The organism is Fictibacillus phosphorivorans (assembly GCF_001619875.1).
Lineage (GTDB): Bacteria > Bacillota > Bacilli > Bacillales > Fictibacillaceae > Fictibacillus > Fictibacillus phosphorivorans_B.
The window spans coordinates 173014-288356 of sequence record NZ_LRFC01000023.1 but is presented as its reverse complement, the minus strand read 5'-3'; the positions used below and the strand labels follow the sequence as shown (position 1 = coordinate 288356).

The following is a 115343-nucleotide window of genomic DNA, read 5'->3' as shown; positions in this document are numbered from 1 at the left end:
TGTAATGTTTTTCTTTGAGCTTACTGAAAGATCTGATAGTTCATAGCGCTCACTGCTTAAAACCTCATCCCAATCTTCTTGACTTGTCAGACCATCAAATAATGGATGAATCATGATTGATCGATACAATTTGTGTTTATAAACCATTCCGTTATTGGAGGTCTCGCCCGGAAAAAGGTCTACAGGAAGATCGAAATCCTTCCCCTTTTTTGAAGATAATTTAATCTTTTCGACAAAAAGCCTTGGGACCTCAAACTCATCTTTATCTCGTTCTAAAAGATCTACACTATACAAAATATACATCTGATGACCATGACTCCATGTACGTTCAATATGCATCTTTCTCTGCTCATTGGGAATTGGAATGGAAATTTGACTATCCTTTAATAGTTTAAAATGGTCAACAAAGCGCAATTCATTGTATTTCAGCTTTTCCATATCCATTAATTCGTCCCAGTCCGAAACTATGTGGAATTGATCGCTATTTACTTTCCACGCAGGTTCTGCACGTTTATCATATTGTGTATATAGGACGAACCCTATTAATAAAAGAACTCCTATGATGATTTTTTTCCATTTGTTGCTCAAACATAATTTCCCCTTTAGATATTAATGGTATTACTTACTTTTATGGATGGGATTCTTATAGTTTATTGTGACCGGTTTTGGTAGCGGTTTCTCATATGTAAGATTTGAAATGTTTATGGTTAGTTCTTGTTGCGGAATCATAATGGGATTCCACTCCCCATTTTTCAAATCCTCTTCATTTAAAAACGTTATATAATACATTTTTTTGTCATCTGATTCTGAGCTGTGAATGTCAAAGTTTCTTATTTTCTCTTTCTTTTCACCTTCAATTGAGATTAAATTGTTTTTATAATGGCGAACATATTCTTCTTGCACTTCATCTCCATTAAAATAACTTTCAGGGATGAATCCTCGTTCATCAGAAGACTTGTTGGAAGCAGCCTTTACACTGAAAATAATTCTTGGAATGCCTTCAAACAAGGTTAGTCCTTCATAAATAATCTTCGTTTCATTCATATTCATAATTACTTCATTTTTCACAATAGGTTGATCTTTGTTTGTAAGAAAACTTTGAATGTCTTCTTTAGGAACTTTCCAAGAAAAAAAGCGGTTATCTTTATGTACAGAAGAATGAAAGGTAATGGATTGTTCTTTTTTCTTAGAATCTAAATCCTGCATCTCATATATAGGCATGTAGAATCCCGTACTAGGTGTTCCTATAATTCCTAATGTTTGAGTTTGTGAGAAGAAATTGTCTGAAGTAGCTGAGAATCCTATTAAGTCGTCCGCATTCTTTGGAATGTCTAATAATATCCGTTGTTCATACAACAATGCATCAATTGATTTAATTTTTACCTTTTGATCGTCAAAGGATATAGTTTGATTAATAGCTTCAGATTTCAATACTTTCACATAAGGGTTGTCAGAGGTAACTTTTAGTGAAATATCTTTTAACGCTTTGGATCCTGCAGTTTTGTTGGATATGGCAACATCTTTTAGTTGTATCGTGTTTGCTTTTCCTAATATAGACCAATCGATCTCCTCGTTTTCTATCGGTCCAGGAATAAGCATCATTGACCGATAAAGTCTGTGCTTGTAAACAAATCCTTCATCCCTTGAACCTGTATCCCCCATATTTTCCCCAGCTCGAAGGACAAGTTCTTTTCCCTCATTCGATTTAAACAGCATATTTTTTACAGATAGACGCGGTACATCATATTCATCTTTATCCCTCTCTTTTACATCTACGCTATATAAAAAATACAAACGCCCCTCTAAGTACCATATCTTTTCTATCTTTAATGTTCTGTAAGCTTCTTCTAATGCCACTGTTTTATTGGCGTCTTTAAGAAATCCAAATTCATCAACCATCTCAAGCTCTTCAAATTTTACATATTCTCTTTTCATTCCTTCTTGTATTGTGTTTACCACTGTAAATTCTTTTGTATTAACAGACCATGCTGGCTCAGCATTTTTTTCGTATTGGGTATAGATCGCAAATCCACCTATCAAAGCTGAGCCGATCAATACTTTTTTTAATATCTGCAAATAGGACAACTCCTTATCTAACGGTAATTCCATATTAGCATAATATTTTGAATTTTTATTAAAAATATCCAATTGCTAGGCAGTTGAAAAGTACTTCAATGGCATTCAAAAACCTCGCCTATAAGACGAGGTTTTTAGGATTAAGTAGATACCGTTTCACTTATTTTATTGAGCTGCTCCTCCATGATCTTTAATCCTTGCAGAAGCTGTTCGTCTGTTATGACTAGCGGTGATAAAATCCGGATAACGTTACTGTAAAGACCAGCACCCATGATCGCAACTCCATTTTGGTTACAAAGAGCAATAATTTTCTTCGCTCGGTCTGAATCTGGTGTCTTAGATTTTTTATCTTTTACAATTTCAAGAGCACACATTGCACCGAGTCCACGAACATCACCGATAAAATCATATTGTGTCTTCCATTTCGTAAACGTTTGAAGTATGATCTCACCAATCACATTTGCTCGGGTTAACAAATTTTCTTCTTCTATCATTGATATGACTTCTAGCGCCGCTACACAGCCAAGCGGGCTGCCACCATACGTACCACCAATCTCTCCTGGTGCTGGTGCATCCATAATCTCAGCCCTGCCTGTAACAGCTGAAATCGGAAGACCTGCGGCGATTGATTTTGACATGGTCATCAAATCTGGCACAACATCAAAATGTTCCATCGCAAACATTTTTCCCGTTCGGCCAAATCCGGTTTGTATTTCGTCTGCAATCAATAAAATATTATATTTATCACAAATTTGGCGAAGTCCTTTTACAAATGTTTTGGACGGAATAACAAAACCACCTTCACCTTGGACGGGTTCAAATATAATGGCTGCAATTTCCTCAGGTGGAACTTCTCCTAAGAAAAAGTCTTCAAATTTCTTTAAAATGGCAGAATCCGTTTCTTCAATATTTCGGTCATCTCGGTAATAGTAAGGGTATGGCATCTTATACGTTTCTGGTGCGAACGGCCCAAATTCAAACTTATACGGTTTTACCTTGCTAGTTAATGACATGGCTAGAAGTGTTCTTCCATGAAATCCGCGCTCGAATGAGATGATTGCCTTTCTGCCTGTAAATTTTCTAGCGATTTTCACTGCGTTTTCTACAGCTTCAGCACCGCTGTTTAAAAAGAACGTTTTCTTATGATGATCTCCTGGTGTGATTTCGTTTAATTTTTCAGCAAGTTGTATATATGGTTCATACATCATTACGTGAAAGCATGGATGGATGTATTTTTCTATTTGATTCTTTAATGCTTCAACAACTCTCGGGGGACAATGGCCAACATTTAGAGTTCCGATTGCACCAGCAAAATCTATATACTCTTTTCCGTCAACATCTGTCATCGAGCTTCCTTTTGCGTGATCAACAAAGTTCAAGACGGTATTAAATGGCCCTCTAGGTACGTTTATTTCTTTTCGTTTTAACAATTCCTCAGATTTCTTCATAGATTCTCGCCTCCGCACCAGTCATAAATCGTTAATGCAATAATCTCAGCAGTTTCTATAATCTTTGTAATCTCGATATATTCATTTGGGTAATGAGCGACTGCCGTAACACCTGGACCAAACACGATAGAAGGTGTATCTCCAACTTGAGATAAAAGTCCTCCGTCCGTCCCCCAAGGAGATGCTTCTATAATCGGTTCATTTCCTGTAACACCTTCAAAATTCTTGCGAAGGATGTTCATTAATGGATGGTCGGTTTCAATTAAACCAGGCAGCCATTGAGCTCCAAACCATTCGATTGTGATCGGGTTGTCTTTTAACCATGAATCTGAAAGATTAGATAGATAGCTTTCTAGTTCGGCTTTTACATCTTCAAGTGTTTCGTTAGGAGCAACTCCGATTCTTCCTTCCAGTTCAACCGAATCTGGTACAGATGAAGGCCAATTCCCGCCCCCTATTTTCCCTACATTTATAGGAACAGGAATGGGGATATCTTTGTATAATGGATCTGTAATTCTCTTGTTGCGAACCGTTTCTAGGTCTTTGATTGCTGAAAGAACAACACCAGCTTTTTCAATCGCGCTAACTCCTTCATAACGCGTACCTCCATGTGCTGCTTTTCCTTTTATCGTTAATCGAAACCACATTGAACCTTGCTGAGCCGGAAATATTTTCATATTCGTAGGTTCAGGAATGATCGCTGCATCTGCTTTATAACCCCGTAGTACTGCCGCAAGTGTTCCTGCACCTCCGCTTTCTTCTTCTATAACACTATGAAAGAACAAATCCCCCTTTAGCTCTGCACCTGTTTCTTTTAAAGCTTGAATAGCAAGAAGAAGTGATAGATTCCCGCCTTTCATATCTGTAGATCCTCTTCCATAAAGCTTTCCGTCAATTACCTTACCGCTATAAGGATGTTCTTCCCATTGTGTTAGATCACCTTCAGGGACAACATCAATATGCCCGTTAAGAACAAGAGAACGACCGTTTCCCGTTCCTCGCCAAATGCCAACAACATTAGGACTTGTACTGAAATCTGTTCGACTTGCGCAAAAGTTTGGGTGCTTTGCTAATTCTTCACCAATTGGATACCACATATCAACTTCAAGCCCAATTTCCTTTAGTTTCTGGGCAATCAAGTGCTGTACGCCTGTTTCATTGCCAGTCGTACTTGCCTCTTGCACTGTTTTTTGCAGAAATTCTACTGCTTTATCCCGTTCGTTTATCAGCCAATTTGAGAGCTTTTCTTTTACTAGCATGTGTAACCTCCCTAAACATTTATTGAAAAACAGATACTTGTTCGTCAATAACGATAGAAGCACCTGTTGTTTGAATAACATCTTCTACCGTATAAGGGTTCATTATTTCGCGTAGGTACAGCTTTCCGTTCTCACATTGAAAGACAGCTTTTTCAGTTATGATCATGTTTGCTCCTTCTTTAACTGTTAAGGGAAGTGAGCAGTTCTTAACAATTTTAGGATTACCGTTTTTATCAGTGTGGTTCATTAATATAATAACTTTCTTTGCTTTTTGTGCGAGATCAATCGCACCGCCCATACCAGGTACCCGTTTACCTGGTACGATCCAGTTTGCGATATCTCCTCGTTCGCTTACTTCCAAGGCGCCTAAAATGGTTACATCTAGCAGTCCTTTGCGAATGATTCCAAATGCCGTGGCACTATCAAAATAAGAAGCACCAGGCTGTATTGTAACCGGGTATCCGCCTGCATTTGATAGGTTTCCGTCTTCATGTCCCGCTAGAGGCGAGCCACCCATACCAAGGATGCCGTTCTCTGTGTGAAGCATAATATGTAAATCCGTAGAGATGTAGTCAGCAACAAGTGTTGGGATACCGATGCCTAAGTTTACGGTCATTCCATTCTTTATTTCGAGTGCTGCCCTTCTTGCGATTCTTTGTCTTGTTTCAGTTCCCAAACCCATTTCCAGTCCACTCCTTTACTTTGGATGATATAGTCGACGAAGACGCCTGGTGTAATGATTTCTTCGGGGTCAAGTGAACCGACTGGAACAATTTCTTCTACCTCCGCAATCGTAATCTGCCCAGCAGTTGCGACTAATGGGTTGGTATTTCGGGCACTTTTGTCATAGATAAGGTTTCCGTACAAATCGGCTTTTTTGGCATACACGATAGATACATCAGCAGTCAGTGCAGTTTCGATCATATATTCTTTTTTGTCTACAAAGATCTTTTCTTTCTTCGCTTCAACGACTGTTCCTAAACCTACATCAACTAAAATACCGCCAAGACCCATTCCACCTGCTCTTATCTTTTCCGCAAGAGTCCCCTGTGGTACAAATTCTACCTCTAAAGATCCTTCTTGCATTTGTTTTCCTGCTTCGGGATTTGAGCCAATATGAGATGCGATCAACTTTTTCACTCTTTTTTCTGTAATGAGTTTCCCCGGACCAATCCAAGGAAATCCAGTATCATTGCTAATTAAAAAAATATCTTGAATGCCTTTTTCAAGAATTAGATTAACGAGAGAAGGAGGAGCACCAACCCCTCCAAACCCTCCAACCATTAGAGACATACCATTAAAAAAATAGTTGGAAGCGCTCTCTAAAGAAATCTGTTTATTTACACTTTGGACCATCAATAACACCTCTTTTTAGCTTGTCGCTTCTGTAACGTATAGTCCATCTGTAATTAATTGGGTGGTTAGATCACTTAATGATTGATCGAGAATATCTATCACGTCAGCAATTTGTTCTTTCGTAACGGTTAATGGCGGAGATATAATGATTGAGTCACCGGAGAATCCAGTTACACCTCCAACCGCTGGATAGACAAGCAACCCTTTTTCAAAACAAATGGAAAGAAGCCTGTCAGTTACTTTCGTGCTTAAATCGAAAGGTTCTCTTGAAATTGGATCTCTAACCAATTCAATACCGCATAACAGCCCTTTTCCTCTTATATCCCCAATTAACGGATATTTCCACTGCAACCGTTGCAGTTGAGTAATTAAATACTGACCTGTAACCTCTGCGTTATCTTGAAGTTTGTTTTTCTCCATATAATCCAAAACAGCTAAACAAACTGCTGCTGATTGAGGATTAGCGCTGAATGTATGGCCACTCATTACAACTTTGCTGCCTGCTTCAATCACATTCATGATACGGTCCGAAACGATTGTTGCTGCCATTGGTGTATATCCAGCACTCATGCCCTTCCCTAAAGCTATGATGTCAGGAATGACGTTCCAGTGTTCCATAGCAAACATCTTTCCTGTTCTTCCCATACCTGTCATTACTTCATCTGCGATAAATAAAATATCATATTTATCACAAACAGCTCTTATTCTTGCAAAATATTCGTCAGGCGGGGCGATTGCTCCCCCTGATGCCCCTATAACTGGTTCAGCAATAAAAGCAGCAATTTGATCAGGTCCAATACTTTGTATGATTGTTTCCAATTCATCAGCACACTTTACACCGCATCCAGGATACGTTTCTTTTAGCGGACATTGATAGCAATATGGAGCGGGTGCAGCTGGAAAATCTTCCAAAAGCGGAGTAAAGCGTTGCCGTCTTAACTGATGACCTGACATGGATAGAGCACCTAAGGTAATTCCGTGATAACTGGTCCATCTGGATATAACTTTTGTTTTCGTCATGTTGCCTTGTTCTTGAAAATACTGAATAGCAACCTTTAATGCTGTCTCGGTTGCTTCAGAACCACTATTCACAAAGAAGACTGAATTTAGATCAACAGGAGCGTATTCAGCAATTTTTTCTGCTAACTGTTCTGCAGCATCACTAGTAAACTGTGATCGGTATATAAAAGAAACATGTTGTGCCTGATTCCACATCGCTTCTGCAATTTCGCGGACACCATGCCCGATATTTGCAGTTATGGCACCGGAAGATCCATCGATATACTGCTTGCCGTCTTTATCATATAAATAGATTCCTTTACCATGACTGATAACAGGATAGTTGTTTCCAAGAACCGGTTTGATGAGATGTGATTTTCTCATAAAAAAGGCTCCTTCCTCACGAGGTTAAAAAGGAAATGCCTTTAATGCATGCAACCAGACATTTCCCTCCACTATATATGATGTTAAATCTTAAAGTAGTTTTTCTTTAAAAACCTTGGAATGCTCATTAAATCATTATAAGAAATCGTTGAATCTATTTTCTTCGTATCAATTAACATAAGCTGATCCTCAATTTCATCCACAATATGGTCCTCTTGATATTCCATACCGCAAGAAGAGCAGGAAACAGAAGGGATTACAGTTATTTCAACGGCTCTTGAACCATCTGGCAGTTCCCAATAACCCGTTAGTCCTGTCTGTTCTGCTTTTTCACTTTCACACCATAAACACTTCATGTTATCCTCCTTTCTATGCATTCTTTTGTTCTTCAGCAGACAGTGAAACTCCTTCGTCTTTCGTCTGTTCGAACTTAAATTTTTTCTCTTTAAGTTCATCACGTTTATCTCGCTTATCTTTTAAAGAACTATGCTCAGGATTAGCTCCATAATCTTCTCTTCTTTCAAGACGTTTTAATCCTTGTGGAACAAGATTGAAAGCTTCGTCTCGCATGAGAGCTGATACACCGATCGTAGGCTTAATATGATCTGTGCCCATTACTTCATTGAAGTAAGCATCTGCCCTGCCAGCTTGATAGTTTTGAGGTTCTGGATAAGAAGTGATCACTCCCTCAAAGTTTCTAAGAACTACTTTTTCTGGCGATTGAGAGATCAAGTAGTTAGGCTGAACGGCAATTTTACCTCCGCCTCCAGGAGCATCAACTACAAATGTTGGAACAGCATAACCAGACGTATGACCCCGCAGTCCTTCAATAATTTCCAACCCTTTTGAAACAGGTGCTCTGAAATGTCCGATCCCCTCAGATAAATCGCATTGGTAGATGTAATATGGGCGAACTCGAATTTTCACAAGATCATGCATCAGCTTTTTCATGATCGGAACACTGTCATTGATGCCAGCTAGGATTACAGACTGGTTACCTACGGGAACACCGGCATTAGCAAGCATTTCACACGCTCTTTTAGACTCTTCTGTGATCTCTAATGAAGTATTGAAATGTGTGTTAAGCCAAACTGGATGATATTTCTTTAAAATATTGCATAGATTTTCAGTAATTCTTTGTGGAAAGACGACAGGTGCTCGTGTGCCGATTCTAATGATTTCAAGGTGCGGGATTTCTCTTAAGTTCTTTAAAATATATTCCAAGATGTTGTCATTAATTAGTAATCCGTCACCACCCGAGATTAAACAGTCTCTAACTTGAGGATTGCTTCTTATATAATTGATGGCTGCATCAAGCTGTTTCTTTGGAACACCCATTCCAATTTGTCCAGAGAACCTTCTTCTCGTACAATAACGGCAGTACATGGAACACTGATTGGTTACAAGAAAGAGTACGCGGTCTGGATATCGATGTGTTAACCCTGGTACAGGAGAATCTTCATCCTCATGTAAAGGATCTTCTAAATCGTATTTCGTCTTTAATATTTCCTTTCCGATTGGTACTGACTGCATACGGATCGGACACCTTGGATCATCTTGATCCATTAGCCAGGCGTAATAAGGTGTAATATTTAAAGGTATGGTCATCGTGGAAATTTTGACCCCTTCTTCTTCTTCAGGTGTCAGATTGATGATACTTTTTAAGTCTTTTAAATTTCTGATGGTGTTCGTAAGCTGCCATAACCAATCATTCCATTGTTCTTCTGTCACATCTTTCCATAACTCAAATTCTTTCCAATGTTTCTTAGGTTTGAATAATCCATTCACTACAGGCATGTCAACGACCTCCTTTTATTTCTACACTTCATACTCTTGCAAGATACATGCCAAGTTACAGAAATTTCAGAATTTATTTGATTTACCTATAGATTATGCAATGTCTGCTGATTGTGGGCCAATATACATAGTAGAAAAATCTGTCTCAACATTTCTGTTTTGGAGGTGATTTAATTCACGTTCCAGGCGGGATGATGAGACAATTAAAAGTGAAACGTTATGAATGTGGTTCACCGCCTGCCCGCGGAAAGCGAAGCACCTGGAACATAAAGCAACTACTTTCGAAAGCAAAAATGAATACCAAAACAACCTTTAGAAAACAGCCTTTATAAATTCCTAACAAAAAGAAAAACTGCCGAAAAATTGGCAGTTTATCTTTGCTTCATTTTGTATTGAAGGGTTTGCCTAGGCACTCCTAGAATTTTCGCTGCTTGAAGAATATTTCCAGATGTTTGTTTTAGTGCCATCTGAATAATTTGTTGTTCATAATCTCCTAATGCTTGTCTTAATGGAGGGACAGAGGATAACTCAAGTCCTTCTTCTATACATGTGGAATTACTTGAAATCGGAACATGTTTTGGCAGCAATTCTGGACCAATCATGGAGTGATCTTCGGCAAAATTCATACTATGTTCAATGGCGTGTTTCAGTTCGCGTACATTACCTGGCCATGAATAGTTTAGAAGCACATGTTCTGCCTCAGTTGTAATCCCTTCAACGCTTTTTTGAAAAACAGAATTAAAATGACTGATAAAATGTTGTATCAGAAAAGAAATGTCTCCCTTCCTTTCCCTTAGAGACGGGAGTTCAAAATAAACAACATTCAACCTATAAAATAGATCATGTCTTAAGCGGCCGGTATTTAAACAGTCTTCTGGTTTTTCATTAAGTGCAGAGATGATTCTAACATCAATTTTACGGTTAACATGGCTCCCGATTCGTTGAACCATTCCTTCTTGAACGACTCTAAGGAGCTTAGCTTGAAGCTCAACAGGCATTGAATTAAGCTCGTCTAAGAACAAAGTACCTCCATCTGCCAACTCAAACACTCCGGGCCGGTCAATGGCTCCAGTAAAACTCCCTTTCGTAGTACCAAATAAAATGCCTTCGAGCAGCGGTCCGGGAATCGCCGCACAGTTTTGAACAACAAAGGGTTTTGAACTGCGTTTAGAAGAGTTGTGGATCGCTTGAACAAACATCTCTTTTCCGGTTCCGGTTTCCCCATAAATTAAAATGGGTGAATGCGTTTGTGAGGCTTTTTCACACTGCACTTTAACTTGACTAAGCGTTAAATCATTCGTGATAATATCTGAGAAGTTGTAAGTGGCAAACGTTTGGTTCTTTTGTGTTTTGTTAATTTTTTTCATTTTTGATTGTAAATCCAATAATTGTTCAGATAGTTGCTTGACTTTGGAAAGGTCTTTTGCCACTTCTACAGCACCGATCAACTCTCCATTCAGCCAAAGCGGTAAAGTGGAGTTCACCGTATCGATTTGTTTTCCTTTAAGGTTTGTATACGATTGGTGTTCATTATAAATTGGTTTTCCTGTTTGAATCACCTTTAATAAAGTGCTCGTTTCCTTTGTAAGTGAGGGGAACGCATCGAGTACATGACAATTATGAACTTCATCTGGTGTTAATCCATCAAGTGCTGCTGCAACTGTATTGTAAAAGATCGTTATACCGTCTGCATCAACTACATGGATACCTTCATCAATTGTTTTCAAAATAGCATTTAACGTTTCGGCTGTTTCCATCGATCCAGATATCATCATTTGCTCACCACCAAGAGTGCTTAATTTTCGTCATAACGTGCCAAAAATCCGGCACCTAACGTGATAGATCTTTTACCCAAATATTCATATCTTCGTATTTGTCAAAAATCTTGCAGTTGTTAGCAAGCCTTCCTTTGTAGTTATATTCCTTTTGATAAAAAACGGCATTCATACCAAAAGATAATGCACGTGCGATAGAATAAGAACAATAGATCCTACGGTTAAATAATTCTTTCTCAAGCTGGTTCACTAAGTGCTTCATTAGACCGAATTTCCGATGAGTTGGAAGGGTCGCACAATCCGTAATCTCAGCATTATGATACATTGAATTTACATCAGCAGAAGCAGCACTAACTATTTTCTTTTCATGTTCGACCACACAAAACAATGTTCCAGATTGTATCATTTTTAAAACATAGTCTGGATTATCCATTGGTGTAGGATATACTTCAAAGACTTCTCTATATAATTCTGCAAGTGACTTTACATCCTGAACATCAGCCATCCTGATTGAATATTCTTTAGGTAATGGACTTAGAGAAACACCTTGCGGCAACTTCATTACTCCTTTTAATATGTTGTCTTCATCCATCCAATATAAACTGTTTCTTCTTTCATTGTTAAAGTATTTACACATGGCAATAGCAGAAGCACCATTGAAATATTGAGTAAATTCCCCTTCATAGATATATCCTTGCTGAATCCAAAGAGCTAAATCCTCATAACGAGATTTAACAATTACTTTATAAAAATTGTTCTTTATCGCTTCCTCTTCTAACCATATGATTAATTGATTCACGCATCCTCGATAGTCATCGATACGAAGCCGCTCGTTATAATAGTCAAAGCAAGAATCTGCAGTAAATTGAGGTTTTTGTACCTTCTGATTTTCATAATATGTAGTCTGCATGTTTTCTCCTCCTGTCACATCTATCACATAAATTAACTTCCATAACTAAAGAGTAAATTCCTGCACAAAAAAAACCACCTTCCTTCAGATGGTTTTAAATTTGGATTAAATTGTTGCAACTGTTAGAGAGCTCTATGAGGGAGTCTCCATTTTAATTTGAGAGATAGCATTCTAAAAGCAACCAAACAAACAAAAAGAATCATATATTCAACTGTACTGTTTACAATATTTAGTCCTACTATCAAGCCGCCGAGTAAAGCCCAAACTGCATAAATTTCTTCACGTAATACAACCGGTTTTCGTCCTGCAAGCACGTCGCGAATCATTCCTCCACCGATTCCCGTTAAGATCGCAGCAACAATCACTGCGCTTATTGGATGGTTCATGCTAGTTGCAGCAATGGCACCTTGAATGGCGAATGCAGAAAGACCGATCGCATCAAAAAAATGAAGACTTCGTTTTGAATATTGAATAAACGTTTCCGGCATAAAGAAAACAATGCCCATTGATGCAAGTGCTGATTTTAGCAAAAGGCCCTGTTCCCAGATGGTGTCTACGGGAAGTCCGATTAACACATTCCTTAAAACACCTCCGCCAAATGCGGTAACTAAACCTAAAATAAACACACCGAGGATATCATAATCTTCTTCCATTGCAACTAAAGCACCCGAAATGGCAAAAGCGATTGTCCCAATGATATTTAATAAATCCCAAGTCAAACCCGTTCTTCCTTTCTAAAAAACAATATACTCCGTATTGAATCTTATAAGGTTATGAACCGACTGGCAAGGATTATTTGCAAAAATTTTTTAAGTCTTCAATCGTGCTTAATGGCACACTGCAACTTCCAAGATCTCCGTGAAATACTTCACCATTTCGAAAACCGTGAAAATCACTTCCTGCTGTTTCTACTAACGAATGTTTTTCAGCTAATGTTTTGTAATGTTTCACTTGCTGTGTTGTATGATCTGGATGACAGCACTCAATCCCAACCAAACCATTTCCGCATAATAAAGGAATGAGTTCATCAGCATCATAGATACCCGGATGTGCTAATACGGGAACACCCTTTGCCTTCTTTATGATTTGTATAGCTTCTATTGGTGATATCCGCTCAGGTGTAGCATATGCAGCTCTTCCTTTTCCTAAATATTTGTCAAATGCTTCAGGAAGAGATTGAACAATCCCCTTTTCCATTAAGATTTCAGCAATATGTCCTCTTCCAACATTGCCATCTCCGTGCCTTTTCGCTTCTAATTCAGATATTTTAATGTTGATTCCAAGTTTATTAAGTTTTTGAAGAATCATTCCATTTCTTTTGTCTCTAACAGAAGTGAGACTTGTTAAAGCAGAAAGAAACTCCTCATCTCTATAATCGATAAAATACCCGAGAACATGAATATCTTGCCCGTTATATAATGTACTGATTTCAATTCCAGGGATACATTCGAAATTTGGATGTTTACTGGCTTCTAACATCGCTTCTTCTATTCCGCTTACCGTATCATGATCGGTAATTGCAATAGCTCCGAGACCTTTTTCAAGCGCTCTCTTAATATTATCTGCTGGGCTAAAAGTCCCGTCTGATGCGGTAGTATGTGTATGTAGATCGCTTTGTTTCATTTTTTGTCTCCTAAAATTTATATTTAAAGTACGGTACGTGAAATTTTATTGTTATTGCTCTTTTTCAATGTGATTCTCATGATAGCTGATCCAATCACTCCAGCTTCCTCCATAAAGTGCTGTATTTGTGATTCCTGCTTCATTCATCGCGAGAATATTGACGCACGCTGTCACGCCTGATCCGCAGTATACGATTCCCGTTTCTTCAGAACTGAGCTTAGCTGCATATAATTCCTGCAGTTCATTCCTTTCTTTCCACCAGCCTGCTTTATTAAAATGCGTCTCCCAAGGAATATTTATAGCCGTAGGTATATGACCCGCTTTGTGATCAATCGGTTCGATTATTCCTTTATATCTATTCGCCTCCCGGGCGTCTATTAGAATTTTGTTCCTGTTTTTTATAACAGATAAAATATCATCTTTTGTGACAAGCATCTCTTCCCTCACTTTTGACTTGAAGTTTGCTCGCTTTTCTATAGGCATTTTTCTTGTGATGCGATAGCCTTTTTCTTTATAGTGTGTGTAGCCGCCCTGCATAACATATACGTTATCATGACCCAAGTATTTCAAAAGCCACCAAAGTCTTGAAGCCATTGCACCTGATTGATCATCGTAAGCGACAACAATTTTTTCAGAGTCCACTCCACAACGGCTTAAAAATTGTGATAGTATGTTTACGGAAGGTATTGGGTGACGACCGCCATGTGTTGAAACATGTCCTGATAGATGTTGATTTAGATCTGCATAATAGGCACCTTCGATATGATCCTGTTTATACAGCTCATATCCTTCAATAGGATTAGCTAACGAAAACCGGCAATCAAAGATTACGATATCATCTCTGTTAGTGTTTTGGTTTATCCACTCGGGTTTTACAAAATTGGACATATTTTTCAAACCTCCTATTTAATAAGTATTACGTTATTTTAACTGCATCTAGGGAAAGCTGTAACTATTAGAAAAGATAGAAAGAAGTGACGTAGAAAATGATACATACGATACCAAACGCTTCCATCGTATTGTTTGGAGCGACTGGTGACCTTGCTCACCGAAAATTATTCCCTGCCCTTTACCAATTGTATCAAAAGGGACATATGAAAGAGAATTTTTCTGTTGTTGGTGTTTCTAGAAAAGAATATACACATGAAGAATTTCAAGCTGAAGTCGCTTCAGCTATCAACGAACATGCACCAAATGCAGATATAGACATTGTAAAAAAATTCTCTTCACATTTTTATTATTTAAAAATGGATGTAACGAGTAAACCAAGTTACCATGAATTAGAAGAACTATTAAACGTACTTGACAGAGATTATCAAACAAACGGGAATCGCTTGTACTATTTAGCGATGGCTCCAAGCTTCTTCGGAATCATCCCTACTTTCTTAAAATCAGAAGGTATAACAAATACAGAAGGCTGGCAGCGCATCGTAATTGAAAAACCATTTGGTCATGACCTTCCTTCTGCTACAAAACTAAATGAAGAGATTCAGCAAAGTTTTAATGAAGATGATATATACCGCATCGACCATTACCTAGGTAAAGAAATGGTCCAAAACATTCAAGTGATTCGTTTTGGAAATGCCATCTTTGAATCCATCTGGAACAACAAGTACATTGACTCTGTTCAAATCACATCAAGTGAAACTCTAGGTGTAGAAGATCGAGCTGCTTATTACGAAAAATCGGGTGCATTACTTGATATGGTACAAAACCACATGCTTCAAATGGTAATGATGGTTGCTATGGAACCGCCAGGCGAACTAAAGCCAGAACATATCCGTGATGAAAAAGTAAAGGTACTTCGTTCATTGCGCTTCTTTAATGAAGAAGAAGTAAAGAGGAATGTGATTCGGGCACAATATTCCGCTGGAAAGATGAACGGAGAACAAGTTCCAGGCTATCTTCAAGAAGAAAATGTAGCTCCTGAGTCTCAAACAGAAACATTTGTAGCAGCAAAACTGTTTATTGATAATTTCCGTTGGACAGGCGTACCATTCTATATTCGTACAGGAAAACGAATGGCTGTAAAATCGACTGAAATCGTTATTCAATTCAAGCAAGGCCCAATGGCTCTTTATCATGCAAAAACAGAAAAATATCAGCCGAATCTTTTAAGAATTCACGTTCAGCCTGATGAAGGTGTAAGTCTGACTCTGAATGCTAAACCAAAAGGTGATACTTCTGATCTGTTGCCGATTGATATGACCTATAACAATAAGACAACAGCTGAGATGAACTCTCCAGAAGCGTATGAGAAGCTTCTCCATGATTGTCTTCTTGGAAATTCAACTTACTTTACTCGATGGGATGAAGTAGCACTTAGCTGGGACTTTATTGACCGCATCACAAAAGCTTGGGCTGATGGTACAGGTTCACCTGTTACACACTATCCTTCTGGCAGCATGGGCCCTGTTGAAGCAGATGAATTATTGAATAGAGACGGCCATTCTTGGTGGGAACCTACAAAAGTTAGAGAGGAATGTTAACCATGAAGATTTTTGATGTTTCTTTACCGATTTATGAAGGTATGCCGGTATATAAAAATAAACCTGAAAAACAGCCTCAGTTTAACACCGCTCAAAGCGGTCATGTTACAGAAACAAGGATCGCAATGGATGTTCATACGGGAACACATGTAGATGCACCACTTCACATGGTGCCTGGCGGTGACACAATTGAAACCCTGCCGATTGAAAAACTCGTCCGAAAAGCAAAAGTGATTGATCTTACAAGTTCAAGCGAGTTCATTTCTGCTAATGATCTTGCAGGAAAAGATATTCAAAAAGATGATTTTGTCCTTTTTAAAACTAAAAATTCTTGGGACACAGAATTCAATTTTGAATTCATCTATGTGAACAGCGAAGCTGCTAAAGTATTGGCCGAGATCGGTGTAGCTGGTGTTGGTATTGATGCTCTAGGTGTTGAGCGTGCACAAGAGAATCACCCTACTCATAAACAGCTTTTTCAAAACAACGTAATCATTATAGAAGGGCTTCAATTAAAAGATGTGCCTGAAGGCGAATACTTGATGGTAGCTGCTCCTCTAAAGATCAGAGGATTGGATGCATCACCTGCAAGGGTCGTCTTAATTGAACAATAACACTCTGTAGCTCTTGAAAGTTGTTGATTTCCGCTCCAGGTGCTCGCTTTCCGCGGGGCAGGCGGTGAGCCACATTCGTTCGTTTCACTCTTAAGTGTCTCACCTGCCAGCCTGTCCTAGCCGAGAGTCTCACACCTTACACTCCAATCAACTTATCATAGGAGAGAATTGAACAAAATGCTTCCAAAGCAACAATCTATAGAAGAAAGCCAGATAAAAAAAACAGCGGATTTTCCGCTGCTTTTTTTATTTGAACTATTCTAAGGCTGGTTTTAACTTTTTGTTCATTTGAGGATCTTTCGTTTCCTCATCTCCCCCGCCTTTTTCTTTTTCAGGTTTTATAGCAAAAAATGCAGCAACCGCACCAACGATACTAATTCCTGCTGATGTGTAAAATACGAGTTCATGTGAAGATTTCATTAAAATGGCATATACAGGAGGGCCTAATGCTACACCCACAAATCTCATCGAACTGTAGATCGATGTAATAGATCCTCTTGCTTCTTTCTCAATTCCTTCAGTAATAAGTGCATCCAAACATGGTAAAGCAGCACCAATACCAATTCCCGCAATAAATAATGCGCCTAATAAAAAATAGACGTTCTCAGTAAAGGTGATTAAAAATACGGACCCACCTAAAAGGACCATTGATAAGAAAGTACACCATTTCATAACTACCTTATTTTGCTTAATCTTTTTCCCAGCAATAAAAGAAGCTATTGATAGAGCAAGCAAAGGCAATGCAATGACCAAGCCTTTCATGATCCCTTTTACGCCATATTTTTCTTCTAAAATCGTGGACAGATAGAACAAGATGCCGAATAACACAAACATGATGATGCCGCCGATTATAAATATGGCAATAAGCCATCTGCCTTCGTTGTGAAAAATTTTCTTAATGTTTTTAATGTATTCTTTAAACGGTTGTTGTTCTTGTTCTTTTTTTGGCACTTTAACAAGAAATAACACTAAAAGAATAGAAACAATACAGAATACAGGTATGAGCCAAAAAGGTAAAAACCAGATGATAGTTGCTAAAAATGCCCCCAATATTGGGCTTAAAACCTTACCGATCGTATTTGAAGTTTCAATCAACCCTAAACCTGAACTTACCTCTTCTTCATCTTTAAACATATCCCCCACTAATGGTAAAACGACCGGAGCTGCACCCGAAGAACCAACACCTTGAAGAAAACGGCCAATTAGTATAAACGTAAATGCATTATCGGACTGCCAAGCGGCCCAACCTGCAATCAATCCTCCAACGCCGGCAATAAAGAGGCTAGGTATTATTACTTTTTTTCGGCCAAAACGGTCGGACAAATACCCTGCAATCGGTATTAAAAGGATGGCAACGATCGAATAAACGGTAATAATTAAGGAAACTTGAAAAGAACTAATATTAAGTTCTTTTCCGATTTCAGGCAAAACGGGTATAAGCATAGAATTCCCCAGTGTCATTACAAGGGGAATGGATGCGAGTGCAAGTAGGTCTAACTTTTTCTTTGCTTCCATAATTTCCTCCACAACCGTATGTCTACCTCTTTAGTATTGTAAAAAGTCATAAAACCATACAAGAAAATCCACCCATTGACTGAAGAAAGCAATTAAAGATACACTTGGTGGGAACGTACTTTTTGCAATTTTGCTGAAAAATGAAAGGAAGTATTCTGTGTGGAACATTTACTAAACGATCATGCTAAATCAATTCAAATTTCAGGAATTCGTAAGTTTTTTAACGAAGTTGCTCAGTTTCCCAATGCCATATCCTTAACACTTGGCCAGCCGGATTTTCCTACTCCATTACACGTAAAAGAAGCTGCTATTGCTGCGATACATAACAATCAAACCGTTTATTCACATAACGCAGGCTATATTGAGCTGAGAAAAGCCGCTTCTGAATTTGTAAAAGAAAAGTATGAGCTCAACTATGACCCGACAAGTGAAGTGATCGTTACTGCAGGAGCTAGCGAGGCGATCGATATTACATTGCGCACAATTTTAAACAACGGTGATGATGTTCTGCTTCCTGCACCTGTTTACCCTGGCTATGAACCCGTAATCACTTTATGTGGTGCGAACACTATATATATAGATACAACACAGACTGGTTTTAAAGTTACTCCTGAATTGATTGACAAACATATCACGGACAAAACAAAAGCGATTATCATCCCTTCCCCATCTAATCCGACAGGGGTTGTACTTGAAGATCATGAATTATTGGAGCTCTCTCACTATTTGAGGAAAAAAGACATCTTTGTACTCTCAGATGAGATCTATAGTGAACTGAAATACAACGGTAATCATCATTCCATTGCTCACTATGAAGGAATGAGGGAAAAAACATTTGTCATAAACGGTTTGTCCAAGTCACACAGCATGACTGGCTGGCGCATCGGACTTTTGTTTGGCCCGCAAAACCTATTGCAGCATGTATTAAAAGTTCATCAATATAATGTCACTTGCGCGTCTACCATTTCACAAGCTGCTGCTATAGAAGCCTTAACAAATGGTAAAGATGATGCCTCTGAAATGCGTGAAGCATACAAACAGCGATTAGAATACTGCTGTAACCGACTTGAAAAGATGGGTATTTCTTTTGAAAAACCAAATGGTGCATTTTATCTTTTTGTATCTGTTAAAAAATATGGCTTAACTTCTTATGAATTTGCATTAAAACTGCTACAAAATGAGGAAGTTGCCGTTGTCCCGGGCGACGCGTTCACTACTCTTGGTGAAGGGTATGTTCGAATTTCTTACGCTGCTTCTATGGAACAGTTAATAAAAGGTATGGATGGAATCGAAAACTTTATAAATTCCCTTACTTAAACTGCCCTAAATTGGGCAGTTTTTTCGAATAAGTTAACATAAAGATTTTATGGTTAATTCAATGACTTTGTATAGAAATTTGAATTAGAAAAAAACTAAAATTAATTTATTCAAAGGATGCGTTTTTGTGAAGTTAAACGGTTTATTAAACCAATTGCATATATCAACTACAACCGAGGATGATCCTGTAATCACCGGAATTACTTCTCACTCAAAAAAAGTAAAGCCTGGATACTTATTTTTTGCTATTTCTGGTGTGCATGCGGATGGCCATCAGTACATACAAGAAGCATTTGAAAACGGTGCTGCAGCCATTATTGGTGAGTATGATGAGGAAATTGGACCAGGTCATTATTTTTATGCTAAGGATACTAAACAATTATTGAGTTTAGCTGCTTCTTACTTTTATGAAGAACCTTATAAAAAACATAAGATGACTGGTATAACGGGTACGAACGGCAAAACCACAACTTCTTTCTTACTTCAGCATATACTTGATTCACATGGTATTTCTACCGCTCTTTTCGGAACCGTATATCACTTTATTAATGGTACTAAGGTGAAGAGTTCACACACTACTCCTGATCCTGTTACTCTTCAGCAGATGTTAAGCGAAAGCAAAGATGATACTGTGGTTATGGAAGTTAGTTCACATGGATTAGAACAAAAAAGAATTGAAGGAATTACTTATGATCAAGCCATCTTTTTAAACTTAACTCATGACCACCTGGACTATCACGGAACAATGGAATCGTACTATCTATGTAAAGCTAAATTATTTTCCTATTTAAAAAATAAAGGGACAGCGATTATATGCAGTGAGGGTCATTATGGTAAGCGATTAACAGAAGAACTGAATAAAAAAAATGATCTCCAAGTCTGGACTTACGGCAAAAGAAAAACTGACTCATTTTATATTGAAGATGTAGGAAAAAATTCATTTAATTTGGTTCATGAGACACTTCAGGTAACTGTGCCTTTACCTCTTCCAGGTGAATACAATGCTTTAAATACAACCGCTGCCATTGCTGCAGCATTAGACTATGGAATACCTATTAAAAGCTCAATAGAGTATTTAAAAAGTTTTGCTGGAATTCCTGGCCGATTTGAAGAGATCATCCTTCAAAATGGGACAGAAGTTATTGTTGATTATGCTCATACCCCTGATGGTGTATCTCAAGTGCTTGAAGCAGCTAGCAAAAAAGCAGGAAATCGCCCACTTTATCATGTTTTCGGATTCAGAGGTAACCGGGATTTAACGAAACGAAGTGAAATGATCAGTATATCATTAGAATACACGACGAAAACCATTTTAACGGTTGATGATTTAAACGGTGTGGATCGTGATCAACTCGTTCAAGAAACTCAAGAAGCAATTCCAAAAGCATCCCAACTGCCTGTCATTGTTCCAGATCGAACAGAAGCAATTTTCTTTGCTTTGAAAGAAGCTCCACCGAACGCTGTAGTGATTATTACAGGCAAAGGACCGGAAAAGTATAAAGAGGCGTATACACATCCGTCTGATTCTGATCTTAAGACTGTGGAACTGTTTCAATCGATGAATAAACCAACATTCATATAAATTAAAATCAGCATTTTTTTAGGCGAGGCAAAAAAAGCCTAAATATAAGTTTTGGTTGTCTTTTGGAAGAGTTGATTTCCGTTTCAGGTGCTTCGCTTTCAGCCGGGTAGGCGGTGAGCCACATTCGTACGTTTTACGTATAAGTGTCTCGCCACCTTTCACTCCAATCACTTGGCAATGAAGCAAAAGAACAAAAAAAACAATAAATCTTCAAAGTATCAAATCTTTTTCGTATTCATTGTTTGTTTTGAACTTACTGGGATGATACGGTCAATTCATTGAAGTATTTCGAAAAGAATAAATAAGGACTTCGTATATGATGTCCATGCGAAGTCCTTGTTTTTTTAGCTTTTTCATCCAGGGAAAGTGATTTGTTATACATAAAAAGGACTTAAACCACCTCGTCAATGCGAGGTGGTTTAAGTCTTTTTTGGATTCTAATAATAACTTGTAATAATTGAAGCATAGGGTACTGACTCCTGCGGACTAGTGCGACAGGCGTTCTTCCGAAAACAGTCTCTCACTTTACAGCTGATGCAATTGTTTTAAGCTGTGCTGCATCTGATTCAATCTTTCTTCTAAATCTCCAGGCTTCTTTAACTCCTCGAAATAAGCAGCCAATTGATCGATGATTTGCTGTCTTGCCTTCGTTTCGGCGTTTAACAATATTTGATCATAGTGTTCTGATAGCTTCTTATTCGCTTCAATCACCCAGTGTTCCACTTTTTTGTCTACCTCAATCACAAGATCATTCTTTAAATCCATCGAACCGTTCTGTTCAAAGAATTGTTTTGGATTCTTAAAATAAGATAACCATTTCTTTTGCTGTGTTTCATCAGTACCTTCTATTGCTAAAGAAAATGCAGGTGTTCTGTATAAATACGTATGATCTGATTGCTGCAGACTTACCCCTTCGTCATTCGCTTTTTCAATCATGTGTTCTACTTTCTCTTTTATACCTTTTTGTATCCAATGATCTAACCTTAATGAGCATGCTTTAAATTCTTGATTCAAATCATGTGAAAGTTTGGCGAAAAGCTCTTTTATACAGAATGATAGAGCTGCTTTAGAACTTTGCACAGCAGCAGGATGAATCGTCTCTTTATAAAAGTCATGATAACGAATCAATACCCGTTGTTTAATATAATAAAGAAGTTCCTTTTGCTCTTGGTCAAATTGTTTTCTTGATATTGTGACCTTACTCTTTCCATAATCAATAAGCGTTTGCTCTCGTATTTGCAAGCTTTCTATATATTCATCCTCTTTTTCCATGCGCAGCTTTGTCTCGTTAATGATATTTTGAATCGTGAGGCGTGCATGTGTGATAGAAGACTGTGCACTCTTAATCATGCTATGCTCTAGATCATGCTCAATATATGAGTACAAACTTGCTGTTAAAGGACCAAAACCGCTGTCAGACCGATCAGGGTGAAGTAATTTGTTCTTACTCGACACAGGGAACAATCTCGGGTTTCGTATCCCAAAAGTAAGGAGATTACTTTTAACGTGATTCACTACATCCTTCTTATCCTCTTCACTATCTGCTAGATCAGAAGCATTAATGGCAAAAAACATCTTATCGGACGTAAAGGTATCTTTGATTCTTCCTAACTGAATTAAAAACTCTCGATCAGCATATGAAAACGCGTGATTAAAGTAAGTAAGATAAATAATAATGTCTGCATGCTTCATATATTCAAAAGCTACTTCAGTATGACGGGAATGGATAGAATTTGCTCCAGGTGTGTCGACTAAGACTAATCCCTTTTCCGTTAACGGACAGCTATAATACACAGTGATTTTTTTAATAAAACAAGCTTTCGTCTCATCTGCTGCATACTTGCTTATGTCAGTAAGATCTGAATGAAGCGTCTTCCCTAAATGTTTGTTCGCCCATCCAAATCCTTCTCTATAAGATTGTATCTTTTCATCTCTTGTTTCTGTTAAAAACGTTAAATCAGTTTGTATTGTTTCTAAAAGGATATTGATTTCTTGAAGAACTTCTTCCTTGCTCTTCATATGAATGACGATCGAACCGTGTTTATTATCTTGATCTGGAAACCTAATTTCATTAATAGCAGCAGTTGTCGGATTTGGTGAAGACGGAAGAATATTTTCACCGAACAATGCATTCGCAAATGAAGATTTACCAGCTGAGAAAGCACCAAATAGCACCATCGTAAAAGACCTTTTTTCAAATCGGTGCTGAAGGTTCTCCATCTCCTCCGCTAGATGAGTGAGTCCTGACAAAGGCTTTAATATCGCTGCTGTTTTTGAAAGATTCTCTGTTTCCTTTTGAAGTGATGCAGTTTGTAAATTCTTGCTTGCTGCATGTTCAGCAGAATCCGGCTCTATTTCCTTATCTACATCTAATTGCTGATCAAACTTATTTTTGAACAACTCGACTGAGATCGGATGATATTCTGCTATGAACATCTTTTCATAATCACTTACAGAATGTGATCCTCTCAAGTCAGTATTTAAAATTTTATTTAATTCAAATTTTTGATCTTCCCATTTTTCTGCAGCTTCTTTTTCATTTTGGAGTTTAACTATTTCCTGTTCTTTTTGTTTCAATTCTTTGTGCAGTCTTGATAACTCTTCTCTATTTGAATGGTTCAATTGCTCAGAAGCAAATGTTAAACAATCGCTAATTTGCTGCCGTGCTAATTTTTTGATTTCGTTTGAGATACTATTGCAATAGTTTAAGAGTCCTTGTCCTTGAGATGACAAACCAGATTGTACAAATGAATTCAGCATCTCTTCTTTTACTTGTATCTGCTGCCAATCTGTCAAATCTGCGCTGATCTCTTTTTGCAGTGAACTTATATAAGTTATAGTATGCCAATTGACATGGGCATCAACAGATTCTTGAAGTTTTTCTTGAAAAGCTTTTAACCGTTCTTTCCGCTCTTGTTCTGTTTTTTGCTTAGAAAAGAATAATCCGACTTTAAAGTCTTTTTTCGCTGATTCGATATACAATCCCGCTTTTTCTCTCGTCTCAAATGGCATCAGCTGAGCGGAATCTAGTATGTTGACCATATGATTTCGAATGTTCTCTATCTTTTCTTTTACAGACTGCTCTTTCAATGATACCTGTCCTACAAGCTCTTCCCGGCTTTCAGAGAGGAGATTTAGCTTTTGGTTTACCACAACTAATGCAGGGAGGTCCTCTTCAGTCTTCTCGATAAAGTCACTTACAAAGTGATGCAGCTGAGTGTTAATTTGCTCTAATAGCAAGGCATCCTTATTAATCTCTATTTTTTTAATATATGCCATAAGAGCGGTAAGATCGTTGTATGAAAAACTTGGCTTCTTTACACTCGTAAAAAAGATATGTTCTTTTGAGATACCAAATGTTTGAAACGTTTTGAACACATTTTCTTTAAAGTTATGAAAACTAAGCTCTTCTTCTCTGTGTTTATCAATCTGATTAACAATAAGACGAACAGCTTTTCCTCTATGAATCAATGATTGAATAAACTCAATATTCGTTTCAGAAAGAATATGGTTATAATCCATGACATAAAAGATTAAATCCGCTAAGTACACCACATTTTCAGTAGCCTTTTTATGCAGAGGATCTGTCGAATCAATACCAGGTGTATCATAAAAAGCGATATTTGTTTGATCACCTGGGGATTCATAATAGATTTCTATCGCCTCTACAAGCTCTGCATCTTTACATAGAGCTTTAATTTCATTTACGTCATAAGGATCATTAAATGTTACGATTTCTTTATTCTTCAATTGAACGACTGCCTTTGGATCTCCCTGTATCATTTTAACAATGTTTGCGCTCGTTGGAATCGGTGAGGATGGAAGAATTCCTGTTTGAGATAGGGCATTGATCAAACTTGATTTACCGGCAGAAAAATGGCCGCAAAAAGCTATAGCAAACTCTTCCTTTGCTACTTTTAGGAAAAGTTTGCTTAGTTGTTCTTGTTCTTTTAATTGCTTCATTTCATGGAACTCTTCATATAAAGAGATCAATCGTTGTTTTTCTGTATATAACAGTTCTTTTTCCGTTGACTTCATCGTATCCACCTGTCTTCAATACTGTTTCACTATCCACTTTACCATATATATGATAACGATTTCACCATTGATTATCTTTTTAGCTGGATTCCGATAGAGTTATTTTTTCGACTTATCAAAAAAGTAAGCCATAAAAATCTCATCTTCCATTTGGTCTTCAATGATCGCCTGGTCTTTTTGTCTTCCTTCTATAATAAAGCCAACTTTTTCATAAACCTTTACGGCCTTTTCGTTTCCGGAAAAAACGGTCAGCCAAATTTTATGTAAGTTATTTTTTTCTCCCCAGCGCAGAGTATAATTCAGCAGTTCTTTTCCTATTCCAAGACCTTGCGCATCAGGATGAATCCACGTTCTGAACACACCAGTATGCTTCTTCATTTCCAGTTCACCTTTAAGCACCCTCGCTATGCCTACAACTTTTCCTTTACGCTCAACTGCTGTATACATATTCTCTTTTTGTTTGACCTCTTTAATAAATTCAATTTCTTCTGATACAGAATGAGGTTCTTCTTTTTGTAAGTATCTTCCTGCTTTTACGATTGCCTCAATATGTGCCGTAATGTCTTCTGCATCATATTCTTCTACGGGTCTTAAGATAATTTCTTCACCATTTTTTGCGGTAAATGAAAAGCGATCCCCATTTGGCATGCTCTTATTCCTCCATAATTATGATTGTATTATTATGTCTCGTTAACATGTTGTCATTCATCAGGAAAAATAATGGTGATTCAGCTTTATTGTTGATTGGTCAACTATAGCAAGCCCAAACGAAAACTGCTTTTGTCTTCTTTTATCAGTTGGTGAACCAGGATTAAAAAGGATCTTGTTATTCTTTACTTCATGAAATGGGATATGAGAATGTCCAAAAATGATTACCTCCACATCGTCATTTTCACATAGTCTGAAAGCCCGTTCAGGTGTGGACCTTCCTTTTCCTAGGTGACCGTGAACAATTGCAATCCTTACATCTTCTATCTCAAAGATTAATTTTTCTGGAAGGGTGCTGCCCCAAGTATCTTTATCAACGTTACCTTTTACACCATAAACAGGGGCGTACATTTTTAATTCTTCAAAAACAGATTCCTGTGCCCAATCTCCTGCATGTAGAATACAATCAACACTATCTTTAAGCACTTCTACTACGGGTTCTGGAATCTCTTTACCCATCCTTGGCATATGGGTATCAGATATGATCAGAATCTTTTTCATTAAATAAAGTCATCCTTCCATTTAAATTCATTGAGTTATCCCAACCCAAGTATTGTCGAATCGTTTTAAATTTATTACTTAACAAAATATTTTAATGTATAGTCCTTACTCTTTTACTATAAGTTTAAAATATTTGTATTTTGATTGCTTAAAAAAGCGCCAAAAATAAAAAGCAAGGGTGGACACCCTTGCTTTTTTGCTTATCTGTTTTTAAAATCTTCACGAACTCGTTTTTGTGAACGGTATGATTGATCACGGCTGCCGCTGCTGCGGTTTCCGCCATCACGAGAACCACTTCTTTCGCCTTTAGAATATCCAGAACGGCGATTGTCTCTTCCGCCTCCACCCTCTCTTTTAGGGCCTCCAGAACGTCTGCGATCAGAGAAACGATTATTAGGACGTCTCTTTTTAACTGATAATGGCGGCTCATCCGTAAGACTAACCGGTGTCGTATCAGGTTCTTTTGTAAGAAGCTTAAGCGCTGCAGCTAGAAGTGTTACTGAGTCGTTTTCTTCTAATAACTCAACAGCAGTCTGCTTATATCCGTTAAAGTTATCTTCTTCAACAACTTCCATTAACTTTTCAAGTGTGATCTGCTGTTGTCCTTCCATTGCTTCTGAAACGGAAGGAATCGAACGTTTTACCATTTTACGCTTTGTAATTTTTTCGATCGTATATAAGTGATCGATCTCACGCGGCGTAATAAATGTTAATGCATAACCTGTTTTCCCTGCACGTCCAGTACGTCCAATACGGTGAACATAGCTTTCTGGATCTTGAGGAATATCGAAGTTATAAACGTGAGATACACCTGAGATATCAAGCCCACGCGCTGCTACGTCTGTAGCAACAAGAACTTCAATTGTGTTGTTCTTAAACGCACGCAATACTTTGTCACGTTTTGCTTGTGGAAGATCACCATGTATACCTTCAGCTGAATAGCCACGTTTACTTAATGCTTCAGATAATTCATCTACACGACGCTTCGTACGTCCGAAAACAATCGCAAGCTCTGGAGAGTGAATATCCATAAAGCGGCAAAGTGCATCAAATTTTTGACGTTCTTTTACTTCAACATACTCTTGTTCAATGTTCTTAACTGTCATTTCAGACGCTTTAACTTTAATCAATAAAACATCTTTCATGAATTTAGCAGCTAGGTTTTGAATTTGTTTTGGCATTGTTGCAGAGAAAAGCATCGTATGACGCTCTGTTGGAACATTTTCTAAAATCTTTTCAATGTCTTCAACAAATCCCATATTTAGCATTTCATCTGCTTCATCAAGCACAACGGTATGAACGCTCTCTAGTTTTAATGTTTTTCTATTGATATGGTCTTGAACACGTCCAGGTGTACCTACGACGATGTGCGGACCATTTTTTAACGCTTTGATCTGACGAACGATGGATTGTCCACCATAGATCGGCAACGTTTTAATTCCTTTAAACTGACCGATTTTGTTTAGCTCTTCTGCTACTTGAACAGCTAACTCACGTGTTGGAGCCAAAACGATTCCTTGTACGAATCTTGATTTTGTATCCATTTTTTCGATTAGCGGTATACCAAACGCAGCTGTCTTACCAGTACCAGTTTGCGCCTGACCGATTAGGTCAGTCCCTTTTAATGCCGTTGGAATGGTGTCACGTTGAATCGGTGTTGCTTCCTCAAATCCCATGTTGTTGATGGATTGAAGCAACTCAGGACTTAGTCCTAATTCTTGAAATGTTGTCAATGTTCTATCTCCTTTTCTGTGACGAAAAAGGTTTTACGATAACCTCGTGGACACGGCATCTGAATAAACTGTGAAAACTGCCGGCCAATTTGTTTTTTCAAAATACATCATGATTTGCACATAAAATAGCATTTCCGCGATTTTAATTGACTGGAAATGCTTAGCCATGTGAATATGCGTAAAAATTAAACGTTAATAGTTACAAGGCTATCCGTAATTCAAACTTGTTCCGTCCATATATATTCCGTTGTTAAACTTATCACGTAACTATAATAAATGCAACTCTTTCCATTGCAAGTTGTATTGAATCTTTCTCTTACACATCTTTTAAACATGTGTTATTTTCGGCAGAACGGTATTATTTTACCCAATGGAGTTTTAGATAAAACATCTTTTCATTTCTTACAGGAGAATAAATTTTTGAAACCATCACACGCTAACGGTATATCTTTTGTGTGAAAGAAGGACCAATATGGATCAAAACTGGGTTTCAATCATACCGTTTTTAGTTGTCATTCCAATTGCTATCAAAACAAAACAAGTATTGCCAGGGTTGATAGCAGGTTTATTAACAGGATCTTATCTTCTGCAGCCTACACTTGTTGGCGGACTTGAAAAGATGGTTGCTTTTTTAGTAAAAGGTTTAATAGATCCTAAAAATATAAAAATATTAGTGTTTTTGTATGCATTTTCAGGACTTATTTCGATGATAAAACTTTCTGGTGGAATAAAAGGTTTTGTAGAAGAAGCATCCAGCAGAATTCAAACAAAAAGAGGTGCACTTTTTTTAACATATGTTTCAACGATAGGTACTTTTGCGGCCCCTAGCTTTCGTTTTGTTACGATTGCTCCTATCATGAGAGCACTGTTAAAAAAAGTTAAGATGTCTACACAAGAACTTGGTTTCGTTATAGAAACAACAGCCACCCCAATTATTGTTTTAATACCGATCGCAACCGCTTTTGTTGGTTATATGACGTCAATCGTTGACATCTCATTAAAGAACGAAAACATAAAAGCTGATCCCTATTCTCTTTTTATACAGAGCATACCGTTTAACTTTTTCTCTTTTGTCATGATTATTGTAGGAATCTATTTAAGTTTTTTTCATCACTCCAAATCGACAGAAGAAAGTGATCCTAAGGCAGTCGGTAAAAAAGAAGAGGATGATTGGCATAGCTGTGATCCTGCGGTTAATCGTGATCTTCCTAACAAGCCCTTCAATCTGCTAATACCCCTTATCTTAGTCGTATCCCTTACTCTTGCTTTAACTTGGTGGGATGGATATAAGAAAACGCAAGACGGTTTTTTCGAAGCTTTTATATCAGCTGATGTAATGGATGCGATGTTAATCGCACTTCTGTTCACAACAATCTTCACGTTTCTATTCCTCCGTTTTCAAAAAATGAAAATAGGAGATCTGTTAAACGGATTTATTTTTGGAGGAAATGAACTAATGAGCGTAATCGTATTGCTTGCGGTTGTTTGGGGTTTATCTTCCGTAACCGAAGAGCTTGGTTTTTCTGCATTCGTTACACGATATGCAGGATGGATTCCCGCTTCAGTAATTGTTCCGCTGCTGTTTATTTTCGGCTGTGCGGTTTCTTATTTTATAGGTTCTGCCTGGGGAACTTGGGGGATTCTAATGCCACTTGGTGTTTCGATGGCAGGTGTTGCGGACGTTTCTCTTCCACTCGTAATTGGTGCCGTTTTTGCAAGCGGTACATTTGGAGCATTCGCTTCACCATTAAGTGATGATACGAATACGATTGCCCGCATTTTAAATCTCTCTGTGATCACATATGCCAGATATAAATTGAAACCTGCTCTTATTGCAGCAGGAATAACCGCAGTGCTTTATGGAGCTACGGTATTCTTCTTTTGAACCTCCCGATTAGGAGGTTCGTTTTTTTCCTTCTTCTCTTAGTTTATTAATTACGTTATAATACCTTTCTCTTGACCACGAGTTGTAAGAAGGATGAGGAACACCATAAATGATTGTTAATTGGTCCTTGATGGTTAACTTGTTCACATATTTTTCAGCAAACCTTCCACAAGGTACGATGATCGTATCATTCTTTAGAAGTGATGAAAGCCTTTTCTCAAAATTTTCTACTAGCAAATTGTCAAACGCAGCTTTGCTTTCATCTTTAAATCGCTTTGCTGAACTGATCCTCACTGCTTCAGCAACCTGTATTTCATCTTTATACTTTTCAACAAATTGTGGATCAGGAAAAGCGCTTTGCTGAAGAGGAAATGGGCAGACATTCACGATTCCATAAATGGTTTTCCTTTTGTCTAATATGGATTGCTTTAAAAATTTGCCCATGGGAAGTATTTCTTCTTCTAAAAACAATTCTTTTGCCATTGATCGTCCAGAAAGCCCTGCTAAAGGGACACCCGATTTAATCTCTTCTTTATGTGGTGACTCTAAAATAAATATGATTTCAGTTTCTTTTGTCGTGATATCTTGAACACTGTATAAAGATTTAGCATCAGTAAAAAAAGAATGGATATTCATTACAATACTCCTCTATTTCAAATAGGATTGAATAAAAGTTTAAATCAATCGTTTTGTTTGTGAATCCAACTATCATATGCCACAATATCACCATCAGCTATTCATGCAACATTAAGGAGTGAATTCTATTTTGAAAATTATTATGAATGAAGATACGGCTACACATGTTATTAATGACCTGCAAGCTTCCCCAAGTGATTCCATTCGCTTTTTTGTACGGCTTGGAGGATGCAGTACCGTACAGGATGGCTTTTCGTTAGGCATTACAAAAGATACACCTAAACACCCAGCAGCAGAACTTACGATTAATGAACAAACCTTTTTTATCGAAGAGGAAGATGAATGGTTTTTTGATGGCAGTGATTTAACCGTTTCTGTAAAGAATGATGAAATACAATTTGACTTCCATAACACAAACAACTAAAATTTATAAAAACTTTTTCAGTTCTTCACTTCGTCCTTCTACTTTCATGATCTCTTTTTGCTTATCTCCTAGTAAATCAAAATGGGGATAAGCATCTCTTTCATGAATCCATTCTTTCTTTAAGCCATACTGTTTTCCCCAGCTTATTAACTTTTGGACATCTCTGCAACCTACTTTTGTAACACTTTTCTCATTTGGAAAACGCGGATCGTACCAAAAGTGTGTAAGAAAGGCTATTTTTCCTGATTCGACTTCTCTTTTCCAATTCTTTAACTGTGAACGATTTATACCAAAAGCCATCAGTCGATCATAATCGCTTTCAAATAGGCTTCATGCCATTCTGGAAAGTATTTTTTAATGGAGATCGGTCTAAAATTATCTTTTTTTACACAGACATGTGTGGATTCTCCTGTCACACAAAGAACCTGATCTTCATTATAAATTTCATAAAGATAGACAACTTTTATACCTGAATACTCTTTTATAGCAGTCATAATTATTGCTTGTTGTCCATAAGTTAAAGGCTTTTTATACGAAGCCTGAATGTCTGTTACAGGTGAAAGAATTCCTTGTGCTTCCATGTCAGCATATTTAAACCCTAAGTGTTCAATAAGTTTCGTTCTGCCGATTTCAAACCAAATAAGGTAGTTGGCATGGTAAACGACTCCCATTTGATCGGTTTCTGCATATCTGACGTCAACACTTGTTTCAACAAAATTCATATGTATCCTATACCCCTTTTATCATCTTTTTCTTACACTTTAGTTGAAAAAGCAAAAAAAGACCAGCAAAATGCCGGTCTTTTTACTATTGGAAATCGTTGCCTTCTCTATAGGCTTTTTCTTCTTGAATTTCATTTTGAAACTGTTCGATGGATTCTTGGCGGTGCTGATTTTTTTCTTTAATTTGTTCTTTTTGGCTAGCCGTAAGTTCTGTGTTATCCATCGTTTGGTTAGCTTCTGAAATATTTTGCTCTGTGTTTTGAACCATTTGTTCTAAGCGTTCAACGTTGTTGCTGCGGTCATCTTTGTTTGGTTTTTGCATGATGAATTCTCCTTTTTTCTTGAAGTAATACCACCATCTTAGTTTGCGCCAAAAACCGAAAAACTTATTCTTAATTTTTTTGAAGTAAGATCGGACTCATGTTCTGAATGCTGGTTTCACAAAGTTCTGTAAGGTATTTCCAATATTCAACAACACTTTCGTCTTCTGAATTTTTCATTGTGATCTCCAGCCAAGCCAATTCTTCAGCAAGTCTGATCGACGAACCAATCCAATATCTTTTATTTTTAACAGTAATTTGAAATGGTTCTACAAATCGAAATGGTAAATAAAATCCTTCCGTATTTGGATGAAGGATGATGTGCTGATAAACCGTTCCTTTAAAAAGCTTAGCATAAAACAAGAATACACCATCATTTTTAGCTGCTGCTTTTTTCAATTTATCTAGGGTTTCTTCGTTACCAACTTCAATTGTTGTAATTTCTTTTTCCCAATTCAACTCTTCACGAAATGGAACAAGGTGTCCCAATCGTTGCATTTCAATCTCTAATTGACGGTATAAATAATCCTGATCATCTTTATTATGTGATACAGGTAATGGTTTGACAGATGCCGTAATCAAACGTACCCCTCCTAATTCTTTCACTACATACATTTTTTCGACAAAATCTTTCATATATGGGAGTCAATCGTGAAATTTTGGAGAGGTAATATTTACATACGTTATCTATTTTCCTTTTGGTGGAACATAATCGGCGTGATCATGCGACTTGTTGGCCATTTTCTTTCCGTTGTTGCTATTGCTCTCACGCGGCTGTGTGCCGATATGATTGGGTACAAAATCTTCTGGAAAGCGTTTTGGATTACTCAAAGGTCTTACCCCCTTTCGTCTTCTTTTTACTTTTCCATTAATCAAAATCAACTATTCATCTTATAAGCAGCAAAAATTTTAATGAAATCTGATTATTTTGATATTGAACTGGCCATATTGTTAATAGTTCAAATGAAGAGGTGTCATATGAGAAAAAATAGAAAAATGAGCTTTAGAGAGCTTGTGAATGAAAACAAAAGACAGCTGCTTAAAGATGAGACTTATATTGAACAGCTCGAAAAAAAGATTGATGAAAGACATACAAAAAACGCATAAAAAAACCCTTTGCCGCGAGGCAAAGGGTTTTTTGTATTAATTTTGCGTTTGAGAAGAATGAGCCAATTTATTGCGAAGTACCATCGGAAGGATACCGCCATGACGGTAGTATTCGATTTCAACTTCACTATCAAAACGAGCGATTACTTCAAACGTTTTCTCAGATCCATCTTCAAATGTTGCTGTAACTTGAACAAGATCACGAGGTTTAACATTTTCATCAACTGAAACTGTAAAGGACTCTTTACCTGTAAGTCCGAATGTTTCAGCATTCTCTCCATCTTTGAACTGAAGTGGTAAAACACCCATCAACACAAGGTTTGAGCGGTGAATACGTTCGAAGCTTTCAGCAAGAACGGTTTGAATACCAAGCAGTGTAGTACCCTTAGCAGCCCAGTCACGGGAAGATCCCATACCATAGTCTTTTCCTGCAATAACCATCAGGCCAGTACCATTCTCTTTGTATTTCATCGCAGCATCATAAATGCTCATCACTTGGTTAGTTGGCCAGTATGTTGTCCATCCGCCTTCTGTACCAGGTGCAACAGCATTACGGATACGAATGTTTGCAAACGTTCCGCGCATCATAACTTCATGGTTACCACGTCTAGATCCGTATGAGTTAAAGTCACGAGGCTCAACACCATTTTGAATAAGATATCTTCCAGCTGGTGTATCTTTGCCAATTGCTCCTGCAGGAGAAATGTGGTCAGTTGTAACAGAATCCCCGAACTTAGCGATTAACTTCAGATCTTTAAGAGGTTGGATTTCTTTAAGTTCTGCAGAAAGTTCCTCAAAGAAAGGCGGGTTTTGAATGTAAGTTGAAGCCGCATCAAAACCATAAAGCTGATCAGCTGATGTTTTTAGTTCGTTCCAGCGTTCGTTCTCATCAAATACACGCTCGTATTCTTTTTTGAACAATTCTGGAGTAACTGCTTTGTTCATCGCTTCATTAATTTCTTCTGTAGTAGGCCAGATATCTTTAAAGTAAACTTCATTGCCGTCTTTATCTGTTCCAAAAGAATCAGATTGAAGGTTAAAGTCAACTGTACCAGCTAGTGCGTAAGCAACTACTAGTGGTGGTGAAGCTAGGTAGTTTGCTTTTACTAGCGGATGGATACGGCCTTCAAAGTTTCGGTTACCTGATAGAACAGAAGTTACAGTCAAGTCGTTTTTAGAGATCGCATTTTCAACTTCAAGAGCGAGTGGGCCAGAGTTACCGATACAAGTCGTACAGCCGTAACCTACAAGGTTAAAACCAAGCTGATCCATATAACTCATCAATCCTGCTTCTTCTAAATAACGAGTAACGACTTTTGAACCTGGTGCTAAGGATGTTTTTACATAACCAGGAACTTTCAATCCTTTTTCTACAGCTTTCTTAGCAACTAATCCTGCACCAAGCATTACGTAGGGATTGGATGTATTTGTACAGCTTGTGATAGCAGCGATTGCTACTGCACCTGTTTTCATTGTAGACGTTTCGTTGTTAGGATGCTTAACAATTACTTCCTTGTTGATCTCATCAGCAGTTAAACCAAAACCTGCATTTCCTTGAGGAGCCACAAGTGCTTTGTTAAAGCTGTCTTTCATTTGAGATAAAGGAATCAAATCTTGCGGGCGTTTAGGTCCGGACAAGTTTGGCTCAATCTCTGAAAGATTGATTTCTACAACGGAAGTAAATTCTGGGTCTGCATCTCCTGCAGTATAGAATAATCCGTTTTCTTTGCAGTATGCTTCTACAAGCTGAATCTGCTCTTCCGTTCTTCCTGTCAGTCTCATGTAGTTCAGAGCTTCCTCGTCTACTGGGAAGAATCCGCAAGTTGCACCATATTCAGGTGCCATATTGGATACTGTCGCACGGTCTGCAAGAGGCATCTCCGCAAGCCCTGGACCGAAGAATTCTACAAACTTTCCTACTACTTTCTTTTCACGCAAAACTTGCGTTACTTTAAGAGCCAGGTCAGTTGCAGTCGTTCCGTTTGGAAGTGTACCTGTTAGTTTAACACCGATAACTTCTGGAACTGGGAAATAAGAAGGCTGTCCTAACATTCCAGCTTCTGCCTCAATTCCACCAACACCCCATCCTAATACACCAAGACCGTTAATCATTGTTGTATGGGAATCAGTACCTACTAGTGAATCAGGAAAGGCAATTGTCTCTCCCTCAGATTCGCTTGTAAGAACAACAGGTGCTAGATACTCCAAGTTAACTTGGTGAACGATGCCTGTCGCAGGAGGTACTGCACGGTAATTATCAAAAGCAGATTGCGCCCAGCTTAAAAGCTTGTAACGTTCTTCATTGCGGGCAAATTCAAGATTCATGTTAAAAGCAAGAGAATCTTCAGTTCCTGCTTTATCCACTTGTACAGAGTGGTCAACTACAAGATCAACTGGAATTTCAGGATTGATCTGAGAAGGATCTCCACCCATATCTTTCATTGCTTTACGAAGAGACGCTAGATCAACTACAGCCGGAACTCCAGTGAAGTCTTGAAGAATAACACGTGAAGGCTTGAAAGGAACATCGATATCTTTTAGTTCACTTGTCCCCCACTTTGCAAGGTTTTCAACGTGTTCTTTGTTGATTACTTTTCCATCATACTGTCTTAAAACCGATTCCAATAATACTTTTACAGAGTAGGGTAATTTCGATACGTTTCCAATTCCCGCTTCTTCTAACGCTCCTAAACGGTAATAGCTATATTGCTTACCGTTAACATCAAAAGTAGAACGGGCATTAAATACATCATTTCTTTTCATGTTCCACTCTCTCCCTTCAGTAACAATCATACACGATTATGAGAAAAATTGTCGAAAAAATGTGTTCAATTTAAGAGTACCGTCACACAAAATCTTTTTTTCCCTCTATTATCATACGTAAAACCCTTTCATAAGTAAAATAGTTAATCGTTATCAATCGACATAAGTTTTTCTTATCATATAAAATATCACCATCATTTTCCCATTTGCATATAGTGAATTACGTTATATCTCTTTTGTTTTCCACTTTAGTAACATGTCAATATGGATCGGAGGGAAACATGATGGAATGGTTAAAAAAATTAGCCGCATTACTTGTTTTAATCGGAGCATTAAACTGGGGGTTCATCGGTCTTTTTGATTTAAACCTTGTTACAGCAGTTTTTGGAAGCGCTACCACAGTCACAAAGGTAATCTACAGCCTTGTAGGTTTATCAGGTGTTTGGCTGTTGCTTTCAAAATATAAAAGCTGAATGTAAAGAAGCACTCCTTTTTTTGGAGTGCTTCTTCTTTTTTGTATTGAGCAGACTAATAACAACGGAGGTGAAACAATAATGGGTAGAAATAAAGCAAACCATACGCGTCCTGGTATGAATGCTGCTAAAGCACAAGGAAAAGGTGCAGGCTACAATACTGAATTTGGAAATGAAGCGCTAAGCTTGCCTAACGAGAAGTTAAGCGAAGCGGAACGCCAAAACAATAAAAAGACGAAGAAACGCCACTAAGGCTTTGGAAACTGATTTTGCAGCTGCTGCAGTTCATTTAAATAATTCTTTAACTGAGGCTGTTGATGTTCAGAAGCCGTTTCAAGAGCATTTTCAATTTGTTGACAAGCCTTTTCGTTCTCTGTCATAAAATGTGAGTAATACACACCATACTCACTGCTCGTGGAATCGAGTTTCTTCGAGACGTCAATCGTATGATGGTAGCCTTGTTCTGCTGCTTGATAAGCTTGTTGTTTATCTTTGTAATAGGGCATAATTACCTTCCTTTTTTGGTTTGATATCATTAACCTTCCAATTTTAATCATATTTATTCAATAAGGAGGAGTTTTTATGGGTGAGCGTAATACATTCAAAGATATTAGGAAAAATGCTCCTAAAGGTGAAAATCCTGGTCAGCCTGCTCCGATGAGTGGATCTAAAAAGGTAAAACAAAGAAATCACACTGGCCAAAACCATGGTGAAGGACGTTAATTAAAAGTAAAATACTAAGGATGTTTTCGCAAAAATTGTTGCTATTGGAAGTGGTTGATTTCCGTTCCAGGTGCTTCGATTTCCGCGGGGCAGGCGGTGAGTCACATGCGTTCGTTTTACTCTTAAGTGTCTCACCTGCCCGCACCAAGAAAGTATCCTTGCTCCTGCGTCTACAAGTAAATGCTACCGCAGTGAGCTTACTCGTTGCATGCCATACTAGAAGCTTCTCATGTGGTAGGCACGTTACCTTCACTCCATTCAACTGCATAGAAGAAATGAGGTTTGAAAGCACCAATTTCTTAGTAAAAACCATAGCTAAAAATAATTTAAAAATCCCGTTCGAAATAGTTAACAAAAAGAAAAGGACTAACACAATATTGTTGTGTCAGTCCTTTTCATTGATTATTGAATAGAATCAATGGCATGCAGAATCGTTAGCGTCTCTTCTTCTGTAACTGTTCTGAGATCAAGAAGCACTTCTTCGTCTTTAATACGAACGATTATCGGTGTTTCATATTCACGGAAAGCCTTCGCCAAATATTCGGCACCTTTTGGATATGTCAGTCCAATACAATAGGTAGGCAGCTTTACATCTGGCATCGTACCTCCACCTACTTGAGAATACTCTTCTATGATTTTAACCGTTAATGATGGATGATTCCCAATCTTAATCATCAATTCCATCGCCTTCTCTTTTAGTTCTTCAGATGTTTTCAAAATATCCCTTACTGTCGGAATTGTCATATGTTCGCCGTACAAGTATGCATTCAATGTTTCATTTAAAGCGGCAATTGTAAATTTATCAACTCGTAAAACCCTTGCAAGCTGATGTTTTTTTAGTTTATCAATAATTTCTTTCTTACCCGCAATAATTCCAGCTTGAGGTCCGCCTAATAATTTATCGCCGCTAAACGAAACAACATCAATACCAGAAGAGATAACAGAGGAAATTAAAGGTTCGTCTCCGATACCGTGAGACTGGAATGGAAAGAGAGCACCGCTACCTAAGTCTTCATAGATGACGAGTTCTTGATTTTTTTGTTTTAATTTCAATAGCTCAATGGAAGAAACTTCTTTTGTAAACCCTATAATTTTAAAATTACTCGTGTGCACTTTCATGATCATACCCGTTTGCTCTGACAATGCTCTTTCGTAATCAAAGTAATGGGTTTTGTTTGTGGTTCCCACTTCTCGCAAAATCGCACCACTTTCTTCCATTATAGAAGAAACTCGAAATGAACCCCCGATTTCAACAAGTTCTCCTCTTGAAACCACTACTTCTTTGTTTTTTGCTAGTGCCTTCAATACAAGATAAACAGCTGCAGCATTATTATTAACGACCATTGCTGCTTCTGCTCCTGTAACTTGCTGTATGAGGTTTTCAGTAAGATCATGCCGTGATCCGCGTTTTCCCTCTTCAAGATTGTATTCTAAGTTTGAATACATCTGTGCAGTCTCTGACATACGCTCTACACTTTTATCACTGAGTCTAGATCGGCCAAGATTGGTATGTATCACGATTCCGCTTGCATTAATAATGGAGCGAATCTGTTTTGTAGGATGATATAGATTTTTTTTTGCATCATTTTTTATAAGTTCTTGAATATCAGCTTTCAAGTCAATGTCGTATTGTTCAGAAATAATATTTCTACGCCACAGTTTGATCGCATCCTGAACTGCACGCGTAATTTCTTTCTCGGGTCTGTCACTCACTTCAGAACTGATATTTTTAACAACTTCATGAACAGCAGGCAGCTGCCTTAAAAGATCTGTTTTTGACAAGGTGAAGCTCCTCCTTAAGGGCTAAAAAGGTGATCCTATAAGGAGGATTACTTCAATTTAGGCCTTTAATTTTTCTAACTCTTCAATGATTAAATCATGATCCGGAAATTCACCGGTTTCTTTTTTCGAATAAATAGTGTTGCCATTAACAGACACTTCAAAAACACCGCCAGAACTTGGAATCAATTCAAGTGATGAGATATTCGTTCGAAAATGGTTAAAAAGGTCTTCCGCGAGACTCGCGGCTTTTGGTGCAAAGTTTCACATCATGCAAAATTCAATACTTACCTTCATCATTCATCCTCCTTTTTTAAGACTATTTTAGTATATCCTTAGGCATTTAACAAAAAAAATGTTTATACTTAATAGTGGAGGTGTTTTAATCAGATGACAAATCGAGATAAGCTGCGCCTTACTCACCTTTCATCAAAAGGTGGTTGAGGCTGCAAAATTGGTCCAGAAGACCTGGCGCAAGTTTTGCGTCATTTACCAGAACGTGAATATGACCCGAACCTTTTAGTTGGACTTGATACTTCAGATGACGCAGGGGTATATAAATTAACAGAAGATCTAGCCATGATTCAGACAGTTGATTTCTTTACTCCAATCGTAGATGATCCATATATGTTTGGACAAATCGCAGCTGCAAATTCACTAAGTGATGTCTATGCGATGGGTGGAAGACCGACTACGGTAATGAACATTGTTGGTTTTCCGATCAAGACACTTGGACACGATGTTCTTGCTGAGATCTTAAAAGGTGCGGCTGATAAGGTAAAAGAATCAGGCGCTGTTCTTGTAGGCGGCCATTCAATCGATGATTCAGAGCCAAAGTTTGGATTATCGGTAACAGGGCTTGTTCATCCCTCAAAGGTGTTTAAGAATGTTGGGGCAAGACCTGGTGATGTGCTTGTGTTAACAAAACCAATCGGTGTCGGAATTCAAACGACAGCGATTAAAAATAACAAACTTTCAGAAAAGCAGATTGAGCTTGTCAGCGAGACGATGGCTGCCCTTAATAAAACAGCTGCAGAATGTCTTGATGGACTCTCTCCTAATGCTGTAACAGACGTAACAGGATTTGGCCTCCTTGGTCACGCTACTGAAATGGCGAAAGGAACTGGCGGTATTTCCATTCAAATCGATTTTGAATCGGTACCATTGCTTTCCGGGACAAATGAACTCGCACAAGCTGGAATCATTCCAGGAGGTTCAAAGGCAAATCATCGCTGGATTCAGGATGATGTTATCTATAGAGAAAACCTTGAAGAATGGCAGCAATTGATTTTATGTGATGCTGTAACATCCGGTGGTTTGTTAGTCAGCCTTTCTGAAGACGAAGCAGCTGAATATTTAAAAAGACTTCGGTCTAAAGGAAATAAAGATGCATGCATCGTAGGACGAGTTTCCGATTTAACCGATAAACCTATCATAGCGAAATAAAAAAACTCCGGACAGGTTCCGGAGTTTTTTTTAAACGATTTTCTAATGACCTAAGAAGGTGCATTTTGCTCATTACAGACCATTTATCTTTTGAGATCGAGAGGCACGCCGCTGCGAACTGCGTTCTTAATAATTATAAATCTCTGCATACATTAGATCGTCAAACTTTTCTGGCACCCCGTCAAAAACAAGTTTTCCGTTCTTTAGGGCTATAATTCTAGTGGCGAATTTTTTAGCAAGAACTACATCATGAACATTTATGATGGAGACTAGGTTCCGTTTAACGTGTGTTTCCTTTAAAAGTTGAAAAATTCTCTCTGCAGTACCTGGGTCAAGGCTTGCTACAGGTTCATCTCCTAAGAAAACTTTTGGATTTTGCACGAGTGCCCTTGCGATTGCTACTCTTTGTTTTTGGCCACCACTAAGGTTTTCTACTCTTCTTGTCGGTTCAACTGTAAGCTCCACTTGCTGTATGGCCTCCAAAGCATATTGCCTTTCAGTAGAATTGAAAAGTCCGATCAGATTTTCGTAAGATTTTTTATAACCGAACAAACCCGTTAAAATGTTTTGAACAACACTCATTCTTGGAATTAAGTTAAAATGCTGAAAGATCATTCCTGTTTTCTGCCGTACTTCTAAATTTTCTTTGTTTGACATATCAGCTAACGATTTATTTTCCCATTTAATGCTGCCTTCTGAAACTGGCTGAAGCCCATTAATGCACCGTATAAATGTTGATTTTCCTGCGCCGCTTTTTCCTAAAACACAAACAAATTCCCCTCGTTTAAAAGTAACATTCACATCTTGTAAAGCCGGTTCTGTTGTACCAGGATATAAAACAGAAACATTTTGAAATTCAATCATGATATCACCTAAATAACCTTTTCCCGTATTTTTCCGCCGATATAATCTACCAAGATAACCATGACCATAATAAGCAGAACGTCTACAGACACAAGCTGATATTGAAACGTCTTAAAATGGATAAACAACTGCTGCCCAATTCCGCCGCCACCGATCAGCCCTAAAATAAGTGAAGTTCGAATGGCGACTTCAAATCGATAAAAGAATTGTGAAAGAACATTCGGCCATATTTGAGGAAGAATAGCAAATAAGTTTCCGATCCACTTCTTTGCACCTACAGCTCTCATAGCTTCCATTGGTCCTTTATCTGCCGCTTCAATAAGCTCTGAAATCAGCTTGCCTAATACGCCGATGTTATGAAGCACGATAGCAATTACAGCTGGAAAAGGACCTAGACCTAATGTCGTTAATAGGATTAAGCCAAACACAAATTCCGGAACAGACCGCATAAAGCTCAAAAAGAAACGGGTTACACCATACATCAACCGGTTATTACTTGTATTTCGAGCCGCTAAAAAACTTAACGGCAGTCCAATGATTAAACCAAACAAACTCCCCAAAAAAGCAATTGCAATCGTCAACAAACTTTCTTGAAACAAATATGGCAGGCTTTCCGTGTTCATCGGAAACCATTTTGACAGAAAGTCACCCATATTTTGAAAATCTTTAAACTTTGACACATCAAATTCTGTTATTCTCATGCACATACCAATTACGACAATCAAGCACAAAAATACAAAAAATTGGCTCCTCTTAAACCAAACCATTGTTCCCCTCTATTCTTTGATCGTACCTTCTTTAATAGCAGCCTTTCGGATACTCTCGTAATCTTTATTATCCGCTTTTGTAAAACCTGTTGCTCCAAATGCACCCAGAATTTCTTTATCTTTTATCTCCAGAAAGATATCTTGCAGCTGTTTCATTGTTTCTGAATCTGTACTTTTTGAAACCGCCCAAGGATATTGGAAAAGCTTCTCGGATTTCCAGATCACTTTAAACTGCTCCCCGTCTATAGCCCCTTCTTCAACCAGTTTGTCATAAATGGCGCTGTCGATTGCTCCAACGTCAACTTGCTTATTCTGCACCGCAAGTGCTGTCGCATCATGTGAACCTGTAAATCTTACGTTATTAAAATCGTTTTCTGATTCACTCTTATAAACGCCTTCATCTTTTAATTTAATACTTGGAATTAATGAACCTGAAGTCGATGATGGATCACCAAAAGCAAACTTAACATTTTTTACATCAGAGATCATGTCATCAATACTTTCATATGGACTGTCTTTATGTGTGATCAAGTAAGAGTAATAGAACGGTTCCCCTTTAATCAACTGGGTGACAATCGCCTTAGCACCGCTCTCTTCATGTGCCACAACATATGTAAGCGGACCAAAGTAAGCCATATCAATCTTATCGTAATTCATCGCCTCAACTACACCATTGTAGTCTGGATACGATGTGATCTTCACTTCTCGGTTCATTTTCTCACTTAGAAGATCCTGAAGTTTATCGAGTGCCCCTTTCATCTCACCTTCTGTTTGGGCTGGTATAACTCCGATGGTAAACACATCATTTTTATTTCCTTCATTATCTTTTGTATCCTCTTTCTTCGTTCCGCAAGCTGAAAGGACCAAGATAAGTGCGATCAATAACAAGCCTAGCTTTTTCATTTTATCCACTCCTTTATTTCGTGTACAAATTTAAGTATGATTCTACTTCTGTTTCAATCGTGTGGTTCTCCAGAATCGTTTGATACCCGGTTTCACAAAGATGATTATAAATTTTTTTGTCTGACAATACTTTTTTCACAGAATGATATAACTCTTCATGATCTTGAAAAAGCATCCCGTTTTCATTATGACGAATGATGCTGCAGTTCCCGATGTTTATCCTGGCAATTACAGGTTTACGAAGACTCATTGCTTCTAATAGCGAAGTAGACTGACCTTCTGTGAATGAGGTATTTATTACCAGATCTGTCCATTCATAAAGTTCCCTCATACGAGATAACTCTATTTCAGGAAGATAATGCAGCCAATTATACTTTTTTACAGCATCTTGTACTTGGGAATAAACATGATGATCTAAATTTGCCCCAACAATTAAAAGTGTAATCTCAGGAAAATTTGTCTTTAACATTAAAATGCTTCTTAGTGCATATAAAACATCTTTAACGGGTCTAAGTCCTGCAGGCAATAACAGTTTTGGTGTTCCCATAGGTAATGGGAGCGGTTGTCTAGAACGATCATGTGCAGGCAGATACACACTCTGTGGTATAACATGAACCACCTCATCACTTAAACGATACTGATTTATAAGCATCTCTTTGGCATCTTTAGTGAAGACGGTAACTGCTTTTGCCTTTTTTAATAGTGGTAGATACCTTTCTTCATCTTCTATCAAAGAATGATTTATATCTGTACCTCCAGATGTTACAATATACGGCTTGTCCAATTTCACTTGATTTTTCTCCGCCCACTTAACAAATCGAGCAAAATGAAGAATGTGAAAAATATCGGCTTTCTCCATTCTCTCTTTAACAGATGAATCGTAAACCTTCTCTTCGTATGGAAAGATATTTATCTCAACTTCACGAGAAAGGCCCTTTTCTATTCGTCTTGCTGTAGTGGCATTGCCTCGATTTTGGTAATAAAAAGGTGTGAAGAACAGTACGTTTAAGTTCGTTTTTTTCAAAATTACACCCATTTCCTTACATTTGAATCTCTTTTAGTATATCCAAGTGCATCCATGCATTCCAAAATTGGAATTAAGTATTTCCTTGATGTATCTAGTGCTGCTTTTGCTTCTTGTACAGAGAAACTTTCATTCGTCTTGCTTCTTAACTGTTCCACTGCAGAATCAAACGCAGATTTAGTTAAACAAACTTCGTCAAAAAGAATGACGACTTTATTCGTTTTGATTAAGTAATATTTAAAATCATTATAAAGTTCTTCTGGTAACTGTTGATTTTTAAATAATGACAAAAGATCATCAGGCTCGAGCTTTAATTCCTCTAAGTGCGTTAAAACTTGTGTCATTCTCTTTGACCATTTCTTTGGAAATTCCGGCTTGAAATCTGACAAATGAACAAATTGATCAGTTAAAGAAATAAGGGAAGATTCAACCCATTGTTCAATTAGACCATTAATTACTTTTTGTTGTAGGTCTCCTTTTAAAGATTGAACAACTTCTGCCTTAGGAATTCCTTGACGTAGGGGATAATCTTCATGAAAGGCTTGAAGTCTATTGATTAGAACAGACTGGACTCTTTGAAGAGTTATAGTCGCAATATAGAATCCTTGTATTTCACGAAGAGAATGATTCTCCATAAGTTGAAGGATGGCATCGTTAAGCGTTTGATCTTCAAATCCTGTAAGTTTCTTTAAGTCTTTGTGCGTCAACGATCCTTCTACTTCGAGTGATTGAAGTACTCTCTCTTGTGGAGTCCCATCATGTTTACTCTTTAAAAGTTCAACCGTATTCGAACCAAATTTATAAATTGAACCGTTCGGATCGATAACTTCCCCGCCTCCGATTGTTTCCTCTGGTGAAGGGCGCCTTATAATGTACTTGTCACCTCGTTTCGTTACAATTTCTTGTTCTAATCTAACTTGGCAAAAAATTTGTTCTGTATTGTTTTCAAGTTCGTTCCGATCAAATAGAACGAGTTTCCCCATCACCTCAGATGTTCCGGTGTAGAACTTAACAGGAGCTCTCTGTTTTATTTTTCCGTCCCAACTATTACCTGTTGCTAGCACAATATCAATTGTATCAGTTGTAGAAAAGACATGAGGTGTTAATAAAACATGCCCCCTTTTCCAATCTGTCTTGGAACCTCCTGAAAGATTAAGAGCTGCACGCTGGCCAGCTTTTGCAGACCTCACATCTTGTTTATGTACTTGCAGTTTACGGATTTTAACCTTGTCGTTTCCAGGTTCTATGATCAGTTCATCACCCTCAGAAACTTCGCCTTCGTATACCGTTCCTCGAACTACAGTTCCTTGTCCCTTTACAGTGAAAATGTGATCGATCGGCATTCGGAACGGTCCGTGTGAAGATCTCGATTGGGTCCCTTTTAATAGATGGCCGATTTCGTTTTTTAGACTATCTATTCCAGACATAGAGAGGCTATCTACAAAATGAACGGGGAAGGCTGCAAATACGGTTGACTTCGTTAGTTCTGCAATATCTTCTTCAACGAGTAGTTTCATTTCATCGTCTATCAGATTTGATTTTGTTACAACGATAACACCTTTTTTTATTCCTAAGTACGAAAGAATTTCAAAATGTTCACGGGTTTGCGGCATAACTCCTTCATCTGCAGCAATCACAAGAAGAACGAGATCAATTCCAGAAACCCCAGCAATCATTTGACGAATAAACTTTTCATGACCAGGGACATCAACGATAGAGGTATGTATTTCATCCGTTAATGGAAATGGAGCAAAACCTGGCTCAATGGTAATCTTACGTTCTTTTTCTTCTTTAAGTGTATCTGTGTCGACTCCACTTAAAGCTTTTGTAAGCGTTGTTTTACCGTGATCGATATGACCCGCCATACCGATTGTATAATGTTTAACTGTCATCTATTTTACCACCACCTATACGTACATACTTCTTTACACTTTATGAAATGCAACAGGAAAAGACAAGAATAATGCATTTTTCAGCATATTGCTACAGCTTCCTTTGTCCAATGCGATTATTTCCCGGATATCCATACATGAATGTATATTTATTCAACCGTGTATACCCACAGGTTATCCACAGAACAGGTTATCCACACTTGTCCACAGCCCAAACTGTTATAGTGTGTTAATTTGCCTGTTATACTTAAACAACTGTTATAGTCCCTAAACCTGTTGTACCAGTGGATCTCAGGCGTTATTCGACATTTTTCCCCTCCCCTATCCATCTATGAAGTCTCTAGTCTTGTCCAAGTGGTATAAAATCATGTATAATGCAATAGCGAGCAATAACTTTATTTGGGGCCAGTTGTGTAGCTGGTGCTTGCCTAGGTCTTCAAAACCTCTTGGGAGGCGCGTGCCGTCTCCGGTGGGTTCGATTCCCACATGGTCCCGCCAAATTACGTTGATATGACGCCGATTTACCGATGATTTATACGTTGATTTATAACGGGATGTAATCGGTACATACCACTAGGTTATTTCGAAGTGTGACGCCAGGTCCTCGTGCGACCTATTTGCGTAAACTTGTGCGTAATCCTCCTATTAAATACGTAGGAGGTTTTTTTAATGCCGTCATATTTATCGAAGACAAAACGAAAAGGGCTGCGTAAGGCCCCGCAAAGGTACGTTGCAACTAGAGAAGAAATGAGCATGATCGAGATGTTTGAATCGTTTATGGCGTTTAAGCAAACGGAAGGATTATCGAAGTTTACATTAGACGATTATTACACACATTTTCGGTGGTTTATGGAATACGCTCAAACTGACGTATCCAGGAGCGAAATGACTGTAGAACTTTTTCGAGGTTACATTAGTTACATGCTAAACGACTTAGGTGTGACACCAGTTACTGTTAACTTAAGAATTCGAACTTTACGGGCATTTTTACGTCATTCTTATAATGAAGGTTTATTAGACACACCGATTCATGAAAAGTTTAAGCCAATGAAAACCGATCAGGAGCAAATCGAGGCATTTACACCTTCTGAGGTTAAGCGATTATTAAACGTAATAGACGATACATTATATGTAGGTTTTAGGGATCGCGCCATGATATATGTGATGCTTGATACATTAGTACGAGCTTCAGAACTATTGAACATGAAACGTGAAAATGTTGACCTAAAAAACGGGCTCATTAGATTAGAGGCTGGCCAAACGAAAACCAAACGTTCTCGAGATGTCCCTATAAGTGCATATACTATCAAGCTACTAAGACAATATATTCAAGAAACTGAAGACTTTAATGAAGACCTTTTATTCCTGACATATGACGGAAAACAAATTGCTTCAAATACTTGGCGTAAAAGACTTCTGGATCTTGCAGAAAAAGCAAATATTCACAATAAACGCGTTTCACAGCACACATTCCGACATACCGGCGCTTTATTCTACATTATGAATGGCGGTGATCCATTTAGCTTGCAGAAGATATTAGGACATACAGATATGTCTATGGTTAAAAGATACATTCAAATGAGTAGTACAGACATAAAAAGACAGCACAATAGTTACACTCCGTTAAAGTCCGTTTTAAAAACTAAGTAAAGGATTGGGGCTAACTGCCCCTCCCCTATTTAACATTCATAAACATCAACTACATCTCCTAGTTTTATTTTTACTACCTCCCCTCCCCTATCGATGATTCGTATTTCTTTGTTTAACTCTTTTATGTAATGAATGTTACCTATAACTTTTATAAGTTTACCGTAATTATAATATGTAAATCCTAGTGGCTTATTGTACTCCACTGCCATACAGAGTAGTTGATTAATTTCTTCAATTTTGTCAACATCTAATACTGGCTTTTCAATTAAGACATGTGTATTTCCAAACTCTCTTAATGCCTTTACATGCTCCGGTAACATCATCGCAGTCCATTTTTTGTTTCCTCGATCTCGAATCATTTCTATCACTCTCCTTTTATTTATAATATATACGAACATTTGTTCTTCTAAACTAGAATTTTTATTCCTTATTTTGTTTTTATACAGTATTATTGAAAAGGGATAATTTAGAAAATGTTATCTTAGTTCAGATTTCGAAGGAGTGATGAATTAATTATGGAGACTTTGTTTTTAAACGAACTCCCAATTAAGTTATTTTTGAAGTTTGTAAATATAGAAGAATTTAAAAATAAAGTACAGCTATTTAGAAAATCAAACATAAAAAATTCGACTGATTTACAACTGATGAATGCCATAAATAAAGTTTTGACATTTAAAACACCTAATGGGATGGAACTTAAACTTCCGGTAATTATAAAAACTTACAACAAGGGAACAAGATTTTTCAGGGTAAGAAAAATAGACCCGGAAGATCATTATATACCACTAAAGGGTATGAAAATTGAACAAGATGCTTGGAATCCGCCTAATAATGCAGTTAAAACTAGAGGAAGACTTAACAAAAAAGCAGAATCATTACTTTATGTGGCTGCAGGAGACCCTAATATAGCGATAAAAGAAGCAAGGATAGGGGAAAAAGATAATTTTTCTCTGATCGTATACGAAGCAAAAAAAGATATTAATGTAAACATGATTGGTTTGTTCGAACATAATATCAACTTGAATTTTGAGGAAAATATGAAATTGAAATTAATCATGGATTTCTTAAGAGATGAGTTTTGTCGCGAGGCAGAAGATAAAAAGGAATATTTATACCGTGTATCTGAACTAATTGCTAAGTATTATTTTGATTTACCACCGGGTGTTGTACAAGACGCTTGGTGTTATCCATCTGTAGCCTATAAGGGCTCGGTTAATGCTTGTTTTCGCCCAGAGCTAGGACGTGAACTCTTGCAACTCCAAGGTGTAATAATATGTGAATTAGTGAACCAAGGAATTAAATGTAATTGCGTGGCTCATGGTTATGATGAAAATGGTCATTTTTTATACTACCCTTTTGGAAGTGAAGTACAAAAAAACGTTTTCCCTGAAATTATATAAAGCAATCAAAAGCTGGCGTACGTAAATAACTGGCCTTCGTTAGATTACGGTACTTCACTCGAACTTTAACGAACTGCCCGGACTCTAACCGGCGATAAACTGTCTTTCTCGCCAATGGCGGAGCAAACTCGCACGTACCGGCAGGTTTCCCGTCAGAAAACGCAAGTAACCACTTACGGTCATCGGTTAAACCGGTTACCCATACGTCAGCGTACGAGTAGTTAATCACTTTGAGCCAATCATCACTACGCTTACCTGTATAGTAACGTGAGTCTTTACGTTTAAGCACAATACCTTCGAGTTCTTTAGCGCAGCATAAATCGTAAAGTTGGCCGGCGTGTTCACCGTCAATTAAGCGGACCTTCGAAATGAATTCGGAGTCTTCGAAAGGGCTTCGAGTAATGCCTTGCGTTCTGTTATTGGTAGTTTTATAACCGACTGGTGATCGTAATACAAAACGTCAAATACACAAAACGACGTATGTTTTAAACGTGTAGACCTACGTGAGCTGAAACGTTGCATACACGCTTCGAAGTCGGGTTTACCTTCGTCATCACACACGACTAGCTCCCCGTCTAATACGATACCAGGCGGTAAATCTAGCGTAACTAACTCGGAATATTTTGCGGTGATGTCGTTCTGATGACGTGTAAACAATCGCGGTCGATCGCCTAATGACGAGTACAGTCCACGGATGCCATCGAGTTTTAATTCGGCTATGTAGTTTTCGTCATTAAACGGATGGTCAACGCGACCTAGTAACATCGGACTTACGAACGTCAATTTACACACCTCCGCCTTATAACGTATCAAAGCGATGGGTTTATGAAAAGCATGACGGTACAGGGAATCGATGGAAACTTTTATCTTTTTCATTTTTCACGTAACACTTATAATAATAAGTAAATAAAAAATTAATAGGAGTTATTTCAAATGATAGAATGGGACAAAGTAAATGCACGTTATTTTGAACATTTTATACACTACGCATTAGGGAAAGCAGGATATATTAATAGAGACTGGTTAGGTCGTGGTGGAGGAGATGGAGGACGGGATGTTGTTGCGGATACATTTGAACAATTACCATTTAGCGTAGGTTACATGAGAAAATGGATTTTTCAATGCAAGAGATGGAAAAGGATGCCTACTACTACCCAAATTATAAATGAAATTAACACTGCTGCACAACATCATCCCGATTTTTGGGTTTTAGTTATACCTTTGGATCCAACTGCATCCGTTATTGACTTCTTAAAAAAGATTCAAGTAAACTACAACTTTAAGCTTATAATGATGCCACGTGCTAATTTAGAAGAGATTATACATACATATCCCGAATCACTAAATATTCTTAGAGAAGGAACATTACTCGAAGGGAGTGATAGTTTTGTTGGAAATTAGATTCGACAATGATGAGCAAACAATATATGTAAAAGAAGGTGAAATTGAACGGGTATTGGAATCGGATTCTCCATCTAAACCAGTCTTCTCTCCAGATAAATCTATTGCTGCATTTATCTCACCTTTGGAATGGGAGTGCCTCGGCAGTTTATTTATATTTAATTTAAAAAGTGGAGAAAAGAAAGAATTAATAAAACCTGATGAGCATCAAAATATCCCTAAACAGGTAATTTGGGTTGATGATCGTACTCTCGCAATTATAATTGGTTTTGGTCATGGTACTGTTCAAGTTGGTGGGAACGTATACTTATATGACATTGAGACAAGCCTACTTAACAATATTACTAACTATCCTGATTCCGTACAAATTACAAAAATGAAATTGTTAGAAGATGGGGAGACTCTAAGTCTAGAAGGTATTGAGTATGTTGATGTAGATTACAATAAATTTGAATTATATCAAGAAATTATAACAATAAATTTATATATTTAAGCCCCTCTTTTTAGAAGGGCTTTTTATTTATTATTTATTGTGATTGTACTTAGTGAAAAAATACGCTGTAATTGCGCCAAACCCTCCGACTAGAGAACCGATAATTAAGTTAACGAGTTCGGAGTTCTCACGAAATAAAACGAGCGCTCCGGTTAATACGGCCAATAGCGCCACAGCGAATACGTATTCGAATTTAATCCCGTACATTACTTAGCACCTCCGTAAAATGTTCGGTTAGCTTCGATAAGGTCATCGTCAGCCTTTTCGTATCTAACACAGCCATCAACTTGAGAAACCGTATAACCTGCGCCTACTTGGTATCGGTAATTGTTACGATCACCTTCACCATAAACACGAATAACTTCGCCAGGCTGTAAAATACGATGCGTTTTCCGGTCAGGGTTCCATAGGTTAATCGGCTACAGTACGTACAACCGACCGATTTGACCTTTCGCTAATTTAATACCGTTCCAATAAACTCGTCCTCAGACGTTTTAAGTTTCACTGCTTCAGCGACAGGTTTCGGTTGCTCGATTGGTTTCGTACATTCTTCGTATTCTTTTACGATATCAGCGAGTAATCCTACGTAAGTTTTTCCGTATCTTTTTAACGCATTCGTCGGGTCAGATTTACGGGCAGGATCGAGTTTCTCGTGTCCAATCCATTTAGTCGGTGAGAATCCGAATTTATACGAAACGTGAGCGCAATACCATATAGAAGAAGTAGTTAAATTTATCCCTGATAAAAAATAAACGCTCTCGAATTGAGGGCGTTTTGTTTTTTATTTTGCCTAGAATAACACAAGCTAATAACGACATAACGTTATTTATATATACCGTTATAAGGAGGAAATTACGATGTGGAATCGAAATAAATTAGAGGTGATTGATTTTCGCGAATTTATAAGCAGTAAGATAACTCAGGAACAACAGAAAACATCGTATCTTAAACCGTTTGTGCTAACCGTTTCTCTGAACGTATTATTAATACCAACGATTGGTTACGCTGCTGGTTCCGAAGATGCTTTCGTTAGAATTTACGACGTAATGCTTAACCTAGCAGACTGGATGTGCGCCGGTACGTTATCTTTTGCAGGTGGTCTTTGGATCCTTGGGCATCGTTCAAAAGCGATTGAATACGTTATAAGCGCTTCAGCAGGTTATATTCTAATACGTCATGCTATTGATATTAGGGATTTTCTAAAAACGATTTAGGAGTGGTAAGAATGGCGAGGGTAATCCGATTAAGAATTGATGAGCTAATGAAATCAAGAGGACTAAACCAAAAAGAATTCGCAGCAAAAGCTAATCTACGCCCTCAAACCGTTTCTGAATTAGTTAGAGGAGTCAGAGTTCAGGTTGATTTACGTACATTACAAAAGATTACTGATGCTTTTGAAATTGATGATCCGCGTGAACTTTTTTTAATTAATAATGAATAATTTTGAGGTGTAAGTTGAAAACTTTATCATTAAGTAATTTAAAGAATTCCCCTATATTCCAGCTATCATTGTCTTCGAAGGAGTTGTTTCATAGTAACTTTTTATTTTGGGTTTTTTCAAAATACAAAGATGAAAGCTCACTAATACTATCTTCTTTCTTAGGTCACGATCCTGGTAGATTAAAGATTTATAAAGTTACTCGAGAAGAAGCAAATAAAGATTTAACAGTGTATTTTAAAGACTTCAATAATAAAACATCGAGGTTAATCATAGAAAATAAGGTTAAAAGTATTCCAACATATAACCAATTGTTAAGATACACGTCAGTTGATTTATCTGATTTTTACTTACTCTTAAGTCTATCAAGACCAAGCTTTGCAGTTAATAATAGAATATCTATAACCGAATTTGGTCGAGAGTGGAGTTACATAAATTACAATGAATTAGCTACACTTTTATCTGAAATAGTTCCGTTAATTAAAGTAAAGAGTTCTTATGATGGAAATATTATTGAAGATTACATTCAATTAGCTATTTCTTTAGACCAAATAGCTACTAAAATTAACAATGATGTGTACAATTATTATAATGAAAATAATATTATTATTAATGAACTTAAAGAAATAAGGTTACATGACTTTTTTCTTAAACAAAGGCATAATCACTTATCGGGTGAAATTGCAAATAATATACAAAAAGAACTTCCTCATGTTAGTTTTGTTGCAGCAAAAAAGTGGCATTTAGCTAACAAAAGGGACATTTTTGTTGATTCAGGTTTTACTAACGGAACAGGGATTAGTGAGATAAAATATGTAATTACAGAGAAAAATAATAATCCGGTTATTTTGGGAATCCAAGTACAAGGCATGCATTTTAGATTGTTTATTGAAAGTGATACCAGTATTTCTTTGGGTATCGCCAACCGGCTATATAAAGAAAAATTATGGTTTAATTTCTCAAAGATAGTAACTGAGAACATTGCTTTTAAAGAAGAATACCCTTTGCCAGGCAAAAATAATAAGCAATTTAATACTTACTCACAAACATTCTTTTATCGGTCAGTAAAATTAAATGAATGTGGGAACGAACAGCTAATAAATGTATTTACCCATTATTTTAAATATATTCTTGATAATGAATCTGATATCTTAAAGGCGATTAATAGTAATTAAACCGTGCGTATGCACGGTCTTTTTAATGACGTATTTAATTCGCTATATGTCTGTAATTTTCTTGTACCGCCTTCAGATGCCAGTAATCAGACTTCAACCGATGTACCTTTGCTTCCAGATCGAGTTTCTTACGTAAAAGCATTTCGGTTTCCGGGAGTATCGAAACCTTACGAGTAAGCTCGTTCTTACCGTCTACCTTTCCGGATTTAAATAAATCAACTTCCCGCATTTCGATATCGAGTTTAAGCGTGTTTAGTTCGTGAACTGCTACGTAATAAACCGTTTCAGCTTTACGGACTTTATCCGCGATCGTATAAAGTTTATTCGCAAGGATTTCAGCTGGACTCGACGTTGCCTGCATCTTGTCGTCTCCCTTCCGCAATACACTCTTTTTTTGTGAACTCGCTTCACTAAAAGTGTATGCTGCAGAGATACCGTTATTGCGTGTCCCCGTTATTTTATTTTTTAAACTGGACATACTAACGTTACTCAACTAAAAGGAGTGACGTACATGCATATAGTAATTGGATTATTAACTGGCGGAGGCTTGGCCGTAATACTCGAATGGTTAGCATCAAAATAAATAAAACAACGTAAAAAAGCGCCCTCATTTCCGAAGGCGCTCGTTTTATTTTCCGTTTATTATCTCTTCTTTTTTGATTCGTAATATTGCGTTTTTGAATATCGTAAATGCTTCAGCAGCGGCGTCAGGTGATACATAATGTCTACCAGCTTTTGATGGCCATCCGCCAAAACGCAACCTTCCAGATTGTAACTCTTCGATTAAATAATCCCATTTAGCTTCTTCTTTTTTTAAGTAACGTTTTTCTTTTGGTGTCAATTTCCGTTCCATTATGATCTCCTTTGTATTGTCCCTCTCGTTTTTCTTGTGCTAATATTTCCGCCATGTAAGGAGCTAAAGTCCTTGCGAAGTTATCCATCGCTTGTTTAGACGGAAGCTTCCGTTTTTCCATTCGTAAACACCTCCTTAAAAAGAGGTTCGTACAAACGAAAAATTCGTTGTCTACACGATATCTGACGAAATTCATAACGAAAAAAAAACGCCATTAAGGGTACGTCGATTATTTTTCTACAATTTTTTCTATATTTATTTTTCAAAGTTTAAATACGTTGATTTAACGAATGATTTGTCGCATAATAGACTGTGTGGGTTACGTACAAGTCCTCGTGACTTATAGCGTAATAACTAGTGGTCAGCGTGATTATTCGTTGATTTATCGGGATGATTTAACGGAATTGGTACAACGCGAACTTCAAAACCTCTTGGGAGGCGCGTGCCGTCTCCGGTGGGTTCGATTCCCACATGGTCCCGCCAAAAAATTATACATACGAGGTGAACGCATTGTCTGGATGGTTCATCACTTTTATTGTGCTATGGTCCATTTTTTTATTCACTATGTTTGCAATTGGTGGATATTTTATGTTCCGCAAATTTTTAAAACGTCTCCCAAAAGAAGATGGAAAGTCAATTTTAGATTGGCAGGAACATTATATTAATCAAACCATTCATTTATGGAATGAAGATCAAAAGAAACTTTTAAATGAACTCGTTGCTCCTGTTCCTGAATTATTCCGTGATGTGGCAAAAGAAAAGATTGCTGGTAAGATCGGAGAATTAGCATTAGAAGAAAATGCAAGTACAATGTCGCAGGATTTGATTATTCGAGGATATATTATCGCGACCCCAAAACGGGATCATAAGTGGCTGATTAAGACGTTAAAGAAGAAGAATATCGATATCGAGCCTTATCAAGCATTGCTCGCATAAAGAACCCCTGAATCTGTTCGATTCAGGGGTTTCCTTTTGTCAAGAACTTATAGAGCGATTTCGTTTTTCTTTTTCATGAATAAAAACAGCATCGCTAGGCGCCAAGGCAGAATCATACCAAAAGCAACGATAAAGAATAGCGAACTCGTTTCAAAAATGGATATCGTTGAACCGATATACCACTTTAAAGCCAAACGAATAGCAAACAATCCGATGATAATAAAAATGAAGGCTTTGGATCTAACAAGGTACACATGGTCACCTTTTATTTCAAATTTGCTTGTCATGATGAGGAAAATAGAAAACATGATACCGACAACAAAGGCCTCCCCTGCTTCGAGCCATGTGACGTGAAAAGCAGGTATTACGAATTGCAGAAATCCTGTACTCATAGCTAATGGAGGTATGATGATTCTCTTTGCTGTTACAGGTTCTCTTGTTTCTTTCATACGAAAGTTAAAAACAATCACAGCCATGATAATGGCAAAGCATGTACTCGCAATAAAAAACACGATTAGTTCCCTTCCCCTACTTCTTTCTCAATCTTATCTTCTGCAATAGAGAGGATAATGGTCATAGTAACCCCAATTACAGTGAAATATACACCTAAATCAAAAAGCATAGCTGTAGCAAGTTCTGTCTTACCTAGTATAGGAAGGTAAAAGTACCCAAAGCTTTGGCTTAAAAACGGTACTCCTAGAACAAACGAACCTGCACCAGTAAGAATAGCAATTAAAAGTCCCGCCCCGATCATATATGTATAGTTAATAGGCAGAATTCTATTTACAGGCTGAAGTCCGTAAGATACATATAGAAGGAGAATGGCTCCTGCTCCCATCAGTCCTCCGATAAAACCTCCTCCAGGTGCATTATGACCTGAAAATAACATGTTAACAGAAAAAGCTAAAATAACAAAAACAATTATGTTAGTTGTTGTTTTTAAGATAAGGTCGTTTGAACGTGAATGCATGTTGTATATCCCCTTTCATAAGTAATCTTAAAAACCTTTAAAACCACCAAACACACGATTTGTTAAAAATGATGTTAGTTGGGTCAACCAATCAAAGTAAAGTAGGATTCCCATCACTACCATTAGGGTACCCCCTACCACCATAAACTGTCGATTAAATCGTTTGATTGATTTTAGTTTATCCAAAAAGAAGCTTAAAACAAAGAATGGAACAGCGAAGCCTAAAACATAAGCTATCATATATGTTAATGAAGCTGCTGGATTAGATACTCCAAGTGCGATGACTCCAGCTAAAATTGGCCCCATGCAAGGTGTCCACCCTGCTGCAAACCCAATCCCTATCAATACGGAACCTGCATACCCCGCAGGACGCGATTGAAATCTAATTTTCTTATCTTTCATCAAAAATGTTGGAGTTATGAATCCCATTACAACAAGTCCAAAAAAGATAATCACGATAGCGCCGATTTGCCTCAGCAATGTTTGATATTCTACAAAAAGATCTCCAATAATTGTAGTGGACAATCCTAAGAAAAGAAATATGATTGAAAAACCGATCAAGAAGAATGTCGTATGTAAAAGCGCTCTTTTTCTAAGCATCGCGTTTTCTTCTTTTAGTTCCTGAACCGATATCCCTGTAATATATGATAAAAATGCTGGGTATAACGGTAAGCAGCACGGGGATATAAAGGACAGCAGTCCGGCCCCGAATGCAAGCCAAATATTGAGATCGTTCATTTAGCAGAAGCTCCTTTTTTACAGTTCTCTCTCTATCTTAATGGGAATAGCAGAATTGTTCAAACATAAAGAAAGACAGCTTCCTAAAAAGCTGTCCAAATCATTATGGTTTTTGCAAATATTCTTCAAGTGTAATTCCTTGTGCATGAATTTTTTTTGCATGGTCAACACCTACGTATCTTAAATGCCATGGTTCATATTGATACCCGGTAATCTCTTCTTTTCCTTTAAGGTACCTAATGATAAATCCATACTTATGCGCATTCTCTGCAAGCCATTTACCTTCTTTTGTTTCACCGAACTCCTCTACGAGTTCATAATTCACCTCTGGAGAAGTAACATCCATGGATAAGCCTGTTTGATGCTCGCTTTGTCCCGGCTTAGAACTAGTTTTATTTGCTACTTCTTCACCTCTTTGCTCAGCATTATAAGCAAAGATCGATACTTGGGTATCATATGATCGATAGCCTGATTGCGCAAGAAGTTCTAATCCGTTCTCCTCAGCTGCCTTAAACAACACTTCTAATGAAGATGCCGCTTCTTTTCTCAGTTTCTTTTTGGGAAGGTCCTCTTTAAATGGGAACGGAACATTAGGTTTTACCAAATCTTTTGGCTCATAATCTTTAGGTAAGTTTCTTTCTTTATTCGCAACAATTAAAAGATCATCTAGGTTTTGGACAACTGCTTGGCCGTCACCAGATACAGTTACCGTTTCTTCAAGCCAAGGAAGTTCAGTCTGTGGAGATGGCTGTTCTTCATTAGGCTCCGTTTCGCTTTCGTCTTTTGGAGTTGATTGTTCATTTGAAATCTGTTTTTCTTGTTTTTCAGATGTTTCATCGCTAAATGCAGCATTCCATTGTTTTTCAGCCCAATCAATGGGTTTACATGCCGTTAAGAGTAACATGCTTCCGATTAGCATTGATGGTAATACATAATTCTTCAAACTACTCTCATCCTTTTTATTCAGTTTGTATGTGTATGCTATCTTATCATAGGATAATTTGCAAATAAGTCAATAATATATGACATAAGTTCATATATTCGAAAAATTATAGACATTTAATAGAAAACTCCTTGAACGCCAACCACTATTTCGATAAAGGCAAATGAAAACTTTTAATAGCAAAAATTTCTTTAGAAAGATCATAGTAAAGAGTAAAAAAACACCTTCACAGAACTCAAAAAGGCAGCTCCCTATTATTAGGAACTGCCTATATTTTAGCCTACCTCTTCCATTGAATCTTTTCCGTGCTGCAGCAAGAACATCTTATGATAAAGGCCCCTCTCTCGTAATAGCTCTTGATGTGTACCACGTTCTACGATTTCGCCTTTATGCAGGACCAAAATGAGTTCAGCATCTTGAATAGTAGAAAGTCTGTGGGCGATGGCGATGGTGGTTCTGCCGCTTCTCATCTTTTGGAGAGCAAGCTGAATCTCTTCTTCCGTTTCTGTATCAATATTTGCTGTAGCTTCATCCAAAATTAAAATTTTTGGAGAAAAAGCCATTGTCCGAGCAAAAGAAATCAGCTGTCTTTGTCCGCTAGAGAACGTTGCGCCTCTCTCTCCAATTTCTGTCTGAAAACCATCTGGTAATTTTTCAATAAATGTTGATGCTTGAACAAATTGAGCGGCAGCCAACACGTCTTCATCAGAAATCTCACTATTATACATTCTAATATTTTGTTTGATATCCCCAACAAACAAAAATGGGTCTTGAAGAACGAGACCTACTTTTTCCCTTAGTTCTTTATTCTCGAAATGTGTGAGGGGAACATCATCAATCAGAATCTGTCCTTTTTTCACATCATAAAAACGCATAAGCAAATTGATGATTGAACTTTTCCCACTGCCTGTATGGCCGACTAGTGCGACCGTCTGACCTGGAAGTGCTGTGAACGAAATATTCTTGAGCACTTCTTGTTCACCATCATAAGAAAAGGTAACATTTCTAAACTCGATCTTTCCATTTTGAATGGCTGGCTCTTGATTCCCTTCTTTAATTGGCGCAAACTCTTTTTCATCCATAACGGTAAATACACGGCCAGCGGAAACGATGGCTTGCTGAAAGATCGAGAGCCGCATCATCATCATATTTACCGGTTCAAAAAATCGATCTAGATAGTTTATAAACGCATAGATCACACCGATCTCTACCGGAGAATTGAATGATTTGATGCCAAAAAAGGATAGAATCATCAATAGAGCGAGCATATAAACGAGATCTACTGCTGGGCGCAATAACAAACCGTTATATTTAATGTTTCGAATTTGGGCGTCGTTGTGTTCATTATTGATAACCGCAAACTCTTTTCTAAGGCGTCTTTCTTGGTTAAACAACTGAACGATTGACATACCCTGAAGTGATTCATTCAGTTTAGCATTTAACTGACTGAGCTTTTCTCTCATCTCGTAAAACGATCTTGAACTATATTTACGATACATCCACATGATTCCTGCAATAAACGGTAGAATACCTAAGCAAAACAGTGCGAGCTTCACATTTAAGTAAAACATGAATCCGAATATCCCGAACAAAAAGACGATATTTTGAACGAAAGTAGAAAGCACACTAACATACAAGTCTTTAACAGCTTCCGTATCGTTTGTAATTCTTGAAACTAAACTTCCGACCGGTGTGCGATCAAAAAACTTTAATCCTAATGAATGAACCTTTGAAAACACTTGGATCCGTAATGTTTGGATGATGTCTAATGCTACAGATTGAAATAACACAAATTGGATATAGTTCACAGCTGCAGAGATCAAGATTAATCCAATATAACTGGATGCCAGGATTAGCAAAGCTGTTTGTTCAAAATTACGCGGTGTTACATAGTCGTCAATGAATGTTTTAACTAAGATTGGTCCAGTCAGTTCAGCAGCTGTAGCGATCAATAATAAGAAGAAAGCAAGGGTTAACCGTTTTTTATGCGGAGCTGTGTACGACATTAATCTCTTGAACACTGTCCATTGTTTCATTTGCTGCAGTTCATCTTGAGACTGTTCTTCTGGTGCGCTCATTTCATCACACCTCCTTCTGAAATCAGTGTTTCTAGAGCTTGACGTTCATATGTTTCTTTGTACCATCCTTCTTCATTTACTAAGCTGTGATGGGTTCCTCTTTGACTAATTGTGCCGTTTTCTAAAACAATAATTAAATCACAATGTGCGATTGAAGATAGTCGATGTGCGGTAATGATGGTCGTTTGATTTTGACGTTTCACTTTTAAATGCTGAAGGATTGATTCTTCCGTTTTAGCATCAACAGCAGAAAGTGAATCATCTAATATTAAAATTTCAGGATTTTTTATTAAAGCTCTTGCTATGGAAATCCGTTGTTTCTGCCCTCCAGACAGTGTCACGCCCCGCTCTCCTACTACCGTTTCATAGCCATACTTAAACTGAGAGATATCTTTATGAATGGAAGCTAGTTCTGCAGCTCCTTTCACTTCTGTAAAAGGTGCATCAACCTTGGAAAAAGCTATATTTTCAGCAATGGTAGCCGAAAACAAAAAGTGATCTTGAGGAACATAACCGATCGCTCCTCTTAATGCTTGCAATTTGTAATCACGTATATCATGGCCATCGATAAAAATAGCACCGTGATTTAAGTGATATTCACGCAGCAATAACTTACAAAGGCTAGTTTTCCCACTTCCAGTCTTTCCGACAATCCCCAGTGTTTGCCCTCGTTTTAACGTAAAATGAATATCCTTCAGTACAGGTGTACTGTCTACGTAAGAAAACTCTTTTAGCTCATACGAGATATCACCATGTGGACTTGATTCAATCATCCCTAAGTCTTCAATTTCTTCTTTTACAGCAAGCAGAGATTCAACTCGATCATACGAAGCTCTACCTCGTTCAACAATATTAAACAACCAGCCAAAAGCGAGCATCGGCCATATTAACAATCCAAGATAACTCGTGAAAGAAACAAGCTCACCGATTGTTAGTTCGTTTCGAGTAACAAGAATTGAGCCATAACTTACCGCCAAAAAGAATGAGAAACCAATAATCAATGAGATGGTTGGATCGAATAATGAATCGATTCGTGCAACCGCCATATTCTTCTTAACGGCATCCTTTGAAAGGTTTTCAAAACTTTTAATATCATCTGTTTCCTGGCCAAATGCTTTAATTACCCTTGTCCCTGAAATACTCTCTTGCACTTTATCATTTAATGTCGAAAATGCTTCTTGTGCACTATGAAACCGTTTATGAAGCATTGTTCCATATTTGTTAGTTGCCCACGCCATAATTGGTAATGGCAAAAGACTGACAAGTGTCAGTTTCCAGCTGATCGTAGTTGCCATAGCGATTAGCGTAAATCCACCCATCATTAAGGAATCCACTAGTGTTAAAACACCATCCCCAGCCGTTTGCTGAATGGCTTGAAGGTCATTTGTAGAATGAGCCATCAAGTCCCCTACGCGCCGTTTATGATAAAAGGCTTGAGACTTTTTTGTAAAATGCTCATATAGCCTGTTTCTTAGAAGCATCGCAAGTTTCACTGCTGCACCAAAGATCAATATTCTCCATATGTAGCGAAGGATATAAATCCCGATAGCGATACAGATGAGAAGACCGCCATATTCCCATAATATTCCTTTTGTTATCGTTCCTCTTTCAATATGATCGACAATGAGCCCAACCACTTTCGGAGGTACTAGTAAACCTAATGAAACGAAGCCAAGCATTATGATCCCGCCTAAATAACGCCATTTCTCCTCTTTGAAAAACCACATCAACTGCAGAAAAACTTTCAAAACCTGTTCCCCCTTGTACGCAAATCAAAAACAAGTATAGTTTACCAATATATGAAAATTCCGAAAAGGAAAAAGTTTCACAAAAAAAGACCCTCTTTGGGTCTTTTTTATACGATTAGACGATTGATTTGTTTCTTTACTTTTAAATAAATGTTTTCTAATGAATCTCCATGCAATTTTACACAATCACTCTCATACTTTTGTTCAGCGTATTCGTATTTCGGATCATAATAGTTTTCTAATAATAAAGATACTACTTTTTCATAATTTTGACACTGAAGGCTATCCTTCAAATCCTCCATAACTGCAACTGGAATTCTTTTAGAAAGTTTATTCACAGCCTCAACAATCTCATCTTTATGCAAAAGCGGCTTGTACACATTACAAATATAATGAACTCGTAAATGAAACGGAACCTCAATATGGATTCGTGTACCGCTGTATTTTCCTTCTAGAAGAAAATCCGGAACAATCACTCTTCCTATTCTTTTGCTTTCTGATTCGATGATAAGCGATGGTGAGTTTTCTAGTTCTTTGAGGCGTTCAAAAAGATTGGATTCAAACTTTTTCTGTGAAGAAGGCTGTTCACCGATTCTTCCAAAGATCGAACCTTTATGACCGGCCATTTTTTCAAGATTAATGACAGGGTATCCCTCATTTTGCAATCGTTCTAGAATTTCTGTTTTCATTGTGCCTGTGTGGCCTTCAAGTACAATGATTTGTCTTTGAGTCTTTATATATCTATCAAAGAAGGATTCGATCTGTTTTCTATACGAGCGAATCCCCCCTTCAAGCTGCAAACATTGAAGTCCAATCATGTTCATTGTTTGAGCGATGCTCTTAGAGCGTAAACCGCCTCTTGCACAATAGATGACCACTTTTTTATCTGGATTTTTTTCCTTTTCGGTCTTTATCTTTTGAAAAAGAACAGGTAGCTTTGGTCCAACAACTTCAAGTCCCCGCTCTATTGCTGCCTCTTTACTCACTTGCTTATAAATTGTTCCGATTTCTGCCCTCTCATCATTTGTAAATATACTAAGATTCAGAGCGTTCGGAAGATGAAATTCTTCAAATTCTTTTGGAGATCTTACATCAAACAAGATATATTTAGAAAAATCCAAATCATCGATTGAAATCGTCTCTAAATTGTTCATGGCCATCATCCTTTAGTTGATGCTATCAATAGCTAGTAGAACGAAAACAAGCACCCGATTCCTATCAGGGTGCTTGTACAACATTTACTTCATTTGCTTGTTCATAGCCTGCATCATTTGATTGATTTTCTTCTGTGAAGGCTTTTGACCCATCTGCATCATCATCACACGCAACATATTTTCATTAATCGGTGGATTTTTTTGTAAATAACTCATCATATACTTGCGGGCAATAAAAAATCCGATCGCAACACCTGCAATCAGTGAAAGTGCACACACAAGGATTATCATACCAGTACCCATTGTTAAAACTTCCTCCTTCATGTTGTCTAGAACTAGTTTACTACAAGTTTACCATCACATACAAGATTTGATAGAGATTTAAGTGCCATATACCATATTCAATTTAAAAGGAGAGAGCCAGCCATATTTCCTTTCGCCATAATCCATAGCTAAAAAATAAGAATTGTAATGACGTAAAGCCTCAAAAATTATGGTTTCTGCCTCAAAATTACCGATGCTGTATAAATGTATGTATTGATCACATATTTCAAGTCTTATCGTACTTTCTTTGCATGACAAAGAATAGGTTTCACCTTCTAATCTCCAATTGTAAGTACCGCTTAAGCTCTCCCATAAGTGTTTCTCTAATTGAGAAGCGGATAATAATTTCGTTATATAACAGACCTGCTTTTGTAAAATTGTTTTAAAAATTCCAGTTGATCGCTGTTCTTCAAAGAATAATTGAAACAGTTTATTTTCTTTACCATAGTAGGAGTGAGCAACTTCTTTTGTTATTAAATAAATATAAAACTCTCTCATGAATAAGCTCCTTTCCGACTGCTTTCTAGAAATTATATACATAAATTTTAAAAAAGCTTGTCTAAAAAGGAGAGTGAAAATCAACTATTTTTGTCGAATTAGAAAGAAAAGAAGACTTCCACCCAGGAAGTCTTCTTTAGATATAAGCAATTATTGATTTAACATGTCTTTTACACGTTTGACAATGTTCTCAGGAGTAAAACCGAACTCTTTTTGAATGATTTCTCCAGGAGCTGAAGCACCAAACGTATCGATTGTTAATGTGTCTCCGTCTAGACCAACATATTTATGCCAGCCAAGTGATGCTCCCATTTCAATCGCGAGACGCTTCCTAACATGTTTTGGAAGAACAGATTCTTTATATTGATTATCTTGTTTGTCAAAGTTTTCCCAAGAAGGCATGGATACGACAGAAGCCGAAATTCCTTCATTTTTCAGTAGTTCTTGTGCAGCAACTGCAATGCTCACTTCTGACCCTGCAGAAAGTAAAAGAACATCTGCTTCAGATTCAGCAGGTGAAACAACATAAGCACCACGCTTAACACCTTCATAAGCCTTTTCTTTCGTATTAGCTAAAATCGGAAGATCATGACGGCTAAGTACTAAAGCTGTAGGTTGATCTTTGCTTTCTAGTGCCACTTTCCAAGCTGCATTTGATTCATATCCATCTGCTGGACGAATCAAGTTAAGGTTAGGCATAGCTCTAAGTGATGCAAGCTGTTCAACTGGTTCGTGTGTTGGACCATCTTCACCAACCATTACGCTGTCGTGTGTCAATACATAAGTAACCGGCAGCCCCATTAAAGCAGATAGACGAATAGCAGGTCTTACATAATCAGAGAACACGAAGAATGTTCCACCGAATACATTTAAACCTCCATGAAGCGCCATACCATTTAGTGCTGCTCCCATTGCAAATTCACGAACACCGAACCAGATGTTACGTCCGCTGTAATCATTACGGCTAAAATTCGCTTCTCCTTCAATCAGCGTCTTGTTGGATCCAGCTAAGTCAGCAGATCCTCCGAATAGTGATGGTACATTTTTAGCCAGTGCGTTGATTGCTTTACCAGAAGATGAACGTGTTGCGATCGCTTTATCAAACTCAGGAAGATCTTGATCCCAGTTTTCTGGAAGTTTTCCTTTGATTGCTTGTTCTAACTCTTCAGCCAATTCCGGATATGCTTCTTTATACGCTTTAAATTGCTTATTCCATTCGTCTTCTTTTGTTTGTCCTTCACTTTTTAATTGCTGGAAGTGAGATCTTACTTCTTCTGGAACGTGGAAATCTTCTTCAAACGTCCATTTGTAAGCTTCTTTTGTTAATAAAATCTCTTCTTTACCAAGTGGTGCACCGTGAGAAGCAGATTTTCCTGATTTATTTGGTGATCCATGACCGATAATGGTTTTTACTTCAATCAATGTTGGCTTGTTTAATTCTTCACGAGCTTCTGCTATTGCTTTCTCAATCTCATCTAAATTTGTCCCATCTTCAACATAAAGGACTTGCCATCCATATGCCTCAAATCTTTGTTTAACACTTTCAGAGAATGAATGATGAAGATCTCCATCTAAAGAGATATCGTTTGAGTCGTAAAGTACGATCATTCTGCCTAATGCAAGATGACCTGCTAATGAAGCAGCTTCAGCAGAAACGCCTTCCATAAGATCACCGTCACCGCAGATGGAATATGTGAAGTGATCAATTACTTCATGGCCATCACGGTTATATTTCGCTGCTAAGTGACGCTCAGCCATTGCCATACCAACAGCCATCGCAATTCCTTGACCAAGTGGACCAGTAGTTGCTTCAACCCCAACAGTGTGTCCGAATTCTGGATGCCCTGGAGTTTTGCTTCCCCATTGTCTGAAATTCTTAAGGTCATCAATTGTTAATCCATAACCACTTAAGTGAAGAAGACTGTACAATAGCATAGAACCATGGCCAGCAGATAAAACAAAACGATCACGATTAAACCATTCAGGGTTTGCTGGATTGTGGTTCATAAATTTCGCCCAAAGACTATAAGCCATCGGAGCAGAACCCATTGGCATCCCTGGATGTCCTGAGTTTGCCTTTTCAATACTATCAATAGAAAGAGTTCTTATCGTATTAATTGCTAATTCATCAAGATTACGTGACAAAAAAATCATCCCTTCATATGTACTAAACAGTTTTGACTTTCATAATAAACGTTCAAGTCCAATTAGACAAGATAAACACTTTATAAACTACTGTTATTTTACCATTACCCTAAAAAAACATACAAAAACCGTCTGATACTATCCAACATTCTTGTTGTAGTACAGACGGTTTTAAGTTTAGGTGAGGCCTGGTATGTGGCAAGAAAAGTAATCATTTTGTTCATCGTAATCAAGTTCCATATTTTCAACAAACCATTTTTCTTCAGATCGAACAAAAAAGCGAAGGCCTTCAACTTCTTTTATATAATCATTCTCTTCAGGAACGGCAGGTGTCACGCCAAGAGAAAAACCTCCTGAGTCTCCACTTCCTGCATACTTCACAAATAGTCTTAAACCTTCTTTAGCCTCTAACTTAATATCTTTATAAAGATTAGCTGCTGCACTTGTAATTGAAAAAGTCAAAATATTCTCCCCTTTCAAAGTTGTTATATAACAGTATATACTAATCTATATAGATTGCAACAGAAAAAATGCCTATTTACAGTTAAGTAAATAGGCATTCATGATTATTGTTTAAGGTTTTTCTTATTGTCTTTACTTCTTTTTAATTTTTCAGGTGTTACATCATCACCGTTAGGATCTACAAACGTCATGCCATGTAAATCTTGAACGAAAGACTTGCGGAAGACTTGTAAATACTCTTCTCTCAATTTTTTTTGTTCTGCTTTTTCTGCTGATGTCAATTCCGTTTGTTTTGACTTTCGAGATAATTCATTTATTCTTTGCATTTTATCTTTTGATAACATATTAAAAACTCCTTTTGCAACATTCTTCATTCTATCCTACAGCAGTATGAAAGGAATTTCTAGTTATCTGTATTTTCCATGTGTTCTTTGTATCTTCTATGTACGGTAGCTTTTGATACATTAAAACCTAATCCTTTAAGAGTTAATGATATGTCATGAAAGGTCAGCTTCATGTTCTTCAAGCGAACAATTTCAGATATTGGTACTTCTTTTTTATCTCGTCCGCCATTTGTGTTATTGCTTAAATTCCTTTGGGGTTTATAACCATCTTTTACCGCTTTTTTCATGCCGCGCCTTATTTTCATGTTGTGAAGCTTCCGCTGATACTCCTCTACAGTAGATACGATTTCCAACACCATTTCATCAGCCTCAGTCAACGTGTATTCTCCGTTATTAGACAGTGTAAATAATTTAATGTTGTATTTTATTAACTGATGCAGAATAGCCATCTTAGCCTTTCCTCTTCCTAGACGAGTATCATCTTGAATGAGAAGATATTGAAATTCACCGTCTCTTGCCAAGTCAAGCACGTTTAATAATTCTTCGCGATCAAGTGAGTATCCGCTTGCCTTCTCGCTAAAACAGGCAATAACATCGAAACCAAATTGCTTCGCTAACTTTTCTAATTCAGCTTCCTGTCTGTCAATGGATGTGAGCTGCTCTTCTTTTTCCGTACTTACTCTGCAATAAATAATAGCTTTCATTTGCCCAAAACCCGCTTTGTTTATTTATTTACTGGTATGATTACCTTCTGGCCTGGAAATACAGCTGAAGCATTTACGCTGTTCTTCTTTTCGACCCACTGTATAAACTCCCAGTTGGAATAATGATGTTTGGCGTTATATTCTTCAGAAAGACTCCAAAGTGAATCTCCCTCTTGTATAGTTACTTCAATATATTGAGCTTCTTGTGATGCAAGATTTGATAACGTAAAAAATATACCACCTAACAACCCTAAAAATACAATAACATGCATTGTCCCTTGTTTCATTGTGATATCCCCTTTCAACAAACGTTTGTTCGCATCTTTTGATATTATAATAACTGGAACGTTTGTTCGGTGTCAACTATTTTTTCGAACTTATGTTTGTATCTCTTTATTCCTCATGCTATACTTTTTATAGATAAAAAATTCGGTGAGGTGCTTAAAATGACTAAGTTATCCAGACGACAATTGGATATCCTGGCTTTCATAAAAGAGGAAGTTTCACAAAAAGGATATCCCCCTTCCGTTCGAGAAATTGGGGAAGCGGTAGGACTTGCTTCTAGCTCTACAGTACACGGCCATTTAGCAAGACTTGAAAAAAAAGGGCTAATTCGCAGAGATCCAACGAAACCAAGGGCTATTGAAGTGTTAGGACTAGATGATAATATTCCTTCTGTTCGTTCAATCTCAATCCCTGTAATCGGTAAAGTAACTGCGGGGCTTCCAATTAGTGCGATTGAAAACGTAGAAGAATATTTTCCATTGCCTGAACACGTTGTAGGTGATGAGAATGTGTTTATGTTGTCTGTAGTCGGGGACAGTATGATTGAAGCTGGTATTTTCAATAAGGACTTAGTTGTTGTAAAACAACAGCCTACTGCCAATAACGGAGATATCATCGTGGCTATGACTGATGAAGACGAAGCAACTGTAAAACGGTTCTTTAAAGAAAAGAATCACATTCGTCTGCAGCCAGAGAATTCCTCTATGGAACCGATTATCCTTCAAAGCGTTACGATTCTAGGAAAAGTTATTGGAGTATATAGAAGTATTCACTAATGCAAATTAAACATAAAGAGAAGCAGCTACTTGTTAAGCTGCTTCTCTTTTTATATGGCATCATCGTTAGTTCCTCTCTTCCCGCCCACTGTATGTATAAGGTGTACGGATACCCGACTCCACTTTATTTGTTCGAATTCAGCAAATCGTGTCTATTATGCCTGTTTAATTAAATTTTTCATATTTATGATGATATTCAATAAACCCCTGACAACTAATATGTCAGGGGTTACTTCATTTAATACATGTTCATATATTGTTTCGCGCTTCCAAGGGTGAAATTGTTTAAGAACATATCTCACCATTTTTTCCTTTATTAAAATATGCTTAAAATGCTATAAAATCAGCAAATTTAATTTTTTCAATATCTATCTTGTCTCTTTTTTAAATTTTTTGTCATTTTTGGTCCATCACTCTAAAACTTTCGGTTAATAAGGAAGGGTATTTCTATCCAAGTTCGAAGTGCCAACAACCAAGTATTTTTATTATGAATGAATTTGCAAATAAATATAAGTCTCCTTATAAAATCCAAAAGCGCTAAGGCATTTTTCAGATGAATGCTGCCCTTTTCTTCATTTTGAGGAACGATCATTTTATTCCGTGTTCGCACGTGGTACACAGTCTAATAATAATAAATTGGGTTATTCTCATTGGTGAACAACCTATTCTTATAAAAAAATAATGAATATAATGAACTAATGAACCAATTGAAGTAAGGGTTTAGGGGGCTAAAGAAAATATTTAGCTAAAGTTATTAACATCGGAGAAAGTAGGATTTTTTCCTAGTTTCATAATAAAACAAATAGGTGATAAGATGACAAAAAACAAAGAGTCTAACAATAAAAAAAACTGTTTAATTGGACCTTTAAATTCAATTGAGCGCAATGAGAAAGCATTTCAAGTTCGTCTTGAGGCAGCAGCTTCCCAAATGATACTTCCTCTTACTAAACATCCATGTAATGGTGACGAACAATTGTATCCAACTAAAATTGGCAGCTTTACTAAGGGATTGCCACATAATTCCCATGGCACGGTTGACCTCCAGGCATATAACCAATTTATTAAGGCCTTAAAAACAGGTAAGGAACGCCATTTTGAATCCATTCCTCTCGGCGGTGACGTCAAGCTTGCAAATCCACAAGCCGTTTACGCTTTTGATCTTGCGGGTACTGATTGCCACAACTTAGGTATCGCTGTACCTCCTTCCTTTAACAGTGCTTGGCAGGCTGGTGAAATGGCTGAACTATATTGGCAAGCCTTGACCCGTGATGTTCCTTTTCTTGAGTACGGCTCCAACCCACTTACCATGGAAGCAGCTTCAGATTTATCCTCATTTTCTGATTTTCGCGGACCTAAAGCAAACAGCAAAGTCACCACTGATACGTTATTCCGCGGAGACACACCTGGTGACTTAACAGGTCCTTATATCTCCCAATTTCTATTGAAAGACATCCCTTATGGTGCGACAACAATCGTTCAACGATATCGTACAACTGTGACAAGTTCTGATTATATGACATCATATGATAAATGGTTGGATATCCAGAACGGCTCAATTCCTGCGGCACCGTTATTCGATCCAACACCCCGCTATATCCGGAATGGAAGGGATTTGGGTGAATATGTTCATCAGGACTTTTCCTTCCAGGGCCCACTTTCCGCTTGTTTAGTTCTGTTGAGCTACGGAAAAGGAGCATTAGATGAATCCAACCCCTACCTTAAATCAGAAACCCAAGGTAGTTTTATTACCTTCGGGGCCGCACATATTCTTGATTTAGTTACAAAAGTCGGGCGGGCAGCACTTGAGGCGGCCTGGTTCCAAAAATACCTTGTCCACCGTAGACTACGTCCTGAGGAGTTCGGAGGACGCGTCCACAACCATATGATAGGTACAAAATGCTACCCGATAAATTCAGAACTCCTTAATTGCAAGGTAATTGGTAAGATATTCAAAAAGTTTCGCAGCTACCTGCTTCCAATGTCATATCCGGAAGGCTGCCCGATCCATCCGGCTTATCCAGCTGGCCACGCAGCCATCGCTGGGGCAGGAGCCACTATTCTCAAGGCATTCTTTAAAGAATCGTTTGAGATTCCAAATCCAGTCGTTTCCAGTTCGGATGGCCTCACATTGCTTCCTTATTCAGGAGAACCATTGACAATAGGCGGGGAATTGAATAAACTTGCCGCCAATATCTCCCTAGGCCGCGATACAGCCGGCGTCCATTGGCGTTCTGATGGGATTGAGGGGATGAAACTTGGTGAAGCCGTCGCAATAAGCATTCTGAGGGACTACAGGGCAACCTACAATGAGAAATTTAGTGGTTTCTCATTCGTTAAGTTTGACGGGACTCCTATCACAATCAAATAGGTTAGAGGATGCTACTTGGAATATACTAAAAACTGTTACTGATAGAAATATGTTCAGCTTTGTTTAGGACAGGCTACATTTAAATTACATCAGAAGTTTATACCCATATCTCTAAAAAGATAAATATGAAGACTATATAAAAAATAAATAAATTGATTTTGGACGAGACAAATTGATACTAAAATTAACGATTTGACCAAAAATAGAAAAACCCCTGACACTAATAGTATCAGGGGTTTACAGGTTTTAATACATGCTCATATATTGTTCGCGTTCCCAAGGGTGAACTTGTGTGCGGAACATATCCCACTCGATTTCTTTTGCTTCGACGAAGTGCTCAGTTGCATGCGCTCCAAGAGCCTTTGTAAGTACTTCGTTTTTAGCAAATAAAGTTAGAGCTTCTTTAAGTGTTGCAGGAAGATCTTTAATGCCTTCTGCTTCACGCTCTTCTTTATCCATTACATAAATGTTTCTGTCGATTGGTTTCGGTGCATTTAACTTATTCTTAATTCCATCAAGACCTGCTGCAAGAAGTACAGCCATCGCAAGATAAGGGTTAGCAGTTGGATCAACGCTTCTTACCTCGATACGAGTACTGATTCCGCGAGAAGCCGGGATACGAATGAGCGGGCTTCTGTTCTGCATGGACCAAGCAACATAACAAGGTGCTTCGTATCCTGGAACTAGACGCTTATAAGAGTTAACAGTAGGGTTTGTAATCGCTGTGAAATCTTGAGCGTGCTTTAAGATACCCGCTAAGAAATGCATAGCTGTTTCACTTAAACCAGTTTCTGATTTCTCATCATAGAACACGTTTTCTCCATCTTTGAATAGTGACATGTTCGCATGCATTCCTGATCCGTTAACACCAAACAAAGGTTTTGCCATAAATGTCGCGTGAAGACCATGTTTACGTGCAATTGTTTTAACTGCGAGTTTGAACGTTTGAATGTTATCACATGTACTTACTGCATCAGCATATTTAAAGTCAATTTCGTGCTGACCAGGTGCAACTTCATGGTGAGAAGCTTCGATTTCAAAGCCCATGTCTTCAAGTTCTAATACTATATCTCTACGGCAGTTTTCGCCTAGATCTGTTGGAGCAAGGTCGAAGTAACCACCTTTATCATTAAGTTCTAGTGTAGGTTCACCCTTCTCATCGTTTTTAAATAAGAAGAATTCTGGCTCAGGTCCGATGTTGAAATCTGAGAATCCTAACTCTTCCATTTCTTTTAATACACGTTTTAAAATACCGCGTGGATCTCCATCAAATGGGTTTCCATCTGGCATGTAGATATCACAAATCAAACGAGCTACTTTACCTTTTTCAGATGTCCAAGGGAAGATCATAAATGTGTCTAAATCAGGATAAAGATTCATATCAGATTCTTCGATACGAACGAATCCTTCAATTGAGGAACCATCAAACATCATTTTATTTTCTAAAGCTTTTTCAAGCTGTCCGATTGGAATCTCAACGTTCTTGATTACACCTAGTAAATCAGTAAATTGCAAACGAATAAATCTTACGTTTTCTTCTTTTACCATTCTTAAGATATCTTCTTTAGTATACTTAGACAAATCTTTCTCCTCCTTTAAATATAAAACGCCTATTAATGGCGATTGTTCACGTTAAGTATTATTTAGAGCTTATCAATGAAAAAACCTGGAAAGTTCTCCTTGAATCAAAGATGTCTTTCCGTGTCTTCCAGCATGAATCAATTCCCTTTTTAACCTGCGATGAAGCGCAGACTCAGAAATTTGTTGAACACCTTGCACATTTGGCTGGTTCTTAATAAATTCTGCTGCTTGTTCATTAAGCTCAAACACTCTTTTGATTCCAGCTAAGTTCACGCCTTGTTCAAGAAGTGCTTTAATCTCAAGAAGTTTATCAACATCGTTAAATGAAAATAAACGACGGTTCCCTTCAGTTCGTGCAGGATGAATCAGATCGTTTTCTTCATAATAACGAATTTGTCTTGCCGATAATTCAGTCAACTGCATCACAATACTGATTGGGAACAAAGGTAAGTTCCGGCGATTCATATCGTTCATTTTGCCTACCTCCTTTCAACTTCTTTTTATATCTTATGTCACAAAAGCTCACATGTCAATCGTAATGTTAGAAAAAATAACATCAAATAAAAAAAGAGACGAGCTGTCTCTTTTTTTTTACTTATTTATGAATGAGTCCATGAGTTAAAAGTTCATCCACTGCTGAAACAATTGCAATTTTAACGTGTTCATAAGTTAATCCACCTTGAACGAAAGCAATATATGGTGGCCGAATCGGCCCATCAGCAGTCAGTTCAATACTTGCTCCTTGAATAAATGTTCCTGCAGCCATAATAACATCATCTTCATAGCCTGGCATATAATCCGGATAAGGAACAGCATAAGAATTAATCGGAGAAGCTTTTTGTATGGACTGACAAAAATGAATCATCCGCTCTTTGTCCTCAAAGATTACCGACTGAATAAGATCTGTTCTTTTTGCGTTCCATGACGGACGCGTTTCCATGCCTAATTCTTCTAAGAACGCAGCCGTGAACACCGCCCCTTTTAGCGCTTGAGCTGTTACATGAGGTGCTAAAAAGAATCCTTGATACATCTCTTGAAGACTATAAAGAGACGCACCAGCTTCTCTTCCTATACCAGGTGAAGTTAACCGAAAAGAAATTTTATTTATCAATTTCCCGTTTCCAGCGATATAACCTCCAGTCTTTGCTAGACCTCCTCCTGGATTCTTTATCAATGAACCTGCAATAATGTCTGCACCTGCTTCAATAGGTTCTCTTTGTTCTACAAATTCACCATAGCAGTTGTCCACAAAAACGATGACATCTTTTTTGATTTCTTTAACAAATGTAATCATTTCTTCAATTTCGTCAACGGTAAAAGAAGGGCGATCAGCGTATCCTTTAGATCGCTGTATACCAATTACTTTTGTTTTTTCCGATATGGCTCTCTGGACATTTTCGTAATCAATATTTCCATCCGAAGTTAAATCTACATGCTGATAAGATATATCGTACTCTTTTAAAGAGCCTTCTCCCGTACCCCTGATGCCAACAATTTCTTCGAGAGTGTCGTAAGGTTTTCCGGTCATATAAAGCAATTCATCACCCGGACGAAGCATCCCGAACAAGCTTAAAGTGATCGCATGCGTACCTGAAATAATCTGCGGCCTTACGATTGCGGCTTCAGATTTAAAAACATCTGCATAAACCTTTTCAAGCGTGTCACGCCCATTGTCATCATAACCATAGCCTGTTGAGGGATGAAAATGATGGTCTCCAACTTGATGGTTTTGAAAAGCTTTTAAAACCTTCAGTTGATTAAACTCACTTATTTCATCAATTGATGCATGTACGTCTTTAATTCGCTGAGAAACCTTTTTTGTTAATTGTTCTAAGATCTTTTCATTTTGAAACTGCGAATACATGTTATTCTCCTTTGTTGCTGATGGATGAAATGGAAGAGGTGGATAAAGCATACCCTTTACATTCATAAACCAATTCTTCTTTATTAAATTCTTGTTCTATTAAAATCGTTTCGCCACGAAGTTGAGAAAGAAGCTTGCCTTCGTGAGCAGGTACTTTAATCTGATAAAAAGTCATCTGCTTCATCACTTCTTTTTCAATAGTATCTTTTAATTGTGAGATATCACCATCAAATAAAGCTGAAATGGAGATCGAAGGGGTTTCTGGTATAAAGTTATCTGCAAACTGGTCCTTCTTATTGTAGACCGTTAACATAGGAATATGGCTTGCATTTAGATCATTTAATATTCGTTTTACCGTTTTCTCATGCTGTACACGATCTTCGCTCGAACCATCGATCACATGAATAAGAAGATTAGCTTCAGCTGCCTCTTCAAGTGTGGATCTGAAAGCCGCAATGAGTGATGTGGGCAAGTCTTGGATAAAACCTACTGTATCGGTAAGAAGCATTTGAAATCCGCTTTTTAGTTTGACTTTTCTTGTTAATGGATCTAGAGTTGCGAACAGCTGATCTTCTTCGTAACTATCTGCTTCGGTTAGTTTATTAAAAATCGTTGACTTTCCTGCATTTGTGTAGCCAACTAGAGCAGCTTGAAATGCTCCTTGATGTTTGCGGCGCTCACGATATCGCTCTCTATGGCTCACTACAGAATTGATCTGAGTTTTGAGTTCATGAATTCGAAAACGAATGTGACGTCTGTCTTTTTCCAGTTTCGTTTCCCCAGGACCTCTTGTTCCAATTCCGCCACCTAATCTAGATAAGCTCGCTCCAATTCCTGAGAGTCTCGGTAGCAAATATTCGAGCTGTGCAAGTTCAACCTGAAGTTTTCCTTCTCGAGTTTTCGCACGCTGTGCAAAGATATCTAGAATCAGCTGAGTTCGGTCAATCACTCTTGCGTTGAAATGCTGTGATAGATTTCGTACTTGAGATGGTGAGAGTTCACTGTTAAAAATGATAATGTCTGCTTCCAGTTCTTCTTCAAGTGTGATGATCTCTTCTACTTTTCCTTTACCGATAAAAGTCGCTGAATCATATCGATCTCTTTTTTGACTAACAACAGCACAGACTGTTCCTTGAGCTGTTTTAGTTAATGATTTTAATTCTTCCATTGAATAAAAAAAACGCTCGTCGTTCTGCCGTGGAAGCTGACAGCCGACGAGAATCGCTTTTTCCTGAACTGAATCTTTGTTATTGTTCAAATTCGCGATCCCTGCTTTCCATAGTCTCTTATCATCATATCAAATCGAATCACGTTCTTCTAGCACCAGGTCATCACTTTGTATCGTCATCAATGTTTTTCTGTCTTGGCTTATTTCATTTAGAAGACGTACTGATTGTCTTCTAACCGCTTTTTCAATCATGTTACGAATGTATCTTCCATTAGAGAATGAACCAGGATTCAAATTCTTTACTCGCTCTATATGTGTTTTTAATTTCCATTCACAGTCTCTCGTTAGAACGTATTCTCTTTGTGTTATCATCCTTTTCGCAATCTCCATTAATTCTTCCACAGAATAATCAGGAAAAGAAACAATGATCGGAAATCTTGATGGCAACCCAGGATTAAGTTTTAAAAAACGTTCCATCTCTTTTGGATATCCTGCGAGGATGAGTATAAAATCATGCTGTTGATCTTCCATGGCTTTCACGAGTGTATCGATCGCTTCTTTCCCAAAATCTTTTTCTCCGCCGCGACCCAAAGAATACGCTTCATCAATAAACAGTATTCCCCCGCTTGCTTTCTTTAACAGATCTCTTGTTTTCTGAGCAGTATGACCAATATATTCACCTACAAGATCAGCTCTTTCCGCCTCAATCAGATGTCCTTTTGAAAGTACTTTCATCTCATGAAAAAGAGTGGCCAACTTCCTAGCTACCGTAGTTTTTCCTGTCCCAGGATTCCCCTTAAACAACATGTGAAGTGCTTGCTTTTCTGCTTTTAACCCCATTTCCTGACGGCATTTATTAATATGAAGCCATGCATAGATTTCTTTTACATGATATTTTAATTCTTCCATTCCAACCAATTGATTCAGTTCCTTTTCCATTCGAAGCAGAGGTTGATGCTGATCCAATGCCTTTTCTTTTCCAGGGAGGGTTGCTCCATCATCAATCTTCGTTTTTTCGTTTCCATGATTTAAGACAATGTTAATCTGCCTTTGCTTTTTTATAGCAATAGGTTCATTCAAGTGATACCACCTCACTTTTGCCAGTCAAGTCATTATACGCAGCAACATCTTTTCCGTGACAAATGCCTATATTCTTCCTTGATCCACTGTTATCAATTTATGTTGAACTCTTTAGATCTACTACAAAGACAAGCTTTGTTTTTAATTATGAATAATTATTAGATAATTGTAACCGTTTTCTATTTTCAGACGAATAAAAATACTCAAGTATGCAAGATTTCCGTGTTATGTTAAATAATGTGAAATAAGTTTACTGACGAATGGAAGAAAAAAGATTATGCACATTAAATTACAAAAAATTATCTTGATCCTAATTGGATTATTTTTAACATCTTTTGGGATAAAACTATTAACGCTTCACGCTTTAACGTTTGGTGGAACAGCTGGAATTGCTACTATAGGATCTTTTCTAACGAGCTGGTCTTGGGGAATCTTGTTTCTGATCGTAAATCTGCCCTTTTTTATTTTATCGATAAAAAAACTAGGATGGACTTTTTCCTTATCTACCCTTCTATGCATTTTACTAATCTCGGCAATCTCAGATATGATGGATTACTTAACGCTTCCTCTCATTTCTCCAATCGCTGCTTCTGTCATTGCGGGCACGGTAATCGGAATTGGTGTAAGTATTGTCTTGAATTCTGGCGCTTCCTTAGGCGGAATTCATATTTTAGCTCTCTACTTGGAGCAAAAGTCGAACATCAACCGAGGCGTTTCATTATTTGTTACAGATTTTATTATCGTATCCTCTGCGGTTGTCATGTTTGGAGTTAAAAATGCTCTTATATCAATAATAGCTATTACGATTGCCTCTTATTTAACGGGTAAATTAAGAGTAGCAGTTGAAACATCTCCTACGCTTTATCACACTTCAGAATCAGAACCTGTTCAAAACAGCTAAAAGCATTTTCCTATTTGGAAAATGCTTTTTATTTACGTAATTATTATTATGTTAACCGATTGTCTGTGGTTGTCAGTTTCTGCGCTTCCTTAGGAAATAATCACTCTTTACTCGTATAAATCGTCCCGTTTCTGATTCATTTCTTCGTGCATTTCTTGTCTTTCTGTTGATTTAGATTGCCCCTTTACAGGCTTTATTTTTCCGATTAAGATCCCCATTTCGTTGTAAACACCGCTTTTTGAATCATTTTTACTTCGAGCTGCAACCTCTCCTATCTTTTTTATTTCCTTAATTTTTTCAGGATCAGTCGTGATTGCAGCATTTTTTCCGTGCGCATTGCCTTTTAATACTTTATATACTTCTTCCCGTAATGAATCGTTTTCTTCTCCTGGCTTTACGGGTTCTGAGGGTACTATTCCAACTAGTGTGTAGATACCACTTACGATCACGTAAGCCTTATCCACTCCATTTACTTTTTGGGCAAGTTGAACCAAATCTTTTGATTGGTGAACTTCATCTGACTTTTCGACAACAAGCGGTGAATCAATCTGAGTATTCGGTTTACGTTCTGAAGTATCATATCTAACTTGTTTCGTATCGAGTGTTTCATCACCTGATCCTGTTTTTCCAGAACAAGCACTAACAGTAAAAACAGCGCATAACAGCAGCAAACCTATTTTCCGCATATTCATCATCCTTTTTTACATAGTTTTCATAGGACCTGTTTGAAATATGCAAAAAAATTTGCCTTTGCTATAATGGGAAAAAGAGGTTATAGGAGGCAATTATGGAAGAATATCCACACTTACCCGATTATGCCGATTTATTTATTGCCCATTTAAAGAGTAAAGGTAGAAGAAGAAGTACGATTAAACGTTACTATTATGACCTTCTTGATTTTTTTGCTTGGGTTCGCGTCATCAGAAAAAAAGATGACATTAGCGTGATTCAGCGGTTAGATGCATCCATTTTAGAGGACTATTTTTTATTTCTAACCGAGCAAAGGGAGTATAAGACTGCTACGAGTAAAAGGGTGTTTACCGTAATCAAAAGTCTTTTTCACTTTCTGCATGCAAACAGAATGATTACGTACAACCCGTTTGCTGAAATCGAAAATAAACTTAAAGAGGATACTTATTTTACAGAAGAGGACTTTATTTCGGAGGAAGAATTTCAAATTCTCTTTCGTACGTTATCATCGTATGAAGGGTTAACCGAAAAACAACAAAAGTATAGGCACCTTCTAATAAAAAGAAACGAAGCAATCGTTTCTCTTTTGTACCATTACGGTCTAACATTGCAGGAAATAACAAACATCGAAATGCGACACGTACATTTCACACAGCAGAAGTTAACCGTAGTGAATAATAAAGAAACACGTATTATTCCTCTTGATGATACGATGCAACGTTGCATGTATGATTACAAAGAAGATATTCCAGAAGCCATCAGACCAAGGACTTATTCTTCTGACCGCTTTTTTATAGCATTTGATTATCAGAGGGGAACATTTCGATTTGATTATGGAAATTATGAACCAAAACCCCTTACGGTTATTGCCATTCAAAAAATGCTTAGACAAGAAATTCAGCGATCGGGTTTAAGAAAAGGGATCAGTTCTCAACATTTAAGGAGGACTTCCATATTGAATCTTTTAAAGGAAGGAAAAGAGGAAGAAGAAGTACAGTTGTGGTTTGGATTAAAATCGCAACTTACATTACACAGATATGAAACTTATTTAGAGCAGGTGTTAAAAGTATAATGAAATTAAAAACTCCCTAACAACCTTCCGTCTAGGCTCTTAGGGAGTATTTTTTATTCATTCGTATTTGCAGAAGATAAATCGACATTTCTGTGCGGGGTGAACGTTGAAATGGCATGCTTGTAAATGAGGTGCTGCTTACCATCTGCCTCTAGTACAACCGTAAAGTTGTCAAACCCCTTCACTAAACCTTTAAGCTGAAAACCATTCAGCAGATATACGGTCACATAAATGTTTTCGCGACGTAATTGGTTTAAGTAATGATCCTGTAAATTGATTGATTGCTTCATGTGAACAGATCCTCCTCTTTGGGCATTACCCTTATACATTCTCGGAAATTTCTAATTTCCCTTCTACAAAGTGACGAATTTCTGTAAATTTTTTATGAAATGAAGCTTCATCCATTGAAAACCACTCTATATCCATTTGGTTTTTGAACCAGGTGAATTGCCTTTTAGCATATCTTCTTGAGTCACGTTTTAACAAGGTGATTGATTCTTCTAGAGTACTTTCGCCTGAAAGATATGGAAAGAACTCTTTGTATCCTATTGCTTTTGCTGCAAGACTGTTTGTAATATCCTGACGAAACAGCATCTTTGCTTCCTCAATAACACCTTGCTGAACCATAAGATCGACTCGATCATTAATCCTTTCATATAACCGTTCACGATCCATCGTCAAGCCTACTAAAGCTAATTGGTAAAGAGATTCGTCTTCATTCTTTCTGTTTCCCTGTTGTAGTGAAGGCGCATTACCTGTTTCATAATAAATTTCAAGGGCTCTGATGACACGCTGCACATTATTTGGGTGAATTTCTTTTGCACGTTTGGAATCAACTTTCAGCAATTCAGCATAAAGAGCCTCTCGACCTTCTGTATCGGCCTTTTTTTGCAGCTGATTCCGCAAGCCAATGTTTTTCGTTGCTTCAGAGAACTCATAATGATGTGTTACAGCTCTGACGTATAATCCCGTTCCCCCTACGATGATCGGGATCTTCCCTCTTTTGTTGATTTCAGAAATTCGCTCCCTGGCTAACTGTTGAAACTCTGCAACTGAAAAAGACTCGGTAGGATCTTTTATATCAATTAGATAATGAGGGATTCCCTCTTTTTCTTCCTCTGTTATCTTAGCCGTCCCTATATCGAGTCCTTTATAGACCTGCATGGAGTCACCGCTAATAATTTCACCGTTTATCGCTTTTGCCAGTTCAATACTTGTTTTTGTCTTTCCAACCGCTGTTGGTCCTACAATCACTACTAATTTTTCTTTCATCATAGACTCCTACATGACTCTCTTAAACATTTTTTCGAGTTCATACGTTGATAAGTGAATGGTAATGGGTCTTCCATGCGGACATGTATAGGGATCTTCAGATGCTCTTAATGACTCTAGCAATGCAAAGATTTCATCATTTCTAAGATGATGGTTAGCTTTGATGGACCCTTTACAAGACATCATGATGGCAGCTTCTTCTCTAAGTTTCTCAATGTCAATCTTTCTATGATCTAGCACCTGCTGCATAATGTCCATCATAATTTCTTTTTCATAGCTTTTTGGAAACCATTGTGGATGTTCCCGTACAATAAATGTATTTTGTCCAAATGATTCAAGAAACAGACCGACTTCACTTAGTAGTTGAATATGATTTTCTAGGTATGCTGCTTCACTCGCTGAAAATTCAAACGTATATGGTACGGTTAAAAGCTGTACTTCCCTGTCTACTTGTCCGACTTTTTTCTTGAAATACTCGTACTTTATCCGTTCTTGTGCTGCGTGCTGATCGATGAGGTAAAGTCCGTTTTCATTTTGAGCCAAAATATATGTTCCGTGCATCTGTCCGATCGGGTACATAACCGGTATTTTCTCTTGAACTTGCTCTGATTTTGAAAGATTTTGGACCTTATTTGAGTCTGGCTCATTGGTTATAACGGACGTTTTCCCAAATTCATTTAAGTCATCCGCACTTTCTTTTACATGAGCAGTCTCTTGGTTTGGATGATTGATAAATGTAGTGTTAAGTTCCCTAGCCGGCATTATATCATCGATCGGTTTGATGTCTAATTGTTTCTTTTTTGTTTGATAATCAAAAGAAAAAGAAGGCTGCTCATCACGATCTGTTTGTTTTTGCTCTTTTTTCTTATACTGTACATCCGGAATAAGCCGCTGATTTCTAATCACTTTTCTTAGCTCGTTCTCTACCAATTGAACCAGTTCTGCTTCCTTGCTTAATCTCGCTTCATGTTTAGATGGATGTACGTTCACATCGATGATGGTCGGATCCATTTTAACAGATAGTATAGATATTGGAAAACGCCCGATCGGCAAAAAGGTGTGATAAGCGTTTTGTATAGCTTTAGAGATTGCATAGTTTTTAATATATCTTCCATTCATAAAAAGAGACATATATTGCCGTGAAGCCCTGTTCATCTCGGGTTTTGCAATATATCCTGAAACTTCATAATCCAGTGATGAAAAAGAAACAGGAATCATATTCTTTGCTGTTTGAATGCCGTATACAGAAGCAATAATTTGTATAAGATTGCCGTTGCCTGATGTATGCAGAAGCTCTTTGCCATTATGTTTTAAACGAAAAGAGATATTAGGATTTGCTAAGGCAAGTCTGTTTACAAGATCAGTGATTGTGCCCAATTCAGTCTGTATTGTTTTAACATGCTTTAATCGAGCAGGTGTGTTATAAAACAAATTCCGTACGATCAGATCCGTACCTTTTCTGCTATTGGTCTGCTGCTGATCTTTTATCTTTCCGTTCTCAATGAACAGATACGCACCAGGTCCCACTCCCGTAGAAGATTTAAGTTCCACTTGAGAGACGGATGAGATACTTGGCAATGCTTCTCCTCTAAAACCCATCGTTCTAATTTGAATTAAGTCTTGTTCACTCTTAATCTTGCTCGTTGCATGGCGATTAAAAGCCAGCACACAGTCTTCTGGCTCGATTCCGTCTCCATTATCAAGCACACGGATCAGCGACAGCCCGCCTTCTTCAACTTCAATCTCGATTCTTGTTGCATTTGCATCAATTGAATTTTCAACCAGTTCTTTCACAACAGAGGCAGGGCGTTCAACTACTTCTCCAGCAGCGATCTTATTTGATAAATGTTCATCTAGCTGTACGATTTTGCCCATCAGATAGTGCCCCCTTCTACTTTACTTTTTTCTGAAGTTTATATAGTGCATTTATCGCATCAAGCGGTGTCATCTCTAACACATTTAGTGCCTTAATTTCTTTAATAATGTCGAGTTCTTTTGGATCTTTTTTTCTTAAATTCTCACTCTTGTCTATAAATAGACTCAGCTGGCTTTCTTCTATCTCTTCTTCTATTGATGCAGAAACCTCCTGAATAGGAAGTGCTTCTCTTTTTTCATGATTTTCATATGTTTGTAAGATGGTCTTCGCTCTTGATATGACCTCTGTTGGAAGTTCAGCTAGCTCAGCCACTTGAATTCCAAAGCTTTTATCGGCTTGTCCATCGATTACTTTATGCAAGAATACTAAACTTCCATTTTCCTCAACTGCACTTACAAATACGTTTTTTAAAGAAGGAAGTGACTTTTCTAACACTGTCAGTTCATGATAATGAGTTGAGAAAAGTGTCTTTGCAGATATCTTTTCGTGTATAAATTCAATGATTGATTGAGCTAAAGCCATGCCATCATACGTAGATGTTCCACGACCTATTTCATCTAAAAGAATTAAGCTGTTTTCTGTTGCACTCGTTAAAGCAAAGTTCGTTTCAAGCATCTCGACCATAAACGTACTTTGTCCACCTACTAAATCATCTGCAGCCCCAATTCGGGTAAAGATCTGATCGAACATAGGCAGCTCTGCACTTTCAGCTGGAACGAAACAGCCGATCTGCATCATAACAGACGTTAAGGCAAGCTGACGCATATACGTACTTTTACCAGCCATGTTTGGCCCAGTAATCAAAAGCATACTTCGTTCATGATTTAGACAAATGTCGTTTGGAACATATTCTTGGGCATCCATGACTTTTTCGACAACAGGATGTCTTCCCCCGATTATGTTTACTTTTCCATCCTCTGAAATAGTTGGTCTTACGTATCGGTAATGTTCACTAATCACTGCAAAAGACTGGATAACATCAAGTTCTGATATGGCTGAAGCAAGTTCTTGCAGACCAGGAATGTACTTCTTCACGTGCTCTCTAACTTCTAAAAAGAGAGTATATTCGAGGCCCGAAATCTTCTCTTCAGCTTCTAGAATAATACGCTCTTTCTCTTTAAGTTCTGGTGTAACGTAGCGCTCAGCATTCGCCAATGTTTGTTTTCGCTCATATCGCTCAGGTACTTGCGATAAGTTAGATTTCGTTACCTCGATATAATAGCCGAAGATTTTATTAAAACCGATCTTTAACGACTTAATGCCAGAAGCTTCTTTCTCTTGCCGTTCGAGTGAAGCAATCCACGCCTTTCCGTTTGAGCTTGCGTCTTTATATTCATCTAGTTTTTCATGATAACCAGATTTTATTAAGCCGCCATCTTTAATGTTGATAGGCGCTTCATCATGAATCGCTGAGTCTAGGAAGTCAGCGAGTGCTTTATGATCATTCATCTTCGCGTGCAGCTCTGCCGCATAGATTCCTGGAATATCTTTAATTTTATCTTTTAATAAAGGAACACTTAGAAGAGATCGTTTTAATTGAACCAAATCTCTTGGACTCGCGTTTCCGTAAGAGATTTTGGCAATCAGACGCTCCATATCATAAACAGACTTTAATTGTACTTTTAATTCTTCCCGAATAAAGAACTCACCGATCAAGTTCTCAACAAGTTGAAGGCGCTTCTCAATCGTCTCTTTTACAAACAACGGTTCTTCAACCCACTGTTTTAACTTCCTTGCACCCATCGCGGTCATCGTTGCATCTAAAAGCCATAACAATGAACCCTTTTTTCCTTTTGCCCTGATCGATTCAGTCAGTTCTAAATTACGTTTAGAGAACGCATCCAGCTTCATTCTTTTATCGTTCTGCTGAAATTCAACCATTTTAATATGCTGAAAAGAACGTTTTTGTGTATGTGTTAAATAACAAAACAATCTTCCAGCTGCACGTATTAATGCTGGATGTGTAATTGTTTTTACAAGATGACAGAACTGGTCTTCAAGTTCGTTTTCTTCTTGAATAGAGATCGAGGCTTGTCCTGTTTGCGATACGATACTACTCCATGAATCTGATAATTCTTTGTTACCAACTATCTCCTTAATACCATGACTTAGCAATAATTGAATAAAAGAAAGGTCATTTCCTGAATAGGTATAGCCTTTCAACTCACCTGTAGACAAATCACATAAAATATAAGCATATGATTCTTTCTCTTTTTCGATCGAAACGAGATAGTTATTTTCTCTGTCTTGCAACAGATGGTCATCAATTACTGTTCCTGGTGTAATGATCTGAATCACTTCACGCTTAACAACCCCAACAGCTTGCTTCGGGTCTTCTACTTGTTCACATATCGCTACTTTATGACCATTCTCAACGAGAGTTTTTATATAACCTGCAGAAGAATGGTAAGGCACTCCGCACATTGGAATTCTGTCTTGAGATCCCCCATCTCTGCTTGTAAGTGTAATTTCAAGAATCTGTGAAGCAGCAATTGCATCATCAAAAAACATTTCATAAAAATCGCCTAGACGAAAAAATAAAAAGGCATCCTGATGAGCTGCCTTGATTGATAAATATTGTTGAATCATTGGAGTATATTGAGCCATAATTTCACCTTTTTCATAACATTTCAATGTCGCTATTATATCATAATTTATTCGTTCTATCGTTTTCTCTGCATGAAAAAAACGGGAAGCTCTCTCCCCGCTTGTTATTCTTCCAGGTCTCCAATTAAGAAGTTAGGATCTAGATCTTCAAAATTTTCATCCTCTACATCATATTCCCAATCCCTTTTGTGGTCATCGTCAAAACCATCCGGATTTACATACACACATACCTTTGTTTCTCCGATAATCTCACATACAAACTCTCTTTCTACTTGGACGATCACTTTATTTCCGTTTGGAGATATCGTAGCTTCTAACGTATTTGGCTCTTGAAGTGCTCGGCATGTAACTTCATATTGATTTCCCAACGCATTCTTATCCCTTACACTAAGATCTACTTTGTCTACAAAATGAATGGTTTCAGTTACTACTTCGGTACGTGTATTATCATTATACGAATACCAGACATTGATGTCATAACTGCCTTCTACGTCCACTGCTTCACCATTTCGCTTAGGTTTATAAGCATGATTAATAATCCAGCACCCTAATATGCTGCTCGGCCGATGGGTCGGTGCAATAGTATGTGTGGCCTGAGAAAACTTTCTGCCTTTTCCGCAAACCGCTTTCGTGATGATTTCTCTGTAAGTCAGCTCTTGCTCTACGCGCCTTGACATACATGAATCCCTCCTCTACCAATCTCCATACATTATATGCTGGGCAAATGCCTATAGTGCTTGATTGAACTAAAATCACAATTACTCTATGTATATGGGCATTTGTTGTCCAATGTTCTAAAAATATTATTTAACATGTACGGTACGTGAAATTATATTTATATTGATTGATGTTTAATAAGGAGCTGATTTCTAGTACAATTTGCTCGCGTTGCAAGCATGGTGCGCCTATATTAGCTTGCTTCACGGATATAGAGGACTGTAAACTCCATTTTTGTACCCCACAAAAGAAAACGTTACGTTTATTGAAATGCTACTACTTCTTTAAGACTCAGTAAGTAAAAAACAGTATTTTTGCTACAGAATTAGTATTAATCTTATACCAATTCTTTAAAAGATCATGTTTTAATCTATGAGGGTAGTTTTCTTTCATTATTGTAGTCGTCAATGTAAGGCTGAAAGCTAACAATTCGACGCTATTGAGCGAAAACAGCTTTGGTATGAGCGGAAATGGAAAGTTTGTGAGCGAAACGGAGCTTCGACTGAGCGAAACTGACCCCTGACTGAGCGAAACCCCATACGACTGAGCGAAAGTGTAATAAATAAAAGAACACGTACCGTAAAAATAATGGTGCATTAATTTTCTGTAATCGGTGCTTTAACTGAACAGAGCATAAGAAAACGACCAGACGAATCTGGTCGTTTTTGACTTTATTAACCTATCCATTTATATTGCTAATCCATCTGCTAAAACTATTACGATAAAAGTGAACCCGTTAGCTTTAGACACCCGTGTTATTATTAATGACAGCCGCAGCCACCAGGAGAACAGCCTTCTTGAGAGCCTGTTGTTCCTTTTAGAACGTCACCGCCAGTAGATTCAATGATCTCATCTGTTACTTTATTAGAGATCGTGTGGGAAACCATCTGTAAAATATCATTTACATCACTTTGCGATTGTTTGAACTCTTGCACAACTGGAATGCTATCCAGTTCAGCCATCAGTGCATCGATCTTTTCTTCAACTTCTCTAGATGCCTCATGCTTTTGATAATGCTGAAGATTAACAGCTTGTTTTTGAAGGTTCTTTATCTGGCCCATCAATCTTGCTACATTTGAATTCGTATTGATCTGAGCTTCTGCCTTTTTAAAGAAATCTACCTCATCAGTTGTTGCGATCATTTTTGCAAGTTCTTTTGCTTTTCCCAAAATTTCTTCTTTTGTATATGTGCTCATTAGCCTACCACCTCTGATTTTTCTTCTACCCAATCGCCGCCAAGGTTCCAAGTTTTAGCATCGGTAATCTGAACTTTGACGATTTCACCTATTAAGTGCTTTGGAGCTTTAAAGTTTACGACTTTGTTCGAACCTGTGTGTCCTGTTAAGACATCCGGATTCTTTTTACTTTCTCCCTCAACGAGCACTTCTACAACTTTACCAACATATGCTTTATTCTTTTCTAAAGAGATATCATTAAGTAAGGCGTTCAGTCTCTGCAAACGCTCTCTTTTCACTTCCATTGGAACATTATCTTGCATCTTTGCAGCTGGAGTGCCTTCACGAGGTGAATAAATAAACGTGTAAGCCGCATCATACTGCACTTCTTTAACAAGAGAGAGAGTCTCTTCAAATTGTTCTTCGGTCTCATTCGGGAAGCCAACAATAATATCCGTTGTTAGGGCTACATTCGGCATCGCAAGTTTGATCTTGTTTACAAGCTCTAAATAATGTTCACGAGTATACTTACGAGCCATTAATTTGAGTACATCACTGTTTCCATGTTGGACAGGCAGATGCACATGATCTACTATGTTCCCGCCCTTAGCAAGAACTTCAATCAGTCTGTCATCAAAATCACGAGGATGGCTTGTTGTAAAGCGAAGTCTTGGAATGTCGATCTTGCGGATCTCGTCCATCAAGTCTCCAAGTCCGTAGTCTAAATCCTCAAAATCCTTACCGTATGCGTTAACATTTTGTCCTAACAGCGTTACTTCCTTATATCCTTCTCTAGCAAGCTGTCTTACTTCTTCAATAATATCTTGTGGATGGCGGCTTCGTTCTTTTCCTCTTGTATAAGGAACGATACAGTACGTGCAGAACTTATCACAGCCATACATGATATTAACCCAGCCTTTAACGTTTCCTTTACGCTTTCTGGGAAGGTTCTCAACGATATCCCCTTCTTTGGACCAAACTTCAACTACCATCTCTTTTGAGAATAATGCGTTCTCAATAATTTGCGGAAGTCGATGTATATTGTGCGTACCAAAGATCATATCTACTTGAGGGTACGTTGATAAAATTCGATTTACAACGGATTCTTCTTGAGACATACATCCGCATACACCTAAAAGAAGATTCGGGTTATTTGCTTTTGTATGTTTTAAATGCCCAAGTTCACCGAACACTTTATTTTCAGCATTTTCACGAATCGCACAAGTGTTAAGAAGGATAATATCCGCTTCTTCTGTAGAATCAGTAGTCTCGTAGCCCATTTCATTTAGAATACCAGCCATAACTTCTGTATCGTGCTCATTCATCTGACAGCCATACGTACGAATGTAAAACTTTTTCCCTACTCCAATATCCTTCAAATTTTCCGGAATGGAAAAGTCTTTTAATATTTGTATCTGCTCTTTACCACGCTTTTTTGCGTCTTTTAATGATGGTGGAGCATAAGTAGTTTGAAAGTATTGTGAGTAGTCTCTATTTTTATTGTTCGTCGTTTCTTTAAGATTGTCTTTCGTTGTATCCAAGACACTTTCACTCCTTATTGCCTCTACTGCTTCCTATGAATCATCTAACTGTAACATTATATCAAATAATGGATTATAGTTAAACGTGAAATCTGTTTGTTGACATAATGATATTACGGTAAATAATTGATCGTCGTTTTCAATATGGCTGCTTTTAACACAGCTAACCCTTTTCTTGTTTATGTACGTTGCAAAATAAATTTATGAACCAGCTTAAAAAAGTTGACTTATAAAGCCAATTAGCACTTAATAAGTCAACTTTAACGTTCTATATAATTCCTAGCTCTTTTCCTGCTTTTTCAAACGCATCTAGCGCTGTTTGAAGCTCTTCTTTCGTATGCTGAGCCGTTACAATAGTACGCACACGTGCTTTTCCTTTGGCTACAGTTGGGAACGCGATTCCTTGAGCGAATACACCGTATTTTAACAAAGTATCAGAAAGTTTATGAGCTAGAGCATCATCACCAACGAGAACTGGTGTGATTGGCGTTTCACTTACACCTGTATTAAATCCAAGTTCTTTTAATCCAGCTTTGAAAAATTTCGTGTTCTCCCACAGTCTTTCCATATGCTCTGGTTCTTCCTCTAATACATCGATTGCTGCTGAACTTGCTGCAATAACTGCAGGTGGATGTGAGGTACTAAACAAGAACGGACGTCCCTTATGAATCAAGTAGTCTCTTAACGTTTGTGTACTTGCAATATAGCCACCAAGAACACCAATCGCCTTACTTAACGTTCCAACTTGAATATGAACGCGGCCGTTCAAGTTAAAATGGTCGATCGTGCCACGGCCGTTTGTTCCTAGCACACCACTTGCGTGTGCATCATCTACCATAACAAGAGCATCATATTTTTCTGCTAGCTCTACGATTCCAGGGAGTGGTGCAATATTTCCGTCCATTGAAAACACGCCATCTGTTACGACAATTCTTTTTCTATATTCTTGTGTTTCTTTTAATGCGGCTTCTAGATCTTCAAGGTCCACGTGCTTATAAATTCTACGCTTTGCTTTTGTTAAACGAATACCGTCGATGATAGATGCATGGTTCAGCTCATCAGAGATTACAACGTCTTGATCAGTTAGAATAGCAGAAAGGATGCCTTGGTTCGTAGAAAAACCAGATTGGAATACAAGGCAGGCTTCTGTATGCTTAAATTCAGCAAGCTTCTTTTCAAATTCTTCGTGCATGGACAGCGTTCCAGCGATCGTACGCACAGAACCCGTCCCAACACCAAACTTCTCTACAGCATCTAAAGCTGCTTCCTTCATCTTAGGATGGCTTGTAAGTCCCAAGTAGTTGTTAGATGAGAGCTGAATGACTTCTTTGCTGTTGATGACAACTTTAGAACCTTGCTCTGATTCTAAAGGTACTAATTTCCTAAACGTACCTTCATCTTTCATGTGGTCCAATTCTTCTTGTAAATATTCAAAACCTTTCATTCGTTTCAAGCTCCTTTCAAATTTAAGGAATAAGAACTACTTTTCCGCAATTCCCTTTTATCATTAAATCAAAGCCTTCCTCAAACTGCTCGAGTGGAAGCGTGTGTGTAATTATCGTTTCTGGATGCATGCTTCCTGACTGCAATAGACCTGAAACCTGCTGCCAAGTTTCATACATTTTTCTTCCCGTGATTCCTTGAACAGTCACACCTTTGAACACAACGTCATTCGTTAGGTCGATCTCAACTGGTTTTACAGGAAGACTTAAAATGGATACCCTGCCTCCGTTTGTGATCATTTTAAAACCTTGATCGATCGCAACAGGATGACCGCTCATTTCGCAAACAACATCCACACCATTGCCATCTGTTAAACCCATTACCCTTTCAACAGGGTCAATGGTTTTAGGATTAATTACTTCAGTCGCTCCAACTTTTTTCGCAAGATCTAAACGATATTCATTCAGATCAATAGCAATCACCTGGCTTGCTCCTGCAGCTTTAGCTACATTTACTGCCATAACACCAATTGGTCCGCAACCGATGACTGCAACTGTCTTACCAGCAACATCACCCGCTAAAACGGTATGCACCGCATTCCCCATCGGTTCTTGAATCGAACCATGTTCAAAAGGCATATTAGGATTATTTTTCCAGATGTTTTCTGCTGGCATCGCAACATACTCGGCAAAACAGCCGTGAGTATCCACTCCGATAATCTTTGTGTTTTTACAGATATGAAACTGACCCTTTAAGCATTGTGGACAAGAATGACAAACAATATGTGTTTCAGCTGAAACATGGTCTCCAACAGAAACATTTTTTACAGCATCCCCGATCTTCTCAACGATTCCTGAAAACTCATGACCGAATACATATGGAGGCTTAACACGACTTTGTGACCATTCATCCCATGTATAAATATGGACATCCGTTCCACAGATTGAAGTTGCTTTTACTTTGATCAAAACTTCATTCTCGTTAATTTCAGGAATATCTACTGTTTCCAATTTAGCTCCGTAACCCGCGTGATGCTTAACAATTGCTTTCATTTTTCCTTGCACAGAAAACACTCCTCACTAAACACAAAATATCAAATCCACCATAATTGTACATGGATTAAATACCGAGGTAAAGGGCACTGTCCACATGAGACGGACATAAGCAGGTACGGAAAAAAATTTGATTATTTTTTTTAAAAAGTAAAAAACTCTTCTCCAAAATGAGGAGAAGAGTTTGATATTACATAAATTCTGCCATTAATTCATTGAACTTTTCTTCCGGCATTTTTAGATCAGCTTTTGCAAGAGCATCTTTGCTGTATCCATGTGCAAGATCTTGGTAAGAAGGCTTTACCTTATCTTGGTAGATGATTCCTTTAACGAGACCTTTATTCTCCATAAGAGTCTGCATCGCCATCATACGGTTAGAAGAATCATAACCTTCAATCGTACTTAATGAAATCAGGTGTTCTTTAAACCAATCGTATGTGTTCACTTTGTTATATGTAACACAAGGTGAAAACACGTTAATCAAAGAGAATCCTTTATGATTGATACCCGCTTCAATAATGGACGTTAGCTCTTTAAGGTCTGTAGAAAAACTCTGTGCAACGAATGTAGCACCAGCTGTTAAGGCTAATTCCATAATCCCAATTGCAGATTCTACTGAACCTTCAGGTGTACTCTTCGTTTTAAAGCCAACATCAGAACGAGGAGATGTTTGACCTTTTGTTAAACCATAAATCTGATTATCCATAACGATATAAGTAATATCTATATTTCTTCGAATCGCATGCACGGTATGACCCATACCAATCGCAAAACCATCTCCATCTCCACCCGAAGCAATAACAGTCAAATCACGGTTGGCCATCTTAACACCTTGTGCGATTGGAAGTGAACGGCCATGAATACCATGGAATCCATAAGATTTGATATATCCGGAGATACGTCCTGAACATCCAATTCCTGAAACTACAGCAAGATCATCTGGTTCTAAACCTACATTGGCAGATGCTCTTTGAATAGCAGCTTGTACGGAAAAATCACCACAACCCGGGCACCAGTTCGGCTTGATGCTGTTACGAAAATCTTTAAATGTAGCCATATTAAACCAGCTCCTTGCATTTCATGACAACTTCTGATGGCAAGAAAGGATTCCCATCATATTTTAATAAGTTTTTAATTTTTTCATGCTGACCAACATTCATTTTAAGAATATTAGCAAGCTGACCTGTTGCATTATTTTCAACGACGATAACGTTCTTTGCACGATCGATCATCGATTTCATTTCATCAGCAGGGAACGGATGGATTAAACGAATGTGTGCATGATTAACCTTTAATCCTTCTGCCTCTAAACGAGGAATCGCCTCTTCAATAACCCCTCTTGTTGAGTTGAATCCGACTAATAGAATGTCAGCTTCCTCGTGTGGAGCTTGTTTAACAACAGGAACGTTGAAGCGTAAACTTTGAAGCTTGCGAAGACGTTTATCCATCTGTTTTTGACGGTTTGCTGCCACTTCAGAAGGCTTGCCTGTTTCATCGTGCTCAACACCTGTTACATGGTGGATGCCATTTTTCATACCCGGAATGACACGTGGAGAAATTCCATCTTCTGTCACTTCGTAGCGTTTGAAATAACCATCCTTATCTTCCGAAACAGGAAGTTCTTGTTTTGGATCCAGTTTACCGCGGCGAATTTCCACACGGCTGAAATCTAGTGGTTCTACTGATTGTTTTCCTAACGAAAGTTGAAGATCTGTTAATAAGATAACTGGAATTTGATATTCTTCTGCAATATTCAATGCTTCTACTGCATCATAAAAAGCTTCTTCCACCGTACTTGGTGCCATTACAACCTTTGGAATCTCTCCATGAGTACCATAGATCATCGCCATCAAGTCTGATTGTTCTTGTTTAGTAGGAAGGCCTGTTGAAGGTCCGCCACGCTGTGTATCAACGACAACAAGAGGAACCTCAGTCATACCTGAAAGTCCAAGAGCTTCCATCATTAAAGATAGACCAGGACCTGCTGAAGATGTAATCGTTCGTACACCGGCATAATTTGCTCCAATTGCCATTGTACAAGCTGCGATCTCATCTTCAGTTTGAATAACCGTTCCACCGAACTCAGGAAGTTTTTTAATCAAGTATTCCATGATCTCAGAGGCAGGAGTAATTGGATAGGCTGCCATAAAGCGCACACCGCCTGCGACAAAACCTAGTGCGATCGCATCGTTTCCAATCATAAACATTCTCTTTTTGCCATCTGCTTTATTTAATTGAAAACCATCAATCTGGCCACCAGATAATTCGTTAAAATGATCCGCGCCCTTTTGTATAGCCTCCATGTTCTTTTCTACTACTTTTGCACCTTTTCGTGAGAAGATCTCTTCAACGACTTCAAGGTAGCTTTCAACCGGCAAACCTAATACAGCACTTGTAGCACCAATCGCCACCATGTTTTTCATGAGAGATGTTCCAAGTTCACTCGCGATTTCTGTAAATGGAACCGCATACAATCTAACATTAAGGTCTTCTGGAACAGTAGGATTAAATTTAGAATCTCCAATCACTACTCCTCCGTCACGAAGTTCATGAACATTCACATCAATTGTTTCTTGATCAAATGCTATTAAAATATCAAGATCATCAGAAATCGAACGGGTTTCACTCGTGCTTACACGAATTTTATTGTTGGTATGACCGCCTTTAATTCTGGAAGAAAAGTGTCGATAGCTATACAGATAGTAGCCTAGGCGGTTGAGTGCCATTGCAAATATTTCACCTGTACTATCAATTCCTTCACCTTGCTGTCCGCCAACTTTCCAAGAAAGTTGATCAATCATGTACTCCACCCTTTCAGTAACCCAAACGTAATTTTTTTAACCAAAAACCCAATTTAATATGGTTTCATGCTGATTTTTACGTTTTTACACGTTTAAATTAATTATGTACTAAACGTCTACAATTCTAGACTTAACTTCATAAAAATGCAAGTATTCGGCTAGTATAATTCAAACTATTGCAAAAAAAGGTAAAAATTAAAAGTTTATATAGGACAACACGAAACTTCTTTATAAATTCGAGTAGAGTGGATTGATTTCCTTCTCTTCTCTGCTTCAAAAAATCATTTTAAATCCTTATATAAGCTAAAAACCTGTTTACTTATCTAGATAAGTAAACAGGTTTCACTTGTTATCGCGGTTCAACTATTAATTTAATGGCCGTTCTTTCTTCCCCATCAATTAAGATATCTGTAAATGCTGGTATACAAATGAGGTCGACTCCGCTCGGTGCTACAAAACCTCGTGCGATAGCTACTGCTTTAACAGCTTGGTTTAATGCACCTGCTCCGATTGCTTGGATTTCAGCGCCTCCACGTTCCCGGAGAACACCAGCAAGTGCACCAGCTACAGAGTTGGGGTTGGATTTTGCTGAAACTTTTAATATTTCCATTGTTTTGAACCTCCTTCAGGATAGATACCTGTTCTACTATATTCATTGATTAAGGCTTGTATTCCTGCCGAAACAAATTTCAATGAAATCTATATTTGTTAAAGCAGCGCCCTATGAATAAACCCCGGTATACTTGTACCCTTAACAAACGTCATTCAAACCATAAAGTGGTTATTTCAGAAAAAACAATGACTGGAGTCAGCACGTATTCGTGTCCACTATAAAAAGCGGTGGGAAATCCCACCGCTTTATCTGTTTACTTTGCGTATTCAACTGCTCTCGTTTCACGAATAACCGTAACTTTAATGTGACCTGGATAATCCAATTCACTCTCGATTTTTTTCGTGATATCACGTGCAAGTCTGTACGAGGCTACATCGTCAACCATGTCTGGTTTAACCATGATACGAATTTCACGCCCAGCTTGAATGGCAAATGATTTTTCAACACCATCAAATGATTCTGAAATTTCTTCTAGCTTTTCAAGTCTGCGAATATACGTTTCTAGAGTTTCACGACGAGCACCTGGTCTAGCGGCAGATAATGCATCTGCTGCTGCAACTAGAGTTGCGATAATTGAAGTTGCTTCAGTGTCTCCATGGTGAGACGCTATACTGTTGATTACTACCGGGTGTTCTTTGTACTTCGTAGCAAGTTCAACACCAATATCAACGTGGCTGCCTTCAACTTCATGGTCAATTGCTTTACCAATGTCATGAAGCAATCCTGCTCTTCTTGCAAGATGAACGTCTTCTCCTACTTCTGCTGCCATTAAACCAGCTAAATAGGCTACCTCTGTTGAGTGTTTTAACACGTTCTGACCGTAACTTGTACGATACTTTAGACGTCCAAGGATCTTAATTAAATCTGGATGAAGTCCGTGAACACCAACTTCAAAAGTAGTCTGTTCTCCCACTTCACGGATGTACTCATCCACTTCTCTGCGTGATTTTTCAACCATCTCTTCAATACGTGCAGGGTGAATTCTTCCATCCTGTACAAGCTTGTCCAATGCCATTCGCGCGATTTCACGGCGGATTGGATCGAAACCGGACAGAATGACGGCTTCCGGAGTATCATCAATAATCAAATCGATTCCAGTTAACGTTTCTAACGTCCTAATGTTTCGTCCTTCACGTCCAATAATTCTTCCCTTCATTTCATCGTTAGGAAGGTTTACAACAGAAACAGTTGTTTCTGCTACGTGATCGGCTGCGCAGCGTTGGATAGCTAGTGAAAGAATTTCTTTTGCTTTCTTGTCCGCTTCTTCTTTAGCACGGTTTTCCATTTCTTTTACCATCATCGCCAACTCATGTGTCATCTCGTTCTCAGTTTCAGTCATGATAATTTGGCGGGCTTCATCCCTGGTAATACTGGAAATGCGCTCAAGCTCTCGCTGCTGTTCTTTCAGCAATTCCTCCACTTTGCTTTCAATCTCTTCAATTTGTCGCTGTTTTTTGGTGAGAGAGTCCTCACGTCGTTCTAAAGATTCCTCTTTTTTGTCAAGAGTTTCACTTTTTCTGTCTAGGATCTCTTCTTTTTGAACCAATCGATGTTCTTGTTTTTGAAGCTCGTTTCGACGTTCGCGAATTTCGCGTTCAGCTTCGGTACGTAGCTTATGGATTTCATCTTTTGCTTCCAACAGCGCTTCTTTCTTGCTAGCGTCAGCATCGCGCTTTGCATCTTCAACAATTTGCGCAGCTGCTCGCTCTGCGCTTGAAATCTTCGCTTCAGCAATTGATTTCCTAACAAGATATCCGACAATAGCACCGACACCTAGTGAGACAAGCAAACTGGAGATGAATACTGCTAAACTTGGCATATTCCCACCTCCTCTTGCTTTCTGCTTTTCATACTGCATTTCTTGGCGTCAATCGTCTTACATGTGCTGTGCACCATTCATGTCGTACAAATTCTATACATATCTTTTAATTTCATAAGAAATCAAAATATATCTCCATTTTATAGGTGTGCCCAATGCTTGTCAAGAGAGTCAATCTTCTATAATAATAGGTTGACTTAAAAATAGCAAGGAGCATATTTTGTCTTTCATATCACTATTTTGGGAAGTAATTTGCTCATGCATCGCTGCTTTTGGTAGTGGTTGATTTTCAATTCAGATCGCTCGTTTCGAAAAATAGCTGTTTCTATATTCAAGACTCCTGTTGAAAGTAGTAGATTTCTGTTTCATGGCCCGCTTTCCGCGGTGCCGCAGTCTTCCACCTTGCACATTCAATCAACGGTCACGATAGAAAATGTAAAGTTGAAAGAATCTTTTAGAAACGAGAAAAAAGACCGGACACACAGCCCGGTCTTTAACTTCTATTTAGATCTATTCAGTTAGCTCAAACTCTTCTTCTAATGAAGGAGCTTCTTCAATTGTCGTTTTACCCTCTAACTGATAATAGTTTCGGATTTCAGTGACGATTGCGGATGCGATCTCTGGGTTTTCTTTTAAAAATTGCTTAGAGTTTTCACGCCCTTGACCAAGACGTTCACCTTCATAAGAATACCAAGCACCGCTCTTTTGAACGATATCGATATCTGAACCGATATCCAGAATCTCACCTTGATAAGAAATTCCTTCTCCATACATAATATCAACCTCAGCCGTTCTAAACGGAGGAGCCACTTTATTTTTAACGACTTTAATCTTTGTTTTGTTACCAACCACATCTTGACCTTGTTTTAACTGTTCAGCACGACGCACTTCTAGACGGACTGAGGAGTAAAACTTTAGTGCTCTTCCCCCAGGAGTTGTCTCAGGATTACCGAACATTACGCCGACTTTCTCACGGATTTGGTTAATAAAGATCGCGATCGTTTTGGATTTATTAATTGCACCAGAAAGTTTACGCAATGCTTGAGACATCAATCGAGCTTGAAGACCAACATGGGAGTCTCCCATTTCTCCTTCGATTTCCGCTTTTGGAACAAGGGCCGCAACTGAGTCGATGATTAAAATATCAACCGCACCGCTTCTTACCAATGCTTCGGCAATTTCCAACGCTTGCTCTCCTGTATCTGGCTGAGACAATAATAGCTCATCAATGTTTACACCTAACTTTTGTGCATATACGGGATCAAGTGCATGCTCAGCATCAATAAATGCAGCTTGTCCGCCATTTCGCTGAACTTCTGCAATCGCATGAAGTGCAACTGTAGTTTTACCTGAAGATTCAGGACCGTAAACTTCAATGATTCTTCCACGAGGATAACCACCGATTCCAAGCGCAATATCAAGTGCTACCGATCCACTGGAAACTGTAGAGATCCGCTGTTCTGTTTGCTCACCCAACTTCATAATGGAACCTTTACCGAACTGCTTTTCAATTTGGCGTAAAGCCATATCTAGAGCTGCTTTTCTATCGCTCATTCAATTCACTCCTCTAATAAATTTATCATGTATTTTTAATTCATTATTTCTGTTATTTGCTACTTCTCTATCATATCTCTTTTTTGTTATTTTGCCAATCATTTTACGAACATTTATTCGATTTTTTTATTGTCCTTCTTTGACCAATTGATTAAGAAAGCGAAATCCATGCTTTACTGCTCTTTCTCGGATTCCATTTCTGGATCCGGCTAGTTTTAAAGAAAAAGAGTGCGTTTGATTTTTATCTGCTATCGCAATGAAAACGGTACCTGCGGATTTCCCTTCTTGTTCATCAGGTCCTGCGACCCCTGTAAAACTTATTCCGTAATCCGCCTTTGTTTGATTTTTGATTTCAACAGCCATCCACTCAGCGCATTCCGCACTAACCACACCATGTGTATCGACAATGGTATCTGGAACTTTTAGCATAGATTGCTTAAGTTCTGTCGAATAAACAACAACTCCTCCGCTATAAACAGATGACGCACCAGGAAAATCGGTGATAACTTTACTGAACAATCCCCCTGTTAAACTTTCCGCTGAAGCAACCGTCAAATTCTTTTTATGAAGAAGATTCATCGTTTGTCTTTCTAGAGTTTCATCGTCATAACCATAAAAATAGGAACCAGCCCGCTTTAGAATCTCTTGTTCTGTATCATCTAAAAGTTTCATTGCTGCTGATTCATCAGAATGAGAAGCAGTCAAACGAATGGTTACTTCATGTTCCGATGCAAGAGGTGCGATGGTAGGGTTACTCTGTTTCTCAATTAAATCTTGCAGTTTTGTTTCTAAAACAGATTCTCCGATTCCAAAAAAACGTAATACTCGGGAATGCAGCTTCGAATGAACATCTAATCTAGAATGTAGATATGGAATAGCATACTTGTTAAACATCGGCTTCATTTCACTCGGAGGTCCTGGCAATAGAATACATGTAATACCTTCATGTATAAATGCCATACCTGGGGCCATTCCGTTGTCATTTGGAAGTATAGTAGAGTCTTTGATGATTAAAGCTTGCTTTTTATTGTTCGGTGTCATCTCTCTGTTTGTTTGCAAAAAATAGTTGGTTATGTAGCTTAAAGAGACCTCATCATGAACCAACTCTTTTTGAAAGACTTTCGAGATCGTTTCCTTTGTTAGATCATCTTTCGTAGGACCGAGACCACCTGTAAAAATGAGCAGATCTGAACGGGATTTTGCTGTTTGTATAACAGATGTGAGACGATTCTGATTGTCCCCCGCCACCGTATGGTAAAAAACGTTCACGCCAATATCAGCAAGTCCTTTAGAAATAAATTGGGCGTTCGTATTGACAATCTGGCCTAATAAAAGCTCGCTTCCAACTGCAATAATTTCTGCGTTCATCTCATACACTCTCCCTAATTGTAATCTGTAATTTTGAGTGCTCCAAACGATAACATCTGTAAAAACGGTGCATGTTGTTCTGCTTTTTAACCATTTCGTTTAAGAGCGATTAAAAAAACAGGAGTATTCTGCTCCTGTTTTTTGTCATTACTTAGATTTTAATAAAATGTGTTTGCTGTTTACAAAATACTCCCAGCCAGAATAGAGCGTAATTAAAGTTGCTGCCCATAAACTGATTGTGGCAAACGGGAACCCGATCCAGGCGAACGGTAAATTATGAAGCAATAGAGCGGAAATTGCAATAATTTGTATCCACATCTTCAATTTACCCATCTGTCCTGCTGCGATTACTTCGCCTTCTGCTGAAGCGACTGCACGTATTCCAGTTACGGCAAATTCACGGCTCAGAATGACGATGACCATCCAAGCAGGAGCAGCCCCAAGTTCAACTAAACCAACGAGAGCAGCAGATACAAGAAGTTTATCTGCAAGTGGATCTAAAAACTTCCCTAAGTTTGTTACTAAATTGTATTTACGTGCATAATAACCATCTACCCAATCTGTACTGGATGCAAATATAAAGATCAAAGCGGCTACAAAATGAGTAACAGGTAATTTTTGTCCAGCTAACTCCCACGTACCCCAATCAAATCCGCCTAAAAGCACGATCATAAAAAGCGGAATTAAAAAAATTCTAGAAATAGTAATCTTGTTTGGTAAATTCACTGCAATTCCTCCAAAATACGGTCAAAATCAATATCTGCAACCTTACTGAGCCTTTTTGATCACAATCTTTTGGTGAACAAGTTCAGAAGGCGGTACAGGATAAGTAAAAGGTTCTCCGTTTATCTTAATCGATGTAACATGAGATGCGCCAATATTTAGTGTTGCCTCTTTTGCTGTTGATAGATCAAATGTTTCTGTCTGATCCTTTTTTAGCTGATTATTGAAGTAGCTTTTCTTCGTTTCATCTTGAATCCCTACATAACTTGGACCTGATGCAGTTAGTTCGACGATCAATTGATCTGTATCAGTTAACTCATAAGTTGTTACTTTACCAATCGTTTCTAGTTTCGTTAACGTTTGTTTTTGTGGCTCTTCTTTTTGAGCTGGTTCTTCTTTTTCATCATTTTTAACATCTTCTTCTTTAGGTTCTTCCTTTTTCTTAGGCTTGTCCTCATCTTCATCCACTAAAACACCTGGAGCTTCATTTCCTCTCTTTGCCTGATCATTCCCATCAGGAAGAAGAAACTTCCATACAATAAATAAGACAAAAACGATTAATATACCCGCTAAAACGATCGGAATCAGTTTCTTTAATAAAGTACTGTCTTCTGCAACACCTGTTCGATCTCTTTTTGATCGTGGTTCAAACTCCGTAGCTGGTTCTTTTGCAGACTTTGGTATTTCATGAGAATAATCATCAAAGACTGTCTCATAATGGAGCCCTACAGCTTCACAATAGTTTTTGATGAAGGCTCTTGCATAAAATGCCCCTGGAAGCACATCATATTTTCCTTCTTCAATCGCCACTAAATAACGTTTCTGTATTTTAGTTGCTGTTTGAAGCTCTTCAAGGGACATTCCTTTTTCTTCACGTTTTTCTTTTAATAACTTACCGAGTTCTGTCAACCTTCCCACCCACTTACGTCATTCTAAATTTCCGAATCCTGTTTGATCTTGTTTCAAAGCTTCATATGTAATTTCTTCATCACGGTGACTTTTCAACTCGATGATATAGTCGAAATCATCAAGCGTATATTCTGTTTGCTGAACAAAAAGATCAGGATGTTCCACAACTTTCGCTGCAGGAAGTCTCATGATCTCCCGTATGAGCTGCCAATGCTTATCGTTCATGTTGCGTGCCGAAACTGCACCATCAATTATAAAAACATGATCAGAGTCGTATTCATCGTCTGCGAGCATATTTCTAACCGTCTGACGCAATAATGTCGATGAAATAAATACCCACCGCTTATTCGCACAGACACTTGATGCAACGATACTTTCTGTCTTTCCAACACGAGGCATGCCTCTAACACCGATTAATTTATGTCCTTCAACTTTATATAATTCCGCTAAAAAGTCAACCAATATACCAAGCTCATCTCGAATAAAACGAAACGTTTTTTTGTCATCTGCATCGCGTTCGATGTACCTGCCATGTCTTACAGCAAGCCTGTCACGAAGCTTTGGTTTTCGAAACTTGGTTACCGTAATGTTATCCATTGAATCTAAAATCGATTTCAGACGGTTAATCTTTTCTTCATTATCGATAATCAGAAGCATTCCACGGCGCTCGTTATCCACACCATTAATCGTAATGATATTAATTCCAAGCATACCCAATAAGGATGATATATCCCCTAGGAGACCCGGCCGGTTTTTATGTATCTCATACTCTAAATACCATTCTTGCTCTCCCATATTCCATCCCCTATTCTTTCAAAATGAAACAAAAATCTACATTTATTCTTGTTACTAATAATAAATGATTTCAATTTATTATGAAAGCAAAATAAAAGGATGTTAAGAAAAAATTCTTAACATCCTTCACCATTAGTGGCTTCCGTTGTTTTGAACTAACTTTACCATCATGTTAGCAATGGCGTGTCTTTCATTTTCATCGGCCACATTCCAAAGATCGGCAAGAACTTTTTCTTCCTCGTTTTTTGGTTCAACGTGGTTCGCTAAGTAGCCACCGATCTCAGTTGCTAAGTTTGAGATCGTATCATGGTTCATACCTTCGTGCTCCGCGTGATTTAAGCGTTCTGCCAAGAAATCTTTCCATTGACCAAAGTTGTCTAATACAGACATGCTGTCTCCTCCTTCAAGGTTGATACAGCATTAATATCTCTTAGTTTTAACCTTTTTATACATGTTTTTTTACGTATACCATGATCCATTTATAGAGAGGATGTGACCAGATATGTAATCAGATTTCGCACTTATTAAAAATTCAACGGCATGTGCGACTTCATCAGGTTCACCAAAACGTCCGGCTGGAATATCTTCTGCAAGTTCGCGCTTTTCTTCTTCTGAGAACTGATTCAGCATCGGAGTTGATATGACTCCAGGTGAAATACCATTCACTTGGATCTGACTAGGTGCCAATTCTTTTGAAAGTGCTTTTACGAAAGCGTTCAATCCGCCTTTTGCAGCAGAATAGACTGTCTCGCAGGCAGCACCCACTTCACCCCAAACGGAAGAGATCATAATGATCTTGCCTGATTTTTTTTGAATCATGGACGGAATAAGCGACTTCGAAAGGGATATCGCACTTAAAAGATGCAGTTGGACCGTTTCTCTAATGGACTGTTCAGTAAAGTCTGTAAGCAGCCCGTAATGTGACGCACCGCAATTATAGACGAATATATCGATAGGTTCTTGAATGTTGGACAATAAGTGTTGCGGACCTTCTGACTGAGACAGGTCGGCAGAGAGAATGGATACTGAACTATTGTATTTTTTTATTAGCTCGTTTTGCAGCTTAATGGCAGCCGCCTCATTTGAATGGTAGTGTAAAAACAGCTGAAATCCTTGAGAAGCTAACATATGACTGATTTTAATTCCAATAGCCCCTGTAGCTCCAGTAACAAGTACTTTTTTCAATGGTAATCCCTCATTGCTTTAAAAAAACATCCTAAACTTTAGGATGTTTTTTTAAATCATTATGACTTCTTTTTTCGAACTTGGCAAACCGTCAATGCTTCTTTTTTAAAATGATTCTGGAGAACTTCCTCAACATCACTGACTTTCAGTGACTCAAATACAGGGATTACATCAAATAAATCCATCTCATTAAAGGCATAACGAGTGAATTGATTCGCGATGAATTCAGGAGAATTTAATGATCTTAAAAAAGCACCGATCTTCTTTTTACGAGCACGTTCAAAGGATTCTTCTGCAATTGGCTGGTCTTTAAAAGACTCTACCATACCAGAAATTCTTTCGACGAATTCATCTGGTGATTGTGTATCCCCGCCAAGCATACTGAAACCAAATCCGTTTTCTTCTGTGTAATCGAAAGAGAACGTCTGATCGATCAAACCTTCCTCATACAACGTTTCATAATTAGGTGAACTTTTTCCGAACATCATTTCTAAAAGTAAGTTTACACAGAGCTCATGACGCATAAGCTCTTTACCCTTTCGGTTCGGTGCCGCTTCCTTATACCCCATATAGCACTTTGGAGTTTGAACAGTCATTTCAATTATTTTTTTCTCTTTAGCAACAGTTGCGGGTTCTTCATCAAAGAATCTCTCGATCGGTGCTTTTTCCTTGAATGATTTTTGTGATTGGTTTTCTTTTACAAAGTTTAGAATATCTTCAGCATTAACAGGACCAACAATAAATAAGATCATGTTGCTCGGATGATAGAATGTCTCGTAGCATTCATAAAGGTCATCCTTTGTAATCTTAGCGATTGATTTTTCTGTGCCTGCGATATCAATCTTAACAGGATGATGATGGTACATATTTTCAATCAGTCCAAAGTAAACACGCCAGTCAGGGTTATCGTCATACATTCTGATTTCTTGACCGATGATTCCTTTTTCCTTCTCAACCGTTTTTTCTGTAAAATAAGGCTCTTGAACAAAATCAATCAGCGTTGTTAAGTTCTTCTTCACATCACCTGTAGTTGAAAAAAGGTAGGCTGTTCTGTTAAAGGTCGTAAAAGCATTTGCAGATGCACCTTGCTTGCTGAAGTCCTGGAACACATCTCCATGTTCTTTTTCAAAAAGTTTGTGTTCAAGAAAATGGGCAATCCCATCTGGTACTTTTACATCTTCATTCTTACCGAGCGGTTTAAAATGATTATCTACTGAACCATAATGTGTCGTGAAGGTTGCATACGTTTTGTTGAATCCCTTTTTCTCTAACACATATACCTTTAAGCCATTCTGAAGTTCTTCAAAATGAAGGGTTTCATCTAATTGGTCAAACGTTTTCATTCCCATTTGTCGCTGCTCCTTTCAAAAAGAAAATGGTATCAAGTTTTACTTTTTCTGCTACTTTCACAACGTCCTCTTTTGTAACGCTATTAATCCCTTCCATCCAGTCCTCAATTGACCGGTTCGTTCCTGCAACAACGTTATGGTACAGAACTTCAGATAAGCCAATCGGATGATCGATGGTTTCTAGCACCTGGTTGTTGATCATCGCTTTTGTCTGATCAAATTCAGCATCTGTAATGTTACCGTTCTTGATCTCTTCATGCTGTTCTTTAATGATCTTAACAGCCTTCTCATAGTTACCTGTTTCAATTCCGCTCATTACAAATACAGCCCCTTTATGACTCTCAAACCGGGAAGCTGCATAGTAGGCTAGACTTTCTTTTTCACGTACGTTCATAAATAGCTTAGAGTGTGAAAATCCTCCAAAAATACCGTTAAACACTTGAAGAGCAAAATAATCGGGATCGCCATAAGTAGTATATGTTCTGTAACCCATATGCAGTTTGCCTTGCTGCACATCTTGTTCCTCGAAAATTTCCTTTATATCTGAAATTCTTTTTTCGTCTTTTGCTGTGGAAGCTTGCTCTTCTTTTTCATGGTGGTCTTTAGAAAAGTGGAAATGTTTTTTTACTTTTTCAAGCATTTCGTCTGTTGAAATGTCACCGATTACATAAAGATCAACCTTATCGTTTCTAACCACTTCTTGATAATAATCATATAAGTCTTTTGAAGTGATTCCATCAACCTCATCTTCATTACCATAAACGTTTAAACGATAGGGTTCAGATTCATACATCTCTTCTAAAAGTCGTTTATTCGCATATCTCATCTTGTCATCATAGATTGATTCGATCTGCTGTTTAAGGCTTCGTTTTTCTTTTTTTACGATTCCTTCTTTAAATACACCGTTTTCCACTGCAGGTGCTAACAATACTTGAGATAATAGATGGAACGCTTTATCCAATACGGGTTCGGAATTGGATAAAAATTTCTCGTTGGCCACTTCCATTCGAATGCTGATCACTTGATTTTCACCTTTTTTCGAAAGATCAGCATTTAGAGTGGCTCCATAAAGGTCGTCAAGAGCACTTCTGAGATCTTTTGACGATGGAAAATCTTTTGTTCCGCTTTGCAATACGTAAGCTAACAATGCTCTCTTTGTTACGTTCTTCTCATTGATAGCTTCTTTTATTTGAAGAATAAACGATGTCGTCTTATACTTTTTTGTTTCAATCGTATGTACAGTCATACCATGAAGATCTGTTTTTTTATGGTTAACGATTCCCATTGTATAAGTACCCCTTTCATTATAGCCTATATCCTAGTTTACCCATTTTCGTTACGCGGCATGACATTCCTTCCCGTAAAAGAAAAAAAGTCCGCCTTTAGGCGAACTTTTTTATTTACCTTTTTCCTTTTTCATAAGGAGTTCCTAATGCTTTCGGTGCGTCTGCACGTCCAACAAGTCCAGCTAAAGCTAAGATCGTTAGAACGTATGGAGCGATAAGCAAGAATACTTTTGGAATGTCTTGCAGACCTGGAATTTGTGCTCCAGAGATACTGATCGCTTGTGCAAGACCGAAGAATAATGCTGCACCTAGAGCACCAAGTGGATGCCATTTACCAAAAATCATAGCAGCAAGAGCCATGAAACCTTGACCCGTAATCGTTGAGTGCGTGAAGTTTCCTGAAATAGACGCCACATAAACAGCGCCACCTAGACCAGCGAGAGCTCCACTTAATAAAACCCCAATATAGCGCATCTTTTTAACGTTGATCCCCATCGTATCCGCGGCCATCGGATGTTCACCTACAGAGCGTAGACGTAGACCAAATGGTGTTTTGTATAGAACATACCAAACGATTAAAGCTACAAATACTGCTAGATAAGAGGTCAGATACGCATTTGTGAAAAATAGTTTTCCGATGACTGGAATATCAGACAAGTAAGGAATATTACTTTTTGAAATACGTTCTGAAATAACAGGTGTTTGTCCTGCATTAAAGATTTTCTTTGTTAAGAAGATCGCGAGTCCTGCAGCCAAAAAGTTAATCGCTACACCACTAACGACTTGGTCTGCTTTTAAGGAGATACTTGCAACTGCATGAATCGATGCAAATAGTGCTCCTACGATCATTGCTACAACAAAACTGACCCATGGTGCTGCACCATTTAATCCGAACTGTTCTCCATAATAGATCGTTACGGCTCCTGTAAAAGCACCAAAAAGCATAAGACCTTCTAATCCGATATTTACAACTCCTGAACGTTCACTAAAAACGCCGCCAAGAGCGGTAAAGATTAAAGGAGCAGCTGACACGATTGCAGCAGGTATGATTAGTGCTAGAATATCCATAAAACTCATCAGATCTTACCTCCTCTGTTCACACGGTTCATCAACCAATGAACAAGATAGCTGCATGCTACAAAGAAGATGATCAAAGCTATTACAACGCCAATAAGCTCAGTTGGAACCCCTGCTATAGATTGCATATTCAGTGCACCGATCTTTAAGCCACCGAACAGTGCAGCTCCTAAAATGACACCGATTGCACTATTAGCACCTAAAAGGGCAACCGCGATTCCATCGAATCCAACTCCTGTAAATCCTGCATTGATCGTCATGTATTGGTACGTACCTAGACCTTCCATACTTCCTGCAATCCCTGCAAATGCACCTGAGATCGCCATGGAAAGTACAATGTTTTTTGAAACGTTGATACCAGCGTACTGAGAGGCATGCTGGTTAAACCCTACTGCACGAAGCTCATAACCTAAAGTTGTTCTCCATAATAGGAACCACATAATAACAGCTGCAATTAAAGCTACAATGATTCCAAAATGAAGTGTCGAATATTCAGTAATGCTTTGTAAGAATGGTGAAGCCAAAGATGCAGATTCTTTTATGTTCTCCGTTCGCTCACCTGGAGCCAGCATATAATTACGAATGATTTCATTCGTCGTATAAAGTGCGATATAGTTCATCATGATCGTAGTGATAACTTCATGAACCTTGAATCGCGCTTTCAATATACCTGGAACTGAACCCCATAATGCACCTGCTACCCCTGCAGCCAAAACAGCAAGCGGGATATGAATGATCGCAGGAGCATCAACAAAGATTCCTACATACACAGCAGCCAGCCAGCCGACTAAAAGCTGTCCTTCGACACCAATATTAAATAGGCCCGTTCTAAAAGCAAAAGCTACAGCGAGTCCTGACAAGATAAGAGGTGACATTTGTCTGATCGTCTCACCAAAATAATACGACCCGCCAAAAATACCTTGAAAAAGAGCTACATAAGCTTCAACTGGTTGATATCCACTGATCAGCATAATAATGCCACCGATAAGAAGACCTAAAAATACCGAGATAAGAGGCACTAAAAATTTCATTTTGTTAGATTTATTCGGCATGAACGGTACCTCTCTTTCCTCCTGCCATCAGTAACCCAAGTTCTTGTTCCGTTGTTTCTTTTGGGTTTACGATCGCAACAATCTTTCCTTCATACATCACGGCGATGCGGTCACTCACATTGATAATCTCATCCAATTCAAATGAAACAAGCAATACCGCCTTGCCATTATCTCGTTGTTCAATCAGTTTGGAATGGATGAACTCGATCGCTCCAACATCAAGACCGCGAGTGGGCTGAGCGGCGATCAAGAAGTCCGGATCGCGGTCTACTTCTCTCGCGATAATCGCCTTTTGCTGATTTCCACCTGATAGTGCACGAGCTGGCGTGTATGCATCAGGGGTACGAACATCATATTCTTCAATCAATTTTTTCGCTTTATCAAAGATTGGTTTGAAGTTCAATATGCCTGACTTGGAATAAGGCTTTTGGTAGTATGTTTGAAGAACCATGTTTTCACCAACAGAAAAATCCAGAACAAGTCCGTGTTTGTGACGGTCTTGCGGAATGTGGCTCAGTCCGCTCTCAGTAACACTTCTTGGAGATTTATTCGTAATCTCTTTATCTCGCAGGTGGATAGAGCCTTCGTGAATTTTATGAAGTCCTGTAATCGCTTCTAAAAGTTCAGATTGTCCATTTCCATCTACTCCTGCGATCCCTACGATCTCGCCTGCATGTACAGTTAAGTTTAGCCCGTTTACAGCCGGTACTTTTCTGCTGTCATGAACGACAAGATCTTTGATCGTCAGTACTGCTTCTTTCGGCGTTGCTTCTATTTTTTCAACTTTAAAGTTTACCTCACGACCAACCATCATTGCTGCCAGAGAATCTGGGTTAGAATCGCTAACGTTTACCGTCCCAACGCCTCTTCCCCTTCTGATTACGGTACAGCGGTCACAAACTTCCATAATTTCTTTCAGTTTGTGTGTGATAAGAATAATCGATTTACCTTCGCTAACAAGCTTTTTCATAATCTGAATGAGTTCTACAATTTCTTGAGGAGTCAATACAGCTGTTGGCTCATCAAAAATAAGAATATCTGCCCCTCTATAAAGCGTTTTCAAAATTTCAACACGCTGCTGCATTCCTACAGAGATATTCTCAATTTTTGCAAATGGATCAACAGAGAGTCCGTATTGATCAGAAAGAGCCTTCACTTCTTTAGCAGCTGTCTGTAAATCTACTTTTCCGCCTTTAGTAGGTTCTTTTCCTAAAATAATATTTTCAGTAACAGTGAATTTATCAACCAGCATAAAGTGCTGATGAACCATCCCAATACCAAGCGAGTTGGCAATATTCGGATCATTGTTCACCACTTTATTTCCTTTTACATAGATTTCACCTTGTTCTGGCTCATATAGGCCGAACAAAACGTTCATCAATGTTGACTTACCTGCTCCATTTTCCCCAAGAAGGGCATGAATCTCCCCTTTTTTTACTTGAAGGGTAATGTTATCGTTTGCAACGATTCCAGGAAATTCTTTCCGAATATTACGCATATCAATTACATATTCCATCTTTTGCTCTCCCCCCTTATGTACATAAGGAAGGACTTGGCTTCTGCCAAGTCCTGGCCAAATATTAAACTAGTGACATAGAATTACTTCAAGTTCTTTTTGAACTCTTCAAACTCTGCGTCTGTTTTAGGAACTTTCACTTCGCCGCCGATAATCTTTTTCTTGTAATCTTCAACAGATTTAAGTGCATCTTTATCAACGTTGTCTTGAGTTGGAGCAATACCTACACCATCTTCTTTAAGCCCGAATTCTACGATCTTTCCACCTGGGAACTTACCGTTCATCGCTTGCTCAGAAACTTCATAAACCGCTTGGTCAACACGTTTTACCATGGAAGTAAGTGTTACGTTCTCTGGCATACCTTCTTCATGCTGGTCACGGTCAACACCAATTACCCATACATCTTCACCGTTTTTCTTACGGTTTTTCGCTTCAGTGAACACACCCATACCTGTTCCGCCAGCTGCGTGATAGATTACGTCAGCACCTTGCTGATAGAATGTATTAGCGATCTGTTGTCCTTTTTCTGCTTTATTGAAGTCTTCAGCATATTGAACAAGAACCTCTGCATCTGGATTAGCTGTTAGAACTCCAGCTTTAAATCCATTTTCGAACTTTTTGATCAGTTCACTGTTAACACCGCCAACGAAGCCTACTTTGTTCGTTTTTGATTGCATTCCAGCTACCAATCCTACTAAGAAAGAACCTTCATGCTCTGAAAACGTAATATTTGCTACGTTGTCACCTTTAACAACCATATCAACGATTGCAAGTTTTGCATCCGGCTGTTGTTTAGCAACCGTTTCCACATCTGCTCCCATTAAGAAACCGATACCGAAAACAACATCGTATTTTTGACGAATTAAAGAGTTCAAGTTCGGCTTGTAATCACTTTGCGCAGTGGATTGTAAGTATTTAAAACCTTTATCTTTTTCTAAGTTGTTTTCTTTACCAAACTTTTGAAGACCTTCCCAAGCTGACTGGTTGAAAGACTTATCGTCTACGCCGCCTGTATCTGTAACCATTGCTACTTTAAAGTCTTTTTTGTCTCCACCTGAAGTTTTACCTTCATCAGAAGTTCCACATCCGGCAAGAAGTGTACCGGCAGTTAACATTGCAGTAACCATCAATCCTAATTTCTTTTTCAAGTCATTTTCCCCCTGTAAATGTTTTCATATTTAATGACTAAAACCAATGCTGCAAAAAAGTACCGATCACCCCCTAAAAAAGAGTTTAATTATAAGCGCTTTCTTAATACAGAGAATAAAAATTTATCAGATCTAAAATAGTTGCAAGAATAGAGTACTGGTTCATCAAATTGATCATAATGCATCTGTCTTAAAATTAATAACGGGACTTGCGCATCACTTTCAAGAATTTCTGAGATGCGATCATGATAACCAATTGGTTCAATATTTGTTACCGCATACATTACGCGTCTACCCGTTTCCTTTTCTAACATTTCTAAAAAAGACTCATAATCGTGCAATCCTTTTGATGGAAACAGATGTGCAGGCATATGATCCTTACAGAAAACGACTGGTTCCCCGTCTGCAGTACGAACACGTTCCATCATCATCAGTCCATCTGGCAAAGTATCATTGAACTTACTTAGAAGTTCATCAGTTACATCAGTCTGTTGTGAAGATAGGAAAATTGTCCCTGCTTTCTTTCCCCCTCTTTCAATCATATCGGTAACACTGTAGAGTTCTTCAATGCCGGATGAGAATAATGCACGTGTTCTGACAAATGTACCTACACCGTGTTTTCTGATGAGTACGTTTTCATCTTCTAAAATACGAAGAGCCTCACGCAAAGTAGCCCTTGAGATACCAAGCTGTTTAGAAAGTTCAAACTCTGATGGAAGTTTTTCGCCCTCTTTATAAATACCTTCTTCAATATCTTTTTTTAACTTTTCAATCACTTTAATATATAACAAGCGATGGTCAGCTTTTATGGACATTACATAAACCACCTTAACTAGTTGTTCGACGTATGACAAATTATTAGTAGAATCGACATTACTATACCATTTTTAGTTCTATAAATAAATACTAATTTTACAAATTTTTAATAGGTATTCTTTGGATTTTACATTACTTGAAAAAAATGACATAAACAAAGGAAAACGAGCTCTTTAGAGCCCGCTTCCCTATGAACTGGATGCCTCTTTTTCGTCCGGCATCGCCGATATCAGTACTTCACGAGGTTTTGACCCTTCATAAGGACCAACGATTCCTTTGGATTCCATCGTATCAATCAGCCTTGCTGCTCTTGAATAGCCGATTCGGAATCTTCTTTGCAGCATTGAGACCGAAGCGGTTTGCATATCAACGACAAGGCGAACCGCATCTGCAAATAATTCATCTTCAGATTCCATAACAGCCGGTTCAGCTTCCTCCGTTGGAATCATTTCCGTCTGATACTGAGCTCTTTGCTGAGTAACACAATGTTCAACAATCGCTTCCACTTCCTCATCTGATAAGAACGCCCCCTGAACACGAACTGGTTTTGAAGCTCCTGATGGGAAGAACAGCATATCCCCTCTGCCTAACAGCTTCTCAGCACCACCCATATCAAGGATTGTCCTAGAATCTGTTTGAGAAGACACACTAAAGGCGATTCTGGATGGAATGTTTGCTTTGATAACCCCAGTTATAACATCTACTGATGGACGCTGAGTAGCAATTATTAAATGGATGCCAGCTGCACGTGCCATCTGAGCCAAGCGCGTTATCGCATCTTCAACATCCCCTGAAGCTACCATCATCAAATCAGCAAGTTCATCTACGATTACGACTATATAAGGTAGAAATGGCTGTTTTGCATCACCTTTAGCGTTTTGTTTACGAATGGATTCATTATAGCCTTCTATGTTTCGCGTTCCGCTATGTGAGAACAGTTCATATCTTCGTTCCATTTCTGAAACCACTCTTTTTAAAGCCTGAGCTGCCTTTTTTGGTTCTGTTACAACAGGTGCTAAAAGATGTGGTATTCCATTATACATATTTAACTCTACCATTTTAGGATCAATCATCATCATTTTTACTTCATGCGGTTTTGCTCTCATCAAGATACTCGTAATGATTCCGTTAACACATACACTCTTTCCGCTACCGGTTGCTCCTGCAACAAGCAGATGCGGCATTCTTGCTAGGTCTGCAATAATGGGTTCACCTGAAATATCTCTTCCAAGGCCAATTGCAAGTGGTGACTGCTGACCTGAAAATTGAGGAGCTTCTAGTACTTCTCTAAGCGTTACCATAGAAATTTCCTGGTTTGGAACCTCTATTCCTACGGCGGATTTTCCAGGAATCGGTGCTTCGATTCGAATGTCTTTTGCTGCTAATGCCAATGCAAGATCATCTGATAAGTTCACAATCTTGCTTACCTTCACACCCACATCTGGGTACACTTCATACTTTGTAACTGCTGGCCCTAAGTGAACTTTAAGAACCTTTGCTTTTACCCCAAAGCTCTCAAATGTTTTTTCCAGCTTTTTCGCGTTGCTCTTACTCGCAGCATATTGTTTGTCTTTGTGCTGGCCGCTGTTTTGAGGTGTTCTTAAATGTTTCATCGTAGGAAGCTGATAGTGTTCATTCTGAATGACTTCATCACCGAAATTTGCTGGAAGTGGCGATGATACTGCTTCGTCTTGAACATGTGTATTGTCTTCGGTACTTTTTGTCTCTTCATGATCACCATATAGTTGCGGAGCGAATTTTAACTGTACACCACTTTCTGTCTGGTGAACTCTTTTTGTAAAGTCTTCAATCACAGGATCCTCTGAAATGATGATCTCTTCTGTATCATCTTCATCGTCTACAGTTGGTGGTTTGAGCGTTTTCTTTTCTTTTACTTTTTTTGTACGTTCTTCAGCTATAGATTGCTTCTTTTCCTGAACGAACTCTTTAAACTTTGCAGAAGATGAAGTTGTAACATCTACAATTTTTTGCAGGAATACTGAAAGAGATTTTCCAGATATCAGTAAAAGACTCCCTAAAATCAGAAAAAAGATCACGAGCTTTGTTCCACCCGCTCCGAATAGAAAATAAAAAAGAGCAAACCCTATAGCCCCAGCTAAACCGCCGCCAAGATCATTCGTAGCCGTTTCACCTTGAAGCTGCATCCAGTACAGATCCCATGTATTTCGAATAACTGAAGCATCTTTCCAATCTCCACCGTTAGTTAAATGTTCAAATAGCGTAAGATGGCTAAGGACTAAGAATGAAAAAAACAAGATATAAACTCCTGTTAGTTTTTTTGAGACCAATGCCGGCCAGCTTCTTTTCCAAATTAAATAAAGAGATAATAAGATACAGGCTAACAATAAAATTCCATACCATTCTCCGCTAAAGAAACGAAGTAAATGAACGAATGCCATTCCGACATTACCCATTTTAGCTAGTCCAAGTGAAGCTAGTGCTAATATCGTAAGACCTGTAATTTCAAATGTCAGCTGCTCTTTCCATCTGCCTTTATTCTTTGCTTTCTTTTTTTTGTTTTTCGCCATGTAATCACCTCACAAGCATGCAATATTATGTCTTTATGTATGTAGAAAAATGGAAAGAAAAGCAGCCCTGCAAAAAGAAGGCTGCTTTAAAATAGTATAGCATATTTCTAAGGTGACTTTTTAAAAGTTTCGCAGCACCATTCCAGGTTGACATTCTTCTAACAAAAAATGAGAAGGATCTGTGCTTAAGACTTGAACAATCTTTGTTTCATCTCCCGTGCGTTCAACGAGTACAGGTACATCATTGTAGAGTATTACATTCTGCATGGTTTGTTCGTTTCCTTCTTCCGGAAACATCAATTCATATGGCTGCATCGTATACCAGATCATTGTTTTATTCCGTTGTTATCATTATTGTTTTGTTTATTCTGTTCAATCAGTTCATTGAGCTTCTTTAAAGCTTGCCCGACTCCACCGACCTCGTTGATCAGACCATCGCTTACTGCATCTGTTCCTATAACATTCGTACCAATGTCTCGTGTTAAATTTCCTTTAGAAAACATTAATTCTTTAAAACGTTCTTCGGTGATTTTTGAATGGCTAGTAACAAAAGAAATAACACGATCTTGCATTTTGTCTAAGTACTCAAACGTTTGCGGGACTCCGATTACAAGTCCTGTTAAACGGACAGGATGAATCGTCATGGTAGCAGTTGGAGCGATAAACGAATAATCTGCACTTACAGCTATAGGTACTCCTATTGAATGTCCCCCGCCGAGCACAAGCGATACACTTGGTTTGGATAATGATGCAATCATCTCTGATATAGCAAGTCCTGCCTCAACATCTCCACCAACCGTATTCAATATAACAAGAAGACCTTCAATCTTATGATTCTGTTCGATCGCTACTAATTGTGGAATGAGATGTTCATACTTCGTTGCTTTGTTGTTAGGCGGAAGCTGCATATGTCCTTCTATCTGACCTACAATCGTTAGACAGTGGATGCTGGATCCTTCCATTGTCGGCACATTCGTTTGCCCTAATGATTGTATTTTCTGGATGAGTCCGGAGTTATTGTCATCTTTTTTAGGCGGCACATCTGTTTGCGGTGTTTCTGTTTCTGGTGTCTGGTCCATATCTTTCATACCCCTTCTAAGTTAGGTTCTTCTTAGTATGGGCCTTATTTCCATTCATATGAGGAGAAAATAAAAAAACCCGCTGAAACAGCAGGTTAAATTTCCATTATGATCGGCATGATCATTGGTCTTCTTTTCGTTTTTTCAAACAAATACTGACTTAAAGTATCTCTTACATTCGATTTTAAACTTGACCATTCTTTCATGTTTTCGTTCATACACTTTTCAAGCACATCGCGAACTTTCGTATTCGCTTCTTGTAAAAGTGCTTCACTTTCTCTTACATAAACGAAACCTCTTGAGATTATTTCCGGCCCAGAGATTAGCTGATGAGAATCTTTGCTGATTGTTACAACAACTACTAATATTCCATCTTGTGATAACAGCTTTCTGTCACGAAGAACGATGTTGCCGATATCGCCTACTCCAAGCCCATCTACTAAGACATTTCCGGACGGCACTTTTCCAGTCTTTTGAGCTTTACCATTAACGAATTCAACAACTTCACCTTTATCTACAATAAAGATGTTGTCTTTTTCAACACCAACTTCAATTGCTAATTTTTGATGAGCTTTTTGCATCTTATATTCACCATGAACCGGCATAAAGTATTTAGGTTTCATCATGCTAAGCATGAATTTAAGCTCTTCAGCACTGCCGTGCCCTGATACGTGTACTTTCTTCTGTCCAAAAATAACATCTGCACCTGTTCTCATCAACTTGTCTACCATTTTAGCTACTGAAGTTTCATTACCAGGTATCGGGGTAGCGGCAATAACGACAGTATCAGTTGGTCGAAGTGCGATTTGTTTGTGTGATTTTTGTGCCATTCTAGACAGCGCAGCCATCGATTCACCTTGACTACCTGTTGTAAGTATTACAACTTTTTCATCGCTGTAATCGTTTGCTTGATCGATCGTAATAAGCAAA

General features: G+C 38.1%; 114 protein-coding genes, 2 tRNA genes and 2 pseudogenes (2 of these 118 only partly in view). 26 read left to right on the top strand and 92 right to left on the bottom strand.

Annotated elements, in window-relative coordinates:
* The 14 genes from AWM68_RS10930 to AWM68_RS10865 all read right to left on the bottom strand — a co-directional run.
* Positions 1 to 588, bottom strand: the 5' portion of a protein-coding gene (locus tag AWM68_RS10930; RefSeq protein ID WP_066241242.1) for a hypothetical protein. Its footprint begins 849 nt before the window's first position; only the first 588 of its 1437 coding nucleotides appear in the window; its start codon is at positions 586 to 588; its stop codon lies off the left edge, out of view.
* Between the two features lie 30 nt (positions 589 to 618).
* Positions 619 to 2076: a hypothetical protein gene (locus AWM68_RS10925; protein WP_066241238.1), complete on the bottom strand. Its 1458-nt coding sequence runs from the start codon at positions 2074 to 2076 to the stop codon at positions 619 to 621.
* A gap of 140 nt (positions 2077 to 2216) precedes the next feature.
* Positions 2217 to 3524: a 4-aminobutyrate--2-oxoglutarate transaminase gene (gene gabT, locus AWM68_RS10920; RefSeq protein WP_066241234.1), complete on the bottom strand. Its 1308-nt coding sequence runs from the start codon at positions 3522 to 3524 to the stop codon at positions 2217 to 2219.
* The gene (locus AWM68_RS10915; protein WP_066241231.1) at positions 3521 to 4783 is read right to left on the bottom strand and encodes a peptidase; all 1263 of its coding nucleotides are present in this window, start codon (positions 4781 to 4783) and stop codon (positions 3521 to 3523) included. Before AWM68_RS10915 ends, gabT begins: the two co-directional genes overlap by 4 nt.
* 19 nt (positions 4784 to 4802) lie before the next feature.
* Positions 4803 to 5465, bottom strand: a complete 663-nt coding sequence (locus AWM68_RS10910) for a 3-oxoacid CoA-transferase subunit B (RefSeq protein ID WP_066242441.1) — start codon at positions 5463 to 5465, stop codon at positions 4803 to 4805.
* Positions 5408 to 6139, bottom strand: coding sequence for a CoA transferase subunit A (locus AWM68_RS10905; RefSeq protein ID WP_066241229.1), 732 nt, complete (start codon positions 6137 to 6139; stop codon positions 5408 to 5410). The genes AWM68_RS10910 and AWM68_RS10905 overlap by 58 nt, the downstream gene beginning before the upstream one ends.
* A 15-nt stretch (positions 6140 to 6154) precedes the next feature.
* Positions 6155 to 7522: an aspartate aminotransferase family protein gene (locus AWM68_RS10900; RefSeq protein ID WP_066241227.1), complete on the bottom strand. Its 1368-nt coding sequence runs from the start codon at positions 7520 to 7522 to the stop codon at positions 6155 to 6157.
* A gap of 83 nt (positions 7523 to 7605) precedes the next feature.
* On the bottom strand, positions 7606 to 7878 hold the full coding sequence (locus AWM68_RS10895) for a YokU family protein (protein WP_066241225.1): 273 nt from the start codon (positions 7876 to 7878) through the stop codon (positions 7606 to 7608).
* Positions 7879 to 7891: 13 nt separating this feature from the next.
* Positions 7892 to 9319, bottom strand: a complete 1428-nt coding sequence (ablA, locus tag AWM68_RS10890) for a lysine 2,3-aminomutase (protein ID WP_066241221.1) — start codon at positions 9317 to 9319, stop codon at positions 7892 to 7894.
* A gap of 371 nt (positions 9320 to 9690) precedes the next feature.
* On the bottom strand, positions 9691 to 11094 hold the full coding sequence (locus AWM68_RS10885; protein WP_066241218.1) for a sigma-54 interaction domain-containing protein: 1404 nt from the start codon (positions 11092 to 11094) through the stop codon (positions 9691 to 9693).
* 55 nt (positions 11095 to 11149) lie between these two features.
* A complete protein-coding gene (ablB, locus tag AWM68_RS10880) occupies positions 11150 to 12004 on the bottom strand; it encodes a putative beta-lysine N-acetyltransferase (RefSeq protein WP_066241215.1) in 855 nt (284 codons plus the stop codon).
* A gap of 122 nt (positions 12005 to 12126) precedes the next feature.
* Positions 12127 to 12723, bottom strand: a complete 597-nt coding sequence (locus AWM68_RS10875; protein ID WP_066241213.1) for a trimeric intracellular cation channel family protein — start codon at positions 12721 to 12723, stop codon at positions 12127 to 12129.
* 73 nt (positions 12724 to 12796) lie between these two features.
* Entirely contained in the window at positions 12797 to 13627 is an 831-nt protein-coding gene (locus tag AWM68_RS10870; protein WP_066241209.1) for a PHP domain-containing protein, read from the bottom strand.
* A gap of 51 nt (positions 13628 to 13678) precedes the next feature.
* Positions 13679 to 14515: a sulfurtransferase gene (locus AWM68_RS10865; protein ID WP_066241205.1), complete on the bottom strand. Its 837-nt coding sequence runs from the start codon at positions 14513 to 14515 to the stop codon at positions 13679 to 13681.
* Between the two features lie 98 nt (positions 14516 to 14613).
* On the opposite strand from AWM68_RS10865, the gene zwf reads away from it, so the two are divergent.
* Together zwf and AWM68_RS10855 are read left to right on the top strand one after the other, a co-directional pair.
* Positions 14614 to 16116 carry a glucose-6-phosphate dehydrogenase gene (gene zwf / locus AWM68_RS10860; RefSeq protein ID WP_066241202.1) on the top strand — a complete coding sequence of 501 codons (1503 nt, stop codon included), beginning with the start codon at positions 14614 to 14616 and terminating at the stop codon, positions 16114 to 16116.
* A gap of 2 nt (positions 16117 to 16118) precedes the next feature.
* Positions 16119 to 16730, top strand: coding sequence for a cyclase family protein (locus AWM68_RS10855; protein WP_066241201.1), 612 nt, complete (start codon positions 16119 to 16121; stop codon positions 16728 to 16730).
* Positions 16731 to 16985: 255 nt separating this feature from the next.
* On the opposite strand, the gene AWM68_RS10850 is transcribed toward AWM68_RS10855, so the two are convergent.
* On the bottom strand, positions 16986 to 18245 hold the full coding sequence (locus AWM68_RS10850; protein WP_066241199.1) for an MFS transporter: 1260 nt from the start codon (positions 18243 to 18245) through the stop codon (positions 16986 to 16988).
* A 159-nt stretch (positions 18246 to 18404) separates the two neighbouring features.
* On the opposite strand from AWM68_RS10850, the gene AWM68_RS10845 reads away from it, so the two are divergent.
* Both AWM68_RS10845 and AWM68_RS10840 read left to right on the top strand, forming a co-directional pair.
* Positions 18405 to 19562 carry an aminotransferase A gene (locus AWM68_RS10845; RefSeq protein WP_066241197.1) on the top strand — a complete coding sequence of 386 codons (1158 nt, stop codon included), beginning with the start codon at positions 18405 to 18407 and terminating at the stop codon, positions 19560 to 19562.
* Between the two features lie 127 nt (positions 19563 to 19689).
* Positions 19690 to 21144, top strand: a complete 1455-nt coding sequence (locus tag AWM68_RS10840) for a UDP-N-acetylmuramoyl-L-alanyl-D-glutamate--2,6-diaminopimelate ligase (RefSeq protein ID WP_066241193.1) — start codon at positions 19690 to 19692, stop codon at positions 21142 to 21144.
* Between the two features lie 525 nt (positions 21145 to 21669).
* Here the strand turns inward: AWM68_RS10840 and AWM68_RS10835 are convergent.
* The 4 genes from AWM68_RS10835 to AWM68_RS10820 all read right to left on the bottom strand — a co-directional run bounded on the left by AWM68_RS10835 (position 21670) and on the right by AWM68_RS10820 (position 28124).
* Positions 21670 to 25182 (bottom strand): dynamin family protein, encoded by a 3513-nt coding sequence (locus AWM68_RS10835; RefSeq protein ID WP_066241190.1) that lies wholly within the window; start codon positions 25180 to 25182, stop codon positions 21670 to 21672.
* A gap of 99 nt (positions 25183 to 25281) precedes the next feature.
* Entirely contained in the window at positions 25282 to 25830 is a 549-nt protein-coding gene (locus tag AWM68_RS10830; RefSeq protein WP_066241187.1) for a GNAT family N-acetyltransferase, read from the bottom strand.
* 60 nt (positions 25831 to 25890) lie between these two features.
* Positions 25891 to 26391 (bottom strand): metallophosphoesterase family protein, encoded by a 501-nt coding sequence (locus AWM68_RS10825; protein ID WP_066241185.1) that lies wholly within the window; start codon positions 26389 to 26391, stop codon positions 25891 to 25893.
* A 200-nt stretch (positions 26392 to 26591) separates the two neighbouring features.
* A complete protein-coding gene (locus AWM68_RS10820; protein ID WP_066241182.1) occupies positions 26592 to 28124 on the bottom strand; it encodes a DEAD/DEAH box helicase in 1533 nt (510 codons plus the stop codon).
* Positions 28125 to 28596: 472 nt separating this feature from the next.
* On the opposite strand from AWM68_RS10820, the gene AWM68_RS10815 reads away from it, so the two are divergent.
* Positions 28597 to 30009: a Na+/H+ antiporter NhaC family protein gene (locus AWM68_RS10815; RefSeq protein ID WP_066241179.1), complete on the top strand. Its 1413-nt coding sequence runs from the start codon at positions 28597 to 28599 to the stop codon at positions 30007 to 30009.
* A 9-nt stretch (positions 30010 to 30018) separates the two neighbouring features.
* On the opposite strand, the gene AWM68_RS10810 is transcribed toward AWM68_RS10815, so the two are convergent.
* Positions 30019 to 30645 carry a uracil-DNA glycosylase family protein gene (locus AWM68_RS10810; protein WP_066241176.1) on the bottom strand — a complete coding sequence of 209 codons (627 nt, stop codon included), beginning with the start codon at positions 30643 to 30645 and terminating at the stop codon, positions 30019 to 30021.
* Between the two features lie 142 nt (positions 30646 to 30787).
* On the opposite strand from AWM68_RS10810, the gene AWM68_RS10805 reads away from it, so the two are divergent.
* Positions 30788 to 31069, top strand: coding sequence for a HesB/YadR/YfhF family protein (locus AWM68_RS10805; RefSeq protein ID WP_066242438.1), 282 nt, complete (start codon positions 30788 to 30790; stop codon positions 31067 to 31069).
* Positions 31070 to 31072: 3 nt separating this feature from the next.
* On the opposite strand, the gene AWM68_RS10800 is transcribed toward AWM68_RS10805, so the two are convergent.
* The 5 genes from AWM68_RS10800 to AWM68_RS10780 all read right to left on the bottom strand — a co-directional run bounded on the left by AWM68_RS10800 (position 31073) and on the right by AWM68_RS10780 (position 32942).
* Entirely contained in the window at positions 31073 to 31369 is a 297-nt protein-coding gene (locus tag AWM68_RS10800; RefSeq protein WP_066241173.1) for a hypothetical protein, read from the bottom strand.
* The gene (locus AWM68_RS10795; RefSeq protein WP_066241170.1) at positions 31369 to 31791 is read right to left on the bottom strand and encodes an acyl-CoA thioesterase; all 423 of its coding nucleotides are present in this window, start codon (positions 31789 to 31791) and stop codon (positions 31369 to 31371) included. The genes AWM68_RS10800 and AWM68_RS10795 overlap by 1 nt, the downstream gene beginning before the upstream one ends.
* 85 nt (positions 31792 to 31876) lie before the next feature.
* The gene (tlp, locus tag AWM68_RS10790; RefSeq protein WP_066241167.1) at positions 31877 to 32113 is read right to left on the bottom strand and encodes a small acid-soluble spore protein Tlp; all 237 of its coding nucleotides are present in this window, start codon (positions 32111 to 32113) and stop codon (positions 31877 to 31879) included.
* A gap of 70 nt (positions 32114 to 32183) precedes the next feature.
* Entirely contained in the window at positions 32184 to 32693 is a 510-nt protein-coding gene (locus tag AWM68_RS10785) for a hypothetical protein (protein ID WP_066241164.1), read from the bottom strand.
* Between the two features lie 105 nt (positions 32694 to 32798).
* Positions 32799 to 32942, bottom strand: a complete 144-nt coding sequence (locus tag AWM68_RS10780; RefSeq protein WP_066241162.1) for an acid-soluble spore protein N — start codon at positions 32940 to 32942, stop codon at positions 32799 to 32801.
* Positions 32943 to 33089: 147 nt separating this feature from the next.
* Here AWM68_RS10780 and AWM68_RS21050 point away from each other — a divergent pair, with 147 nt between their 5' ends.
* A complete protein-coding gene (locus AWM68_RS21050) occupies positions 33090 to 33218 on the top strand; it encodes an FbpB family small basic protein (protein ID WP_082820674.1) in 129 nt (42 codons plus the stop codon).
* Between the two features lie 36 nt (positions 33219 to 33254).
* On the opposite strand, the gene acnA is transcribed toward AWM68_RS21050, so the two are convergent.
* Complete coding sequence (acnA, locus tag AWM68_RS10775) at positions 33255 to 35981, bottom strand: aconitate hydratase AcnA (protein WP_066241159.1); 2727 nt, start codon at positions 35979 to 35981, stop codon at positions 33255 to 33257.
* 281 nt (positions 35982 to 36262) lie between these two features.
* On the opposite strand from acnA, the gene AWM68_RS10770 reads away from it, so the two are divergent.
* Positions 36263 to 36454, top strand: a complete 192-nt coding sequence (locus tag AWM68_RS10770; RefSeq protein ID WP_231868414.1) for a DUF378 domain-containing protein — start codon at positions 36263 to 36265, stop codon at positions 36452 to 36454.
* A gap of 81 nt (positions 36455 to 36535) precedes the next feature.
* Complete coding sequence (gene sspO, locus AWM68_RS10765) at positions 36536 to 36706, top strand: small acid-soluble spore protein O (protein ID WP_066241155.1); 171 nt, start codon at positions 36536 to 36538, stop codon at positions 36704 to 36706.
* On the opposite strand, the gene AWM68_RS10760 is transcribed toward sspO, so the two are convergent.
* Positions 36703 to 36960 (bottom strand): hypothetical protein, encoded by a 258-nt coding sequence (locus AWM68_RS10760; RefSeq protein ID WP_066241152.1) that lies wholly within the window; start codon positions 36958 to 36960, stop codon positions 36703 to 36705. The two genes, sspO and AWM68_RS10760, sit on opposite strands and share 4 nt — an antisense overlap.
* Before the next feature lie 76 nt (positions 36961 to 37036).
* Here AWM68_RS10760 and AWM68_RS10755 point away from each other — a divergent pair, with 76 nt between their 5' ends.
* A complete protein-coding gene (locus tag AWM68_RS10755) occupies positions 37037 to 37177 on the top strand; it encodes a small acid-soluble spore protein P (protein ID WP_066241149.1) in 141 nt (46 codons plus the stop codon).
* 402 nt (positions 37178 to 37579) lie between these two features.
* On the opposite strand, the gene selA is transcribed toward AWM68_RS10755, so the two are convergent.
* Together selA and AWM68_RS22020 are read right to left on the bottom strand one after the other, a co-directional pair.
* The gene (gene selA, locus AWM68_RS10750) at positions 37580 to 38959 is read right to left on the bottom strand and encodes an L-seryl-tRNA(Sec) selenium transferase (protein ID WP_066241146.1); all 1380 of its coding nucleotides are present in this window, start codon (positions 38957 to 38959) and stop codon (positions 37580 to 37582) included.
* 57 nt (positions 38960 to 39016) lie between these two features.
* A complete protein-coding gene (locus AWM68_RS22020; protein WP_419865584.1) occupies positions 39017 to 39253 on the bottom strand; it encodes an Rdx family protein in 237 nt (78 codons plus the stop codon).
* 93 nt (positions 39254 to 39346) lie between these two features.
* Here AWM68_RS22020 and selD point away from each other — a divergent pair, with 93 nt between their 5' ends.
* Entirely contained in the window at positions 39347 to 40402 is a 1056-nt protein-coding gene (selD, locus tag AWM68_RS10745) for a selenide, water dikinase SelD (protein WP_082820673.1), read from the top strand.
* A gap of 126 nt (positions 40403 to 40528) precedes the next feature.
* Here selD and phnC read toward each other — a convergent pair whose 3' ends face one another.
* The 5 genes from phnC to selB are packed head-to-tail and all read right to left on the bottom strand — an operon-like array spanning position 40529 to position 45852.
* Positions 40529 to 41266 (bottom strand): phosphonate ABC transporter ATP-binding protein, encoded by a 738-nt coding sequence (gene phnC / locus AWM68_RS10740; protein WP_066241140.1) that lies wholly within the window; start codon positions 41264 to 41266, stop codon positions 40529 to 40531.
* 8 nt (positions 41267 to 41274) lie between these two features.
* Positions 41275 to 42033: a phosphonate ABC transporter, permease protein PhnE gene (phnE, locus tag AWM68_RS10735; protein ID WP_066241137.1), complete on the bottom strand. Its 759-nt coding sequence runs from the start codon at positions 42031 to 42033 to the stop codon at positions 41275 to 41277.
* A 9-nt stretch (positions 42034 to 42042) separates the two neighbouring features.
* On the bottom strand, positions 42043 to 42936 hold the full coding sequence (gene phnD / locus AWM68_RS10730; protein WP_066241134.1) for a phosphate/phosphite/phosphonate ABC transporter substrate-binding protein: 894 nt from the start codon (positions 42934 to 42936) through the stop codon (positions 42043 to 42045).
* 13 nt (positions 42937 to 42949) lie between these two features.
* Positions 42950 to 43960, bottom strand: a complete 1011-nt coding sequence (locus tag AWM68_RS10725) for a glycosyltransferase (RefSeq protein WP_197468163.1) — start codon at positions 43958 to 43960, stop codon at positions 42950 to 42952.
* 2 nt (positions 43961 to 43962) lie between these two features.
* Entirely contained in the window at positions 43963 to 45852 is a 1890-nt protein-coding gene (selB, locus tag AWM68_RS10720) for a selenocysteine-specific translation elongation factor (protein ID WP_066241129.1), read from the bottom strand.
* Between the two features lie 401 nt (positions 45853 to 46253).
* Between selB and AWM68_RS21445 the strand changes: the two genes are divergently transcribed.
* A tRNA-Sec gene (locus AWM68_RS21445) sits at positions 46254 to 46350 on the top strand.
* A gap of 171 nt (positions 46351 to 46521) precedes the next feature.
* Positions 46522 to 47502, top strand: a complete 981-nt coding sequence (locus AWM68_RS10715) for a tyrosine-type recombinase/integrase (RefSeq protein ID WP_066241126.1) — start codon at positions 46522 to 46524, stop codon at positions 47500 to 47502.
* Positions 47503 to 47531: 29 nt separating this feature from the next.
* Here the strand turns inward: AWM68_RS10715 and AWM68_RS10710 are convergent, their stop codons facing one another.
* Positions 47532 to 47861, bottom strand: a complete 330-nt coding sequence (locus tag AWM68_RS10710; protein WP_066241122.1) for a YolD-like family protein — start codon at positions 47859 to 47861, stop codon at positions 47532 to 47534.
* Positions 47862 to 48017: 156 nt separating this feature from the next.
* Between AWM68_RS10710 and AWM68_RS10705 the strand changes: the two genes are divergently transcribed.
* The gene (locus AWM68_RS10705) at positions 48018 to 48902 is read left to right on the top strand and encodes a hypothetical protein (protein WP_066241118.1); all 885 of its coding nucleotides are present in this window, start codon (positions 48018 to 48020) and stop codon (positions 48900 to 48902) included.
* Here the strand turns inward: AWM68_RS10705 and AWM68_RS21895 are convergent.
* Positions 48895 to 49131: a hypothetical protein gene (locus AWM68_RS21895; protein WP_231868428.1), complete on the bottom strand. Its 237-nt coding sequence runs from the start codon at positions 49129 to 49131 to the stop codon at positions 48895 to 48897. The two genes, AWM68_RS10705 and AWM68_RS21895, sit on opposite strands and share 8 nt — an antisense overlap.
* Before the next feature lie 57 nt (positions 49132 to 49188).
* Positions 49189 to 49667, bottom strand: a pseudogene (locus tag AWM68_RS10695) (ATP-dependent DNA ligase); the annotation flags it as partial.
* Positions 49668 to 49835: 168 nt separating this feature from the next.
* Here AWM68_RS10695 and AWM68_RS10690 point away from each other — a divergent pair.
* Positions 49836 to 50303 carry a restriction endonuclease gene (locus tag AWM68_RS10690; RefSeq protein ID WP_066241109.1) on the top strand — a complete coding sequence of 156 codons (468 nt, stop codon included), beginning with the start codon at positions 49836 to 49838 and terminating at the stop codon, positions 50301 to 50303.
* Entirely contained in the window at positions 50290 to 50796 is a 507-nt protein-coding gene (locus tag AWM68_RS10685; RefSeq protein ID WP_066241108.1) for a DUF4652 domain-containing protein, read from the top strand. Before AWM68_RS10690 ends, AWM68_RS10685 begins: the two co-directional genes overlap by 14 nt.
* A gap of 30 nt (positions 50797 to 50826) precedes the next feature.
* Here the strand turns inward: AWM68_RS10685 and AWM68_RS21440 are convergent, their stop codons facing one another.
* Positions 50827 to 51003 (bottom strand): hypothetical protein, encoded by a 177-nt coding sequence (locus AWM68_RS21440; RefSeq protein ID WP_156488383.1) that lies wholly within the window; start codon positions 51001 to 51003, stop codon positions 50827 to 50829.
* 650 nt (positions 51004 to 51653) lie between these two features.
* On the opposite strand from AWM68_RS21440, the gene AWM68_RS10680 reads away from it, so the two are divergent.
* From AWM68_RS10680 to AWM68_RS10670, 3 genes are read left to right on the top strand one after another with little or no spacing between them, the layout of a single operon-like run.
* Complete coding sequence (locus tag AWM68_RS10680; RefSeq protein WP_066241104.1) at positions 51654 to 52010, top strand: hypothetical protein; 357 nt, start codon at positions 51654 to 51656, stop codon at positions 52008 to 52010.
* A gap of 11 nt (positions 52011 to 52021) precedes the next feature.
* On the top strand, positions 52022 to 52237 hold the full coding sequence (locus AWM68_RS10675) for a helix-turn-helix domain-containing protein (protein ID WP_066241101.1): 216 nt from the start codon (positions 52022 to 52024) through the stop codon (positions 52235 to 52237).
* Between the two features lie 14 nt (positions 52238 to 52251).
* Positions 52252 to 53409, top strand: coding sequence for a PD-(D/E)XK nuclease family protein (locus AWM68_RS10670; RefSeq protein ID WP_066241099.1), 1158 nt, complete (start codon positions 52252 to 52254; stop codon positions 53407 to 53409).
* 34 nt (positions 53410 to 53443) lie between these two features.
* Here the strand turns inward: AWM68_RS10670 and AWM68_RS10665 are convergent, their stop codons facing one another.
* From AWM68_RS10665 to AWM68_RS21435, 3 genes are all read right to left on the bottom strand, one after another.
* Entirely contained in the window at positions 53444 to 53770 is a 327-nt protein-coding gene (locus tag AWM68_RS10665) for a hypothetical protein (protein WP_156488382.1), read from the bottom strand.
* A 267-nt stretch (positions 53771 to 54037) separates the two neighbouring features.
* Positions 54038 to 54262, bottom strand: a complete 225-nt coding sequence (locus AWM68_RS10660; protein WP_156488381.1) for a hypothetical protein — start codon at positions 54260 to 54262, stop codon at positions 54038 to 54040.
* A complete protein-coding gene (locus AWM68_RS21435) occupies positions 54207 to 54383 on the bottom strand; it encodes a hypothetical protein (RefSeq protein WP_156488380.1) in 177 nt (58 codons plus the stop codon). Before AWM68_RS21435 ends, AWM68_RS10660 begins: the two co-directional genes overlap by 56 nt.
* Positions 54384 to 54649: 266 nt before the next feature.
* Between AWM68_RS21435 and AWM68_RS21430 the strand changes: the two genes are divergently transcribed.
* Together AWM68_RS21430 and AWM68_RS10655 are read left to right on the top strand one after the other, a co-directional pair.
* A tRNA-OTHER gene (locus AWM68_RS21430) sits at positions 54650 to 54745 on the top strand.
* Positions 54734 to 55198 carry a DUF2621 domain-containing protein gene (locus tag AWM68_RS10655; RefSeq protein ID WP_066241089.1) on the top strand — a complete coding sequence of 155 codons (465 nt, stop codon included), beginning with the start codon at positions 54734 to 54736 and terminating at the stop codon, positions 55196 to 55198. Before AWM68_RS21430 ends, AWM68_RS10655 begins: the two co-directional genes overlap by 12 nt.
* 47 nt (positions 55199 to 55245) lie before the next feature.
* On the opposite strand, the gene AWM68_RS10650 is transcribed toward AWM68_RS10655, so the two are convergent.
* The 14 genes from AWM68_RS10650 to yneA all read right to left on the bottom strand — a co-directional run bounded on the left by AWM68_RS10650 (position 55246) and on the right by yneA (position 67593).
* On the bottom strand, positions 55246 to 55710 hold the full coding sequence (locus AWM68_RS10650; protein ID WP_082820667.1) for a CcdC family protein: 465 nt from the start codon (positions 55708 to 55710) through the stop codon (positions 55246 to 55248).
* A 2-nt stretch (positions 55711 to 55712) separates the two neighbouring features.
* Positions 55713 to 56168, bottom strand: coding sequence for a Na(+)/H(+) antiporter subunit B (locus AWM68_RS10645; protein WP_066241086.1), 456 nt, complete (start codon positions 56166 to 56168; stop codon positions 55713 to 55715).
* A 27-nt stretch (positions 56169 to 56195) separates the two neighbouring features.
* On the bottom strand, positions 56196 to 56906 hold the full coding sequence (locus AWM68_RS10640) for a cytochrome c biogenesis CcdA family protein (RefSeq protein ID WP_066241083.1): 711 nt from the start codon (positions 56904 to 56906) through the stop codon (positions 56196 to 56198).
* A 103-nt stretch (positions 56907 to 57009) separates the two neighbouring features.
* A complete protein-coding gene (locus AWM68_RS10635) occupies positions 57010 to 57849 on the bottom strand; it encodes a M15 family metallopeptidase (protein ID WP_066241080.1) in 840 nt (279 codons plus the stop codon).
* A 275-nt stretch (positions 57850 to 58124) separates the two neighbouring features.
* A complete protein-coding gene (locus AWM68_RS10630; protein ID WP_066241078.1) occupies positions 58125 to 59927 on the bottom strand; it encodes an ABC transporter ATP-binding protein in 1803 nt (600 codons plus the stop codon).
* Positions 59924 to 61675: an ABC transporter ATP-binding protein gene (locus AWM68_RS10625; RefSeq protein ID WP_066241076.1), complete on the bottom strand. Its 1752-nt coding sequence runs from the start codon at positions 61673 to 61675 to the stop codon at positions 59924 to 59926. Before AWM68_RS10625 ends, AWM68_RS10630 begins: the two co-directional genes overlap by 4 nt.
* 107 nt (positions 61676 to 61782) lie before the next feature.
* On the bottom strand, positions 61783 to 62829 hold the full coding sequence (mnmH, locus tag AWM68_RS10620) for a tRNA 2-selenouridine(34) synthase MnmH (RefSeq protein ID WP_066241074.1): 1047 nt from the start codon (positions 62827 to 62829) through the stop codon (positions 61783 to 61785).
* 84 nt (positions 62830 to 62913) lie between these two features.
* Positions 62914 to 63132 carry a YneF family protein gene (locus AWM68_RS10615; protein WP_066241071.1) on the bottom strand — a complete coding sequence of 73 codons (219 nt, stop codon included), beginning with the start codon at positions 63130 to 63132 and terminating at the stop codon, positions 62914 to 62916.
* A gap of 78 nt (positions 63133 to 63210) precedes the next feature.
* Positions 63211 to 63651, bottom strand: coding sequence for a sporulation inhibitor of replication protein SirA (gene sirA / locus AWM68_RS10610; protein ID WP_066241068.1), 441 nt, complete (start codon positions 63649 to 63651; stop codon positions 63211 to 63213).
* Positions 63652 to 63801: 150 nt separating this feature from the next.
* Positions 63802 to 65805, bottom strand: a complete 2004-nt coding sequence (tkt, locus tag AWM68_RS10605; RefSeq protein WP_066241065.1) for a transketolase — start codon at positions 65803 to 65805, stop codon at positions 63802 to 63804.
* A 168-nt stretch (positions 65806 to 65973) separates the two neighbouring features.
* Positions 65974 to 66258, bottom strand: coding sequence for a HesB/YadR/YfhF family protein (locus tag AWM68_RS10600; protein WP_066241062.1), 285 nt, complete (start codon positions 66256 to 66258; stop codon positions 65974 to 65976).
* 104 nt (positions 66259 to 66362) lie between these two features.
* Entirely contained in the window at positions 66363 to 66602 is a 240-nt protein-coding gene (locus tag AWM68_RS10595) for a DUF896 domain-containing protein (RefSeq protein WP_066241060.1), read from the bottom strand.
* Between the two features lie 59 nt (positions 66603 to 66661).
* Positions 66662 to 67306, bottom strand: coding sequence for a YneB family resolvase-like protein (locus AWM68_RS10590; protein ID WP_066241057.1), 645 nt, complete (start codon positions 67304 to 67306; stop codon positions 66662 to 66664).
* 20 nt (positions 67307 to 67326) lie between these two features.
* Entirely contained in the window at positions 67327 to 67593 is a 267-nt protein-coding gene (gene yneA / locus AWM68_RS10585; protein WP_066241054.1) for a cell division suppressor protein YneA, read from the bottom strand.
* Between the two features lie 159 nt (positions 67594 to 67752).
* Between yneA and lexA the strand changes: the two genes are divergently transcribed.
* The 3 genes and pseudogenes from lexA (at position 67753) to AWM68_RS10575 (ending at position 70735) form a co-directional block, all read left to right on the top strand.
* A complete protein-coding gene (gene lexA, locus AWM68_RS10580) occupies positions 67753 to 68367 on the top strand; it encodes a transcriptional repressor LexA (protein WP_066241049.1) in 615 nt (204 codons plus the stop codon).
* 106 nt (positions 68368 to 68473) lie between these two features.
* Positions 68474 to 68536: pseudogene (locus AWM68_RS22140) on the top strand (hypothetical protein); the annotation flags it as partial.
* 645 nt (positions 68537 to 69181) lie between these two features.
* Entirely contained in the window at positions 69182 to 70735 is a 1554-nt protein-coding gene (locus AWM68_RS10575) for a vanadium-dependent haloperoxidase (protein ID WP_066241046.1), read from the top strand.
* A gap of 246 nt (positions 70736 to 70981) precedes the next feature.
* Here AWM68_RS10575 and glnA read toward each other — a convergent pair whose 3' ends face one another.
* From glnA to spoVK, 5 genes are all read right to left on the bottom strand, one after another.
* A complete protein-coding gene (gene glnA, locus AWM68_RS10570) occupies positions 70982 to 72316 on the bottom strand; it encodes a type I glutamate--ammonia ligase (RefSeq protein WP_066241044.1) in 1335 nt (444 codons plus the stop codon).
* 72 nt (positions 72317 to 72388) lie between these two features.
* The gene (locus AWM68_RS10565) at positions 72389 to 72790 is read right to left on the bottom strand and encodes a MerR family transcriptional regulator (RefSeq protein WP_066241040.1); all 402 of its coding nucleotides are present in this window, start codon (positions 72788 to 72790) and stop codon (positions 72389 to 72391) included.
* Positions 72791 to 72911: 121 nt separating this feature from the next.
* Positions 72912 to 74180: an aminotransferase class I/II-fold pyridoxal phosphate-dependent enzyme gene (locus AWM68_RS10560; protein WP_066241039.1), complete on the bottom strand. Its 1269-nt coding sequence runs from the start codon at positions 74178 to 74180 to the stop codon at positions 72912 to 72914.
* A 1-nt stretch (position 74181) separates the two neighbouring features.
* Positions 74182 to 75438 carry a GTPase HflX gene (hflX, locus tag AWM68_RS10555; protein ID WP_066241037.1) on the bottom strand — a complete coding sequence of 419 codons (1257 nt, stop codon included), beginning with the start codon at positions 75436 to 75438 and terminating at the stop codon, positions 74182 to 74184.
* Between the two features lie 39 nt (positions 75439 to 75477).
* Positions 75478 to 76428, bottom strand: coding sequence for a stage V sporulation protein K (spoVK, locus tag AWM68_RS10550; protein WP_066241034.1), 951 nt, complete (start codon positions 76426 to 76428; stop codon positions 75478 to 75480).
* A 277-nt stretch (positions 76429 to 76705) separates the two neighbouring features.
* On the opposite strand from spoVK, the gene AWM68_RS10545 reads away from it, so the two are divergent.
* Positions 76706 to 77329, top strand: a complete 624-nt coding sequence (locus AWM68_RS10545; RefSeq protein ID WP_066241031.1) for a YitT family protein — start codon at positions 76706 to 76708, stop codon at positions 77327 to 77329.
* A 107-nt stretch (positions 77330 to 77436) separates the two neighbouring features.
* On the opposite strand, the gene AWM68_RS10540 is transcribed toward AWM68_RS10545, so the two are convergent.
* Complete coding sequence (locus AWM68_RS10540) at positions 77437 to 78015, bottom strand: YhcN/YlaJ family sporulation lipoprotein (protein WP_066241028.1); 579 nt, start codon at positions 78013 to 78015, stop codon at positions 77437 to 77439.
* Between the two features lie 101 nt (positions 78016 to 78116).
* Here AWM68_RS10540 and AWM68_RS10535 point away from each other — a divergent pair, with 101 nt between their 5' ends.
* On the top strand, positions 78117 to 79091 hold the full coding sequence (locus AWM68_RS10535; protein WP_066241026.1) for a tyrosine-type recombinase/integrase: 975 nt from the start codon (positions 78117 to 78119) through the stop codon (positions 79089 to 79091).
* Between the two features lie 53 nt (positions 79092 to 79144).
* Here AWM68_RS10535 and hfq read toward each other — a convergent pair whose 3' ends face one another.
* The 31 genes from hfq to AWM68_RS10380 all read right to left on the bottom strand — a co-directional run.
* A complete protein-coding gene (hfq, locus tag AWM68_RS10530) occupies positions 79145 to 79381 on the bottom strand; it encodes an RNA chaperone Hfq (RefSeq protein ID WP_066241024.1) in 237 nt (78 codons plus the stop codon).
* 31 nt (positions 79382 to 79412) lie between these two features.
* The gene (gene miaA / locus AWM68_RS10525; RefSeq protein WP_066241021.1) at positions 79413 to 80363 is read right to left on the bottom strand and encodes a tRNA (adenosine(37)-N6)-dimethylallyltransferase MiaA; all 951 of its coding nucleotides are present in this window, start codon (positions 80361 to 80363) and stop codon (positions 79413 to 79415) included.
* Between the two features lie 9 nt (positions 80364 to 80372).
* Complete coding sequence (gene mutL / locus AWM68_RS10520; protein WP_066241018.1) at positions 80373 to 82238, bottom strand: DNA mismatch repair endonuclease MutL; 1866 nt, start codon at positions 82236 to 82238, stop codon at positions 80373 to 80375.
* 16 nt (positions 82239 to 82254) lie between these two features.
* A complete protein-coding gene (gene mutS / locus AWM68_RS10515) occupies positions 82255 to 84846 on the bottom strand; it encodes a DNA mismatch repair protein MutS (protein WP_066241015.1) in 2592 nt (863 codons plus the stop codon).
* Positions 84847 to 84950: 104 nt separating this feature from the next.
* On the bottom strand, positions 84951 to 85523 hold the full coding sequence (gene cotE / locus AWM68_RS10510; protein ID WP_066241012.1) for an outer spore coat protein CotE: 573 nt from the start codon (positions 85521 to 85523) through the stop codon (positions 84951 to 84953).
* 801 nt (positions 85524 to 86324) lie between these two features.
* Positions 86325 to 86759: a RicAFT regulatory complex protein RicA family protein gene (locus AWM68_RS10505; protein WP_066241009.1), complete on the bottom strand. Its 435-nt coding sequence runs from the start codon at positions 86757 to 86759 to the stop codon at positions 86325 to 86327.
* The gene (gene miaB / locus AWM68_RS10500) at positions 86759 to 88279 is read right to left on the bottom strand and encodes a tRNA (N6-isopentenyl adenosine(37)-C2)-methylthiotransferase MiaB (RefSeq protein ID WP_231868413.1); all 1521 of its coding nucleotides are present in this window, start codon (positions 88277 to 88279) and stop codon (positions 86759 to 86761) included. The genes AWM68_RS10505 and miaB overlap by 1 nt, the downstream gene beginning before the upstream one ends.
* 268 nt (positions 88280 to 88547) lie before the next feature.
* Positions 88548 to 89723 carry a glycine C-acetyltransferase gene (locus AWM68_RS10495; RefSeq protein ID WP_066240998.1) on the bottom strand — a complete coding sequence of 392 codons (1176 nt, stop codon included), beginning with the start codon at positions 89721 to 89723 and terminating at the stop codon, positions 88548 to 88550.
* Positions 89724 to 89745: 22 nt separating this feature from the next.
* The gene (tdh, locus tag AWM68_RS10490; protein ID WP_231868412.1) at positions 89746 to 90786 is read right to left on the bottom strand and encodes an L-threonine 3-dehydrogenase; all 1041 of its coding nucleotides are present in this window, start codon (positions 90784 to 90786) and stop codon (positions 89746 to 89748) included.
* 178 nt (positions 90787 to 90964) lie between these two features.
* Positions 90965 to 91831 carry a 2-oxoacid:ferredoxin oxidoreductase subunit beta gene (locus tag AWM68_RS10485; RefSeq protein WP_066240995.1) on the bottom strand — a complete coding sequence of 289 codons (867 nt, stop codon included), beginning with the start codon at positions 91829 to 91831 and terminating at the stop codon, positions 90965 to 90967.
* Position 91832: 1 nt separating this feature from the next.
* Positions 91833 to 93575, bottom strand: a complete 1743-nt coding sequence (locus AWM68_RS10480) for a 2-oxoacid:acceptor oxidoreductase subunit alpha (RefSeq protein WP_066240993.1) — start codon at positions 93573 to 93575, stop codon at positions 91833 to 91835.
* 349 nt (positions 93576 to 93924) lie between these two features.
* Positions 93925 to 94185 carry a stage V sporulation protein SpoVS gene (gene spoVS / locus AWM68_RS10475; protein WP_010193268.1) on the bottom strand — a complete coding sequence of 87 codons (261 nt, stop codon included), beginning with the start codon at positions 94183 to 94185 and terminating at the stop codon, positions 93925 to 93927.
* 256 nt (positions 94186 to 94441) lie between these two features.
* A complete protein-coding gene (gene rny / locus AWM68_RS10470; protein ID WP_066240990.1) occupies positions 94442 to 96007 on the bottom strand; it encodes a ribonuclease Y in 1566 nt (521 codons plus the stop codon).
* A 510-nt stretch (positions 96008 to 96517) separates the two neighbouring features.
* On the bottom strand, positions 96518 to 97561 hold the full coding sequence (gene recA / locus AWM68_RS10465; protein WP_066240988.1) for a recombinase RecA: 1044 nt from the start codon (positions 97559 to 97561) through the stop codon (positions 96518 to 96520).
* Between the two features lie 126 nt (positions 97562 to 97687).
* Positions 97688 to 98929, bottom strand: a complete 1242-nt coding sequence (locus tag AWM68_RS10460; protein ID WP_066240985.1) for a competence/damage-inducible protein A — start codon at positions 98927 to 98929, stop codon at positions 97688 to 97690.
* A 147-nt stretch (positions 98930 to 99076) separates the two neighbouring features.
* Positions 99077 to 99655 (bottom strand): CDP-diacylglycerol--glycerol-3-phosphate 3-phosphatidyltransferase, encoded by a 579-nt coding sequence (pgsA, locus tag AWM68_RS10455; protein ID WP_066240981.1) that lies wholly within the window; start codon positions 99653 to 99655, stop codon positions 99077 to 99079.
* Positions 99656 to 99697: 42 nt separating this feature from the next.
* A complete protein-coding gene (locus AWM68_RS10450; RefSeq protein WP_066240978.1) occupies positions 99698 to 100561 on the bottom strand; it encodes a helix-turn-helix domain-containing protein in 864 nt (287 codons plus the stop codon).
* A gap of 18 nt (positions 100562 to 100579) precedes the next feature.
* Positions 100580 to 101356: a DUF3388 domain-containing protein gene (locus AWM68_RS10445; RefSeq protein ID WP_066240975.1), complete on the bottom strand. Its 777-nt coding sequence runs from the start codon at positions 101354 to 101356 to the stop codon at positions 100580 to 100582.
* A gap of 132 nt (positions 101357 to 101488) precedes the next feature.
* A complete protein-coding gene (locus AWM68_RS10440; RefSeq protein WP_066240973.1) occupies positions 101489 to 101746 on the bottom strand; it encodes a DUF3243 domain-containing protein in 258 nt (85 codons plus the stop codon).
* A gap of 69 nt (positions 101747 to 101815) precedes the next feature.
* On the bottom strand, positions 101816 to 102541 hold the full coding sequence (ymfI, locus tag AWM68_RS10435; protein WP_066240970.1) for an elongation factor P 5-aminopentanone reductase: 726 nt from the start codon (positions 102539 to 102541) through the stop codon (positions 101816 to 101818).
* Positions 102542 to 102600: 59 nt separating this feature from the next.
* Positions 102601 to 103890, bottom strand: coding sequence for an EF-P 5-aminopentanol modification-associated protein YfmH (gene yfmH / locus AWM68_RS10430; RefSeq protein WP_066240967.1), 1290 nt, complete (start codon positions 103888 to 103890; stop codon positions 102601 to 102603).
* The gene (gene yfmF / locus AWM68_RS10425) at positions 103871 to 105169 is read right to left on the bottom strand and encodes an EF-P 5-aminopentanol modification-associated protein YfmF (RefSeq protein ID WP_066242430.1); all 1299 of its coding nucleotides are present in this window, start codon (positions 105167 to 105169) and stop codon (positions 103871 to 103873) included. Before yfmF ends, yfmH begins: the two co-directional genes overlap by 20 nt.
* Positions 105170 to 105290: 121 nt before the next feature.
* Positions 105291 to 106253 (bottom strand): ABC transporter permease, encoded by a 963-nt coding sequence (locus AWM68_RS10420; protein ID WP_066240963.1) that lies wholly within the window; start codon positions 106251 to 106253, stop codon positions 105291 to 105293.
* A complete protein-coding gene (locus AWM68_RS10415) occupies positions 106253 to 107305 on the bottom strand; it encodes an ABC transporter permease (protein ID WP_066240962.1) in 1053 nt (350 codons plus the stop codon). Before AWM68_RS10415 ends, AWM68_RS10420 begins: the two co-directional genes overlap by 1 nt.
* The gene (locus AWM68_RS10410; RefSeq protein WP_066240959.1) at positions 107295 to 108821 is read right to left on the bottom strand and encodes an ABC transporter ATP-binding protein; all 1527 of its coding nucleotides are present in this window, start codon (positions 108819 to 108821) and stop codon (positions 107295 to 107297) included. Before AWM68_RS10410 ends, AWM68_RS10415 begins: the two co-directional genes overlap by 11 nt.
* 83 nt (positions 108822 to 108904) lie before the next feature.
* The gene (locus tag AWM68_RS10405) at positions 108905 to 109969 is read right to left on the bottom strand and encodes a BMP family lipoprotein (protein WP_066240956.1); all 1065 of its coding nucleotides are present in this window, start codon (positions 109967 to 109969) and stop codon (positions 108905 to 108907) included.
* A gap of 89 nt (positions 109970 to 110058) precedes the next feature.
* The gene (locus AWM68_RS10400; RefSeq protein WP_066240953.1) at positions 110059 to 110784 is read right to left on the bottom strand and encodes a GntR family transcriptional regulator; all 726 of its coding nucleotides are present in this window, start codon (positions 110782 to 110784) and stop codon (positions 110059 to 110061) included.
* Positions 110785 to 110973: 189 nt separating this feature from the next.
* Positions 110974 to 113334 (bottom strand): DNA translocase FtsK, encoded by a 2361-nt coding sequence (locus AWM68_RS10395; RefSeq protein ID WP_066240951.1) that lies wholly within the window; start codon positions 113332 to 113334, stop codon positions 110974 to 110976.
* A 120-nt stretch (positions 113335 to 113454) separates the two neighbouring features.
* Positions 113455 to 113664 (bottom strand): YlzJ-like family protein, encoded by a 210-nt coding sequence (locus AWM68_RS10390; protein WP_066240948.1) that lies wholly within the window; start codon positions 113662 to 113664, stop codon positions 113455 to 113457.
* Positions 113661 to 114413 (bottom strand): ClpP family protease, encoded by a 753-nt coding sequence (locus AWM68_RS10385; RefSeq protein ID WP_066240946.1) that lies wholly within the window; start codon positions 114411 to 114413, stop codon positions 113661 to 113663. Before AWM68_RS10385 ends, AWM68_RS10390 begins: the two co-directional genes overlap by 4 nt.
* Before the next feature lie 95 nt (positions 114414 to 114508).
* Positions 114509 to 115343, bottom strand: the 3' portion of a protein-coding gene (locus AWM68_RS10380; protein WP_066240943.1) for a ribonuclease J. The gene runs 833 nt beyond the window's last position; only the last 835 of its 1668 coding nucleotides appear in the window; the start codon falls outside the window, past its right edge; the stop codon is at positions 114509 to 114511.

What these genes read in the sequence shown, in the direction of transcription:
- hfq (WP_066241024.1), bottom strand. Translation starts at nt 79,381, where the DNA reads ATGAAGCAATCAATCAATTTACAGGATCATTACTTAAACCAATTACGT.
- AWM68_RS10640 (WP_066241083.1), bottom strand. Translation starts at nt 56,906, where the DNA reads ATGAACGATCTCAATATTTGGCTTGCATTCGGGGCCGGACTGCTGTCC.
- yneA (WP_066241054.1), bottom strand. Translation starts at nt 67,593, where the DNA reads ATGAAACAAGGGACAATGCATGTTATTGTATTTTTAGGGTTGTTAGGT.
- AWM68_RS10800 (WP_066241173.1), bottom strand. Translation starts at nt 31,369, where the DNA reads ATGGCTTTTGGTATAAATCGTTCACAGTTAAAGAATTGGAAAAGAGAA.
- gabT (WP_066241234.1), bottom strand. Translation starts at nt 3,524, where the DNA reads ATGAAGAAATCTGAGGAATTGTTAAAACGAAAAGAAATAAACGTACCT.
- AWM68_RS10805 (WP_066242438.1), top strand. Translation starts at nt 30,788, where the DNA reads ATGAATGAAGATACGGCTACACATGTTATTAATGACCTGCAAGCTTCC.
- AWM68_RS10815 (WP_066241179.1), top strand. Translation starts at nt 28,597, where the DNA reads ATGGATCAAAACTGGGTTTCAATCATACCGTTTTTAGTTGTCATTCCA.
- AWM68_RS10395 (WP_066240951.1), bottom strand. Translation starts at nt 113,334, where the DNA reads ATGGCGAAAAACAAAAAAAAGAAAGCAAAGAATAAAGGCAGATGGAAA.
- AWM68_RS10705 (WP_066241118.1), top strand. Translation starts at nt 48,018, where the DNA reads ATGGAGACTTTGTTTTTAAACGAACTCCCAATTAAGTTATTTTTGAAG.
- AWM68_RS10760 (WP_066241152.1), bottom strand. Translation starts at nt 36,960, where the DNA reads ATGCCCTATTACAAAGATAAACAACAAGCTTATCAAGCAGCAGAACAA.
- mutS (WP_066241015.1), bottom strand. Translation starts at nt 84,846, where the DNA reads ATGGCTCAATATACTCCAATGATTCAACAATATTTATCAATCAAGGCA.
- AWM68_RS10565 (WP_066241040.1), bottom strand. Translation starts at nt 72,790, where the DNA reads ATGAACGATATGAATCGCCGGAACTTACCTTTGTTCCCAATCAGTATT.
- tlp (WP_066241167.1), bottom strand. Translation starts at nt 32,113, where the DNA reads ATGCAAAAACCAAACAAAGATGACCGCAGCAACAACGTTGAACGCTTA.
- AWM68_RS21440 (WP_156488383.1), bottom strand. Translation starts at nt 51,003, where the DNA reads ATGTACGGGATTAAATTCGAATACGTATTCGCTGTGGCGCTATTGGCC.
- AWM68_RS10855 (WP_066241201.1), top strand. Translation starts at nt 16,119, where the DNA reads ATGAAGATTTTTGATGTTTCTTTACCGATTTATGAAGGTATGCCGGTA.
- AWM68_RS10385 (WP_066240946.1), bottom strand. Translation starts at nt 114,413, where the DNA reads ATGGACCAGACACCAGAAACAGAAACACCGCAAACAGATGTGCCGCCT.
- AWM68_RS10660 (WP_156488381.1), bottom strand. Translation starts at nt 54,262, where the DNA reads ATGGAACGGAAATTGACACCAAAAGAAAAACGTTACTTAAAAAAAGAA.
- AWM68_RS10755 (WP_066241149.1), top strand. Translation starts at nt 37,037, where the DNA reads ATGGGTGAGCGTAATACATTCAAAGATATTAGGAAAAATGCTCCTAAA.
- mnmH (WP_066241074.1), bottom strand. Translation starts at nt 62,829, where the DNA reads ATGAACAATTTAGAGACGATTTCAATCGATGATTTGGATTTTTCTAAA.
- ablB (WP_066241215.1), bottom strand. Translation starts at nt 12,004, where the DNA reads ATGCAGACTACATATTATGAAAATCAGAAGGTACAAAAACCTCAATTT.
- AWM68_RS10645 (WP_066241086.1), bottom strand. Translation starts at nt 56,168, where the DNA reads ATGCATTCACGTTCAAACGACCTTATCTTAAAAACAACAACTAACATA.
- ablA (WP_066241221.1), bottom strand. Translation starts at nt 9,319, where the DNA reads ATGCCTGTAGTGAATGGATTATTCAAACCTAAGAAACATTGGAAAGAA.
- mutL (WP_066241018.1), bottom strand. Translation starts at nt 82,238, where the DNA reads ATGGGCAAAATCGTACAGCTAGATGAACATTTATCAAATAAGATCGCT.
- miaA (WP_066241021.1), bottom strand. Translation starts at nt 80,363, where the DNA reads ATGAAAGAAAAATTAGTAGTGATTGTAGGACCAACAGCGGTTGGAAAG.
- AWM68_RS10850 (WP_066241199.1), bottom strand. Translation starts at nt 18,245, where the DNA reads ATGGAAGCAAAGAAAAAGTTAGACCTACTTGCACTCGCATCCATTCCC.
- AWM68_RS10870 (WP_066241209.1), bottom strand. Translation starts at nt 13,627, where the DNA reads ATGAAACAAAGCGATCTACATACACATACTACCGCATCAGACGGGACT.
- AWM68_RS10460 (WP_066240985.1), bottom strand. Translation starts at nt 98,929, where the DNA reads ATGAACGCAGAAATTATTGCAGTTGGAAGCGAGCTTTTATTAGGCCAG.
- AWM68_RS10895 (WP_066241225.1), bottom strand. Translation starts at nt 7,878, where the DNA reads ATGAAGTGTTTATGGTGTGAAAGTGAAAAAGCAGAACAGACAGGACTA.
- AWM68_RS10710 (WP_066241122.1), bottom strand. Translation starts at nt 47,861, where the DNA reads ATGATTCGAGATCGAGGAAACAAAAAATGGACTGCGATGATGTTACCG.
- AWM68_RS10630 (WP_066241078.1), bottom strand. Translation starts at nt 59,927, where the DNA reads ATGAGCGCACCAGAAGAACAGTCTCAAGATGAACTGCAGCAAATGAAA.
- AWM68_RS10680 (WP_066241104.1), top strand. Translation starts at nt 51,654, where the DNA reads ATGTGGAATCGAAATAAATTAGAGGTGATTGATTTTCGCGAATTTATA.
- spoVS (WP_010193268.1), bottom strand. Translation starts at nt 94,185, where the DNA reads ATGGAAATATTAAAAGTTTCAGCAAAATCCAACCCCAACTCTGTAGCT.
- AWM68_RS10440 (WP_066240973.1), bottom strand. Translation starts at nt 101,746, where the DNA reads ATGTCTGTATTAGACAACTTTGGTCAATGGAAAGATTTCTTGGCAGAA.
- AWM68_RS10400 (WP_066240953.1), bottom strand. Translation starts at nt 110,784, where the DNA reads ATGTCCATAAAAGCTGACCATCGCTTGTTATATATTAAAGTGATTGAA.
- phnE (WP_066241137.1), bottom strand. Translation starts at nt 42,033, where the DNA reads ATGGTTTGGTTTAAGAGGAGCCAATTTTTTGTATTTTTGTGCTTGATT.
- AWM68_RS10540 (WP_066241028.1), bottom strand. Translation starts at nt 78,015, where the DNA reads ATGCGGAAAATAGGTTTGCTGCTGTTATGCGCTGTTTTTACTGTTAGT.
- phnC (WP_066241140.1), bottom strand. Translation starts at nt 41,266, where the DNA reads ATGATTGAATTTCAAAATGTTTCTGTTTTATATCCTGGTACAACAGAA.
- AWM68_RS10505 (WP_066241009.1), bottom strand. Translation starts at nt 86,759, where the DNA reads ATGAGCACATATACAAAAGAAGAAATTTTGGGAAAAGCAAAAGAACTT.
- sspO (WP_066241155.1), top strand. Translation starts at nt 36,536, where the DNA reads ATGGGTAGAAATAAAGCAAACCATACGCGTCCTGGTATGAATGCTGCT.
- AWM68_RS10795 (WP_066241170.1), bottom strand. Translation starts at nt 31,791, where the DNA reads ATGAATTTTGTTGAAACAAGTGTTGACGTCAGATATGCAGAAACCGAT.
- AWM68_RS10915 (WP_066241231.1), bottom strand. Translation starts at nt 4,783, where the DNA reads ATGCTAGTAAAAGAAAAGCTCTCAAATTGGCTGATAAACGAACGGGAT.
- AWM68_RS10835 (WP_066241190.1), bottom strand. Translation starts at nt 25,182, where the DNA reads ATGAAGTCAACGGAAAAAGAACTGTTATATACAGAAAAACAACGATTG.
- sirA (WP_066241068.1), bottom strand. Translation starts at nt 63,651, where the DNA reads ATGAGAGAGTTTTATATTTATTTAATAACAAAAGAAGTTGCTCACTCC.
- acnA (WP_066241159.1), bottom strand. Translation starts at nt 35,981, where the DNA reads ATGAAAAGAAATGATGTATTTAATGCCCGTTCTACTTTTGATGTTAAC.
- AWM68_RS10575 (WP_066241046.1), top strand. Translation starts at nt 69,182, where the DNA reads ATGACAAAAAACAAAGAGTCTAACAATAAAAAAAACTGTTTAATTGGA.
- AWM68_RS10410 (WP_066240959.1), bottom strand. Translation starts at nt 108,821, where the DNA reads ATGGAATATGTAATTGATATGCGTAATATTCGGAAAGAATTTCCTGGA.
- AWM68_RS10810 (WP_066241176.1), bottom strand. Translation starts at nt 30,645, where the DNA reads ATGAATATCCATTCTTTTTTTACTGATGCTAAATCTTTATACAGTGTT.
- AWM68_RS10715 (WP_066241126.1), top strand. Translation starts at nt 46,522, where the DNA reads ATGCCGTCATATTTATCGAAGACAAAACGAAAAGGGCTGCGTAAGGCC.
- AWM68_RS10885 (WP_066241218.1), bottom strand. Translation starts at nt 11,094, where the DNA reads ATGATGATATCTGGATCGATGGAAACAGCCGAAACGTTAAATGCTATT.
- AWM68_RS10655 (WP_066241089.1), top strand. Translation starts at nt 54,734, where the DNA reads ATGGTCCCGCCAAAAAATTATACATACGAGGTGAACGCATTGTCTGGA.
- AWM68_RS10595 (WP_066241060.1), bottom strand. Translation starts at nt 66,602, where the DNA reads ATGTTATCAAAAGATAAAATGCAAAGAATAAATGAATTATCTCGAAAG.
- AWM68_RS10665 (WP_156488382.1), bottom strand. Translation starts at nt 53,770, where the DNA reads ATGCAGGCAACGTCGAGTCCAGCTGAAATCCTTGCGAATAAACTTTAT.
- recA (WP_066240988.1), bottom strand. Translation starts at nt 97,561, where the DNA reads ATGAGCGATAGAAAAGCAGCTCTAGATATGGCTTTACGCCAAATTGAA.
- selB (WP_066241129.1), bottom strand. Translation starts at nt 45,852, where the DNA reads ATGACAGTTAAACATTATACAATCGGTATGGCGGGTCATATCGATCAC.
- AWM68_RS10830 (WP_066241187.1), bottom strand. Translation starts at nt 25,830, where the DNA reads ATGCCAAATGGGGATCGCTTTTCATTTACCGCAAAAAATGGTGAAGAA.
- phnD (WP_066241134.1), bottom strand. Translation starts at nt 42,936, where the DNA reads ATGAAAAAGCTAGGCTTGTTATTGATCGCACTTATCTTGGTCCTTTCA.
- AWM68_RS10905 (WP_066241229.1), bottom strand. Translation starts at nt 6,139, where the DNA reads ATGGTCCAAAGTGTAAATAAACAGATTTCTTTAGAGAGCGCTTCCAAC.
- AWM68_RS10900 (WP_066241227.1), bottom strand. Translation starts at nt 7,522, where the DNA reads ATGAGAAAATCACATCTCATCAAACCGGTTCTTGGAAACAACTATCCT.
- AWM68_RS10770 (WP_231868414.1), top strand. Translation starts at nt 36,263, where the DNA reads ATGATGGAATGGTTAAAAAAATTAGCCGCATTACTTGTTTTAATCGGA.
- AWM68_RS10545 (WP_066241031.1), top strand. Translation starts at nt 76,706, where the DNA reads ATGCACATTAAATTACAAAAAATTATCTTGATCCTAATTGGATTATTT.
- AWM68_RS10420 (WP_066240963.1), bottom strand. Translation starts at nt 106,253, where the DNA reads ATGAGTTTTATGGATATTCTAGCACTAATCATACCTGCTGCAATCGTG.
- lexA (WP_066241049.1), top strand. Translation starts at nt 67,753, where the DNA reads ATGACTAAGTTATCCAGACGACAATTGGATATCCTGGCTTTCATAAAA.
- AWM68_RS10445 (WP_066240975.1), bottom strand. Translation starts at nt 101,356, where the DNA reads ATGGGAGAGCAAGAATGGTATTTAGAGTATGAGATACATAAAAACCGG.
- AWM68_RS10590 (WP_066241057.1), bottom strand. Translation starts at nt 67,306, where the DNA reads ATGAAAGCTATTATTTATTGCAGAGTAAGTACGGAAAAAGAAGAGCAG.
- zwf (WP_066241202.1), top strand. Translation starts at nt 14,614, where the DNA reads ATGATACATACGATACCAAACGCTTCCATCGTATTGTTTGGAGCGACT.
- AWM68_RS21435 (WP_156488380.1), bottom strand. Translation starts at nt 54,383, where the DNA reads ATGGAAAAACGGAAGCTTCCGTCTAAACAAGCGATGGATAACTTCGCA.
- AWM68_RS10485 (WP_066240995.1), bottom strand. Translation starts at nt 91,831, where the DNA reads ATGGCTACATTTAAAGATTTTCGTAACAGCATCAAGCCGAACTGGTGC.
- AWM68_RS10675 (WP_066241101.1), top strand. Translation starts at nt 52,022, where the DNA reads ATGGCGAGGGTAATCCGATTAAGAATTGATGAGCTAATGAAATCAAGA.
- AWM68_RS10390 (WP_066240948.1), bottom strand. Translation starts at nt 113,664, where the DNA reads ATGATCTGGTATACGATGCAGCCATATGAATTGATGTTTCCGGAAGAA.
- rny (WP_066240990.1), bottom strand. Translation starts at nt 96,007, where the DNA reads ATGCCAAGTTTAGCAGTATTCATCTCCAGTTTGCTTGTCTCACTAGGT.
- AWM68_RS21050 (WP_082820674.1), top strand. Translation starts at nt 33,090, where the DNA reads ATGAGAAAAAATAGAAAAATGAGCTTTAGAGAGCTTGTGAATGAAAAC.
- cotE (WP_066241012.1), bottom strand. Translation starts at nt 85,523, where the DNA reads ATGTCAAGGCGCGTAGAGCAAGAGCTGACTTACAGAGAAATCATCACG.
- AWM68_RS10615 (WP_066241071.1), bottom strand. Translation starts at nt 63,132, where the DNA reads ATGGGTACTGGTATGATAATCCTTGTGTGTGCACTTTCACTGATTGCA.
- AWM68_RS10560 (WP_066241039.1), bottom strand. Translation starts at nt 74,180, where the DNA reads ATGTATTCGCAGTTTCAAAATGAAAAGATCTTAGAACAATTAACAAAA.
- yfmH (WP_066240967.1), bottom strand. Translation starts at nt 103,890, where the DNA reads ATGGGAATGAAAACGTTTGACCAATTAGATGAAACCCTTCATTTTGAA.
- AWM68_RS10535 (WP_066241026.1), top strand. Translation starts at nt 78,117, where the DNA reads ATGGAAGAATATCCACACTTACCCGATTATGCCGATTTATTTATTGCC.
- AWM68_RS10825 (WP_066241185.1), bottom strand. Translation starts at nt 26,391, where the DNA reads ATGAAAAAGATTCTGATCATATCTGATACCCATATGCCAAGGATGGGT.
- AWM68_RS10495 (WP_066240998.1), bottom strand. Translation starts at nt 89,723, where the DNA reads ATGAAAGGTTTTGAATATTTACAAGAAGAATTGGACCACATGAAAGAT.
- AWM68_RS10415 (WP_066240962.1), bottom strand. Translation starts at nt 107,305, where the DNA reads ATGCCGAATAAATCTAACAAAATGAAATTTTTAGTGCCTCTTATCTCG.
- tkt (WP_066241065.1), bottom strand. Translation starts at nt 65,805, where the DNA reads ATGATTTTTTTGTCACGTAATCTTGATGAATTAGCAATTAATACGATA.
- AWM68_RS10910 (WP_066242441.1), bottom strand. Translation starts at nt 5,465, where the DNA reads ATGGGTTTGGGAACTGAAACAAGACAAAGAATCGCAAGAAGGGCAGCA.
- AWM68_RS10865 (WP_066241205.1), bottom strand. Translation starts at nt 14,515, where the DNA reads ATGTCCAATTTTGTAAAACCCGAGTGGATAAACCAAAACACTAACAGA.
- AWM68_RS10690 (WP_066241109.1), top strand. Translation starts at nt 49,836, where the DNA reads ATGATAGAATGGGACAAAGTAAATGCACGTTATTTTGAACATTTTATA.
- AWM68_RS10480 (WP_066240993.1), bottom strand. Translation starts at nt 93,575, where the DNA reads ATGATTGATCAACTTTCTTGGAAAGTTGGCGGACAGCAAGGTGAAGGA.